97 protein-coding genes, 1 tRNA gene and 5 pseudogenes are annotated in these 90651 nt (G+C 29.8%); 63 read left to right on the top strand and 40 right to left on the bottom strand.

The features are described 5' to 3' along the window. Nucleotides 1-32 precede the first annotated feature (32 nt). Both FBF10_RS08340 and FBF10_RS08335 read left to right on the top strand, forming a co-directional pair. The gene (locus FBF10_RS08340; RefSeq protein ID WP_002889314.1) at nucleotides 33-752 is read left to right on the top strand and encodes a class I SAM-dependent methyltransferase; all 720 of its coding nucleotides are present in this window, start codon (nucleotides 33-35) and stop codon (nucleotides 750-752) included. A 55-nt stretch (nucleotides 753-807) separates the two neighbouring features. Next, nucleotides 808-1022 (top strand): annotated as a pseudogene (locus tag FBF10_RS08335) (hypothetical protein). 31 nt (nucleotides 1023-1053) lie between these two features. Here FBF10_RS08335 and pyrC read toward each other — a convergent pair. From pyrC to eptC, 4 genes are read right to left on the bottom strand one after another with little or no spacing between them, the layout of a single operon-like run. Beyond that, on the bottom strand, nucleotides 1054-2061 hold the full coding sequence (gene pyrC / locus FBF10_RS08330; protein WP_002889313.1) for a dihydroorotase: 1008 nt from the start codon (nucleotides 2059-2061) through the stop codon (nucleotides 1054-1056). 8 nt (nucleotides 2062-2069) lie between these two features. Next, entirely contained in the window at nucleotides 2070-2297 is a 228-nt protein-coding gene (locus tag FBF10_RS08325; RefSeq protein ID WP_002870142.1) for a replication/maintenance protein RepL, read from the bottom strand. Beyond that, nucleotides 2294-2650 carry a diacylglycerol kinase gene (locus FBF10_RS08320; protein ID WP_002859416.1) on the bottom strand — a complete coding sequence of 119 codons (357 nt, stop codon included), beginning with the start codon at nucleotides 2648-2650 and terminating at the stop codon, nucleotides 2294-2296. The genes FBF10_RS08325 and FBF10_RS08320 overlap by 4 nt, the downstream gene beginning before the upstream one ends. Next, nucleotides 2647-4185 (bottom strand): lipid A/FlgG phosphoethanolamine transferase EptC, encoded by a 1539-nt coding sequence (eptC, locus tag FBF10_RS08315; RefSeq protein ID WP_002889312.1) that lies wholly within the window; start codon nucleotides 4183-4185, stop codon nucleotides 2647-2649. The genes FBF10_RS08320 and eptC overlap by 4 nt, the downstream gene beginning before the upstream one ends. 117 nt (nucleotides 4186-4302) lie before the next feature. Here eptC and FBF10_RS08310 point away from each other — a divergent pair, with 117 nt between their 5' ends. After that, entirely contained in the window at nucleotides 4303-5061 is a 759-nt protein-coding gene (locus FBF10_RS08310) for an exodeoxyribonuclease III (protein ID WP_002867799.1), read from the top strand. 18 nt (nucleotides 5062-5079) lie between these two features. On the opposite strand, the gene FBF10_RS08305 is transcribed toward FBF10_RS08310, so the two are convergent. From FBF10_RS08305 to moaC, 3 genes are read right to left on the bottom strand one after another with little or no spacing between them, the layout of a single operon-like run. Then, nucleotides 5080-6240 carry a hypothetical protein gene (locus FBF10_RS08305; protein WP_002859413.1) on the bottom strand — a complete coding sequence of 387 codons (1161 nt, stop codon included), beginning with the start codon at nucleotides 6238-6240 and terminating at the stop codon, nucleotides 5080-5082. Continuing rightward, a complete protein-coding gene (locus tag FBF10_RS08300; protein WP_002889304.1) occupies nucleotides 6230-6493 on the bottom strand; it encodes a DUF493 family protein in 264 nt (87 codons plus the stop codon). The genes FBF10_RS08305 and FBF10_RS08300 overlap by 11 nt, the downstream gene beginning before the upstream one ends. Next, complete coding sequence (gene moaC / locus FBF10_RS08295) at nucleotides 6471-6944, bottom strand: cyclic pyranopterin monophosphate synthase MoaC (protein ID WP_002889301.1); 474 nt, start codon at nucleotides 6942-6944, stop codon at nucleotides 6471-6473. Before moaC ends, FBF10_RS08300 begins: the two co-directional genes overlap by 23 nt. Nucleotides 6945-7036: 92 nt before the next feature. Between moaC and FBF10_RS08290 the strand changes: the two genes are divergently transcribed. Both FBF10_RS08290 and FBF10_RS08285 read left to right on the top strand, forming a co-directional pair. Continuing rightward, on the top strand, nucleotides 7037-7213 hold the full coding sequence (locus tag FBF10_RS08290) for a highly acidic protein (protein WP_002865818.1): 177 nt from the start codon (nucleotides 7037-7039) through the stop codon (nucleotides 7211-7213). Beyond that, the gene (locus FBF10_RS08285) at nucleotides 7197-8507 is read left to right on the top strand and encodes an MFS transporter (protein ID WP_020246847.1); all 1311 of its coding nucleotides are present in this window, start codon (nucleotides 7197-7199) and stop codon (nucleotides 8505-8507) included. The genes FBF10_RS08290 and FBF10_RS08285 overlap by 17 nt, the downstream gene beginning before the upstream one ends. On the opposite strand, the gene cheQ is transcribed toward FBF10_RS08285, so the two are convergent. Together cheQ and cheP are read right to left on the bottom strand one after the other, a co-directional pair. Continuing rightward, complete coding sequence (gene cheQ / locus FBF10_RS08280; protein ID WP_002854628.1) at nucleotides 8476-8955, bottom strand: cheVAW transcriptional regulator CheQ; 480 nt, start codon at nucleotides 8953-8955, stop codon at nucleotides 8476-8478. The genes FBF10_RS08285 and cheQ overlap by 32 nt on opposite strands. Nucleotides 8956-8982: 27 nt before the next feature. Further along, nucleotides 8983-9840, bottom strand: coding sequence for a cheVAW transcriptional regulator CheP (gene cheP, locus FBF10_RS08275; RefSeq protein WP_004308223.1), 858 nt, complete (start codon nucleotides 9838-9840; stop codon nucleotides 8983-8985). A 481-nt stretch (nucleotides 9841-10321) separates the two neighbouring features. Between cheP and FBF10_RS08655 the strand changes: the two are divergent. Both FBF10_RS08655 and FBF10_RS08650 read left to right on the top strand, forming a co-directional pair. After that, nucleotides 10322-10886 (top strand): annotated as a pseudogene (locus FBF10_RS08655) (FIST N-terminal domain-containing protein). After that, nucleotides 10862-11254, top strand: coding sequence for an FIST C-terminal domain-containing protein (locus FBF10_RS08650; protein WP_004308219.1), 393 nt, complete (start codon nucleotides 10862-10864; stop codon nucleotides 11252-11254). The pseudogene FBF10_RS08655 and the gene FBF10_RS08650 overlap by 25 nt, the downstream one beginning before the upstream one ends. A 201-nt stretch (nucleotides 11255-11455) precedes the next feature. Here FBF10_RS08650 and rplT read toward each other — a convergent pair whose 3' ends face one another. Further along, a complete protein-coding gene (gene rplT, locus FBF10_RS08265; RefSeq protein ID WP_002851731.1) occupies nucleotides 11456-11809 on the bottom strand; it encodes a 50S ribosomal protein L20 in 354 nt (117 codons plus the stop codon). A gap of 93 nt (nucleotides 11810-11902) precedes the next feature. Beyond that, nucleotides 11903-12094 carry a 50S ribosomal protein L35 gene (gene rpmI, locus FBF10_RS08260; RefSeq protein WP_002777995.1) on the bottom strand — a complete coding sequence of 64 codons (192 nt, stop codon included), beginning with the start codon at nucleotides 12092-12094 and terminating at the stop codon, nucleotides 11903-11905. Nucleotides 12095-12252: 158 nt separating this feature from the next. Here rpmI and FBF10_RS08255 point away from each other — a divergent pair, with 158 nt between their 5' ends. From FBF10_RS08255 to FBF10_RS08240, 4 genes are all read left to right on the top strand, one after another. Next, nucleotides 12253-13419, top strand: a complete 1167-nt coding sequence (locus FBF10_RS08255; protein ID WP_002860616.1) for a hypothetical protein — start codon at nucleotides 12253-12255, stop codon at nucleotides 13417-13419. A 136-nt stretch (nucleotides 13420-13555) separates the two neighbouring features. Then, entirely contained in the window at nucleotides 13556-13957 is a 402-nt protein-coding gene (locus FBF10_RS08250) for a bacteriohemerythrin (RefSeq protein WP_002854195.1), read from the top strand. A gap of 177 nt (nucleotides 13958-14134) precedes the next feature. Beyond that, entirely contained in the window at nucleotides 14135-15316 is a 1182-nt protein-coding gene (locus tag FBF10_RS08245; protein ID WP_004308213.1) for a NifS family cysteine desulfurase, read from the top strand. A 9-nt stretch (nucleotides 15317-15325) separates the two neighbouring features. Then, nucleotides 15326-16297, top strand: a complete 972-nt coding sequence (locus FBF10_RS08240) for an iron-sulfur cluster assembly scaffold protein NifU (protein WP_002840050.1) — start codon at nucleotides 15326-15328, stop codon at nucleotides 16295-16297. A 22-nt stretch (nucleotides 16298-16319) separates the two neighbouring features. Here the strand turns inward: FBF10_RS08240 and FBF10_RS08235 are convergent, their stop codons facing one another. Beyond that, nucleotides 16320-18203, bottom strand: a complete 1884-nt coding sequence (locus tag FBF10_RS08235; protein WP_004308211.1) for a mechanosensitive ion channel family protein — start codon at nucleotides 18201-18203, stop codon at nucleotides 16320-16322. Beyond that, nucleotides 18200-18835 (bottom strand): carbonic anhydrase, encoded by a 636-nt coding sequence (locus FBF10_RS08230; RefSeq protein WP_002859401.1) that lies wholly within the window; start codon nucleotides 18833-18835, stop codon nucleotides 18200-18202. Before FBF10_RS08230 ends, FBF10_RS08235 begins: the two co-directional genes overlap by 4 nt. Before the next feature lie 160 nt (nucleotides 18836-18995). On the opposite strand from FBF10_RS08230, the gene FBF10_RS08225 reads away from it, so the two are divergent. The 7 genes from FBF10_RS08225 (at nucleotide 18996) to FBF10_RS08195 (ending at nucleotide 24158) form a co-directional block, all read left to right on the top strand. Continuing rightward, the gene (locus FBF10_RS08225) at nucleotides 18996-19691 is read left to right on the top strand and encodes a Bax inhibitor-1/YccA family protein (protein WP_002851668.1); all 696 of its coding nucleotides are present in this window, start codon (nucleotides 18996-18998) and stop codon (nucleotides 19689-19691) included. Nucleotides 19692-19794: 103 nt separating this feature from the next. Then, nucleotides 19795-20166, top strand: a complete 372-nt coding sequence (gene secG / locus FBF10_RS08220; protein WP_002854650.1) for a preprotein translocase subunit SecG — start codon at nucleotides 19795-19797, stop codon at nucleotides 20164-20166. 9 nt (nucleotides 20167-20175) lie between these two features. Beyond that, complete coding sequence (gene frr, locus FBF10_RS08215) at nucleotides 20176-20739, top strand: ribosome recycling factor (RefSeq protein WP_002860618.1); 564 nt, start codon at nucleotides 20176-20178, stop codon at nucleotides 20737-20739. A 2-nt stretch (nucleotides 20740-20741) separates the two neighbouring features. Next, on the top strand, nucleotides 20742-21350 hold the full coding sequence (pyrE, locus tag FBF10_RS08210; protein ID WP_002869477.1) for an orotate phosphoribosyltransferase: 609 nt from the start codon (nucleotides 20742-20744) through the stop codon (nucleotides 21348-21350). Continuing rightward, nucleotides 21351-21773, top strand: coding sequence for an RDD family protein (locus FBF10_RS08205; protein WP_002859398.1), 423 nt, complete (start codon nucleotides 21351-21353; stop codon nucleotides 21771-21773). It abuts the gene before it with no gap. Nucleotides 21774-21775: 2 nt separating this feature from the next. After that, on the top strand, nucleotides 21776-22798 hold the full coding sequence (locus tag FBF10_RS08200) for a ribonucleotide-diphosphate reductase subunit beta (protein ID WP_002859397.1): 1023 nt from the start codon (nucleotides 21776-21778) through the stop codon (nucleotides 22796-22798). Continuing rightward, nucleotides 22785-24158 (top strand): nicotinate phosphoribosyltransferase, encoded by a 1374-nt coding sequence (locus tag FBF10_RS08195; RefSeq protein ID WP_079263710.1) that lies wholly within the window; start codon nucleotides 22785-22787, stop codon nucleotides 24156-24158. Before FBF10_RS08200 ends, FBF10_RS08195 begins: the two co-directional genes overlap by 14 nt. Here FBF10_RS08195 and FBF10_RS08190 read toward each other — a convergent pair. Further along, nucleotides 24127-24675, bottom strand: a complete 549-nt coding sequence (locus tag FBF10_RS08190; protein WP_002851622.1) for a gamma carbonic anhydrase family protein — start codon at nucleotides 24673-24675, stop codon at nucleotides 24127-24129. The genes FBF10_RS08195 and FBF10_RS08190 overlap by 32 nt on opposite strands. An 88-nt stretch (nucleotides 24676-24763) precedes the next feature. Between FBF10_RS08190 and FBF10_RS08185 the strand changes: the two genes are divergently transcribed. Continuing rightward, nucleotides 24764-25393 carry a protein-L-isoaspartate(D-aspartate) O-methyltransferase gene (locus tag FBF10_RS08185; RefSeq protein WP_002859395.1) on the top strand — a complete coding sequence of 210 codons (630 nt, stop codon included), beginning with the start codon at nucleotides 24764-24766 and terminating at the stop codon, nucleotides 25391-25393. A 19-nt stretch (nucleotides 25394-25412) separates the two neighbouring features. Here FBF10_RS08185 and FBF10_RS08180 read toward each other — a convergent pair whose 3' ends face one another. From FBF10_RS08180 to FBF10_RS08105, 11 genes and pseudogenes are all read right to left on the bottom strand, one after another. Next, entirely contained in the window at nucleotides 25413-26600 is a 1188-nt protein-coding gene (locus FBF10_RS08180; RefSeq protein ID WP_002859394.1) for an aspartate aminotransferase family protein, read from the bottom strand. A gap of 3 nt (nucleotides 26601-26603) precedes the next feature. Beyond that, nucleotides 26604-27449, bottom strand: a complete 846-nt coding sequence (argB, locus tag FBF10_RS08175) for an acetylglutamate kinase (RefSeq protein ID WP_002859393.1) — start codon at nucleotides 27447-27449, stop codon at nucleotides 26604-26606. 3 nt (nucleotides 27450-27452) lie between these two features. Further along, nucleotides 27453-27899 (bottom strand): N-acetyltransferase, encoded by a 447-nt coding sequence (locus tag FBF10_RS08170; RefSeq protein WP_002857401.1) that lies wholly within the window; start codon nucleotides 27897-27899, stop codon nucleotides 27453-27455. A gap of 9 nt (nucleotides 27900-27908) precedes the next feature. Continuing rightward, nucleotides 27909-28937 carry an N-acetyl-gamma-glutamyl-phosphate reductase gene (gene argC / locus FBF10_RS08165; protein WP_002859392.1) on the bottom strand — a complete coding sequence of 343 codons (1029 nt, stop codon included), beginning with the start codon at nucleotides 28935-28937 and terminating at the stop codon, nucleotides 27909-27911. Between the two features lie 80 nt (nucleotides 28938-29017). After that, a pseudogene (locus tag FBF10_RS08645) lies at nucleotides 29018-32409 on the bottom strand (S6 family peptidase). A 41-nt stretch (nucleotides 32410-32450) separates the two neighbouring features. Continuing rightward, nucleotides 32451-33542 carry a DNA adenine methylase gene (locus FBF10_RS08130; protein ID WP_002857221.1) on the bottom strand — a complete coding sequence of 364 codons (1092 nt, stop codon included), beginning with the start codon at nucleotides 33540-33542 and terminating at the stop codon, nucleotides 32451-32453. A 38-nt stretch (nucleotides 33543-33580) separates the two neighbouring features. After that, nucleotides 33581-34099 (bottom strand): translation initiation factor IF-3, encoded by a 519-nt coding sequence (infC, locus tag FBF10_RS08125; protein WP_002851726.1) that lies wholly within the window; start codon nucleotides 34097-34099, stop codon nucleotides 33581-33583. Then, nucleotides 34096-35904: a threonine--tRNA ligase gene (gene thrS, locus FBF10_RS08120; RefSeq protein ID WP_004308183.1), complete on the bottom strand. Its 1809-nt coding sequence runs from the start codon at nucleotides 35902-35904 to the stop codon at nucleotides 34096-34098. Before thrS ends, infC begins: the two co-directional genes overlap by 4 nt. 130 nt (nucleotides 35905-36034) lie before the next feature. Next, a complete protein-coding gene (locus FBF10_RS08115) occupies nucleotides 36035-36838 on the bottom strand; it encodes an undecaprenyl-diphosphate phosphatase (RefSeq protein ID WP_004308179.1) in 804 nt (267 codons plus the stop codon). A 73-nt stretch (nucleotides 36839-36911) separates the two neighbouring features. Next, nucleotides 36912-38909 carry an oligopeptide transporter, OPT family gene (locus tag FBF10_RS08110; protein WP_002860631.1) on the bottom strand — a complete coding sequence of 666 codons (1998 nt, stop codon included), beginning with the start codon at nucleotides 38907-38909 and terminating at the stop codon, nucleotides 36912-36914. Between the two features lie 183 nt (nucleotides 38910-39092). Further along, nucleotides 39093-40438, bottom strand: a pseudogene (locus FBF10_RS08105) (SLC13 family permease). A gap of 243 nt (nucleotides 40439-40681) precedes the next feature. On the opposite strand from FBF10_RS08105, the gene FBF10_RS08100 reads away from it, so the two are divergent. From FBF10_RS08100 to purF, 7 genes and pseudogenes are all read left to right on the top strand, one after another. Beyond that, nucleotides 40682-41005: a DUF4878 domain-containing protein gene (locus tag FBF10_RS08100; RefSeq protein WP_002854421.1), complete on the top strand. Its 324-nt coding sequence runs from the start codon at nucleotides 40682-40684 to the stop codon at nucleotides 41003-41005. Between the two features lies 1 nt (nucleotide 41006). Further along, a pseudogene (locus FBF10_RS08095) lies at nucleotides 41007-41580 on the top strand (YiiX/YebB-like N1pC/P60 family cysteine hydrolase). A 98-nt stretch (nucleotides 41581-41678) separates the two neighbouring features. Further along, complete coding sequence (locus FBF10_RS08090) at nucleotides 41679-42026, top strand: hypothetical protein (RefSeq protein ID WP_002854337.1); 348 nt, start codon at nucleotides 41679-41681, stop codon at nucleotides 42024-42026. A gap of 134 nt (nucleotides 42027-42160) precedes the next feature. Then, the gene (locus FBF10_RS08085; RefSeq protein ID WP_004308172.1) at nucleotides 42161-43288 is read left to right on the top strand and encodes a hypothetical protein; all 1128 of its coding nucleotides are present in this window, start codon (nucleotides 42161-42163) and stop codon (nucleotides 43286-43288) included. Then, a complete protein-coding gene (locus tag FBF10_RS08080) occupies nucleotides 43288-44469 on the top strand; it encodes an AAA family ATPase (RefSeq protein WP_004308170.1) in 1182 nt (393 codons plus the stop codon). Before FBF10_RS08085 ends, FBF10_RS08080 begins: the two co-directional genes overlap by 1 nt. 62 nt (nucleotides 44470-44531) lie before the next feature. Beyond that, a complete protein-coding gene (gene dapB / locus FBF10_RS08075) occupies nucleotides 44532-45260 on the top strand; it encodes a 4-hydroxy-tetrahydrodipicolinate reductase (protein WP_002851754.1) in 729 nt (242 codons plus the stop codon). 1 nt (nucleotide 45261) lies between these two features. Continuing rightward, a complete protein-coding gene (gene purF / locus FBF10_RS08070; RefSeq protein WP_002851896.1) occupies nucleotides 45262-46599 on the top strand; it encodes an amidophosphoribosyltransferase in 1338 nt (445 codons plus the stop codon). Between the two features lie 2 nt (nucleotides 46600-46601). Here purF and fliI read toward each other — a convergent pair whose 3' ends face one another. Both fliI and folE read right to left on the bottom strand, forming a co-directional pair. Continuing rightward, a complete protein-coding gene (gene fliI, locus FBF10_RS08065) occupies nucleotides 46602-47987 on the bottom strand; it encodes a flagellar protein export ATPase FliI (RefSeq protein WP_020246839.1) in 1386 nt (461 codons plus the stop codon). Beyond that, nucleotides 47987-48559 (bottom strand): GTP cyclohydrolase I FolE, encoded by a 573-nt coding sequence (folE, locus tag FBF10_RS08060; protein WP_002851990.1) that lies wholly within the window; start codon nucleotides 48557-48559, stop codon nucleotides 47987-47989. The genes fliI and folE overlap by 1 nt, the downstream gene beginning before the upstream one ends. A 143-nt stretch (nucleotides 48560-48702) precedes the next feature. Here folE and tig point away from each other — a divergent pair, with 143 nt between their 5' ends. From tig to FBF10_RS08010, 10 genes are all read left to right on the top strand, one after another. Continuing rightward, nucleotides 48703-50037 carry a trigger factor gene (gene tig / locus FBF10_RS08055; protein WP_165433909.1) on the top strand — a complete coding sequence of 445 codons (1335 nt, stop codon included), beginning with the start codon at nucleotides 48703-48705 and terminating at the stop codon, nucleotides 50035-50037. Further along, nucleotides 50037-50621, top strand: coding sequence for an ATP-dependent Clp endopeptidase proteolytic subunit ClpP (clpP, locus tag FBF10_RS08050; protein WP_002869062.1), 585 nt, complete (start codon nucleotides 50037-50039; stop codon nucleotides 50619-50621). The genes tig and clpP overlap by 1 nt, the downstream gene beginning before the upstream one ends. A 35-nt stretch (nucleotides 50622-50656) precedes the next feature. Beyond that, nucleotides 50657-51184 (top strand): peptide deformylase, encoded by a 528-nt coding sequence (gene def, locus FBF10_RS08045; RefSeq protein ID WP_002851936.1) that lies wholly within the window; start codon nucleotides 50657-50659, stop codon nucleotides 51182-51184. After that, on the top strand, nucleotides 51181-52686 hold the full coding sequence (locus FBF10_RS08040; protein WP_002887634.1) for a YifB family Mg chelatase-like AAA ATPase: 1506 nt from the start codon (nucleotides 51181-51183) through the stop codon (nucleotides 52684-52686). The genes def and FBF10_RS08040 overlap by 4 nt, the downstream gene beginning before the upstream one ends. A gap of 1 nt (nucleotide 52687) precedes the next feature. Beyond that, a complete protein-coding gene (locus FBF10_RS08035; protein ID WP_002826913.1) occupies nucleotides 52688-53386 on the top strand; it encodes an NYN domain-containing protein in 699 nt (232 codons plus the stop codon). Then, complete coding sequence (locus tag FBF10_RS08030; protein WP_020246838.1) at nucleotides 53370-54740, top strand: bifunctional ADP-dependent NAD(P)H-hydrate dehydratase/NAD(P)H-hydrate epimerase; 1371 nt, start codon at nucleotides 53370-53372, stop codon at nucleotides 54738-54740. Before FBF10_RS08035 ends, FBF10_RS08030 begins: the two co-directional genes overlap by 17 nt. Next, nucleotides 54731-55297, top strand: coding sequence for a phosphoribosylglycinamide formyltransferase (gene purN / locus FBF10_RS08025; RefSeq protein ID WP_002887629.1), 567 nt, complete (start codon nucleotides 54731-54733; stop codon nucleotides 55295-55297). The genes FBF10_RS08030 and purN overlap by 10 nt, the downstream gene beginning before the upstream one ends. A gap of 71 nt (nucleotides 55298-55368) precedes the next feature. Next, entirely contained in the window at nucleotides 55369-56088 is a 720-nt protein-coding gene (locus FBF10_RS08020) for a TerC family protein (protein WP_002873212.1), read from the top strand. Further along, on the top strand, nucleotides 56081-56290 hold the full coding sequence (locus FBF10_RS08015; RefSeq protein ID WP_002851709.1) for an alkylphosphonate utilization protein: 210 nt from the start codon (nucleotides 56081-56083) through the stop codon (nucleotides 56288-56290). The genes FBF10_RS08020 and FBF10_RS08015 overlap by 8 nt, the downstream gene beginning before the upstream one ends. Before the next feature lie 9 nt (nucleotides 56291-56299). Beyond that, on the top strand, nucleotides 56300-57484 hold the full coding sequence (locus FBF10_RS08010) for a metallophosphoesterase (RefSeq protein WP_020246837.1): 1185 nt from the start codon (nucleotides 56300-56302) through the stop codon (nucleotides 57482-57484). A gap of 13 nt (nucleotides 57485-57497) precedes the next feature. Here FBF10_RS08010 and FBF10_RS08005 read toward each other — a convergent pair whose 3' ends face one another. Next, nucleotides 57498-58859 (bottom strand): hemolysin family protein, encoded by a 1362-nt coding sequence (locus FBF10_RS08005; RefSeq protein ID WP_002887619.1) that lies wholly within the window; start codon nucleotides 58857-58859, stop codon nucleotides 57498-57500. 117 nt (nucleotides 58860-58976) lie between these two features. Here FBF10_RS08005 and FBF10_RS08000 point away from each other — a divergent pair, with 117 nt between their 5' ends. After that, on the top strand, nucleotides 58977-60104 hold the full coding sequence (locus FBF10_RS08000) for an MFS transporter (RefSeq protein ID WP_032596194.1): 1128 nt from the start codon (nucleotides 58977-58979) through the stop codon (nucleotides 60102-60104). On the opposite strand, the gene FBF10_RS07995 is transcribed toward FBF10_RS08000, so the two are convergent. Genes FBF10_RS07995 through FBF10_RS07970 form a run of 6 tightly spaced genes read right to left on the bottom strand, consistent with a single transcriptional unit; the run spans nucleotide 60095 to nucleotide 66394 of the window. Then, nucleotides 60095-61315 (bottom strand): putative transporter, encoded by a 1221-nt coding sequence (locus FBF10_RS07995; RefSeq protein ID WP_071616582.1) that lies wholly within the window; start codon nucleotides 61313-61315, stop codon nucleotides 60095-60097. The two genes, FBF10_RS08000 and FBF10_RS07995, sit on opposite strands and share 10 nt — an antisense overlap. 45 nt (nucleotides 61316-61360) lie before the next feature. Then, nucleotides 61361-62107 carry an energy transducer TonB gene (locus tag FBF10_RS07990; protein ID WP_002867104.1) on the bottom strand — a complete coding sequence of 249 codons (747 nt, stop codon included), beginning with the start codon at nucleotides 62105-62107 and terminating at the stop codon, nucleotides 61361-61363. Between the two features lies 1 nt (nucleotide 62108). Beyond that, entirely contained in the window at nucleotides 62109-62519 is a 411-nt protein-coding gene (locus FBF10_RS07985) for a biopolymer transporter ExbD (protein ID WP_002851714.1), read from the bottom strand. After that, nucleotides 62506-63267, bottom strand: a complete 762-nt coding sequence (locus FBF10_RS07980; RefSeq protein ID WP_002887613.1) for a MotA/TolQ/ExbB proton channel family protein — start codon at nucleotides 63265-63267, stop codon at nucleotides 62506-62508. The genes FBF10_RS07985 and FBF10_RS07980 overlap by 14 nt, the downstream gene beginning before the upstream one ends. Before the next feature lie 11 nt (nucleotides 63268-63278). Continuing rightward, entirely contained in the window at nucleotides 63279-65546 is a 2268-nt protein-coding gene (locus tag FBF10_RS07975; protein ID WP_002887611.1) for a TonB-dependent receptor, read from the bottom strand. After that, a complete protein-coding gene (locus FBF10_RS07970; protein ID WP_002851704.1) occupies nucleotides 65543-66394 on the bottom strand; it encodes a ChaN family lipoprotein in 852 nt (283 codons plus the stop codon). The genes FBF10_RS07975 and FBF10_RS07970 overlap by 4 nt, the downstream gene beginning before the upstream one ends. Before the next feature lie 221 nt (nucleotides 66395-66615). On the opposite strand from FBF10_RS07970, the gene FBF10_RS07965 reads away from it, so the two are divergent. From FBF10_RS07965 to FBF10_RS07945, 5 genes are read left to right on the top strand one after another with little or no spacing between them, the layout of a single operon-like run. Next, nucleotides 66616-66747, top strand: a complete 132-nt coding sequence (locus FBF10_RS07965; protein ID WP_002859376.1) for a lipoprotein — start codon at nucleotides 66616-66618, stop codon at nucleotides 66745-66747. Continuing rightward, entirely contained in the window at nucleotides 66744-67748 is a 1005-nt protein-coding gene (locus tag FBF10_RS07960) for a Fe(3+) ABC transporter substrate-binding protein (protein WP_002888602.1), read from the top strand. The genes FBF10_RS07965 and FBF10_RS07960 overlap by 4 nt, the downstream gene beginning before the upstream one ends. Continuing rightward, nucleotides 67748-69364 (top strand): iron ABC transporter permease, encoded by a 1617-nt coding sequence (locus FBF10_RS07955; protein ID WP_052804100.1) that lies wholly within the window; start codon nucleotides 67748-67750, stop codon nucleotides 69362-69364. The genes FBF10_RS07960 and FBF10_RS07955 overlap by 1 nt, the downstream gene beginning before the upstream one ends. Continuing rightward, nucleotides 69348-70256 carry an ABC transporter ATP-binding protein gene (locus FBF10_RS07950; protein ID WP_079268892.1) on the top strand — a complete coding sequence of 303 codons (909 nt, stop codon included), beginning with the start codon at nucleotides 69348-69350 and terminating at the stop codon, nucleotides 70254-70256. Before FBF10_RS07955 ends, FBF10_RS07950 begins: the two co-directional genes overlap by 17 nt. A gap of 41 nt (nucleotides 70257-70297) precedes the next feature. Next, the gene (locus FBF10_RS07945) at nucleotides 70298-71503 is read left to right on the top strand and encodes a saccharopine dehydrogenase family protein (protein ID WP_002869054.1); all 1206 of its coding nucleotides are present in this window, start codon (nucleotides 70298-70300) and stop codon (nucleotides 71501-71503) included. Between the two features lie 12 nt (nucleotides 71504-71515). On the opposite strand, the gene FBF10_RS08850 is transcribed toward FBF10_RS07945, so the two are convergent. The 3 genes from FBF10_RS08850 to sodB all read right to left on the bottom strand — a co-directional run bounded on the left by FBF10_RS08850 (nucleotide 71516) and on the right by sodB (nucleotide 72937). Continuing rightward, nucleotides 71516-71878, bottom strand: coding sequence for a hypothetical protein (locus tag FBF10_RS08850; RefSeq protein WP_002870694.1), 363 nt, complete (start codon nucleotides 71876-71878; stop codon nucleotides 71516-71518). 109 nt (nucleotides 71879-71987) lie between these two features. Further along, entirely contained in the window at nucleotides 71988-72206 is a 219-nt protein-coding gene (locus FBF10_RS08845) for a hypothetical protein (RefSeq protein WP_002857297.1), read from the bottom strand. Nucleotides 72207-72274: 68 nt separating this feature from the next. Then, nucleotides 72275-72937, bottom strand: a complete 663-nt coding sequence (sodB, locus tag FBF10_RS07930; RefSeq protein WP_020246832.1) for a superoxide dismutase [Fe] — start codon at nucleotides 72935-72937, stop codon at nucleotides 72275-72277. A gap of 267 nt (nucleotides 72938-73204) precedes the next feature. On the opposite strand from sodB, the gene FBF10_RS07925 reads away from it, so the two are divergent. Next, nucleotides 73205-73387: a hypothetical protein gene (locus tag FBF10_RS07925; RefSeq protein WP_002851904.1), complete on the top strand. Its 183-nt coding sequence runs from the start codon at nucleotides 73205-73207 to the stop codon at nucleotides 73385-73387. Nucleotides 73388-73522: 135 nt separating this feature from the next. On the opposite strand, the gene FBF10_RS07920 is transcribed toward FBF10_RS07925, so the two are convergent. After that, nucleotides 73523-73597, bottom strand: a tRNA-Glu gene (locus FBF10_RS07920). A 147-nt stretch (nucleotides 73598-73744) separates the two neighbouring features. Between FBF10_RS07920 and FBF10_RS07915 the strand changes: the two genes are divergently transcribed. Then, entirely contained in the window at nucleotides 73745-74308 is a 564-nt protein-coding gene (locus FBF10_RS07915; protein WP_002851996.1) for a manganese efflux pump MntP family protein, read from the top strand. Here FBF10_RS07915 and miaA read toward each other — a convergent pair. Next, on the bottom strand, nucleotides 74294-75163 hold the full coding sequence (gene miaA / locus FBF10_RS07910; protein WP_002851982.1) for a tRNA (adenosine(37)-N6)-dimethylallyltransferase MiaA: 870 nt from the start codon (nucleotides 75161-75163) through the stop codon (nucleotides 74294-74296). The genes FBF10_RS07915 and miaA overlap by 15 nt on opposite strands. A gap of 70 nt (nucleotides 75164-75233) precedes the next feature. Between miaA and mqnP the strand changes: the two genes are divergently transcribed. The 19 genes from mqnP to trxB all read left to right on the top strand — a co-directional run bounded on the left by mqnP (nucleotide 75234) and on the right by trxB (nucleotide 88687). After that, entirely contained in the window at nucleotides 75234-76118 is an 885-nt protein-coding gene (gene mqnP, locus FBF10_RS07905) for a menaquinone biosynthesis prenyltransferase MqnP (protein ID WP_002866334.1), read from the top strand. Further along, nucleotides 76109-76606, top strand: a complete 498-nt coding sequence (locus tag FBF10_RS07900; protein ID WP_002854663.1) for a hypothetical protein — start codon at nucleotides 76109-76111, stop codon at nucleotides 76604-76606. The genes mqnP and FBF10_RS07900 overlap by 10 nt, the downstream gene beginning before the upstream one ends. Then, nucleotides 76603-77118 carry a hypothetical protein gene (locus tag FBF10_RS07895; RefSeq protein ID WP_020246831.1) on the top strand — a complete coding sequence of 172 codons (516 nt, stop codon included), beginning with the start codon at nucleotides 76603-76605 and terminating at the stop codon, nucleotides 77116-77118. The genes FBF10_RS07900 and FBF10_RS07895 overlap by 4 nt, the downstream gene beginning before the upstream one ends. A gap of 12 nt (nucleotides 77119-77130) precedes the next feature. Continuing rightward, entirely contained in the window at nucleotides 77131-78093 is a 963-nt protein-coding gene (moaA, locus tag FBF10_RS07890; RefSeq protein ID WP_002868437.1) for a GTP 3',8-cyclase MoaA, read from the top strand. Between the two features lie 2 nt (nucleotides 78094-78095). After that, entirely contained in the window at nucleotides 78096-78839 is a 744-nt protein-coding gene (locus tag FBF10_RS07885; protein ID WP_002857378.1) for a 7-carboxy-7-deazaguanine synthase QueE, read from the top strand. Further along, the gene (locus FBF10_RS07880; protein ID WP_002858675.1) at nucleotides 78836-79417 is read left to right on the top strand and encodes a 6-carboxytetrahydropterin synthase; all 582 of its coding nucleotides are present in this window, start codon (nucleotides 78836-78838) and stop codon (nucleotides 79415-79417) included. Before FBF10_RS07885 ends, FBF10_RS07880 begins: the two co-directional genes overlap by 4 nt. Beyond that, a complete protein-coding gene (locus tag FBF10_RS07875; protein WP_002867930.1) occupies nucleotides 79417-79842 on the top strand; it encodes a cytochrome c in 426 nt (141 codons plus the stop codon). The genes FBF10_RS07880 and FBF10_RS07875 overlap by 1 nt, the downstream gene beginning before the upstream one ends. Continuing rightward, entirely contained in the window at nucleotides 79842-80249 is a 408-nt protein-coding gene (locus FBF10_RS07870; RefSeq protein WP_002851635.1) for a membrane protein, read from the top strand. The genes FBF10_RS07875 and FBF10_RS07870 overlap by 1 nt, the downstream gene beginning before the upstream one ends. 1 nt (nucleotide 80250) lies before the next feature. Then, nucleotides 80251-80907: a 16S rRNA (uracil(1498)-N(3))-methyltransferase gene (locus FBF10_RS07865; protein WP_002851903.1), complete on the top strand. Its 657-nt coding sequence runs from the start codon at nucleotides 80251-80253 to the stop codon at nucleotides 80905-80907. A gap of 78 nt (nucleotides 80908-80985) precedes the next feature. Beyond that, nucleotides 80986-81186, top strand: a complete 201-nt coding sequence (gene rpmE, locus FBF10_RS07860) for a 50S ribosomal protein L31 (protein ID WP_002851603.1) — start codon at nucleotides 80986-80988, stop codon at nucleotides 81184-81186. 2 nt (nucleotides 81187-81188) lie between these two features. Further along, the gene (gene rsmI, locus FBF10_RS07855) at nucleotides 81189-82013 is read left to right on the top strand and encodes a 16S rRNA (cytidine(1402)-2'-O)-methyltransferase (protein WP_002869759.1); all 825 of its coding nucleotides are present in this window, start codon (nucleotides 81189-81191) and stop codon (nucleotides 82011-82013) included. 13 nt (nucleotides 82014-82026) lie between these two features. Continuing rightward, nucleotides 82027-82710: a 23S rRNA (guanosine(2251)-2'-O)-methyltransferase RlmB gene (rlmB, locus tag FBF10_RS07850; RefSeq protein ID WP_002901566.1), complete on the top strand. Its 684-nt coding sequence runs from the start codon at nucleotides 82027-82029 to the stop codon at nucleotides 82708-82710. Beyond that, a complete protein-coding gene (locus tag FBF10_RS07845) occupies nucleotides 82703-83641 on the top strand; it encodes a membrane protein (RefSeq protein ID WP_002888241.1) in 939 nt (312 codons plus the stop codon). The genes rlmB and FBF10_RS07845 overlap by 8 nt, the downstream gene beginning before the upstream one ends. Beyond that, nucleotides 83635-84441 (top strand): hypothetical protein, encoded by an 807-nt coding sequence (locus FBF10_RS07840; protein ID WP_020246830.1) that lies wholly within the window; start codon nucleotides 83635-83637, stop codon nucleotides 84439-84441. The genes FBF10_RS07845 and FBF10_RS07840 overlap by 7 nt, the downstream gene beginning before the upstream one ends. An 11-nt stretch (nucleotides 84442-84452) precedes the next feature. Then, nucleotides 84453-85655, top strand: coding sequence for an LL-diaminopimelate aminotransferase (locus FBF10_RS07835; protein WP_020246829.1), 1203 nt, complete (start codon nucleotides 84453-84455; stop codon nucleotides 85653-85655). Between the two features lie 3 nt (nucleotides 85656-85658). Then, nucleotides 85659-86906: a homoserine dehydrogenase gene (locus tag FBF10_RS07830; protein ID WP_020246828.1), complete on the top strand. Its 1248-nt coding sequence runs from the start codon at nucleotides 85659-85661 to the stop codon at nucleotides 86904-86906. Continuing rightward, entirely contained in the window at nucleotides 86906-87244 is a 339-nt protein-coding gene (locus FBF10_RS07825) for a YraN family protein (RefSeq protein ID WP_002882158.1), read from the top strand. Before FBF10_RS07830 ends, FBF10_RS07825 begins: the two co-directional genes overlap by 1 nt. 56 nt (nucleotides 87245-87300) lie before the next feature. Beyond that, nucleotides 87301-87615 (top strand): thioredoxin, encoded by a 315-nt coding sequence (gene trxA / locus FBF10_RS07820; RefSeq protein ID WP_002778629.1) that lies wholly within the window; start codon nucleotides 87301-87303, stop codon nucleotides 87613-87615. A 133-nt stretch (nucleotides 87616-87748) separates the two neighbouring features. Then, a complete protein-coding gene (gene trxB, locus FBF10_RS07815) occupies nucleotides 87749-88687 on the top strand; it encodes a thioredoxin-disulfide reductase (RefSeq protein ID WP_002851648.1) in 939 nt (312 codons plus the stop codon). 37 nt (nucleotides 88688-88724) lie between these two features. Here the strand turns inward: trxB and FBF10_RS07810 are convergent, their stop codons facing one another. Continuing rightward, nucleotides 88725-90506: a PhoX family phosphatase gene (locus FBF10_RS07810; RefSeq protein ID WP_165433908.1), complete on the bottom strand. Its 1782-nt coding sequence runs from the start codon at nucleotides 90504-90506 to the stop codon at nucleotides 88725-88727. Nucleotides 90507-90651 lie beyond the last annotated feature (145 nt).

Raw genomic sequence — 90651 nt, 5'->3', positions numbered from 1 at the left:
TATGATTTTGTATATTTTATCAAGGAAAATATATGAATTTATGGGATAAAAAGGCCAAAACTTACGCAAGATATCAAAACACTTTAAACACCATACAAAAGCAAACTTTTGAATATTTACAAAATTTAAATATTTCTTTTCAAAATAAAAGCATTATAGATATAGGATGTGGAACTGGGGTTTGGACTTTACACTTAGCTAAAGAAGCTAAAGAAATTTTAGCCCTAGATAGTGCAAATACTATGCTTGAAATTTTACAAGAAGATGCTAAAAAACTAAATCTTAACAATATAAAATGCGAAAATTTGAGCTTTGAAACTTGGATGCAAAACAATCCTAATGTTAAATTTGATCTTGCATTTTTAAGTATGTCTCCTGCTTTACAAAATGAAAAAGATTATACAAATTTCTTAAATCTAGCCAAAATAAAAATTTATCTTGGTTGGGCTGATTATAGAAAAAGTGATTTTTTAGATCCGATTTTTAAATATTTTAATACTGAATTTAAAGGTTTTTATAAAAAAGATTTAGAAAATTATTTACTAGAAAAAAATATATTTTTTCATAAGATTGTTTTTGATGAAACACGCAAAGTCCAAAGAACAAAAGAAGAGGCTATAGAAAATGCTCTATGGCATTTAAGTATGAACAAAATCACAGCTTCTAAAGAAACTGTAAGTTCTTTTGTTGAAAATAATATTACTGAAACTATAGAATCTAAAATAAAACTTTTAATTATAAATAACTTATAAAAATATTAAGCTTATATTTATTACAATTTCACTCATTATTTCAAAGGAGTTTTTAATGGTTAAAAATTTAATCATCAAATTTGGACGCTTGATTCTTGATGCAATTGCAGCGATAAGTTTTGTTGTAGCTTTGCTTTATTCTCTTTTTATGATGTTTAGCATCGGGTTTTTAGCTGGTTTATTGTCATTGATAGTCAGTTTTATTGCTTTATTTCTAAGTTTTTTTGTAATCTATCTTGTTATAGATATCAGAGATGCTCTTGTAAATAAAGCTTAAATTTTCCACCTTTAAGGTGGAAAATCAATGTTTTAATTGAAATTTTAAAATTTCTCCAGCCATATAAGGCACGACTTGATTGTATTTATCTTCATAAACATTTGGCACTTGCCATTCTTGTTTTTCTAAAGTGATAATTTTGTCATTTTCAAATTTAAGATTATGGATTTTGCAAGCATTATCTGAAATAAATTTTTGTAAATTTGTTTCATTTGAATGTTTTTCAAAAAGTTCAACTAATACAGGTAAAATCACTGGTGCGCTAAAAACTCCAGCCGCACAACCACAACATTCTTTAGTGTGCAATGGATGAGGCGCGCTATCGCTTCCAAACATAGCCTTTTCATAGCCACTAAAAGCAAGCTCACATAAAGCGTCTTTATCTTCATAGCGTTTTGCAATAGGCTTGCAAAATAAATGTGGATCCATTTTACCACCCACTACATCATCAAGCGTTATCATTAAATGATGCAAAGTGATAGTTGCGTATAAATTTTCATAATCTTTTAATAAATCACACAAAACCTTAGTGGTAATATGCTCCATTACAATTTTTAATTTTGGAAAGTTTTTAGCTAATTTTTCATATATTTTGGCAAAATTTGCTTCTCTATCCATGACAAAATCATTGGTTTCTCCATGCACAAGTAAGGGTATGTTTAATTCGCTCATAGTATTTAATGTAGGTTTTAACTTTTCTATATCAAAACTTGAAATTCCATTATCTGAGTTGGTAGTGATACCTGCAGGATAAAGCTTGATAGCAAAAAGCTCGTCTTTAGCTTTTTCTAAAAATTGCTCATCATAGTCTTTGAAAAATAAAGTCATCAAAGGCGTAAAATCTTCATTTTTACATGCTTTTAAAATGCGTTCTTTATAAGCTTTTAATACATCTATTTCAGTAAGCGGGGTGATTAAATTTGGCATGATAACCCCTGCCTTAAAGTCTTTTGCACTAAAAGGAGCTACAAGCGCAAGCATACTTTCATCGCGTAAATGTAAATGCGTATCCAAAGGGTTTTTAAGTTTCATTTTATCTCCTATATTTTTAGCTGATAAAATCCATTTTTAAGACGCTTAAAAAGCTTTTTTTCTTCTAAAAATTTAAAAGTAGCGATGATAGTGGGCTTGCTTTGGTTTAATTTTTCTTCAAGCTCACTGATTTTAATCATAATAAAACCATTTTCATCGGCATTTTCGCATAAAAATTTTAACAATTCAAAACGCTTTTTTCCCAAAATTTCTTGTATTAATTTTTCAAATTTCATAAGTAAATGCTATATAAAATAAAACTCCAAACAAAAAGAGCTAAAAGCACACTAAAAAACACTGCCGTACTCGCACAATCTTTAGCAATTTTTGCCTTTTCATGCCATTCATTTGTAATCAAATCAACACAAGCTTCAATAGCCGAATTTAAAGCCTCTATAATTAAAATAAGCATTAAAACACTTACCAATAATAAATGCTCCAAAAAACTAACTTTTAAGAAAAAACTAAAAACTATCGCAGGGATAATAATACAAAGTTCAATTCTAAACGCCATTTCATTTTTAAATAAAGCAAAAATCCCTTCTAAAGCATATCTTGCATTATTTAAAAAATGATATTTAGGCTTCATGGATTTGCCTTAAGTTTAGGATTTAATAAATCATATTCTGGCTCATAAACACTTATTTTTACATCAAAATATCCTAAAAGAGTACTAAAAAGATTATCTTGAGAAAGTTTTAAACCTTTATGCTCTTTAGCTAAATTCATTAATTTTTCATCATTGCTCCAAAAAATAGCAGGAATACGGGTTTGATAACTTGGCGCTATAACATAAGGCATACCATGAAGATAAATACCATTTTCACCCAAACTTTCACCATGATCTGAAAGATAAAACAAAGAACTTTCATAATCTTTTTGCTCTTTTAATAGTTTTATAATCTCACTTAAAAGATAGTCTGTATAAAGCAAAGTATTATCATAAGTGTTGATTAAAGCCTCGCTATCACATTTTGAAAGTTCATTAGTATCACAAGTTGGAGTAAATTTTTTAAATTCGCTTGGATAGCGTTTATAATAAGTTGGCCCATGAGAACCTTGCAAATGAAGAACTATTATATTTTGATCACTTAAATGATTTAATTTTTCTTTAAAAGGGGCGAGTAAATTTTCATCCAAATCACTAGAAAGCTTTTGCTTATAAGCTAATCTATCACAAACCCCTTTACAACCACCAGAATTATTATCAAACCATGCAGTATCTACACCTGTTTTATAAAGCACATCCATCGCATTTTCTTGAAATTCTGAACTTGAATAATTTTCACGCTTAGAAATAGAAAACATACAAGGTAAACTTACCGCTGTTGCTGTTCCACATGATGAAAAATTATCAAAAAACACTACATTATCTTTTTTGGTATAAAAATTGGTATCATTTTTAGCATATCCACCCAAAGAGTAATTTGCCGCTCTAGCGGTTTCACCCACTACCAAAACTAAAAGTTTTTTAGTGTGATTGTTTTCTCTATAAGCATCATTAGCTATAGTTTTAAATTCTGGCTTAGCTTTTACAAAACAAACATAATAGCGATATACGGCATAAATTTGATAAAAAGGGGTATTATACATTCTTATTTCATTATAGTTTCTAAAAAAAGGCAAGAAAGTTTTACTTAAAGGGATTAAAACCGCACAAACAACAATCAAACCTGATATTATATTGATAATTTTAATTTTTAGATGGGATTTAAAACTACCATAATAATCAATTTTTACTTTAACAACATAAAAAACCAACAATAAAGCCAAAACAACAAATAAGATTAATTTTAAATTTAACAAATCTTTTACTTCTTTGATATCTGTTTGAACAACATTTTGTATCATATCAGAATCTATAAGCACCCCATAAAAACTAATAAAGTAAACACTTAAAAAAGATGATATTATAAATAATATAGAAAAAAATTTAGTAAAAAACTTTATAAAAAGCAAAGAGCAAATCACATGAACAAGGGCAAAATAGGCCACAATAAAAACAAAAGTTATAAACCAGTTTTGTGTATTTTTTTCATACACAAAATAAAATAAATTAAAATTCAACAATACAATCATCAAAGAATTAAAAAAAGTAAACTGAAGCCAAGTTAATCTAAGCATATAAATCCCACCTCCAAATTTAAGCTTTTAATTTTATTGAATTTTTTTAAATGGATTGTAGTTTTAAATCTTTTTATGTTATGATTTACACTTTTAATGAAAATTTTAAGGAAAATAATGAAACTACTTTCATGGAATGTCAATGGCTTAAGAGCTATTTGTGATAAAAATGCACTTGATTGGATAGCACAAGAACAAATTGATTTTATAGGTTTTCAAGAAATCAAAGCACATGAAGATAAATTTCCTAAAAAAATTTATGAATATCCTTTTAAACACATGTATTTTAATTCTGCTAAAAGAGCGGGGTATTCTGGGGTAATGAGTCTTTGTAATTTTAATAGCGAAGTAAAAAAATGCGAATTTTTTGATGATGAAGAAGGTAGGGTTTTAGAACACCGCTTTAAAAATATTGCACTTTTTAATATCTATTTTCCAAATGGTCAAAAAGATGAAGAGCGTTTAAATTTTAAGATGAAATTTTATGCAGATTTTTTAGTGTATTTGGATAAGCTTTTAAAGGATGGATTTGAAATTATCATTTGCGGTGATGTCAATACCGCTCATAAAGAAATCGATCTTACTCATCCAAAAGCCAATGCCAACACTTCAGGTTTTTTACCTATAGAAAGAGCTTGGATTGATGATTTGCTAAAGCTTGGTTTTATAGATACTTTTAGAGAAATTAATGGTGAAATCAAAGAAAAATACTCGTGGTGGAGCTATAGAATGAAAGCAAGAGAAAGAAATGTAGGCTGGAGGATTGATTATTTTTTCATTTCAAAGGGTTTAAAAGATAAACTTAAAAACGCTTTCATAAGAGATGATATTTTTGGCTCTGATCACGCACCTGTAGGTATAGAAATAGATATTTAATATCCCAAAAATGGGATATTATTTTTTAACGAATTTTTTTGCTTTTTCCCAAAGTCTTACACCGAGCTTTTTAGCTTTTTTGGAATTTAAATCTTTGTATTTTTCACTAGCAATTTTTTCTAATTCAAAAATTTCTTGTTTAAAACGATTTAATTTTCTTTGAGTAAGTTTGTTAAAATCATTAATCTTTGGATTTTTCTTAATATCATTTAAAACTAATATTAGTTGCTCTCTGCTTTCACCTGCAAGACGTCTAAATTTAGCAAAAAGATTATCAAGTTCATGTTCTAGCAAATTCTCAACTATACTCTTACAAGGATCATTTTGTAATTGAATCTCTTTTTTTAAAAGAGCAATAAAATCATCTTCTATACCTATTAGTTCTTTGCTTTTTAAACTAACATCTTCTTCAAAATTTGCATAAGTTAATGAAGCTTTAAATTTTTCCATTGCCAAAACAATACCATCCCTTGTGCCTTTAATCACTCCTAAACAAAGATCTTTTGCATAAGCCATAGATTCATTAGCTATTTCAAAAGCGGTATTTAAAATAATACTTGAAATTTTTAAAATTCTTTCTTTTTCAAAATGAGCTTCGCAAATGGCATTATATACGAGATTTTTAGCTATTTCACTACTTGTAAGTTCTATATCTTCAGCCTTTTCTAATGTAGTTAAAAAAGCACTTTCAGCGGTTTCTTTTAAAATTCCAAGCATTTCTATATCAAATAAAATAGCATCATTTAAACCACCACTAAATTCATCACAAAAAGAACATTCTTGTAAAATATTCTCGAATTCAAAAAAATTATCGCTGATTTGATTTTTAATCAAATTCTTTTGATTTTCAATCTGTTTGTTTAATAATTCAGCTTCGCTAATATACCCATAAAGTGAATTTTGAGCATCTACAATACTCGCCTTAACCAAAGCTTTGATAACCTTTGTAACATTTTCATCATCAAAAAAATCAAGTTTTTTCAAAATAGTTAAAAATTCAACCAAAAGAGAATTTAAAACTTTTTTTGTTTCATGAGGATTATGTGAAATTTGCTTATACGCAAGATTAAAACTCAAGTCTTCAAGTAAATCACTTGCTTCATCTTTACCGAGATTTGATAAAGAATTTTCAAAAATAATTAAAGTATTTTTCATTTTTCCTTCTTTCTTAAAGTACAAATTTTGCTTTAGCTTTTAATTTATCAAATATATCCAAACGATCTTTTTTGCTATCAACATAAACATTTAATAAATAACTTTGATATTTTCCACTCGCACTTGAATTCGAATGTTCAAATTTATATTCTCTTTGGCCTAAAATTTCTTGAAAAATTTCACTTGCCTTAATATGCACCTCAAAAATCACCTTATAATCCCAAAAAGTAGGATAATTGATCTGAGGTTCTTTTTTAAGATCGCACAAATTTACCACTTTTACCTCCTTCTTTGCTTTCAAGCACTATATCCGTAATTCTCATTGATTTATCTATAGCCTTGATCATATCATATATAGTTAAAAGTCCTATACTAACTCCACTTAAAGCTTCCATTTCAACACCTGTTTTACCTTCACACTTAACTGTTACAATAAGCTTAAATGCACATTCTTTAACAAATTCCACAATATTAGTTTCAACTTTAGAAAGCATCAAAGGATGGCACATAGGAATAATTTCACTTGTTTTTTTAGCCCCCATTATGGCCGCAATAATAGCTGTTTGAAGAACAGGACCTTTTTTTGCGGTATTGTTTTTAATTACATCAAAAGCTTCTTGACTCATATATATCATACCACTAGCTGTGGCTATTCTTGAAGTAATATTTTTATCGCCTACATCTACCATTTTAGGATGATTTTTTTCATCTAAATGACTTAATTTCATAAATTCACCTTTTAAAAAATTATAAAAATTATAGCAAAACCAAACAAATTTAAGATAAAATAAGCTTTGTATTTTTATTTAAGGAGAAAACAATGGCTTATGAAGATGAAGAAGATTTAAATTACGATGATTATGAAAATGAAGATGAAGAATATACACAAAATCACCATAAAAATTATAATTATGATGATGATGATTATGAATACGATGATGATAACAATGATGATGATTTTTATGAGATGGAGATTAAGAATGAACAAAACCCTTAACCAAAAAGATATAAAAGTTTTAGGACTTTCATCATTAGGTGGAACTTTAGAATTTTATGATTTTATTATTTTTGTATTTTTTGCAAATTATATTTCAACAAACTTTTTTCCAAAAGATTTAAGTAGTTTTTGGCAAATGTTTAATACTTATGGAATATTTGCAGCTGGATATTTAGCGCGTCCCTTAGGGGGTGTGATACTGGCACATTTTGGAGATAAATTTGGACGCAAAAGAATGTTTATGATTAGTATTTTGTTAATGGTTATTCCAACTTTTACTCTAGCTTTTATTCCAAATTATGAAAGTATAGGTTTTCTTTGTATTGTGCTTTTAGTTTTTATACGCATTTGTCAAGGTATAGCTATAGGCGGGGAACTTCCTGGAGCTTGGGTTTTTGTATACGAACACGCACCACAAGGTCAAAAAAGAACTTATTTGGGAATTTTAACCGCTTCGGTTGTAGGTGGAATTTTATTAGGTAGTTTAGTTTTTTTAATTATGAATAAAATTTATACCCAAGAAGAACTTCATGAATGGGCTTGGAGAATTCCATTCTTTTTAGGTGGAATTTTTGGGATTATTTCTGCTTATTTGAGAAAATTTTTAAGAGAAACTCCTGTTTTTGAACAAATGAAAAAAGACAAGGCTTTAGAAAAATTTCCTTTAAAAGAAGTGTTTAAAAAAGCTAAAATGGGAATTGTTCTTTCTATGATGATTACTTGGGTTTTGACAGGTTGTATTGTTGTAATGATTTTGCTTATGCCTAGTTATATGGCAAAAATACTTCAAATTAATACTTCTATACAAACCTATCTTCAAATAGGTGGAATTTTGCTTATTTGCCTAGGGTGTATTATAAGTGGAATTTTAGCGGATAAAATAAGCGTTATTAAATCTTGTGTATTTTTTAGTGTTTTTTTTGGAATTGCGAGCTTGCTTTATTTTAATACTTTATATAGACAAAATGCTGATTTTAACCTAGTAGCTTGCTTATATTTACTTGTATGTTTTTTTAGCGGGGTGATGAATTTTTGCCCTTTAATAATGAGTGAAGTATTTGATGCAAAAATTAAATTTTCAGGACTTTCTTTTTCATATAATATTGCTTATGCTATAGCTGGAGGTTTAACTCCGCAACTTGCTTTTTTCTTGCATAGTTTTGCCTTAGATAATTTAAGTAATTTTTGGCGTTTTTCTTTGGGAGTTTATGTTTTCTTTTTGGCTATTATAGCTTTGCTATGTGCATTTATTTTTTCTTATCTTAATAATACCCAACGCACATACTCTCAGTGATTTTAATACGCTTTTCAAAAGGAGCTGGGCTAAAAAAATGGCATTTTTCTATATAAATATGCTGATGATAATTTAGCCCTAAAAAATCATAAAATTTTTTTAAATTAACAAATTTAATCCCGCAAATCTCCTTAAGCTCTAAAAGTTTATAAATAGAAGAATTATTTTTTTCCACTAAATGAGAGGGAGCTAATCCAGTAAAAGAACAAAAAGCACTTGCCAATACAAAACCATTTAAACCACTACATTGCCTTAAAGCTTGCTGATGTTTTTCTAAAATGCAATTTCTATGCAAAAATATAATTCTTGTTCCTTGATATCTACCTATTTCTACATTTTTCCAAAATTTATAAGCATTTTTTGAAATTCCAGCAAAACGATGAAATTCAGCGTTTAAAATATAGTGATCTAAAAATTCATTAGGAGGTAAGATTAAACTTTTCATCACTACAATTTAGAGCCTTAAAAAGGCTCTTTAATCTTCTTTGTTTAAATTTTCCTTAGCTTTGTTAGGAAGCTTAGATAAAAGATTGTTTAAATCAAAATTAATTCCTTGAGTTTTTGCCTCTTTAAGTAAAGCAACTGCAGCTTTTGCGTTAAATGGAGAAGAGCCATCATGCGGAGCAAAAAGATGATCTGTTATTGCTAAAGCATAAGCGGATTTTTTCACTTCTTCACGAGCAGCATGAGGAGTGCGAACAAAACATATACTTTCAATCAAAACATCATCAAAATTCCAACGATGTAACAAAAATCCCAAGAAAGAAATATGATCTACGCCTAAAAATTCATTCTCCGCTAAAGCAAGATTTTCACTTTTATTTAAAAAAGCTAAAAAATCCTTATCCTTATGATTTTGTATAAGAAAATTTGAAAAAATAACAATACCAAGCCTTAAAAGCATTGCACAAGGAACTAAAAGATGAGAAAGTTTTTTATCTTCATCATTAAGCCAATTTGTAATAAAAGTTGCCTCTTCATTGCATGTTTTTAAAAAATTTTGAGTATTTAAACCATAAGGTGAAACGTCTATTTTAAAATTATCTCTAATGGAATCAGCCGTAACTATATTGATGATATTACCAACGCCTAATAAAGTAATCACTTGATTTATGGTTGTAATTTCTCTTGTAAAACCATAATAAGGAGAATTTGCTAATTGCAAAAGCTTAGCCGTCATCAACGGATCGCTTGAAATGATTTCAGCAACTTTCATAGTTTCTATATTTGAATTAGCCTCGCTCACATATTTTCTTAATTTACTTACAGTATCAGGTAAAGGTGGCAATACTTCAACGCTTTTTAATAAAAGCTCATTCATATCTCCAATCATATTTAATTTATCCTTAATTAATATTATTATAATTTGCAATTATATCTAAATTTTAATTTACTTATTGCATTTTTTATGACTTAAGGTATAATAAAAATTACAAATAAATGCCGAATTTATGGTGTCTTGATTTAGTTAACTAGTAATTAAAAAATAGTTTTAATGGAGTTAAATTGATGTTTTTTTAATTTTAAAAATAAAAGCTCAACAAAAAAAGAAGAAGTAAAAAAGTTTTAGAAGCTCCATATCTTCAATAAAATGAACTTGAAGAAAAATTAAAAAAAATAAACATCAAGCCAAAATTAATTATAGGCTTTGTGTCAATCAACTTAATCTAGCGATCATAGGAAATAAGATTCAAAATTCTATAAATGAGCAATGTGATATCATCTTAAGCAGTGCTACTGATTTATTATGCAACCTTGATTCTAACTCAAACATTGAAAACAGTCCTTATAAACAAAATATCCAAGGAATAAGCTTGATACTTTTTAGTGAAGATATGATAGAAAATCTTTGCACAAATAAAATCAAGCTTTTTAGTGATATAAAAGATTATACAGAAAGAAAAAAACTGATAGAAAAAGAAGTTTTATTTATAAATATACCTTTTGAAGCACACTGCATAAATACTTTGCATTATTTAATTTATAATGGTTTAAGTCAAAGCGAAAGTTCTCTTTTAGAACTTTTGTACAAACACAACCCCTATCCTTGTGCTTTAGTAGGGGGTGGGTCTAGCGGAAACATGGACTTTAGCGGAGTATTTATATTTTATAACAGAGAAATATTAAAAATCAAGCTTTAAGCATACATGTTCAATTTAAACCTAAATACCGTTTTAATTTAATGAAGTCTCAAAATTTCAATCCTCAAAGCAACATTACCTTTACCATACTTGATGTAAGCTTATATGATAAAACCGTAGCGAATTTATTAATAAAAAACCTTTCAATCCATCAACGCGGTTGAAGCTTTATGTAATTATTTTAACTGTACTTTTGAAGAACTTAAAAATAAAATGCAAGAATATACTTTTGCTTTAAAAATTGGAGAAGACTATCTTATTTCCCCTATGGAAATCAACCCAAATAAAACATTATTTAGTTATTGTGATATAGAAAGCGCTCAAGAATTATGCTTGCTTAAAAAAACAAATTTTATTGAAGCTATAAAAAAAGATTATGAAAAATTTTCTCTTAATGAACCAAAACCACTAGGAGTAATTTTTAACGATTGTATCTTAAGAAGACTTCACAACAAAGAACATTTAAATCAAATCCATTTTAATAATTTTCCCATAGTTGGTTTTTCTAGTTTTGGAGAAATTTATGGAGCGGGAATTGCAAAAAGTTTAGTGGCAATATTTTTTATGAAGTTGAAAATTTTAATGATTTCAAACCTAGATATTTAAAAACTTTCATACAAAAATACAGTGATTTTAAATACTATTATCTTAATATAAAAGGTCAAAAACTAGAAATGACAAATGAGATTAATAAAATAATCTTAAATCAACTCAAATGTTATGAAGATGTTCTAGCTAAACTAAATTAATACTAAAAAAATTAAGAATTTCAAGAATCAAAAATCTTGAAATTCTTACACTAAAAAATTAAAGTGCTTTTTTTGCGGCCTCTGCAATTTTTGCAAAAGCAGCAGCATCATTCATAGCTAAATCTGCTAGAATTTTTCTATCAAGTTCAATACCTGCTTTTTTAAGGCCATTGATAAATCTTGAATAACTTAAATCATTAAGTCTGCAAGCAGCATTGATACGCACAATCCAAAGACGGCGGAAGTCTCTTTTTTTACGGCGTCTATCACGATAAGCATAGACTAGACTTCTTTCTAGTTGTTCTTTTGCTTTTCTAAAATGTTTGCGTCGTCCACTATAAAAACCACGCGCTAATTTTAAAACTTTTTTATGTCTGCGGCGTCTAACAACACCTGTTTTTACTCTTGCCATTTTTATTTCCTTTCATAAAGTGGCGTCCAAATTTGGAGCTTGCCCTTGAAATTTTATCTCAGAGGGGAGTTTGAATGACTTTTAGTCAAAAACTTAAATTCCTAGCATTTTTTCAACAGCTTTTACATTTGTGCTATGCACATATTTAGCTGTGCGAAGATCACGCATTCTTTTTGCAGGTTTTTTAGTCAAAATATGACTTCTAAAAGCTGAGCCTCTTTTGATTTTATTTTTACCTACTTTGAAGCGTTTAACTGCGCTTTTAACGCTTTTCATCTTTGGCATACGCTTTCCTTATTTAGATAAATTTTTATTTTTCAAACTTTAAAAGAAAAGATAAATACTATCAAATTTTTTCTAATTTTTGACTGAATTTAATTTTTAAAAAACTTGGCACGCATTTTGCTTATAAAAAAATCAGCAATATTTTGGAAAGATTTAAAATGACTATAAATTCGGCAAATCCATATCAAAATTTAACCTTATCTAATCCTTTGCAGAATAGCTCTGCTCTAAATTTGATTAAAGATAGCAAAGCCTTAGATCAAAAAGGAAATGAAAATAGCTTAGAACAATTAAGTTATATTTTTAATAATATCACTTATGCTAGTGAATTTGGATTTAGAATCAATGAAGAAGGTTTTTTTGATAAAGATTTAAATAAAATTGCAAATATACCAGAATCTTATGATATCAACATTAAAAGCGTTAGAAGCATAGCGAAAGAACTCGCAAAACAAGATGAAAATTTAAACTACAATAAAATTGATCTACCTTATCTTTTAAATAGCTATCATAGTTCATTAAAATCTATAAATTCAGAATTTTTACAAGATGATAATGCTTATTTAAGTCGCGATCTTATTTCAAAACTATCATCAGGTTTTTCAACAGATAATGGAGAATTTTTAGGCCAAATTTCAAGAATTTACAACAATCAAGAAGAAATTGATTTGGCATTAAGTAATATCACAAATTTAAATACTTTAATGTTAGATAATAAAATAACTAATTTTCACTTTGATAAAGCCATAGAAAACACTTCTTCTAATGAAATTTTAAAACCTTATTTAACTAAAAATGCAGAAGTATCAAAATCTGGTCTTTTAATGAATTTTATCTACCATGATATAAAAACTCAAAACGAAAAAGAATTTAACTTTTTTATGAAACCTGCCACTTTAGAACTAAGCTCTCATCAAAATTTACAAAAAATTCTCAAGGGTGAAACAGATATAGAAGATTACATCAAAAAAGAAAATGAAAAAAAGATGAGTTTTGATCTTTATCTTTATGTGAATGGCGTAGATAAAAAAACAAGTACTCAAGATAAACTATCTGTATTTTTTCAACAATATATTAACTACCAAAAAGATATGGATTTAAGAGAATTTGCAAATTCAAGTTCAATATTTCAAATTTATATCGATCAAAATCGCAATGATTTTGATGCTCTTAAAAAACAATATCAAAACCAAAGTCAAGATACGCAAAGATTAGAAGAAGCAAATCAACTACGTTCTAGCTCTATAGAAAATTTTTTAGATCGTCGTCAAAAACAAGCAAATATAAATAAAATTTTAAACTCTTATATGTCTGTGATGGTTTAAAATAATTTTTTAAAAAATATATAAATTATAAATACTTTAATAATAATAATTTTTATATAATTAATTAATAAAATTTTAAGTATTATAGCATTATAATCCGCTCTCAAAAAATATAAATATAAAAGTACTCAAAACCATGATTTATAATGAAAAAATTATTTCAATGAATAATGATCTTTTAGATCATCAACATAAAGAACTTTTTGAAATTTCTAAAAAACTCTCTTTAATGAACCAATGTCATGTTGGAACAAAAGAATTAAAAATTGTCTTAAGAGAGTTGTTGATAATGATCAATAGACATTTTTCAGATGAAGAAGCCTTTATGAGAAAAATAGAATATCCTTATATCAACCATCATACAAGAATTCACAGAAAAATTATCTTAGAAATTGAAGAAATTATCATCAGTGAAGCTAAATTTGTAAATATAATGACCGAAAAATTAAATCTCGTTGTTCAAGATTTTATCTTTAAACATACAGCCAAAGAAGATTCAAAAATAGTAAAGTATTACGAAGAAAAATTTAAGAAATAGTATTTCTCATTTTTGCTATATAAAATTCACAAAATATTTCACTTTAAAATTTTACTTTAGCATTTTATTTTTGTTATAATTTTTAACCTAATTTTTATAAATTTTTGTTATTATCCATTTTCAAATAAAGATAAAAAATATCCTAATTAAAATTAAGGATAAATTAAGGATTTTAAAGTGAAAGTATATTTAGATAACAACGCAACGACAATGCTTGATCCTAATGCTTATGAGTTGATGCTACCTTTTTTAAAGGATATGTATGGAAATCCAAATAGCCTTCATCAATATGGTAGCGCAACACATCCTGCCTTAAGAGAAGCTTTGGATAAACTTTATGCAGGACTTGGAGCAAATGACCTAGATGACATAATTGTAACCTCCTGTGCGACAGAAAGCATTAACTGGGTGCTTAAGGGTGTGTATTTTGATCATATTTTAGATAGAGAGCGCAATGAAGTGATTATTTCTAGTGTAGAACACCCTGCTGTTACTGCTGCTGCTTATTTTTTAAAAAGTCTTGGAGTAAAAGTCATAGAACTTCCTGTAAACGAAGAAGGAGTTTCTACTGTAGAAGATTTGCGTAAAGTGATTAGCGATAAAACAGCACTTGTAAGTGTTATGTGGGCAAATAATGAAACAGGTATGATTTTTGATATTAAAGCGATGGCAGAACTTGCGCATGAATTTGGTGCTCTTTTTCATACAGATGCTACTCAAGCAGTAGGTAAAATAAAGGTTAATTTAACTCAAGTAGGAGTTGATTTTGCTTCATTTTCGGCACATAAATTTCATGGACCAAAGGGTGTGGGTGGACTTTTTATAAAAAAAGGACTTAAGCTTACTCCACTTTTACACGGTGGAGAACACATGGGTGGTCGTAGAAGCGGGACTTTAAATGTGCCTTATATAGTGGCTATGGGCGAGGCTTTGCGTATTGCAAATACTATGCTTGATTTTGAAGATTCTCATATACGCCGTTTAAGAGATAAACTAGAAGATCAAATTTTAGCCTTGCCTGATACAACAGTGGTTGGAAAAAGAAAACACCGTGTGCCTAATACAATCTTAGCAAGTATTAAAGGAGTTGAAGGCGAAGCAATGCTTTGGGATTTAAATAAAAATGGTATAGCTGCAAGTACGGGCTCAGCCTGTGCAAGTGAAGCTTTAGAAAGCAATCCTATTATGGAAGCTATCGGTGCGGAGCATGATTTAGCGCATACAGCTTTAAGGCTTTCTTTGTCACGTTTTAACACTGAAGAAGAAATTGATTATGCAGCAAAACAAATTAAAAATGCAACACAGAGATTAAGAGCAATTTCTTGTACTTATGCTTATAATCCAAATAATTACAAATAAGGATGAAAAATGGGAAAAAATAGTTTAATTGGTGGATCCATTTGGGATGAGTATTCACAAAAAGTTCAAGATAGAATGAATAATCCTCAACATATGGGAGAATTTAGTGAAGAAGATGCTAAAGCACGCAATGCAAAATTGATCGTAGCTGATTTTGGCGCAGAAAGTTGCGGCGATGCAGTAAGACTTTTTTGGCTTGTAGATGAAAAAACTGATAAAATTATCGATGCAAAATTTAAAAGTTTTGGTTGTGGTACAGCTATAGCAAGTAGTGATACTATGGTGGATCTTTGTATAGGAAAAACTGTAGATGAAGCAGTAAAAATCACAAATTTAGATGTGGAATTTGCTATGCGTGATAATCCAGAAACTCCAGCTGTTCCACCTCAAAAAATGCACTGTTCGGTTATGGCTTATGATGTAATCAAACAAGCAGCAGCGCATTATAAAGGCATAAGTCCTGAAGATTTTGAAGATCAAATTATAGTTTGCGAGTGCGCTAGGGTAAGTCTTGGAACTATTAAAGAAGTGATTAAACTTAATGATTTGCATAGCGTAGAAGAAATCACACAATACACTAAAGCGGGTGCTTTTTGTAAATCCTGTATCAAACCAGGCGGACATGAAAAAAGAGATTATTACCTTGTAGATATTTTAGCTGAAACTAGAGCTGAAATAGATAGAGAAAAACTCAAAAATACAATGAAAAGTGATGTAGCTTTTGATGAAATGACCGTAGTGGGGCAATTAAAAGCAGTTGAAAGTGTTTTAGATGCTGAAATTCGCCCTATGCTTCATAATGATGGTGGAGATTTGGAAGTGATTGATATACAAAAGGCTGAAGGTGCAGCAATTGATGTTTATATTCGTTATCTTGGTGCTTGTAGTGGTTGTTCTAGTGGAAGTGGTGCAACACTTTATGCTATTGAAACAATTTTACAAGAAGAATTAAGTCCAAATATACGCGTTATGCCGGTTTAAAAAATAGCAAGATAAAATCTTGCTATTTTTTAGCTTTTGCTTGCAAATCAAGGGGTGGTAAATTTTCTATATAAATACTACGACTTGGGAAAGCAAAGGTTAAACCATTTTTTTCAATTATACGCATAAACTCAAGCATTAAACTTTGTCTAGCTTCTCTAAAATCTTTTCCACCTATTTCTTTGATATAAAAATAAAGCTCTATATTAATACTACTATCTGCAAATTCACTTAAAGCCACATAACAAGCATTTTTATAGCCTTCTAAATCATTAATAGATACAAGATTTTGACGATATTTTGTTGTATGATCGCCATATTTTAATGCGCTATCCTCATCGTGAGCTACTAAATCACTTGTATGCAAAAATTCTCTTAGATCTTTTACACATTGTTCTAGTTTTTCAGGAGTAGCATCATAACCAACACCCAAATACATTCTAACATGGCGACCCATGCGTCTTTTGCTCCAATTTTTGATATTAGCTCCCATAATAGTTGAATTTGGTAAAAATACAAGACAATTATCAAAAGTTCTAATAGTAGTTTTTCTAAGTCCTGTTTCAACCACGGTTCCTTCTATGTCTGAAACCTCTACCCAATCTCCTTGATTAAAGCTATTATCAAAAAGTAAGAGTATAGAAGCAAAGAAATTTGCAATGATATCTTTCGCCGCTAAAGCAACAGCTAAACCACCAATTCCCAAAGATGCAATAATAGCCGAAATATTAAAACCAAGTTGAGCAAGAATATATAATAAAGCTATAATAATAATGACAAAATATAAAATTTTAATAATTAAATTTACAACTTCTTTTTTTCCACTTTTTTGAGCAAGTTTAGAAACCAATACCACGCCATAACCATCAAGCATTCTTAAAATAAGCCATGCAATTAAAACTGCATAAACTATATGAAAAAAATTACTTAAATTTACACTCAAAGGTGCAGGATAAGTTGCTATAGTAAGACAAAGAGAAATAGCATAGACAATCAACAAGAAGCCTACGGGTTTTTTAATATTCTCAATAAAAATGACTTTAATATCATCTACATCATTTTTATTTCTATAAAAAAACTGAACAAGGAAAAAATATACTATATTTGCAAAAAAACATCTTAAAGATATAAAAAATACTAAAACCAAAGCAGAAATTACTATTTTTCCGATATTAACAAAACTTACCCCAATTGCCTCATTTATACGATCTATCCAAACTTGAAGCTCGAGTAATGAAAAAATATAATTACTTTCAAGCAAATCTGCATTTGAGCGTAAATACTTAAGAATTTCAGAATAAGAATCTACAGCATTACTGATATATCTTTCTTTTAGGGTAATTTTTTCTAATTCTTCTGAATTTGTAATTTTGCTTTTAAAACTATCTAAATTAACATTAGAAGAATTTTGTAAATTTTCCATTGCCTTATCAACAGTAGCAATCAAATCTTCACTGCTTGCTGTATTTTTAAAAAGTTTTTCCACTTCAAACAAAGAAGAATAAAAACTTTCCACAATATTAAAATAAACTAGATTAAGAGTGGCATCTGTATAAATATAAGGCTTATTAATATTCTTTTTTTGAACATCTAGTAATTTTTCTTTTGCTTTTAAAAATCTAGCCACTGCCTCTTCATTAATCTTTTGTCCTACTATCATATCGGGTATTTTTGCTAAAATAGTCTTTTTGTCTTTTTCAAATTCACTTAAAATACCATTAAAAGTGCTTGAATTTTCATCATTGTTTTTCTTAAATTCTTTAATTTGATTGTTAAGATCAACATATTTTTCAACTAAAGCATAAATTCCTTCATCCTCTTTACTAATATTCGCATCAATAAATTTAAATTCTTGTGCTCCAAGGTATAAAATAAAAAAACATAAACTAAAAATAATTTTCTTCATTGAACTTTCCTATCCTGTATTAAAGTAAAAATTTTTGCTTTAAAATCATACTCATAAATTTCACCTGTCTCTATAATATAATACCAAGCATGTACTTCTATTTTTCCTTCATCTAAAGCTTCTTGCACGCCTGGATAAGTAAGTATATTTTGCAAAGAATTTACTAAATTTAATTTTTCTGTAAGCCATGAACGCATAGCCAAATCGTCTCTTGCAAAAATCATTACATCTTTTTTTATCGGATCTAACATAGTAAGCCATTTTTTCACATTAGGAATTTTATTTAACTCTTCATCAGAATAATAAAGAGCATTGCAACCTCCACAATTACTATGGCCACAAACGACGATATTTTTAATATGCAATGAATTTAAAGCATACTCTATTGCTGAAGTTGTCGCTAAGTAATCTTCCCCAATACGATAAGGTGGAACTATATTTGCAATATTTCGTATTACAAAAAGCTCACCTGGACCCGTATTGGTGATCAAATTTGGAATTACTCTAGAATCAGAACAACCTATAAAAAGAGTATGGGGATTTTGCTTATTTTTTAGACTTTCAAAAAGTTCTTCATGCTCCTTAAAGTCTTCTTGCATAAACTTAATCGCCCCACTAATAAGATTTTCCATAAAACCAACCTGAAACTAAAATCTTGAAATTATAACAAAATTTCAGCAAAGATTTCATTTAATCATAAAGATATTATATAAATTAACTTTTTATTTAGTCTAATATGTTAGATTTCGCTCAAGATTTTAAAAAATCTAACAATTTTGCAAGGAGAATTTTATGAGTCTTTATGATAGAGACTACTCAAGATCAAAAGAATTTGAAAATACACGCTCAAGCGAATTAAGTATTTTTATTAAACAAACTTATCAACTTTTTGCTGCTTCATTATTAGCTGCAACAGTAGGTGCGTATGTAGGAATTTTTGCTTTAGCATCATTTTTTATACAATCACAAGTAACTTTTTGGATCCTTTTTGCTGTTGAAATCGGACTTTTATTTGCTTTGCAATGGAAAAAAAGAGAGGCTCCATTAAATCTTGTTTTGCTTTTTGGTTTTACTTTCTGCTCAGGTTTAACGCTTACACCTTTGCTTATTTCAGTGTTAGCTCTACCAGCTGGAGGAATTATCATCGCTCAAGCTTTTGCTTTAACAACAGTTGCTTTTGCAGGACTTAGTGTATTTGCTATGAATACAAAAAAAGATTTTACTGTTATGGGTAAAGCTTTATTTATAGTATTAATCGTTATTGTAGCAGCATCTTTACTAAACCTTTTCTTCCAAAGCAGTATAGTTAATCTAGCTATTTCAGCAGTAGCTGCAATATTATTTTCATTTTACATTCTTTATGATACGCAAAATATTATCCGCGGAAATTATGAAACTCCAATCGAAGGTGCAGTAGCACTTTATCTTGATTTTGTTAATCTTTTCGTATCTTTACTTAATATCTTAAGAAGCTTCAATAGCAGATAAATTTTTGTGGGACTTTTCTCACAAAAACTTTTCAAGTTTCAAAACTTTTCAAGTTTTATTTAGCTAAAATAATCATTTAAAAATTAACTTTTAGGAATTTTCAATGATCACTCTTTTAATCATTTTGCAATTTATCATCGTTGTAGTTATTTGTATAGCAGTTTTACTTCAAAAAAGTTCAAGTATAGGACTTGGAGCTTATAGTGGAAGCAATGAAAGTTTATTTGGTGCCAAAGGACCAGCTGGATTTTTGGCAAAATTTACCTTTGTTATGGGAATTTTACTTATTGCAAATACTATTGGTCTTGGTTATTTATACAATAAAGCTAGCAAAGACTCTCTAGCAGAGAAAATTAAAGTAGAAAACAACAATACTACTATTCCAAGTGCTCCTATTGTGCCTGCTACCCCAAACACAAATTCTATCGCTCCAAGTGCACCACAACTTCCAAGCGATGTTAATTCAAGTAAATAATCAAAGGAAATGATAATGCTAAATGAAATTTTTAACAAACAAAAAACCCAAAGTGAAAAATCTTTAGAAGCCTTAAAAAAAGACTTCACCACTTTAAGAACTGGAAAAGTTAATACCCATATTTTAGATCATATTACAGTGGATTATTATGGAACTCAAACTCCTTTAAATCAAGTAGCAACTGTTTTAGCAAGTGATGCTTCAACTATTAGCATCACTCCTTGGGAAAAACCTTTACTAAAAACCATAGAAAGCGCTATTGCAGCTGCAAATATCGGTGTAAATCCAAACAATGACGGCGAAAGTGTAAAATTATTTTTCCCTCCGATGACTAGAGAGCAAAGAGAAGAAAATGTAAAGCAAGCTAAAGCTATGGGTGAAAAGGCAAAAGTTTCTATAAGAAATATACGCAAAGATGCCAACGATGCAGTTAAAAAACTAGAAAAAGATAAGGCAATAAGCGAAGATGAAGCAAAAAAAGCTTATGATGAAGTGCAAAAACTTACCGACACCTATACAACAAAAATTGATGAGAGTGTAAAAAGTAAAGAAAGTGAACTTTTAAAGGTTTAACGATGAATTTAGAGCAAATTTATAAAGGTTGTGGTGCTTATTTAGAAGGGCATTTTTTACTAAGTTCAGGTAAACATTCGCAATTTTATCTTCAAAGTGCAAAAGTTTTAGAGAATCCAAAATTAGCAGCAAAACTTTGTGATGAACTTGCAAAGATTATTGCAAGCTATAAGATAGAATTTGATAGCATTTGTTCTCCTGCTTTAGGTGGAATTTTAGCAGGTTATGAGCTTGCGAGAGCTTGTAGTAAACGTTTTATCTTCACTGAAAGAGTAAATAAAGAAATGACTTTAAGACGTGGTTTTGAGGTGAAAAAGGGTGAAAAATTTATAATTTGTGAAGATATCATTACTACAGGTGGTAGTGCTTTAGAGAGTGCAAAAATCATTGAAAGTTTAGGTGGCATTGTTGTAGGTTTTGCAGCATTGGCAAATCGTGGTTTCTGTGCAGTAGAAAATTTAAAATCTCCAAGAAAAGATAATGCGAAATTACCTGAAAATTTACCACTCTTTACTCTAGGAAATTTTGAATTTGAAATTTATGATGAAACAAATTGTCCACTTTGTAAAAAAGGGAGTAAAGCTATAAAACCAGGAAGCCGTGGAAATTAAATGAAAACTAAAGCAAAAATTAGCTCTAGATGGCTAAGATTTAGAGCTTTGCTTATAGATATTTTTCTTATTTATGTTCCTATTTTGTATTTATTTTATTTTCTATTAGGCTCTAAAGAAGCTTTTTTAAACAACCATTTTATCACAACTTTATGTACTTTTTTATTTGGCTTGATTCAAGCTATTTTTTTAACAAAAAAGGCACAAAGCCCAGGTCTTAAAGCATATGATTTATATCTTATTGATATAAAAACGGGAAAGAAACTAAGTTTTCTTAGAATTTTACTAAGATATGTGATATTTATTATAAGTTTTGGCTTACTCTTTGGTTTATTTGTCAGTTTTGTAAGAAAAGATCGTTTAAATTTACACGATATTTTAACTCAAAGTTGTATAGCTACTAAAAGCATAAAGAAAGGTTAAAAATGCAAAGAAAAAGAATTTACAATCCAAACTCAAACGAAACCCTAGGAGATCGTAAAATTTTTGATGGTAACCCACATGGAATTTTAAATTTCACTAAGGCAAAATATACCTGGGCTTTAAAACTTTGGGATTTAATGGAGGCAAATACTTGGTTTCCAAAAGAAGTGGATACAACTAAAGATGCACTTGATTATCGCTGTAATTTAACTGTAGGTGAAAAAAGAATGTATGATTTGGTTTGGAGTCAGCTTATTTCTATGGATAGTTTTCAAACCAATAATTTAGCAGATAATATCAACCCTTACATCACAGCTCCTGAAATCAATGCGGTTTTGGCACGCCAAGCTTATGAAGAGGCAAACCATTCAAAATCTTACGCTGTTATGGTTGAAGCGATTTGCGATAATACAGATTTGATTTATGAAATGGAAAAGCATGATGAAACTTTGCGTGAAAAAAATGACTTTATTTCAAGCATTTATGAAGAATTAGCAGGCGATGTAGATGATAATAAACTTCTTTTGGCTATGGTGGCAAATCAAATTTTAGAAGGAGTATATTTTTATAGTGGTTTTACTGCCATTTACGCACTTGCACGTGCAGGAAAAATGCTAGGTTCAGCACAAATGATCCGCTTTATCCAAAGAGATGAAATCACACATCTTTTATTATTTCAAAATATGATCAATTCAGTACGCAAAGAAAGACCTGATTTATTCCATGATGAAAATATCAATAAAATTTATGATATGTTTAAAAAAGCTGGAGATCTTGAGATCAAATGGGGTAAATACATCACTCAAAATCAAATCATGGGCTTTACTGATGATATCATAGAAGAATATATCCATTATCTTGTAGATCAAAGATTAAGCGCGATCAATTTAGATAAGTTATACAATGCAAAACATCCTATTAAATGGGTAGATGATTTTTCAAAATTTAACGATCAAAAGAGCAATTTCTTTGAAAGTAAAGTAACGAATTATTCTAAGGGTAGCATAAGCTTTGATGACTTCTAAAACTTCTTTAGCCTTGCTTTGTGATTTTTATGAATTTACAATGTCTCAAGGCTATTTCAAAAGCGATAAAAAAGATCAAATTTGTTATTTTGATATATTTTTTAGAAAAATTCCAGATTCGGGTTCTTTTGCTATTTTTGCAGGTCTTGAAGATATTTTAGACTTTGTTGAAAATTTGAGTTTTGATGCAGAAGATATAGAATTTTTAAGAAAACAAAGTATTTTTGATACAGAATTTTTAGATTTTTTAACTAACTTTAAATTTAAGGGTGAAATTTATGCTATGCGCGAAGGAGAAGTGATTTTTCCAAACGAACCTTTGCTTTGCGTTAAAGCTACAACCATAGAAGCACAGCTTTTAGAAACTTTTTTACTTTTAAGTTTAAACCACCAAAGCCTTATTGCTACCAAAACCAATCGTATCGTGCGTGCAGCTAAAGACAGTAAAATTTTAGAATTTGGTTCACGCAGAGCACAAGGAAGTGAAGCAGCCTTAAAAGGAGCAAGAGCAGCTTTTATAGGAGGTTGCATAGGAAGTGCTTGTACTTTAGCAGGAAAAATTTATAATATCCCTATCAATGGAACTATGGCACATTCTTGGGTGCAAATGTTTGAAAATGAACTTGAAGCTTTTAAAGCTTATGTGAAAATTTATCCAAAAAATCCTGTTTTTTTGATTGATACTTATGATTGTCTAAATAGCGGACTTAAAAATGCGATTAAAGTTTTTAAAGAATTTGGTATTCAAGAAGGCGGCGTGAGAATAGATTCTGGAAATTTACTTAAGTTGAGTTTGAAAATCAGACAAGAACTTGATCAAGCAGGACTTCAAAAATGTAAAATCATAGTTTCTAACGCACTTGATGAATGGAGCATTAAAAAACTCAAAGAACAAAATGCACCTATTGATATCTTTGGTGTAGGTGAAAGATTGATCACTGCTTCAAGTGATCCTATTTTTAGTTGCGTTTATAAACTCGCAGCCTTAGAAGATCAAGGCATAAAACCTAAAATCAAAATCAGCGAAAATAACGAAAAATCAACCCTACCTCATTTTAAAAAGCTTTTTAGGGTTTATGATAAAAACACGCAAAAAATCCTTTTTGATGAGCTTTATGTTTTTGACGAAAACCCAAATCAAGATGAAAATTTAGAACGCAAAGAACTTTTAGAATTAGTCTACAAAGAAAAAAGACTTCTTAAAAAGTCATCTTTAAATACTATTCAAGATTATACAAAAGAGCAAATTTCAAAACTCGATGAGAGTTTTTTAGATCTTGATCGTTTTGTGAAATTTGAAGTAAAACTCTCGCCTAAACTTCAAAATATCACTGAAGATCTTTTAAAAACTCGTTTTTAAAATCCACATAATTTAAAGCGGATTGTTTTAGAAAGCTGACTTCTTCATCGTTTAATTCACGCACAAATTTTGCAGGATTTCCAAGTATCAAAGAGCGTGGCGGAAATTTTTTACCCTTTGTTACAACGCTTCCAGCACCCACTATGCTATCTTCTTCTATCAAAGCATTATCCATGATAACAGCATTCATTCCGATTAAAACACGATTTTTTATCACACAAGCATGGATAACGCAATTATGTCCTATAGTTACATCATCTCCTATTATTGTAGGAAAACCAGCATCTTTTAACTTTCCTTTTTCATCAAATTCCCTATGCCAAACATGAACTGTGCTAAGATCTTGAATATTGGTTCTTTTGCCAATTTTTATAAAATTAACATCGGCTCTTAAAACACAATTAAACCAAATACTACTTTCATCTCCTATTTCTATTTCTCCTATGATTTTAGCGCCCTCTGCAACAAAAACATTTTGACCTAGTTTGGGACTATGATTTTTAAATTTTATAAGCATTTTTTTCCTTTTTATTTAAGTATAGCTAAGTTTAACTCTATTTCAACTTTTTTAGTTACAATTTTTATTTAAATTTATAGGAGAAGTAATGAACGCATTTGAACAAAAAAGATGTCAAAATATGACTGAAGAAATTGCACAAAAAGTTTTTATCAATGAAGAGCTTTTTAATGCTTTTTGTCAAATTCCGCGTGAAATTTTTTCTCCTTTAAAAGCCCATGCTTATCGCCTTGATGCTTTGCCTTTAGCAAATTCTCAATGGATTAGTTCTCCTTTAACTGTAGCTAAAATGACCATGGCTTTAGATTTTAAAAATGCGGATAGTATTTTAGAGATAGGTTGTGGAAGCGGTTATCAAGCTGCGATTTTAAGCAAGGTTATAAGAAGGGTTTTTACCATAGAACGCATAGAAAATTTAGCCAAAAAAGCCGCCCAAACTTTTAGAGAATTAGAACTTTTTAATATCAATGTAAAATTTGATGATGGGCAAAATGGCTGGAAAAATTATGCTCCTTATGATAGGATTTTATTTTCTGCTTATGCGACACAAATTCCTGAAATTTTACTCGATCAATTAAGTGATGATGGTATTTTAGTTGCTCCTATTTTACACAATGGCAAACAATTCATCACACGCCTTAGAAAAAATGGCACAAATTTACAAAAAGAAATTTTAGAAGAATGTTTATTTGTGCCTATAGTAGATGGGAAAGAATAAACTTTTTTTACAAAATTTATCAAAAACTCTTTAGAGCCTTTCTTAACTTTTCACTCATTTCATCAATATGTTCTTTTTGCAAAATCAAAGGAGGTAAAAATCTCAAATCATTCTCCCCGCAACTTATCAGTAAAAGTGCATTTTCTTGGCATTTTTGAATGACCTTAGCTACTTTTACATTTTTATCAAGACTCAGCCCTTGCATAAACCCTAAGCCTTTGCGTTTTTTACAAAAATCAAATTCTTTGATCAACTCATCTAAACTTTGCTCTAAATAAGGCGTGAGTTTATTGACATTTTCTAAAATTTTTTCTTCTTTAAAAATTTCAAAAACCGCATTCACTCCTACACAAACCAAAGGATTTCCCCCATAAGTGCTACCATGATCGCCCGCTTCTAAAGAATTGCTTGCTACTTTTTGATTTATTACAAAAGCACCCACACTAAGCCCACAACCTAAAGCCTTAGCTGAAGTCATGATATCAGGCAAAATTTGTGCGTGCTCATAGGCAAAAAATTTTCCACTTCTACCCATGCCACATTGAATTTCATCAGCGATTAATAATATATCTTTTTCATCGCAAAGCTTTCTTAAGGCTTTGTAAAAATCTTTATTTGCAGGATTTATCCCACCTTCTCCTTGCACGCTTTCTAAGATAATAGCGCAAGTTTTTTCATTCACCAATTTTTCAACGCTTGAAATATCATTATATTTTGCAAATTTAACCCCTGAAATTAAAGGTTTAAAAGGCTTTTGATATTTTTCATTAGCAGTAAGCGATAAAGCCCCTAAAGTACGCCCATGAAAAGAATGCTTAAAAGCGATAAATTGTCCACCCTTAATACCTTTGTTAAAGGCGTATTTTCTAGCTGTTTTCATCGCTCCTTCTATACTTTCTGTACCAGAATTTGTAAAAAAAACACGCTCTAAAGCACTAGCTTTGGCTAAATTTTTAGCTGCAGCAGCTATATTTTCATTATAATATAAATTGCTAGTATGCAAAAGCTTATCCACTTGCGCTTTGATTTTGGCATTAAATTTAGCATGATTATATCCTAAAGCACAAACACCTATGCCACTTGAAAAATCAAGATATTTTTTAGCCTTATCGTCAAAAAGATAAACCCCTTGCCCTTTTTCTAAAACTATATCAAAACGCTTATAGGTAGGGATAATATGACTTTGTTCTTTATAATCCATTTTCATCCTTTAACCCACCAAAGTGCCTATACCTTCATCGGTAAAAAACTCAAGCAACAAAGAATGTTTCACACGCCCATCTAAAATATGTACCTTTTTGACTCCATTTTCACAAGCATCAATGCAAGATTTTAATTTTACATGCATACCACCTTCTATTTTAGGAGCTAAAATTTTAGCCTGTTCAAGGCTGATTTTAGAAATTAAAGAATTTTTATCATTAAAATCCTCATAAAGCCCTGCAGTATCAGTTAAAAAAGCAAGTTTTTCAGCCCTTAAAGCCTTAGCGATCGCACAAGCTGCGTCATCAGCGTTGATATTATAAGTATTAAAATTCTCATCCATGCCAATAGGAGCAATGATAGGTAAAAAATCTTTTTCCAAAAGCTCTTCTAAAATTTTCGAATTTACCTTTTGTATCGTGCCAACAAAAGCTAAATTTTCATCTTTTTTCACACATTCTAAAAGCGCGCCATCTTTACCACAAAGCCCTATGGCTTTAACTCCTAAATTTTGCAAACTATGGACTAAATTTTTATTGATATGATTTAAAACCATACTGGCTACTTCAGTAGTGGCTTTATCACTAACCCTAAGACCGTTTTTAAACTCACTCTTTACGCCTAATTTTTCACACATAGCAGAAATATCTTTTCCCCCACCATGTACGATGATAGGCTTTAAACCCACAAGTTTTAAAAGAGCTATATCTTGCATCACGCAATGCTTTAGCTCTTCATTTTCCATAGCTGATCCGCCGTATTTTATAAGTATAATCTTGGAATTAAATTTGCGTATATAAGGCAAAGCTTCGATTAAGACATTGGCTTTTTCTAAATATTTTTGCATGATCATTCCTTAAGCATTAAAGCTAGTTTGATTATACTCATTTAAAGAAAGATCGTAATAATTCGCATCCTCTCTTAAAGTAAAACCATAATGTTTCCAAAACTCATTGCCTAAATCATTGTTTTTAAAAGCGATTAAGGCGATTTTATTGATCTTTTGAGCTTTTAAGGCCTCAAGACAAAATTTTGTCATCTCGTGTGCTATACCCTTTTTTCTATGATCTTTATGCACACATACATGATAAAATCCCCCTGTGCGTCCATCATGCCCGCAAAGTATGCTTCCTACAATTTCTTCACCAAGCACTGCTACAACACTAAGATCTGGGTTTCTATCTAAAAAATTTTCTATATTTTCTTTGCTATCATCAATGCTTCTTATCCCAAAGCCTTTTATCTCGCACCAAAGCTTATAAACGGCTTCATAATCGCTTTTTTGCATAGCTCGTATTAACATTTTTATCCTTTACAAATTTGCAAAGAATTTAAGTCCTTCATCTTCATCAAAATCAAACATTAAATTCATATTTTGAACAGCTTGTCCTGCTGCACCTTTGATTAAATTATCAATAGCACCAAGCACAATAACACGCTTTGTGCGTTGATCTACACTAAAATTTATATCCGCAAAATTGCTTGATTTAACCCACCGAGTCTGCGGAAACGACTGCGGCGGTAAAAGCCTTATGAATTTATTGTTTTGATAGTATTTTGTATAAATATCGCGTATATCTTGTTCTTGCAAGTCCTCTTTTAAATTTGCATAAGCACTGATTAAAATTCCTCTTTGCATAGGCACAAGATGAGGGGTAAATTGTAGAGTGATTTTCTCTTTGGCCGCATAGCTTAAATGCTCTTCAATTTCGGGAGTATGGCGGTGCGAAGCCAAACCATAAGCTTTGATATTTTCATTAACTTCGCAAAAAAGATTTTCCATCTTTGCACTTCTTCCTGCTCCGCTTACTCCACTTTTTGCATCAATGATAACTGAGTTAAAATCGATGATTTTTTCTTTAAAAAGCGGATAAAGACTTAAGATAGAACAAGTGGTATAGCAACCTGGATTTGCCACCAAACTTGCTTTTTTTATTTCTTCTTTATAAAGCTCACAAAGTCCATAAACTGCATTTTGCAAAAGCTCTTGATTAGGATGAGTGAATTTATACCAAAGCTCATAATCTTTAGGATTTTTAAGACGAAAATCCGCACTTAAATCAATGATTTTCATCTTTTTTAACAAATTCTCATTTAAAAGCTTAGCACTAAATTCATGCGGAGTAGCCAAAAACAAAAGATCAAGTTCAAGTTCATCTAAATTTTTGTTTTCAAAACATAAATTTAAAGGGGTATTAGGATAAAGATCTTGATAATTTTGCCCCACGCTAGAACTCGAACCTAAATAAGAAATTTCAACTTTGGGATGATTAAGCAAAATGCGTACAAGCTCATTGCCCGCATAACCACTCGCTCCTAAAATCCCAACTTTTATTTTCATCTTTATCCTTTAAATGTAAAAGCAAGTATTATAAACAAAAAAGCTTAAAATAAAAATACAATTTTTAAATTATTTTTTATTTAAAAACTATATCTTAAATTAGCATTTGCACTCCAATCTACATTTAAATCGCCAAAAAATGTCTTTTCAAATTCAAAACTAAAGCGTGTTTTATCGTTAAGCTTATAATCATTTCCTAAATTTATAAACATTCTTTGATCTTTTTTCCTTCATATCTTCTCTGACTTGCTTGATCCTCCAAGATTTGATCTCCTGCTTTAATCGGATCCGCATACAAACCAAGTCCTGTTCTAAAATTTAAATTTTAATTTTGACTTCCTATGAAAAATGCTGTTTTTACGACTAAAGGAATATAAGAAAATCGTTTTAAACCAGCAATATCTCCTTTAGATCCATAGCTCCTACATAACCACTGATAAATTCCAAACTCGGCTCAAGATAAAATTTATCATAAGCTTTTCTATAACCTAACTCAGCACTTAAGATAATATTATGCGAACCATCATTATCATCTAATCTACCTTGATTTCCTGGAATAAAATTTGCATTTATTTCATTTTGATAATAAATATATCTAAAACAAAATCACTATAAAAACCTTACTCCACTGTAAAGCTCGAAATTCGAATACTCGTTTAATTTATCATGTCCGCTTTAAATTTCAAAGTATTTTCCACTATTATACTCATCACTCGTACCCCATCCAAAAGTTCTTAACCATACACCACTTTCATAAGGATTATTGCGTAATTCCCCCATTCTTTTATGCATATCCACTCCTATCATGGAGCCTAAAATAGCTTGAGCAAGTATAGATTTAGTTTTTGCAATAGCTTGAGTATTATCATTAGTAAAAAAATATTCATCTTTAATCTTAGAATCAATTTTTTCTAAATTCCACTCTGGGCAAAATTTTCTTCATTATAAGAAAAAACAACATTTGGAGTATATGTACTAAAACCTTGCTCCACATTTGGTATAGTAAAAAATTCCTTTGTTAAATGTTTATTTTCATCTTTTAAATGAGCTAGCAAGATATTTAAACCCGCTTTTTACTAGGATTATTAAGAAAAATTAATACTAAAGTATTATTTACTCCTTGTGTGCTTTCCTTAGAATTAATATAATCTGCTTTAGAATTTTCAAAATCCACATTGATTTTAAATATTGTATTATTTGCACTTAATTTTTTTTGCATCAACTTTCCTATAAATAGCACTTTTTTCTACTTGAAGATTGCTCATTTGTATATGAGACTCAAGCAAAGAATCTTTAATCGCAAGATTTTTTTGCGTATCATTGATACCTTTGATATTACCACTAAAAAATGTGTTTTGCAAAGTAACATCAGAATGATCAAGATTTAAATTTACACTAAAATAAACCTTTTCTATCTTAGCATTTTGGGTATTTTAAAGCTTTTGCTCAAAAGCCATTTCTTTGCCAACTCCTGTTTATACAACATCTCCATAAGAATAATCATCAGTCTTATCAATAATATTTTCCCCATCTTTTTCATCGATCCACAAATTTTTACTTCCAAGCTCTATTTTGGAATTTTTAGCATTAAGGTTTTCTACTTTTAAGCTTACATTACGCCCTAAATAAAACTCGCTTTGATCTAAATTAAGCTCTTTTAAAACAAAAACCCTATCTTCCCAATCTTCTTGTGCAAAACTTACAGGTTTGGTTAAAGCGCTTAAACCTTGCTCTTGAAGTTTTTTAGCTTGTTTTTCGCTCACATAAGCGTGTATGTAGGATGTCCTTGAAAATTTAACTTGGCATTTTCTGCCTTAAAAACACCTTCTTTATTGTAAATATTGCCATGATAAAGATAATTTTGCTTGTTTTCTAAATTTAAATTTGCCCCTGTTTAGAGCTTGTGATAAAAACATTATTAGAGTTAGCTTTAATTTGATCAAATTTTAATGTTAAGCCCGATAGATCCAAAGTTCCACCATTCATATAAATTTCGCCAAAACTTAAACCTTCACCCTCAAGACTTACCTTGGTCCTCACCCATTCTAAGTCCTGTATCCACACTTTGACTTTTGACAACAAGCTCTCCTTCACCCATTTTATAAAGAAAATCATCTTTTTTGGTTTTAACATTATATTTTACCTTGAACCCTTATCAGCATAAATTCCGCCATGTATAAGCCATTTATCGCCTGTTATTTGCCAATTTGAATTTTTATCAAATTTAAAACACTAGCGCCTAAATCCACATCGCTATTTAAATTTATACTTCCATTTTGAGAAAAATACAAATCCTTGCTATTTTGCATTTCTTCAATTCTCTTATCACAATTATTTTTATCATCAAAAGAATTTTTATAGCTTACATAACCCACATTAGTCTTAGAAATCAAACTTACATTTTCTATTTTTTTACCATCTTTCACCAAACCATCGCTACTAAGTGTATAAGTTCCAGATCCTATGGCTACTTTATGAGCATTTTAAAATTCATTGATCTTTACTTGATTGATCAAAGCATAATCAACCTGTAAACAAGTATATCCATAGTAAAATGGACATTACAATTACTCGTACTTACCACACCCACTAAATACCATTTTTATCCATCTTATCATAAACATAAACTCCACTTCCAGAATCCCAGGATATTGAAGAACTTGTAAAAGAATTTCTTTTATCATTGGTATAATTAAGAAATTGCAACTTAAAACGCTTATCTTCAGTATTTTTAGGAGTTAAACTGACAAAACCTCCTAAATTGATTTCATTAGAATCAAAAATCTTAATGGGTGCTTTATTTGTATCTTCAAAACCTAAAGCTACAATACCACTTCCCTCTCTTACAAAGTACTCATAACGCGAACTATCAAAAAGCTTGCCTTTACCTTTTGAATAATCACATTTTCCACTTTGACAACTATCCCAAAATGGATCCTTGTATTCATAAATATCTCCACCATCGCCAGAATTTTTTTCAATAAGATTTAAATCTTTACTCAAATTTGCACTTTTATTGAGACTAATCTTACTCATTTTTAAAACAGCAAAATCCACATTTTCTTTTTTATAAGGAAAATTATCACTTGAGCTTACGATTCTATTTGCTACCCCTCCAAAGTGTAAAACACTACCTTGTTTCACATAGCCTTTATTTACTTCCCAGTATTTAAACTTGTACTCATATGAGAAGCGCTGACTATATAAGATTGTCCTATATTGGTAAATTCTCCTTGGAATTTTCCTCCACGATTTGAAGTAGAAAAATCAATCATAGGCACATTAAAAGAGATATTTTGACTAGGATTTTTTGCTAAAATTTAAAAGCCAATTTGACCTACTTGAAATTTGCCTTTATTACTGGCAAAATCAAGATATTCTTGAAAATAACTTTGGATCAATAGCTGAAGCAAAAAAGATAGTTAGAAAAACCAAATGCCATTAATGCACAAAAAGATAATTTTAGTTTCATAAATCCCTCCTCATTTTTAAGTGCAATTTTAGCACGAAAAACTAATTTTTAACTAAAATATAAAGTTGCTCATGAAGATGGATGTTGCGATTTTTAAGATTGCGAGAAGCTCTAAAAGTATTATATTTTTGCTCTAAAATCCGGCATTTTCCAAGAGTGCTTAAGCGCTTTAAAAAAATTTCTTTTTTTACAAAACCTTCACAATTATAAGAAAGTAAAATCACTCTTGCTTTTAAATCATTAATAAGTTCAAATAAAGCATCTTGGGCAAATTTTGACTTATTAAAAGTACTGCGGTTCCAATCCTTTGGAATGCCACTGATTTTAGAAATTTCTTCAGGTTTTTTATAATTTGCAATTAAATTTAGCATAAAATAATTAGAACTATAAGGGTGCTGATTATAAGGGGGGTCAAGATACACTACATCAAAAAAATCAAGTTCTTTTGCAAGCATGTTTGCATCCTTTTGCATCACTTCAAATTCACAAGAAAAATTTGAAAAAATAGGCATTTTAAGCTCTATTTCTCCTTTAATGCGTTTAAGTGCATTTTGTCCTTCGCCACCAAATTTTCCGATGCCATCCTTACCCTTATAAAAACCTTTAAAAACTCCGCTAGTATTTGAATGAACACTGGCTTCATAAATCAAAGGAGCTATAAAGAAATGCCTCAATTCTTTTGGAATTTCATTTTCGATTTTTTGCCTTATAGTATCAAGATATAAAGCATTTTTAAAAGTATAAAAAACCCTTTCATTTTTTTTAATATCATCATCATCTTTTGGAGCATAAAGCTCACTGATAAAACCTTTTTGAAAATCTAAATTTTGGATTAAATTTTTATAATACTTTTTTATATTTTGAAGTAAATCTTTGTCTTTATTAGCAAGATAACACTCATTGATGAGTTTTGAATAATCTTCTAAATCATTGGCTAAAATATAATTTGAGTGTGCTTTTGCAAAACGACTTACAACACCTGAGCCACTAAATATATCACAAAAACTAAATTTATCTTTACCAAGTTCTTTTTTAGCTACCTTAAAGCCATTATTTAAAAAACTTAAAAGTGCTCTTTTATTTCCAAGATAAGTTATAATTTGCTCTTTTAAAAAAGAAGGATTTTCTTTCAAAATTTAAAACCTTTAAAAGCCTTATCCACAAAAGTGGATTAAGCTTTTTTTGGAGTTACAAGCATATTTACATAACGACCTTCAAAATTTGGCTCTTTGTCACGATTAGCTTCATTTTCTATCATAGTCCAAATTTTTTCAAGCAAAGCTACACCTGCTTCAGGAGTTGCCATTTCGCGTCCTTTTAAGAACACACGAAATCTCACATGCTTACCTTGTTCTAAAAATTCTAAAGCATGTTTTACCTTGTAATTAATATCATTTTGAGCAATTTTTACAGAAAGTTTGATTTCTTTTATATCAATCACTTTTTGTTTTTTCTTTGCTTCTTTTTGTTTTTTCTCTTGTTGATAACGGAATTTACCATAGTCCATGATCTTGCAAACAGGTGGCTTAGCATCTGCAGCTATCATTACAAGATCAAGTCCTAAACGATTTGCAATTTCTAAAGCTTCATCACTACTGATAATACCATAAACTTTGCCATCATCGCCAACACATCTGATTTCATCCGCTCTTATTTCTTCATTGAGCAATACTTCTTTTTCTTTACTCAAAAGTGTACCTCACTCATTTTCTCCTTAACTAATTTAATAAATTCGTCCAAGCTAAGATTTTTTTGTTCTTTAGCTCTTCTATCTCTTAAAGCAACGCTACGCTTTGCCACCTCATCATCGCCTAAAACTAAAATCATAGGTAATTTTTGCTTTTCAGCGATACGAATTTTTTTACTTAAGCTCTCATTTTTTTCATACACCTCGCTATCGATATTAAGCTCTAATAATTCTTTTTGAATTTCTTTTGCGTAAGCAATATGTGCTTCGCCTATTGGCACTATACCCACCGCAGTTGGTGCGATAAAAAATGGAAACTCACCCGCACAATGCTCGGTTAAAATTCCTATAAATCTTTCAAAAGAACCTAAAATCGCACGATGCAACATTACAGGTTGTTTTTTTTCATTATCACTATCAGTGTATTCAAGTTTAAAACGACTTGGCAGGTTAAAATCTACTTGTATAGTTCCACATTGCCACTTTCTTTTTAAAGCATCAGTGATTTTAATATCAATCTTTGGCCCATAAAAAGCCCCGCCACCTTCATCGATGCCGTATTTTAAACCTTGTTCATCTAAAGCTTCTTTTAAAGCCTTAGTCGCCACTTCCCAAATTTCATCACCACCTATGGCTTTTTCAGGTTTAGTTGAAATTTCCATTTCATAGCTAAAATCAAATAATTTCATCAAATTATCCACAAAAGCTAAAATTTCTAAAACCTGCTCTTTAATCTGACTTGGCATACAAAAAATATGTGCATCATCTTGAGTGAATTCTCTCACTCTAAAAAGTCCGTGCAAAACCCCACTTTTTTCATGACGATGCACTACGCCGTATTCAAAAAATTTCAAAGGCAAATCACGATAGCTTCTTACATCACTTTGATAAATTTTAATATGCCCCACACAGTTCATAGGCTTAATGCCATATTCTTGTTCATCAATTTGTGTAAAATACATATTTTCTTTATAGTTTGCATAATGCCCACTGATTTTCCATGCATCTGCTTTTAAAAGCTCAGGCCCACGCACAGGCTCATAACCACGCAAACGATGAATTTTATAAAGCATATGTTCAAGTTTAGATCTAAGTCTTGCACCATTACTTAACCAGATAGGAAGGCCTCCTCCGATCTCATCATCAAAAGTAAAAAGTTTAAGCTCTGTTCCAAGCTTTCTATGATCGCGTTTTTTAGCTTCTTCAATAATGGTTAAATACTCTTTTAAACTTTCCTTATCTGCAAAAGCAGTCCCATAAATTCGAGTAAGCATTTCTCTTTTTTCATCGCCACCCAAATACGCTCCTGCAACACGAGTGAGTTTAAAAAAGCGTAAAAATTTCGTATTTGGCACATGAGGACCACGACACAAATCTTCAAATTCACCTTGTTTATAAATACTTACAGCTCCATCAGGAATACGCAATAAAACTTCTTGTTTTAAATCATCATTTTGAAATTTAGCCAAAGCTTCGTTTTTTGTGATTTCATATTTTGAAATTTCAATCTTTGCTTCAGCAAGTTCTTTCATCTTTTTTTCAATTTTTACTAAATCTTCTTCGCCAATCTTACTTTCTACACGAAAATCATAATAAAATCCATCTTCTATAACAGGACCAACGAAAAATTTAGCCTCAGGATACAAGCTCTTAATCGCCTGTGCCATCAAATGCGCACAAGAATGACGGATTACTTCTAAACTTTCTTTAGAATTATCAAAATAAATTTCTTTTAAATTTGTATTTTTCACACTTTGAGAGTCAATTATCGTCTCATTGTCCAAATACGCAATAACTTCTTTTTCCATATTTTTAACCCTTTGTCGCTCACTTACCCTGTGAGTGTTTATAAAGTTCTAATTTTAACTTTCTAAGACTTAATTATTTTTGAAATTCAGCTTATTTTTAAAAAAATCTTAGAATAAATTTAATATTTATTTATAGCTTAAATTCACTTCCAGCATTTAAAATCCCACTATAATACAAATAAAAGAAAACAAATCCTAAAATAATACGATAAATTCCAAAAGGGATAAAGTCGAATTTAGAAATAAATTTTAAGAAAAATTTTATAACTAAAACTGCAACAATAAAAGCAGTGATAAAACCTATGCCTAAAGGAATTAAAGAATTTGCATTGCTAAGAAGCTCAGGCTCTTTATAAATGCTATAAGCTGTAGCGATAATCGTCGTTGGAATGGCAAGCAAAAAACTAAACTCAGCCGCAACTTTTCTATTAAATCCTAGCAAAAGTCCACCAATAATACTTGCTCCACTTCTTGAAGTACCAGGAATCATGGCTAAAGATTGAAAAATACCTATGCAAAAAGCTTGTTTAAAACTTATTTCTTCTAAAGAATTGATACGATATTGTTTATTTTTATGTGCAAGTTCTATAAGAATAAACACAACACCGCCAAAAATGAGCATTCCAACCACAACCCAACCATTAAATAAAGCATTTAAGTATTTTGCCACAAAAAGCCCTATAACTCCGGTAGGAAAAAATCCAACTGCAAGTTTTAACCAAATATCAAGCCCTTGAAACAATTTACGCCAAAATACAAAAATGACCGCCAAAATAGAACCAAGCTGGATGATAATCAAAAAGCTTTTCCAAAACTCATCTATATCGATACCTAAAATAGTCGTACCTAAAATCATATGTCCTGTTGAAGAAATAGGTAAAAACTCAGTCAGACCTTCTATAATTCCAAGTATTAAAGCATATAAATTTTCCATTTTAATCCTTGAATGATAATTGCAAAAGAAAAATTATATCAGAATGGATTAAATGGGGTTTTAACCCCAAAAATTAAGCATCTTTTTTAACAATACGCTTAATGAAATATAATACAACTCCCACAAAAAAGATAAGTGCGAAAAGCTCGCTATCATGAAAATTTGCTAAATTTAAAGCTAAAGGATTTTCACTACCACCCATACTTACTGAAAATACAGTAATTCCTGCGATAATTACCCCAAAAATACTTTCACCCACTATAAGTCCTGAAGCAAAAAGCGTGCCTCTTTGCTCACAACTTGCAAGTTTTTCTTCTTTATGAGAATTTTTTGCATATTTTTTAGTCAAGTGTTGCATTACAATATATTTTAAAATTCCGCCTATAACTAAAGGTATATTTACAGCAGGGGGAAGGTAAATACCTATTCCAACGGCTAAAGGCGGCAAAGACATTTTCTGTGTTCTTCTTAAAATTTTATCTATAATAATCATTAAAATTCCTACAAATACACCAAAAGCCATATAACCCCACTCTATATTGTGATGAAAAATTCCTTGGGCGATAGTACTCATTAAATTTGCTTGCGGTGCTGCTAAAGCTGATGAAGCATCCATACCTTCTCTTGGCATTGCTCCGACAAAACCATAGGCTTGATAAAGCAAATTTAAAACAGGAACTATAGCCAAAGCACCAAAAACACAGCCTACAAGTAAAGCAACTTGTTGTTTCCAAGGAGTAGCTCCGACTAAATGTCCTGTCTTTAAATCTTGTAAATTATCATTCGAAATAGCAGCTGTAGCTAAAATAACACTAGTAGTAAAAATAGCTAATGCTACTGCAAATTTAGAAAGCATAGGATCTTGAAAAAGTTCCACACCTAAAACCAAAAAAACAATAGAAGAAATAATAACACCAATAAGTCCGATTCCAGAAATAGGACTAGAAGAAGATCCTACAAGTCCTGCCATATATCCGCAAGCTGCTGCAACAAAAAAACCTATTAAAACAGAAACTAAAGTTCCAACAAATGAAAATAGCATTTGATAATAAATACTTAAGTTAGCATCTTCAACAAAACTATAAAAAGTAATAAATAAACCCACAACCATTAAAACAAAAAGTATAAAAATACTTTTTAAAGAAAGGTCTATATTTGTTCTTTCATTTTTTTCTTGATTAGTAATTTTAACATTTTTAACAATTTCTTTAATACCTTCAATAACGGGTTTTAAAAGTTCTATTAAAGTCCAAAGCGCTGCTATAGCAATAGCTCCTGTTCCTATAAGCCTTACTTTAGAACTCCATACACTAGAAGCTAAATCTACGGCATTTTTTGCACTATCGAATTCAAAATTTGAAAGATAGGGAGTAAAAATACCCCAAGCTAAAAACATACCTACAAAAAGAGCTATAGCACCTGCTAAACCAACTAAATAACCTGCCCCTAAAAGTGCCAAAGAATATCCCATAGAAAAACCAAAAGCCATTTTATTCCAAATAAAAGCAAAATTACTCTCACTTGCAGCGAGTTTAAAACCATTGCTTAACAAACTAAAAATAGCAGCTATAAAAGAGCCTAATGCTATTTCTTTAATGCCTTGTTTTCCTTTTTTACTACTCTGATCTTTATTGGCTACTTTTAAAATTTCAGCTGCAGCTCTACCTTCAGGATAAGCAAGCTTGCTTTCAACCACCATAGTCCTTCTTAATGGTATAGTAAAAAGCACTCCAAGTCCGCCACCACAAAGACATATCATAAAAGTTTGCCAAAGTGGAAATTCACTCCAATACCCACACATAAAAAGCCCTGGGATAACAAAAATAACTGATGATAAAGTTCCTGCTGCTGAAGCTTGAGTTTGAACCATATTATTTTCTAAAATATTTGAAGTCTTAAAAAGACTCAAAACCGCCATGGAGATGACCACAGCTGGAATTGATGATGAAAAAGTAAGTCCCACTTTTAACCCTAAATATACATTTGAAGCTGTAAAAATAATAGTTAAAATACTTCCCAAAACCAAACCCCTTAAGGTAAGTTCTGGTAAATTTTGTTTTTTGTACATCATTTCTCCGTTTTAAAATTTTACTTTCAACTTAAAAAATATTCTTATAAGTTTAAATTTATAATTTTTCTCTAAAGCAAAATAAAATAATACAAAAAAACGCTTATATTTTTATAAATTTTTGACTCAAAAATATCATAAAACAATGAGCTAATCATTGAAAAATCAAAAGTTCTTTTATTTTAATTATATTATCCCAGCTACCTCAGCAAAAATCAAGCAAATAATACTTATACCCCATATATAAAAAAAGCTTCTTTTGATATGATCTCTAATATTAACCTCTGCTAAACCACAACCTAGCAAAGTTGCAGGCACAACAGGAGAAATAAATGTCGCACAATTTCTTGCTATCACCATGATAATAGCTATAGTCAAAGGTTCAGCACCAAAAGCCTTAGTTACACTCAAAACTATAGGCATCACTCCATAAAAATAAGAATCCGTACAAAAAATAATTGCCATTGGAACAGCCAATATCCCTACCATTAAAGGAATATAAGCACCTAAATAATCTGGAACGAAATTTAAAATCAAAACACCCATTTTCTCCATAATACCACTTTTATCAAATACGCCTATTAATATCCCAGCACCAATTAAAGTAATATACATAAGCATTGCACCAGCACTTGCACGATCTAAAACTTTTTTAGCTATTTTTAAATTAGGATAATTAAGCGGTAAAATTATTACAAGCCCTATCATAAAGCAAATATAACTAGGAATAATACCGCTAATTAAAAGCCCAATAACCCCAATAGCTACAAGTAAATTTAACCAAAACCATTTTTCATTATGGTGTTCGCTTTTTTCTATATTTAATTTTATTCCCGACAAGTTACCTGCGCCTGCGCCTCTTTTTATTTCTATCTTAGCAATCCAAATTGCCAAAAGAAGGGATAATACCAAACCTACAATCTGAATAGGTATAATATGGTGCCAAAGCAAATTTGCATCCATTCCTATATTAGTAGCCGCTCTTAAAGTAGGACCACCCCAAGGAATAACATTCATAACCCCCATAGCCGAAGTAATAATCAATAACATTGAAGTCTTTCTTATACCTAAACGCTCATAAATAGGTAATAATGCAGGTATTACAATAAGAAAAGTAGAAGCACCTGAACCATCTAAATGCACAGCAGCAGCAATAAAAACAGTAAGAATGCAAACTTGATATACATTAGCTTTCATTTTTGATAAAAATGCATTTAAAATTTTAGTAAAAAACCACTTGCATTTAAAACACTAAAAAAGAGTATAGAAAAAACAAACAAAGCTGCCGTATCCGTTACACTTTTGACTCCATCTTTAATAAAAGCGACCAATGTTTTAATATCAAAAACACCTCCTTTAACCCCTAAAGCTACACCCACGCCAAAACCAAGCCGTTCAAGAATAAGTAAAATACAAGCTACACTAATACTTACACTTATAAAAGCTAATGCTGGAGTAGTATAATCTTTTAGCAAAAGCCAAACTATCAATCCTAACGAGAAAAAACCCAATAAAGCTAAAAAAATTTCCATATCCTATCCTTTTGTATCATTTTTATTCGATAATAAAATAGGATATTTTAAGTCCAACTTATATGTGTTTAAATTTATAGCTTTTTGAAAAAAATATATTTTCTAATGTAACCATTATAAACAAGAATAAAAAAATAATTTTGAATTATTTTGCTATAATTATGAATATTTTAATTTATACTATCAAAAGAAAAAAATGAAATTTTTTAAACTTTCTTTCTTGGCTTTAGTTGCCTTTTTTTAGTGGCTTGCGGTTCTTCAAATCCTGAAGATTTAGCTAAAAATTTTACAAAAGATCTTTACAGTGGTAATACTAAATCTGTTATGAGTTACATTGATCTTAGCGAAGCTAAAAGCGATGAAGAAAAAACATTTGTTAGTGATAAAATCACTCAAGTTGTTGCTGAAAATGCAGCCAAAGCAAAAAGAATGGGTGGTGTTAAAAATATTCAAATTGAAGAAAAAACAATCAATAAAGATTCTGCTAAAATCAGAGTTTTAGTGTTATTTAACAATGATAATAATCAAAGCAGCAATGTTTTTCTTGCTAAAAAAGATAGAAAATAGCTTGTTTTACTTAAATAAAATTTTATATTTTTTCTTAATTTTATTTTTATTGATTGGAATTTTGGGTTTCTTTATAAATTCCAATCCTTCAAATCAAATCATCAAAAAACCCTATCTACCTTTTCTTGAAATAGGTGATCTTGTCTTTCGTGCAGGAATAGGAAGTGAAAGTTTTTTAATAGAAAATTTAAGTCAAAGCCCTTATTCTCATATCGCTATGGTAGTTAAAACTTCTCCAACTATACTCATACATGCTACAACAGATGATGACAAAAATGCTAAAGACCAAGTTATCTTAAGCTCTATGGATGATTTTTTAAAACTGAGTCATAAAATTGCTATTAAAAGATTAAAATTTGATGAAAAAACCAAACAAAAAATAGTTGCTAAAGCTTTGGAACATTTAGGCAGAAAATTTATCATAAGTACAGATAAAGATGCTTTTTACTGCACTACTTTTTTTAGAACAATCTATTAACTCCATTACCCCATTTCATCTTCAATATACTCTAATCAAAGCTCCTTTTAATGAAGGTTTATATCTTTTTCCACAAGCTTTTTTTGAAAATAATTAAAGCGTATTAATTTTATGAAAGTCAAAAATTTTTAATTTCACATTCACTTCACTTAAAAATTTTATAATGTCATCACTTTACATTAAGGAGAAATAATTATGAAAAAAAGTATTTTATTCACATCAGCACTTTTAGCTAGCTCAATGCTTTTTGCAGATAGTCTAAAACTTGAAGGTACTATTGCACAAATTTATGATAACAATAAAACCTTGCTTATTGACTCTATTTATGGCGGACAAATGGCTATAAAAGTTCTACCAAATACCGAAATAGAAATGGATGATTGTGGTATTTTTGGAACAGATAAAGATGGAACTTTTAAAGATTTACAGGTTGGAAATTTTTTAGAAAGTAAAATTTCTTATGGAATACCTGCTACACCAAATACTCAGGCTATTCCAGTAGCTAGAAAAATTGAAATTCAATGTTATAAAAAAGCTTATTAATATAAATCCCTTAACAAGGGATTTATAAAAATCATTCTTCGGCAAACTACTTCATTACTCTTAAATAAAAATTTAAACTCTTTTTTAACAAGCAATTTATAAAATAACACTTATATTTTCATCTAAGGCAAATAATGAAAAAATGGATTTTTATTGTTTTTTGTTTTATATTAGGTTTTATTATTCATATATTTTATATAGGATACACTAACGAACTTTTATTTAATAAATTTATTAAAAACAGCAATCCTGATTATACAATTACAGATATTTACTTCAAAAAAGGTTTTTTAACTTCTAAGGGAAGTTTTACTTTAAATCACTCTCATACACAGCTTTCAACCAAAATCAACCTTAAATTTAATAATTATTTTTTGTTAAATAAAATCATAAAAGGAAATTTTACAAATCCTTTTGATTTTTTAGATAAAGTGTTAAAAAACAATAAATTAGGAACTTTTACTCTCAAATTACACGATAACAACTCTAAAATATTTCTAAATATTAAAGATATAAATTTAAGCAATGAAGGTGGAGATACCATCATAAACGGCGGATATATTGAAGCTTTAATGAATAAAAATTTAGAAATTAAAAACATTAAAATACATTTTGATATGATTAATTTTTCTCAATTTTATACTAAATTTGTGTTGCAAAATTTAAATTACGAACAATTTTTTAACAATCCTGTACAATTTTATGAATTAAATTTATTTAGCAAAAGCCAACAACAAATCAACTTTGATTATCTTGTGTTAGATAACAATAAAATCAATTCTTTTTATAGCAAAAATCTAGTAAATTTTAATGAAGAAAATTCAACAATAAACTTAAACATACAAGGAAAATCCAATGAAATTGATATTGATCTTAAATCTTTATTGGGTCAGAATTTAAATTTTGACAAAACAAAATTTAATATAACCATAAATAAATTTCTTAACTCAAATTTCAATATCTCTCATTTTATTCAAAAAAATCTTGATCTAGAAATACAAAATTTAATTCTTGAAAAAAATAAACAAAATATCAGTCTACAAGGCAATTTAAATATTAACAACTCTTATCAAGCAAAATTACAAGTTATCAGTTCAGATGAGCCTGATGAAATTTTTCCTTGGACAAAAGATTATGGAGGTTTAAATCAATATTTTTTAAAAGAAAATAATAACTTTTTTCTAAATTTATCTTATGATAGCTTAGCCAATCCTCAACTAAAAATTAATGGTAGTGAATTTTCAAATATGGATTTAAATTAATGAGCCTAGCTTTGACCTTTCGCCCTGAAAATTTTGATGATATTTTAGGACAATATGAGCTTATAGAAATTTTCAAAAAATTTACTGCTTTACAAAAACTTCCTCATAGTATTTTTTTTGGAACGGCAGGTTCTGGAAAAACAACTTTTGCTAGAGTTGTAGCCAAAGAATTTGGCTTAGATTTTTATGAATTTGATGGAGGAAATTTTAAACTCGAAGAACTAAGAAAAATTTTAGATAATTATAAAAATAGTCTTTATAAGCCTTTAATTTTTATTGATGAAATTCACCGCCTTAGCAAAACCCAACAAGAAATGCTTTTAATTCCTATGGAAAATTACCGTTTAATTTTAATCGGCGCAAGCACTGAAAATCCCTATTTTGTTCTAAGTTCTGGTATAAGAAGTCGTTCCATGCTTTTTGAATTTAAATCTTTAGGGGTAAAGGAACTTGAAACTTTACTCTTGCGTGTACAAGAAAAAATGAAATTTAGTATTGATAAAGAAGCTAAAGATTTTCTACTGAAAAGTGCTGATGCAAGAGCTATGCTAAATTTGCTTGAATTTGTCTTGGTTTTAAATGAAAAACATATCAGTCTTGAAAATCTTAAAAAACTTCGCAACACCATAAATAGTGAAGGTGTTAGCTCAAAAGATACACATTATATTTTAGCAAGTGCAATGATAAAAAGTTTACGCGGAAGTGACGTTGATGCAGCTATTTATTATCTTGCAAGACTTATTAATGCAGGAGAAAGTGCGGATTTTATCGCTAGGCGTTTGGTGATTTTTTCAAGTGAAGATGTCGGAAATGCCGATCCAAATGCTTTAAATTTAGCAGTTTCGACTCTAGATGCTGTTAAAAATATAGGTTATCCTGAAGCAAGAATTATCCTAGCCCAATGCGTAGTTTATTTAGCAAGCACAATCAAATCCAATGCAAGCTACAAAGCTATCAATGAAGCTTTAAACTATGTAAAAAATAATGAAGCTTTAGAAATACCTAATTATCTTAACAACAATCATCAAGAAAAACAAAACTATCTTTATCCACATGATTTTGGTGGCTGGGTAGAGCAAAAATATCTTAGTAAAAATTTAAAATTTTATCATAGCAAGGGCTTAGGAGAAGAAGCAAAATTGTTAGATAATTTATATAAATTAAAAAACCATAAAGCTTAATTTTATTATTTAAAATTTACAAAATAAATGCTAAAATCAATATTTTATTTTCAAGGAAAAAGATGATTAAAATAGGAATTTATGGCGCTAAAGGACGAATGGGAAAACAGATTGAAGAATGTTTAAAAAGCGAAACACAAGCACGAATTTCGATACTTTATGATAAGGGTGGAAATTTAGGAGAGCTTTTTGAAAAAAGCGATGTGATTATTGATTTTTCTTCCCCAAGTGGAACTCATGAGCTTTTAAATTATGCAAGAACTATGCCTAAACCTTTGGTAATAGGTACAACAGGGCTTGATGAGAAAATTTTACATTTGATGCAAAGTGCTAGTGAAGTGATGCCGATTTTTTATGCGACCAATATGTCTTTAGGTGTTGCGGTTTTAAACTATCTTGCTAGTAAAGCCAGTCAAATGCTAAGAAATTTTGATATAGAAATTTTAGAAATGCATCATCGCCATAAAAAAGATGCCCCAAGTGGTACAGCTATGACTTTAGCTCAAAGTGTAGCAAAAGCTAGAAATTTAGAACTTGAAAAAGTAAGAGTAAGTGGAAGAGATGGCATTATAGGTGAAAGAAGTAAAGATGAGATTGCCGTGATGAGTTTAAGGGGTGGCGATATAGTAGGACGCCATACGGTAGGTTTTTACGAAGATGGTGAGTTTTTAGAACTTAATCATACCGCTACTTCAAGGGCGACTTTTGCTAAAGGTGCGATTAAAATCGCTATTTGGCTTAGCAAGCAAGAAGCAAAAATGTATTCAATCAATGATTTTTTAGGAATTTAAAATGTGTGCAGTTGTAGGAGTTATTAATTCAAAAAATGCTAGCACTTATGCGTATTATGCGCTTTTTGCTATGCAACACCGTGGGCAAGAAGCAAGTGGCATTAGTGTGAGTAATGGTAAAAATATTAAGACTATTAAAGCTAAAGGTGAAGTGAGTCAAATTTTTAATCCTGATAATCTAAAAACTTTAGAAGGTGAAATCGCTATAGGGCATAATCGCTATTCTACAGCAGGAAATTCAAGTTTAAATGACGCTCAGCCCATAGCAGCTACTTCGGTTTTAGGTGATATTGCTTTAGCGCATAATGGAAATTTAGTCAATAAAGAAGAGGTAAGATCAAGACTTATTCAAGATGGGGCTATTTTTCAAACCAATATGGATACAGAAAATGTTGTCCATCTTATCGCAAGAAGTAAGCAAGAAAGTCTAAAAGATAGATTTATTGAGAGTTTAAAAGAATGTATAGGAGCTTATTGTTTTGTTTTAGCAAGCAAAGATAAACTTTATGTTGTAAGAGATCCTCATGGGGTGCGTCCTTTGTCTTTAGGGCGTTTAAAAGATGGAGGCTATATAGTTGCTAGTGAAACTTGTGCTTTTGATCTTATAGAGGCTGAATTTATTCGTGATGTTAAACCAGGGGAAATGCTTATTTTTACTCAGGGAAATGATAAATTTGAAAGCATAGAACTTTTTTCTCAAACTCCTAGAATTTGCGCTTTTGAATACATTTATTTTGCTAGACCTGATAGTATAGTAGAAGGTAAAAGCGTGTATGAAGTGCGTAAAAAAATGGGCGAAGCTTTAGCTAAAAAATTTGCTTATAAAGCAGACTTTGTCGTGCCTGTGCCAGATAGTGGAGTAAGTGCAGCTATAGGTTTTGCGCAATATTTACAAATCCCTCTTGAAATGGCAATAGTAAGAAATCATTATGTAGGAAGAACTTTTATAGAGCCAACTCAAGAGCTTAGAAATTTAAAAGTAAAATTAAAACTTAATCCTATGCGTAAAGTTTTAGAAGGCAAAGAAATCGTAGTCATTGATGATAGCTTGGTGCGTGGCACTACTTCTAAAAAAATAATTTCTTTGCTTCGTGCTGCAGGAGCGAGCAAAATCCATCTTGCCATAGCTTGTCCTGAGATCAAATTTCCTGATACTTATGGCATAGATACTCCAACTTTTGAAGAACTTATCAGTGCAAATAAAAATGCTGAAGAAGTGCGTGAATATGTAGAAGCTGATACGCTAAGTTTTTTAAGCATAGAAGAGCTGACTCAAAGCATAGGCGATGAAAGGAAATATTCTTTAATCAGTTTTGATGGAGATTATTTTATTAAATAATTTTATTTTAAATTAGGATTAGGCAAAGTTGCACTTGCACTTCCTACATTTATATTTTGAGTTGGTGGCAAAGGAGTATTTGGTGTATCAATTTGACTTAAAAGCTCTAAAGTTTGATTAAATTCGAAGCTTTCTTCAGGATTTTGTCCTAAGAATTTTTGCATAAATTCTTTTTTAGAAATAGCTTCATCAAGTTCTTTATCACTTCCTTTCTGATAAGCACCGATGCGAAGCAATACTTCATTTTCTTTTAAAAGCGAGTTTAAACGCTTAAATTTTCTTGCCCAAAGTTTATGTTCAGGACTTATAATATCGCTCATTACCCTTGAAGCAGAGTTTTGTATATTAATAGGAGGATAAATTCCAAAGTCTGTTAATTCACGGCTTAAAACAATGTGTCCATCTAAGATAGAACGACTTTGATCGGCGATTGGATCGCTCATATCATCACCATCCACTAAAACGGTAAAAAAGGCTGTTATAGTGCCTTTACCTTCTTCTTTACCGGTTCTTTCCATGAGTTGAGGCAAAAGACTTAAAACACTTGGCGGATAACCTTTGGTTGTAGGAGGCTCCCCAAGAGCTAGTCCTATTTCTCTTTGCGCCATAGCAAAACGCGTTACACTATCCATGATAAAAAGTACATCTTTGCCCTGTTCTTTAAAGTATTCTGCCACACTCATTGCGCAAAAAGCACCGTATTTACGCATCAAAGCACTATCATCACTTGTAGCAACAATAATCACTGTATCATCGAGCTTTCCGCCTAAATTTTTTTGTATAAATTCAGGAATTTCACGCCCCCTTTCTCCTATGAGAGCCACTACTTTTATAGGAGCTTTGGAATTTTTAACTATCATTCCCATAAGAGTGGATTTTCCTACCCCACTTCCTGCAAAAATACCAAGTTTTTGTCCTACACCACAAGTTAAAAGCGCGTCTATGGTTTTAACACCCACGGGAAAAACTTCTTCTATAAGCCCTCTTTTCATGGCATCAATAGGTGCACGCATTATAGGCATATATTTGGTTACTTCTATAGCTCCTTTACCATCTTTTGGGCACATAAAAGGATCTACTACTCTGCCTAAAAGTTCATCGCTAACGCCTATTTGCATACCTGCATCACTTATGAAAGCACGATCGCCTATTTTAAAACCTTCTATAAAAGAAAATGGGCTTAAATAGCTAAATTGTTCTTTGATTTCTACGACCATAGCTAGAGTGTTTAAATTTTCATTTTCATTGGAAACTAGCTTCACTATATCTCCAACCCCTGTTTTAAGCCCACGAATTTCTATACTCGTAGCAGAAATTTTTGTAATCTCTCCAAAGATAGCACTTAAATTTTCTTTACCAAGTTTGGAGCGTAGTTTTTCAAGATTCATTAAAATCTTACCTGTTTAGCAGAGTTTATGAGAGAAAAAAATTCCTCTCTGGTTTTTTCATTTTTCAAGAAAATTCCACGCAAAGCTGAAGTTGTAGTGGTGGAATTAGCTTTTTGCACTCCACGCATTTCAACACACATATGTCTTGCTTCTATGACTACACCTACGCCTTTTGCATCAACATTTTCCATTAAAGCTTGTGCGATTTGTTCAGTAAGTTGTTCTTGAATTTGAAGTCTTCTTGCAAACACTTCTACAAGGCGTGGAATTTTGCTTAAACCTACTACTTTTTTATTAGGGATATAGGCTACATGAGCACGCCCAAAAAAAGGCAAAAGATGATGTTCGCAAAGACTGTAAAATTCTATATCACGCACTAAAACCATTTCATTATTAGAACTTTCAAATAAAGCGTCATTTAAAATTTCTTTGACATTTTGCGTATAACCACTAGTAAGAAATTCATAAGCTTTAAAAACACGATTTGGCGTTTTAATAAGCCCTTCACGATTTGGATTTTCTCCTATAATTTCAAGCATGGTTTTAACACAATCTTCAAATTTTTTTTGCAAATTTTTCTCCAAAAATATTTTTTATATTTTAATAATAATGTAATATTGCAATTTTATCATAAATTACTTTAAAATTTTATGCAAGTAATAAGGAAAAATTTGCTATCATTGAAGGCAAATTTTATTTTATAAGGAAAAAAACTATGGAAGTAAAGGCAAAGCAACTAGATTCTGTTAATGCGACTGCTAGTGTAAAAATTCCTTCAGGAATGATCAAAAGTGAAGTAGAAAATTTAGCAAAAAAAGCTTCTAAAAGTGTAAAAATGGATGGGTTTAGACCAGGAAAAGTTCCTGTAAGTGCCGTACTTAAAAGATATGAAAGAGAGCTCACTCAAGATGCAGAACAAAATCTTTTTAAATCCGCTGTAAATAGCGCTTTACAAGAACTTAAAAAAGAAAATAAAGAGCTTGTAGGTGAGCCATATTTTGAAAAATTTGATCGTAAAGATGGAGAAATTATTGCTGAATTAATACTTTCTTTTAAACCTGAAATCAAACTTGAGGGTTATGAAAAACTCATCCCTGAATATCAAACTCCAAAAGTAAGTAAAAAAGAAATTGATGAGAAAAAAGATGAACTTTTAAAGCGTTTTGCTACTCCTGAAGCTATAAAAACAAAAAGAGCTTTAAAAGAAGGTGATTTTGCAAAATTTGATTTTGAAGGTTTTGTAGATGATAAAGCTTTTGAAGGTGGTAAAGCTGAAAATTATGTTTTAGAAATTGGTTCTAAGCAATTTATTCCAGGTTTTGAAGATGGTATGGTGGGAATGAAAATAGGTGAAGAAAAAGATATCAAAGTAACTTTCCCTAAAGAATACGGCGCAGCGCATTTAGCGGGTAAAGATGCAGTATTTAAAGTAAAACTACATGAAATTCAAGAGCTTAAAATTCCAGAACTTGATGATGAAATGCTTAAAAAACTTTTACCAGGAGAAGAAAAAGCTAGTGTTGAAGTTTTAGATGAAAAATTAAAAGAGCAAATCAAAAATGAAAAACTTTTCAAACTTGTAAATGATGAATTAAAAGGCAAATTTGCAGATGCTTTGATTGAAAAATATAATTTTGATTTACCTAAAGGCATAGTAGAACAAGAAACTGATATGCAGATGCGTGCAGCTTTTAATACTTTTAGCGAAAAAGAAATTGAAGAGCTTAAAGTAAGTAAAGAAAAATATCAAGAAAAACATGATTCTTTTAAAGAAGAAGCACAAAAAAGTGTAAAACTTACTTTTATCATTGATGAGCTTGCAAAATTGCGTAAGATTGAAGTAAATGATCAAGAATTGATTCAAGCGATTTATTTTGAAGCATATCGCTATGGTATGAATCCAAAAGAGCATTTAGAAAACTATAAAAAACAAGGAGCTTTGCCTGCTGTGAAAATGGCTTTAATTGAAGAAAAACTTTTTAATGATATTTTTATACCAAAAACAGAAAAATCGGAAAAAGTGAGCAAAAAAGAGAAAGAAGATAAATAATGTTTATTCCTTATGTTATTGAAAAATCTAGTCGTGGTGAAAGAAGTTATGACATTTATTCACGCCTTTTAAAAGATAGAATTATTATGCTAAGTGGTGAAATTCATGATGAACTTGCCGCTTCTATCGTAGCACAACTTCTTTTTTTAGAAGCTGAAGATCCTACAAAAGATATTTATCTTTATATCAATTCTCCAGGTGGTGTAATTACAAGTGGTTTTAGTATTTATGATACTATGAACTATATCAAACCTGATGTTTGTACGATTTGTATAGGACAAGCTGCTTCTATGGGAGCATTTTTGCTTAGTTGTGGCGCAGAAGGAAAACGTTTTGCTTTGCCTAATTCACGTATTATGATTCATCAACCTTTAGGTGGAGCTAGAGGTCAAGCCACAGATATTGAAATTCAAGCCAAAGAAATTTTAAGACTCAAAACTATACTTAATGATATTTTGGCAAAAAATACTAAGCAAAAAGTTGCAAAAATAGCAAAAGATACAGAAAGAGATTTTTTCATGTCAACACAAGAAGCTAAAGAATATGGGCTGATTGATAAGGTTTTGGAAAAAAGTTTTAAATGATTTCTTTGGAGATCATTTAAAACAAAGGTTTTTTAATGGTTAGAAAAATTATCACCTATCCCAATCCTAGACTTTTTTTAAACTCTGAAATTGTAAATAAATTTGATACAGAACTTCACACCTTGCTTGATGATATGTATGAAACTATGATAGCAAGTAATGGAGTAGGTTTAGCAGCTATTCAAGTGGATATTCCTTTGCGTGTTTTACTTGTAAATATTTTTGATGAAAACGATGAACAAAAAAAAGAAGATTTGCTAGAGATTATCAATCCTGAAATTATTCCTTTAGATGAAGAAATGATCACTTGTACAGAAGGCTGTTTGAGTGTGCCAGATTTTTTTGAAGAAGTGAAACGCTATAATCATATCTTGCTTAAATATCAAGATCGCTTTGGAGAATTTAAAGAACTTGAAGCAAAAGGTTTTTTAGCTGTGGCTATTCAACACGAAAATGATCATTTAAATGGACATTTATTTATAGAAAAAATTTCCTTTGCTAAGCGTCAAAAATTCGATAAAGAATTTAAGAAAAAGAAGAAAAATCATAAAAAAGAGAAATGAAAAAACTAAAGTGCATAAGCTTTCATGAAGGCTTAGACATTATAGAGGTAGAATCCACTTTTACAAGAGGTTTGCCAAATTTAAGCATAGTAGGGCTTGCAAGTACAGCGATTAAGGAAAGTGTCGAACGCATCAAAGCCACACTTTTAAGTTGTGATTTTGCTTTTCCTGCTAAAAAAATCACTATCAATCTTAGTCCTTCAGGCATCCCAAAAAAGGGATCGCATTTTGATTTGGCTATCGCTTTATTAATCCTTTTGCAAAATGAAGAATTAGATGACTTTTTTGTAGTAGGAGAATTAGGACTTGATGGAAGTATTAAAAGCACAAATGAGCTTTTTTCTTTGCTTTTGTTTCTCTCTGCTAAAATTAAAAAAGCTAAGATCGTTGTTCCAAAAAGTATAGCACAAAAAGCTTCCATGATACCAAATTTAGAGGTTTATGGACTTGAAAATTTAAATGAAGCAATAGAGTTTTTTAAAGAAAAAAATTATGAAAATTTTCGTTTTTCTCACAATCATCCTTTATTTGCAAACCCTTTACAAATAGAAAATGAAATTTTTTTACAAAATATGGATTTTAAACTTGATTTTAAAGACATCAAAGGGCAGGAAAAAGCCAAAAGAGCTTGTATGATAGCTGCTTTAGGTATGCATAATATCTTATTTGAAGGAAGTCCAGGAAGTGGTAAAAGCATGTGTGCCAAACGCCTTGTTTATATCATGCCCCCTCAAAGTTTAAGTGAAATTTTAATGCAAAATGCTTATATGTCTTTAGATTCAAAAGATTGTGAATTTACTAAAATTCGTGCTTTTCGTCATCCTCATCATACTTCTACAAGAGCAAGTATTTTTGGCGGAGGAACAAAAAATGCCAGAATTGGAGAAGTAGCACTTGCAAATGGTGGAGTATTGTTTTTTGATGAATTTCCACATTTTAACAAGCAAATCATAGAGAGTTTAAGAGAACCTTTGGAGGATTATAAAATTCATATTTCAAGAGTAAATTCTAAAATCACTTATGAAACAAAATTTAGCTTTATAGCTGCCCAAAATCCTTGTCCTTGTGGAAATTTATTTTCTAAAAATCTTTCTTGCGTTTGTAGCGAAAATGAGATTAAAAAGTATAAAAATCACATTTCAGCTCCTATTATGGATAGGATTGATCTTTATGTAGCTATGGATGAGATCAGCAAGGATGATAAAACGAGTATAAGTTCTAAAGAAATGAGTGAAAAAATTTTACAAGCTTTTATTTTTAGTAAAAAACGGGGGCAAAAAGAATTTAATGGGAAATTAAAAGATGAAGATTTAAGTCGTTTTTGTGTATTGGAAAAAGATGCCAAAGATACGCTAGATTTAGCAATTTCACGTTATAATCTTTCTTTGCGATCGCTTAATAAAATTTTAAAAGTTTCAAGAAGTATAGCGGATTTAGAACAAAGTCTTAATATTAACAAAACCCATATTTTAGAAGCTTTAAGCTTTAGAGCAAGGAATTAAAATGGAAAATAAAAGTATAGCTATCTTTATAGATGCAGAAAATATCCCTGCAAAATACGCTAAAAGTATTTTTGATATCGCTTCAGATTATGGAGAGGTTATCATTAAACGCATTTATGGGGATTGGACTCAAAAAAATATACAAGGTTGGAGAGAGCAAATTGCTGAATATTCTTTAATCGCTATGCAACAATTTAATTTTGCAGCCAACAAAAACTCAAGCGATATGTATTTAATCACTGAAATCATGTCCATATTTTATGAAAAAAATATAGATATTTTTGTTATTGTTTCAAGCGATAGTGATTATACTTCACTCATTCAAAAATTAAGAGAAAATAAAAAACAAGTTATAGGAATGGGGCTTGAAAAGTCTATAAAATCCTATGTAAATGCTTTTAGTGAATTTTTTTATTTAGATAAAGATGAGAGTAAAAAAGAAGATATTTTAAGTAAGGATTATTTAAGAGCTTTAATCAATATCACCGAACAGCTTATCGATGAAAAAGGGCGTGCCGAATATGCACAAATCCGCACTAATATGAACCGCAAATACTCGGATTTTCATCCGCAAAATTATGGTTTTAAGAATTTTCGTGCTTTGATCCAGAAATTTTTACCTAAAATGAAAAAATTTGAAGAAGAAAGAGAAAAAAATATATATTTTTTGGTGAAAAAAGATTATGAAAGCTATTATTGATAATATAAAAATTTTAGAACAAAATGCTATAAATAAAGGCTTAGATGAGCTTATTTTAATGGAAAATGCGGGATTAAATTTAGCCAAGCTAATTAAAAAAGAAGCTAAAAAAATTCGCATTCAACGCAAGATTAGAAAAGTAAAAATACTTTTTTTATTAGGCGGGGGCAACAACGCTTCAGATGGCTTGGTGGCTTTAAGAAATTTAAAACACGCTAAAGCTTATAAAATAGGCTTTAAAGAAAATACGCTTTTTAAAAAACAAGAGCAAATTTTACAAAATTATGCTTTTAAATTTTGTAAAAAAGAACCCAATTTTAAAAAATTTCATATTATCATTGATTGTATTTTAGGTACAGGTTCAAATCATTGCTTAGATGAAAAAACAAGTTTAATTATTCAAAAAGTTAATCAAAGTAAGGCTTTAAAAATAGCTTGTGATATACCTACAAATTTGGGATTTTATCCTTGTTTTAAAGCTGATATTACATTTTGTATGGGAGCTTTAAAGGAAATTTTACTTGAAGATTTTGCTAAGGAATTTGTAGGAAGGATTAAAATAGCCAATTTAGGCATTAGATCTAAGAAATTTTACCCTAATTCTCAAGCTTTTTTGCTTGAAAAAAAAGATTTAAAAACTATAGATAGAAAAATCAACGCCAATAAAGGAAATTTTGGCCATATTTATATAGTTGCCAATGCAAGTGCTGGAACTTTAGCAGGACTTGGAGCCTTAAATTTTGGAGCAGGTCTTGTTTCTTTAGTAGCACAAAAAAGTTTCTCGCCTCTTTTGATGTTAAAAGAAAAAATTGAAAATAATGCAAGTGCTATTGCTTTAGGTATGGGGCTTGAAAATTTGGATTTTCTAAAAGATGAAATTTTGCAAAACACTCCTTTGATCTTGGATGCAAACTGCTTTTTAAGTGAAGCTTTGCTTTGGTATTTAAACAGAAAAGATGTTGTTATAACCCCTCATCCAAAAGAATTTATAAAACTTTATAAAATGTGCTTTGATGAGAATTTAGATATAGAAACATTGCAAAAAAATCGCTTTTTCTATGCTAGAAAATTTTCACAAAATTATGATTGTGTTCTTGTTTTAAAAGGAGCAAATCCTATTATTGTGCAAAAAGAAAAATTATTTGTTGTAAATTTAGGAAATCAAGCCTTAGCTAAAGGTGGGAGTGGAGATGTTTTAAGTGGAATGATTGCTGCACATTTAGGTTTTGGTTTTAGTGCTTTAGAAGCAGCAAAAAATGCTACTTTAGCTCATGGACTTGTTGCAAAAAAATATAAATTTAATAAAAATAGCTTTGACGCTTTAAAACTTATCAAAGGATTAAAATGCTTGTAAAATTAGCTGTACTTTTTAGTGGAAATGGAAGTAATTTAGAAAATATTTTAGAAAAACTTCATAAAAAAACCATAGGGGAAAATACCTATGAAGTAGTACTTTGCATTTGTAATAAAAAAGATGCTTTTGGTGTACAAAGAGCAAAAAAATTTGGTCTTGATACTGTCATTGTTGATCATAAGGCTTATAATACTCGTGAAGAATTTGATACGATTTTGGTACAAAAAATCAAAGAAAGTGGAGCAAATCTTACTGTATTAGCAGGTTTTATGAGAATTTTAAGTCCTATTTTTACAAAAAATATTAAGGCAATTAACCTTCATCCTTCTTTATTACCCCTTTTTAAAGGAGCACATGCAATTAAAGAAAGTTATGAAAGTGATATGAAAGTGGCTGGAGTCAGTGTGCATTGGGTCAGCGAAGAACTTGATGGTGGAATGATTATAGCTCAAAAAGCTTTTGAAAAAAGAAATTTGAGTTTTGAAGAATTTGAAGAAAAAATTCATAGTCTAGAACATGAAATTTTACCCTTAAGTGTGATTGAAATTTTTTCTTAAAGAATTAAAGGTATTTGCTTTAAAACTATAAAATATCGCTTTAAAAAATTTTAAAATTTTCAAGGAAATTTATGTTTGAATGGATATTTAGTATTGATGCTTGGATTACTTTAGCTACTTTAAGTGCTCTTGAAATTGTACTAGGGATAGATAATATCATTTTTTTAGCTATTTTAGTAAGCAAACTACCCCCTGAACATCGTGATAAAGGACGTATCTTAGGTTTAGCTTTTGCAATGATTACAAGAATTTTACTTCTTTTATCTCTTTTTTGGGTAATGAAACTTGTAACACCTTTGTTTAGTGTATTGGGCAATGAAATTTCAGGAAGAGATCTAGTTCTTTTACTAGGTGGACTTTTCTTGATTGTAAAGTCTATTAAAGAAATTAAAGAGCAAATTTCTCATCAAGAAGAAGGCCAAAGTCATTTTAAAGCAAGCAATAAACTTTGGATAGTTGTGGCCGAAATTGCTGTGATTGACATAGTGTTTTCACTTGATAGTGTTATTACCGCAGTAGGAATTGCTCAAGATGTAACCATCATGATTATCGCTGTTATTATCGCAGTAGCTGTGATGCTTTTTGCTTCTAAACCTATAGCAGATTTTGTTGAAAAATATCCAAGCATTAAAATTTTAGCCTTAGCTTTTTTGGTGCTAATAGGCGTAGTTTTAGTTGCTGAAAGTTTTGATATTCATATTGATAAGGCATATATTTATACCGCTATGGCTTTTGCTTTAGTGGTGCAAATTTTAAATATTTTAGATCAAAGAAAGGAAAAAAATGGCTAAAGACGCTAATGGAATAGAACTTAACACAGGTGATAGCGTGAGTGTAATAAAAGATCTTAAGGTTAAAGGTGCAAGTACAACTTTAAAACGTGGAACTACTATAAAAAATATTAAGCTCACTTCTAAAGAAGGTGAAATTGAGGCTAGAGTAGATAAATTTGGCGTTATTGTTTTAAAAACTGAATTTTTAAAGAAAATCTAGGCAAAGAATGTGCGAATCTTACTTGTTTTAAGAGGGAATTATTACGCAGGACAAGAAGAATTTATCAAAAATAATAAACTTCAAAATTATACACTTGATTTAAATGCTTTGCGTCTTTTATCAGGAAGCGTTAAAAATATAGTCAGTGAATATAAAATTTTAAATGTTAAAAATGATGAAGATTTGAGTAAAATTTTACTCAAACTTCTAGAAATGCGTATGCAAAAAGGTGAGTTTTGCATCATAAACGCTTACAATGAAACATTAAAAATTTACAAAGACTTAGCTAAACAATATCGCTATAAAATGTATGTTATTGTTTTTGATAGCTCTTTAAAACAATGTCAAGAAAAAAATCTTTTAGAAGCTAAAAAAAATGGATATATCATCCCTTATGCTCTTTTGGAAAAAACTCAAGATTTACTCAAAAAAAATCCAAAAAAATACCCAATTTTAGACTCGAGCGACTGGAAAAAATGTCTTTACCAAATGCCAAATTTAAGCAAATATAAAAAAATTCATCATATAGGAGATTTACAAGGTTGTTATAGTGTTTTAAAAGAATACATTAAAACAATCAAAGAAGATGAATTTTATATATTTTTGGGAGATTATATCAACAGAGGTATAGAAAATGGCAAAGTAATAAAATTTCTTTTAAAAATTTGTGAAAAAGAAAACGTATGCTTATTAGAAGGAAATCACGAAAGACATCTTATAAAATGGGCTAATGGAGAATTGTCAAATTCCAAAGAATTTAATGAAAATACTTTAAAGGATTTTAGAAAAGAAAAACTTACTCCAAGAGATGCTAGAAAACTCTATCCTCATCTAAAAGAATGTTTATACTACAAATTCCAAAATAAATTCATATTTTGTTCACATGGAGGAGTAAATTTTATACCCTCCAAACCTGAAAAAATAAGTTTTATACCAAGCCATGACTTTATTTATGGTGTAGGTGGATATGAAGACAGTCAAAAAGTAGCAAATCAATTTTGTAATTTCACCTCGGACAATCTTTATCAAATCTTTGGACACAGAAATAAAGAAAAACTTCCTATGAAAATAGCCAAAAGAGTATTTTTATGCGAGGGTAAAATAGATGATGGTGGATATTTACGCGTAGTTACACTAGATGAAAAAGGTTTTGAGTGTATAGAAATTAAAAACCAAATTTACAAAAAGAAATAAAGCCTAAAGAGGCTTATTCTTCATCTTTATTTGTTTTTTTAACCACCTTAACACGCTCTATAGAATTCCCATCCATTTTTTTAACTTCATAGTAACAAAGTTCATCTTCAATGCGATCTCCTACCATAGGCAAGCGTCCTAAAAGATTAAATACATAACCACCTATAGTAACTTGTTCTAAATCCTCATCATAGTTTATTACAAGCATTTCTTCAACAGTTTCTATATCGCATCGTCCTTGAAATTCATAGATATTTTCAGCAAGTTTTTTATAGCTGTCTTCTTCATGCTCGCTTTTAATTTCGCCAATAATTTCTTCCATGATATCTTCCATGGTTAAAATTCCAGCAGTTCCACCATACTCATCAACTACTAATGCAGTATGAGAGCGTTCTTTATTCATCATTACAAGTACTTTTGAAATGCTGATATTTTCAGGAACCAAAATCAAAGGTTTAACAAAAGTATCTAAATTTTGACTTTTATGGTTTAATTCATTTTGTATTATATCTCGTATGTGTATCATACCTAAAATAGTATCTTTAGAACCATCAATATAAGGAAAGCGAGTATGTTTATGCTCACAAATGATTTGCATATTTTCTCCGTAACTTTTTTGTTTATTTAGACAAATCATATCTTTTCTAGGAGTCATAATCTCTTTAGCAACAGTATCTGAAAAATCAACAGCATTGCGTATGATCTCTGTTTCAAATTCATCTAAAACTCCACCTTTTTGACTCTCACTTGCTATGATTTTAATTTCTTCTTCGCTATGAGTTAGCTCGCTTTCTTTAGCAGGTTCTATTCCAAAAAGTTTCAAACTTATAGCTGCTAAAAAATCGAAAATTTTAATACAAGGCAAAAAGAGCATCCAAAACCAATGAAGCGGTCTAGCTATAAATAAAACCGCTTTATCTGCAACTGCAATAGCTATACTTTTTGGCACAAGTTCTCCTAAAACCACATGTAAAAGAGTAATAATGCTAAAAGCAATAATGAAAGCTATAGTATGGATAATAACAGTGCTAAAACCAAGATTAATAAGCGGAATTTCCAACATTTTTGCTATAGCAGGCTCACCTATCCAACCAAGAGCTAGAGAACTTAAAGTAATCCCTAGTTGACAAGCACTAAGATAGGTATCAAGTCTTGAAGTAACTTCTAGTGCTTTTTTAGCACCTACTTTTTTTTCCTTAACCATTTCTTCAAGTTTTGAACGACGCACTTTAACAATACTAAATTCAGACAAAACGAAAAAGCCATTTAAAAGCACTAAAGCTAGTGCGATGACAACCATAAGTATAGAATATCCTGCATCAAAAGATGCTGTAGGTAAAGTTTGGTTTAAATCTAAAACCTGACTGGGGTCCAATAAAAGCTCCTTATAAATAAAATATTTAATTATACACAATTAAAAGTAAAATTTTAGCTTAAAAATGGTTTTTAAGCTAAAATTAATTTGCATTGGAGTTTAATTTAAGACATGAAAATGCTTAAAATTCTGATTATTTTTTGTGCTACACTAACCCTATCTATTGTCTATGCTCCACAACCTATAGCACCTTTATTATCTAATTATTTTCATGTAAATTTGTACCAAATTTCTTGGATAATCAGTGTTACACTTATTCCCTTGGCTGTTGCGCCTTTGGTTTATGGTTATTTACTTGAAATTTTTTCCTTAAAGAAAATTCTTGTTGTTTCATTGTTTTTGTGTTCTGTTTTTGGCATTATTGGGAATTTAAACGATAATTTTTATTTTTTTCTATTTCTTAGATTTTTACAAGCTCTTTGTATACCTGCTATACTGACAGCACTTCTTACCTTGCTTAGCCGCTTAGAAAGCGATAATATACAAAAAAATATAGCCATTTATGTAGGCGCTACGACTTTTGGTGGTTTTGTTGGAAGGGTTTTTGGGAGCTTTTTGAGTGATCTTTTTTCTTGGCATTTTGCCTTGAATTTTTTTAGCATTCTGATGATGGTTTGTGGTTTTTTGTTTTTATTTTTTAAAGAACATCCTATAAGCTTAAACACACAAACTTCCTTGAGGGATTTTTTACCCTTTGTTAAAGAGCTTAGATTTATGGTGATATTATTTTGTGTTTTTACTATCTTTTTCTCTTTTCAAAGCATAGTAAGTTTTTTACCTTTTCATCTTAAAGAAAGCATAAAAGATATCACCCAAACTCAAATTGGACTTGTTTATTTAGGATTTTTAACCGGAGTGATAAGCTCACTACTTATAGGTAAAACCATAGAAATTTTAGGCTCAAAAATTCGCACAGCTATATTTGGGTTTTTGGTTTTTATAGCGGGTTGTTTTTGTATGATAGTAGGGAATTTTTATTTTGCCTTTTTTGCTATGTTTGTATTTTGTAGCGGAATGTTTATAAGTCATTGTATATTTTCAGGGATTTTAAATTCGATCGCGGATAAAAAGGGCTTGGCTAATGGAATTTATTTGACATTTTATTATAGTGGGGGTGCTTTGGGTTCTGTATTGCCAAGTTTTTATTATGAAAGTTTTGGCTGGGAATTTTTATGTATCTTCACAGCCTTTTTACTTTTCATCGCCTTAATAATTTTTAGCAAATTCAGATATTTTTATAAATGATTTTTATTTTTTGCGTATTCGATGTTTTTTTCAAATTCTTTTAAACGCTTATATATACTTCTAAGTTGAGTGATGGTTGTCCAATTGGTGATAAAAACACTAAAAGAACTTCTTACTTGATCAAAAGCATTATTAATCTGCATTACAATACCAAGTCCTATAGCTCCCGCAAAAAGCCCTGGAGCCATGATTAAAAATGGCACTATAACTATCATTTGCTCAAATAAAATGAGCCAAATATTAAAATATCCGTAGTGCAAAAAAAGTCTTTTATAATTGAATTTAAGCCCTGTAAAAAGCTCTATCATGGTTTCATTTTTAGCGTATTCTTTGCGGTTATCTTCAGCATAAACAAGCTCTTTTCTAAAAGCTGCTTCAGCTTTTTGGTTGTTGTATTCAAGTCCTGGAAGTTTAATCCCTACAAACCAAGATACGATTAATCCCCCTAAAGAAATCAAAAGCGCAACATAAACAAGCAAACCATCAATATTTTTTAAAAAATAAAAGTTAGAATTCTCGCTTAAATTTGCAAATAAAGCCTTACTTACAACATCGCTTAAAGTCCATAAAATCGGTATAAAGGCTACAAGAGTCATCAAAGCTTTTATAAAGCTAAGCCCTAAACTTTCTACAATTTTAGAAAAATTATAAGTATCTTCTTGAATTCTTTGCGAACTTCCTTCTATATTATCATCCTTATTTTTCCAAAATTTCAAATAAGAAAAAGTCATAGCTTCGCGCCATTTAAAGGCATAAACACTAGCAAAATAGATATTAATTGTAGCGATTAAAACATAAGGAATAGCAATAGCCAAAAAAACTAAAATCAAAGCATAAAAATCACTTGCTGAATAATTTGGCTTTTCAATCATAGCCCTAGAGTTGAAAAAATATTCTAATAAATTTTGATAATAATACAATGCGCCTTTATTGATAAAATTAGCTTTTTGGAAATTTTGCTCAGCTCTTTGATTAGCCTCTTGGATTAAAGTGGCATTATTTTCAAGATTTTCTTCTATTTTTTGCGTAGAATTAGAATCCAAAAGTTCTATTTTTGGCTTTTGTAAAACATTGTAAAAATCACTATACCATGAATTGATCGCAACATTTAAGCTTGTTTGTATATATAAGAAAAATAACAGTAAAAAAAGTCCCAAATAAGCCCATAAAGCCCATTTTTTACTTTTAAAAAACGAAGAGAACATAATCATCACCTTTAAAATAAAAATTCTAATAAACTTTTTTTAATGAAAAGTTTATTTTTTACCTAAATAGTCTTTAATATTGTAATCAATAGGCATAACAAAACTGATTTTATCACCATTTTTTAACATTTCTTTAGGCGGTTTTGGCAATGGAGAAGCTCTTTTAAATAAACTTAAAGCTTCATCATTGAGCGCTGCATAAGGGCAAGATTTTTTAAGCTCTTTGCTTAAGACATTTCCGCTTTCATCAATGCTTACGCGAATTCTTACAACGCCTTCTTGTTTTTGCATTATCGCTTCTTGAGGATATTTTTTAAATTTAGTCAAATGAGCCATAAGCAAAGCTTGATAGCTTTTAACTTGTTCTTTGGCATTGCCACTTACTATAGTTTGTGTTTTATCTTCATTACTTTGTAGCGGAGCACTGAGCGATTCATTTTTAAATTTTGAATTTTCACTTGCATTAGCTATTTCTTTTTGAGCTTGGTTTTCATCTTGCTTTTCAATCTTTTTTTGAACTTTTAATACAGCATTTTTATCTTGAGAATTAAGACTTATTCTTTCGTCTTGTTTTTTGTTTTTATCTTGAGAATTACTCTTTTTTTGATCAATCGAAACTTCTTTTAATTCCCCGATAGGAAGCTCTGATACCATCATAATGGAAGTAAATTCCGCTCCTTGTTTAAAATCAACACCACTTGATTTTTCTTGAGTATAAAAAGAAAAAAGGAAAAACATTAATACTAAAGTATGCAATATCAAACTTAACACAAACCCAAAAATCACACTAGACTTCATACTAATCCATCTTTTTACTTGAAAGAGCTATTTTTCCATAGCCATTCTCTTTTAATTTTTGCATTACTTGCATAATATCTTCATACTTTACACTTTTATCGATATGAAAATAAATAATTTCTTCTTTATTGCCTTTGGTTTTTATATCTAAAGCACTTGAAAGATTTTCTAGGCTTAATTTATCATCATTAATAGCCAAAGTATTATCAGTATTTAAATAAAGTATGATGGGATTTTTAAGCTTATCCTCTGCTTGCTGCGAACTCTTGGGTAATTCTATTTTGATAGAACTTGTGATAAGAGGAGTAACAGCCATAAAAACAATCAATAATACAAGCATAATATCTATAAAAGGAGTTATATTGATCTCACTTAACTCCTCTTCTTTGTGAGCCATTTCAGTTTTTATCATTAAAATAACTCCTATGAAAAAGTATATAGACAAAATTTGCAAGCTCATCTAAATGGTGCATAAGTTTTAAATTTTTTCTTGTAAGATAATTATAAAAAAGCACCGCAGGGATAGCAGCTATCAAGCCAAAAGCTGTAGCAAACAAGGCTTCAGCTATACCAGGCGCAACGACTGCCAAAGAAGCATTGCCAAGATTTGCTATACCTATAAATGCATTCATAATTCCCCAAACTGTTCCAAAAAGCCCTATAAAAGGTGCGCTAGCACCTATGCTCGCAAGCAAACTCAAGCCATTTTTGCTTGCTGTGATTTGCTTTGAGATGGTATTTTGCAAACGCAATTCTATACGCTCTTTTATGTGATCATTTTTATATTCACTTTTTTCAAGCTCATCTTGAATTTCTAAAGATAAAACACCTGCAAAATCTTTTGTCTGATCTAATTCATTGAGATTTTTTAATTCTTTTATCTTTTGTATAGACAAGTCTAGATTTTTTTTCATAAAATAAAATTGCATAAGCTTAGAAATAAAAACTGCCCATGCTAAAATGGAAAATAAAATCAATATATAAATAACACCTTTTACCACCTCATCAGCATTTTGATAAAGACTAGAAAGAGAAAGCTCTATTTTAGGTGCTTTGGTTTCTATCTTAGAAGAATCAAAAGATAAATTTGTATCTGTTGCATTTGCTTCTGCATTTAAATTTAACAATAAAAAACAAAATAAAAACATTTTTTTTAACATTTGTATATTCCTTAATATTTATATTCAAAACTTACTATAAAAGTACGACCGCGAGCAGAATTGCTAAAAAGATAGATAGGATCACCTGCTCCATTATATTGAAGCTGATTATCTAAGGAATTATAAGCATTTAAGGCATCCATGTAGTTTTTATCAAATAAATTTTGCACCTCTGCTCTCATTGTGAGGTTTTTAAACCATTCTATATTCCAATATAAATCTACTATAATAGGAATTTTTGGTAAGTCTTGTGTGGTTGGTTTAGGATAATAAGGATTGTTTGGATCCTTATTCCAATCATCTGTATTTGGATTTACCCTTTTTGCTTTGCCTGTGTATTTTGCTATACCACCAAAGCTTATTTTATCATTTAACCTAAAGCCAAGCTCTACATTTGCATAATCTTTTGGAAGCTCCATGATTTTACTTGCCGAAAAAGAGCCAAGAAGAGGTCCTGAAGTTTGAGAAATAGTCGAACTTGTATCTTGTCTTGAATACATAGCTTTAGCATAAGCAAAACCCAAGTCATAGCTTAATTCTAACTCCACACCCTTAAATATGGTATCATCAGCTGAATTTAAGTGCATATAAAATTGCGAGCTTGGAGGATCTTTACTTGGATCTTCAAGATAAAATTGTTCATTATAAATATAATCTTTTATTTTTGTATGATAATACACGGCTTTAAAACCAAAGCGATCATCATCTTTTAAAAGTCCATGTTTAAAAGAATTAAAACCTATTTGCCAAGTATTGGCTTGTTCTGGTTTTAAGAAAGAATTGATACCATTGCCTTCGTTATTTGAGAAAAACATTTCTTGCACATTAGGGGCTCTATTTGTTCTCGCAAAACTTACAAAGGGTGTAAAAAGCTCGTGTATGGCAGCTGAAAGCATGACAGAAGCATTCAGGCGAAGTCCATTTTTATCTATATCTGTCGCCGCTTTTGGAAAACACATAAAATTTACTTCATCGCAAGCAGGTCTGTGTCCTTTGATATTCCAATCTAAAAGATTCACATTGGTATCAAGTGTAAAGATACCATAATTTAGACTATTATCAAGATAATAAGTAAAAAGATTTTGTTTTCCACGAGGCTGAAAAGGTATAGAATTTACTCCTTGAATTGATGTATTTAAGGTATTTTTATAATCATTAAGCAAAATATTTGCTCCAAAGCGTGTGTTTAGATTAAATCTATGCCATTCACCCTCTAAAGTATCACTTATATCAAAAGTAGTGGCAGTATTTTTTGCCTTTGTGTTAGCTATGGCATCGTTTGCCGCAAAAGTAGATTTTGATCCATAGGTTTGTATGCCTTGATTGTAGGCAATAAGCGTATTTACATTAAGCCACTCATTAGGGTTGTGCCAAAAATCAAGTTGATAATTGCCATTGTGTATTTTTCTACCGGCAAGTTCGTTTTGATATCTACGATAAGAAAATATAGTGTTTGTAAAAGAATTTGGGACATATTCGAGTTTAAAAAGTTGAGAGTTTGGTTTTTGGGTTAAAAAATCTGGATCAAAAGGAGCGATATTGGTATCAGCTATACCATCTCCATCAGTATCAACCATACTACTACCTATCTTGCCACCCCCGCCTACAGTGTAATTTTGAGTAATTCTCTTTGCGCTATAACCAAAAAGCGCGCCCACATATCCATTATTTTCAAGTTCAGTCTTTCCAGCCACTGCACTCATATAACTTGGTCCGATTCCATTGCTTCCATAAGAAAATCGTCCTAAAAATCCAAAGATATTGCCATCATGTACAATATCATTTATACCTATGGTCTTAAAATTTGCTGATCCCATCAAGGCATTTGCTCCACCTACTCCTTCAAAAGTTCCCCTTGTAACATCAACTCTGATTAAGAAATTTGTATCAATAACAGCTCCAAAAGCTGAAGTTCCCGTTTGTGAATGAAATCTAGCTGGATCATCTGATGCACTACCATAAAAAGTTTGAGTAACACCGTCAATCATGGTATTAACACGCCCAAAACCACTCATACCACGAATATTTACTTGAACTGTACCTTGAGCTTGATCTGTGTTTGTGTAGGTTCCAGGTATACTACGCACTATAGAATCTATACTTTGTGTATCTGAACCTATACCCTCTCTTGTGCTTGTTGCTCCAGGAGTTACAAAAGGTTTTTCATCGTTTTTGATTTTTGAACCTGAAATTTCAAGACTATCAAATTCTAATTCTTCAGAAAAAGCAAAACTAGCAAAACATAAACCTACAGCACAAAATAAACTTAATTTTTTCATTCCTCCCCCTTATAAATCAAAACATAATCACTGTCTTTTAAATCTATTTCTCCATAGCTTAAATTCACTACAACTATTTTTTTACTGCTTTTAAAATCTTGTATATGTAAAGGAATTCCTATTTTTTTACTTGTATGATAGCTTCCAGCTAGCAATAAAACTTTATTTACATGATGAACCAATACATCAGCCATACGCCTGTCTTTGAATTGTTGAATTTCCACCAATTTATCTAGTAATTCTTTATTTTCTTCAGGATTTAGCTTATGGCTTAAGGATATAATGTCAAAAAGTTGTTTTTTTACTTCATTTGTGGTTGAAACATAACCCTTTAAGGGCTGAGCCCCATTATAAATACTTGTAATTTCTGAGCGTGAAAGATTTGCACCTAATATTTTTGACTTTGAATAAAAAACCACATTGACAAATTGCTCATAATCTTTCCATTTCCAGACCTTATCCCAATTTAATGCATTAGTAAGTTCATTGGCTTTAATGGTTTTTTTATTTTTAAAAGCTTTATCTAAGTGATTTTGCTCTGTGCTTGCTAACATTTCTAAAGCTACATCAAAGTTTATATTTTGAGAACTTAAATTTCCTTCTAAGGCATTAAAAATCATAACTTGACTTATCTTATGTTTAACCTCATCGTGTTTTTCGCCAAGCAGTATCACATCTGCTTTTAGCAATTCTAAAATCATATCTTCAAAAGAAATCTTTTTTTGAGTATGCGTATCAAGTATATAAAAATCTTTATTTTCTTGAAGTGGAGATGATTTTTGCAAAACAGCACAAGCGCTCAACATAAAGCTTATAAATAGAATGCTTAAAATAGTATAAAATTTCATTATTATTGTTACTTTCTTAGTGGTTTATTTTTGATATTGAATATTAATATTTTATATATAAAAATACTATTAAATATTTATATTAAAATTTAATTATTTATAATTATTATCAAAATTTATTATAATAAAATGAAAATATTTATCAGTTATAAAATTATTAAGTTACTTTATATTTACTTTTTAATATTAATATTTCTTATCAAAATATCTAAAAGGAATTAATGTCTATGAAAAAAATAATTTTATTTTTACTATGCGTTGGCTTTGCTTTTGCTTGCTCTGAACATTCTCATACCGATTTTAAAGATCTTAATAAAACCGAGTATAATTCTCAATTAAAGGATAAAATATGAAAAAAATCTTCTTTATGTTTTTAACAGCTGTTTCATTTTTAGGTGCTAGTGAGCTTAATATTTACTCAGCAAGACATTATAATGCTGATTTTGAAATCATAAAAAAATTCGAAGAAAAAACAGGTATTAAGGTCAATCATACTCAAGCTAAAGCTTCAGAACTTATTAAAAGACTTTCTCTTGAAGGAAGTAATTCTCCTGCTGATATTTTCATCACAGCTGATATTTCAAATCTTACAGAAGCTAAGAATTTAGGACTTTTATCCCCTGTTTCATCAAAATATTTAGAAGAATTTATACCCGCTCATTTAAGAGATAAGGATAAAGAATGGTTTGCGATTACAAAAAGAGCAAGAATTATTGCTTACAACAAAAACACAAATATCGATATTAGCAAAATGAAAAATTATGAAGATTTAGCAAAAGCTGAATTTAAAGGAGAAATTGTTATGAGAAGTGCTACAGCTCCTTATAGCAAAACTCTTTTAGCATCTATTATAGCTAATGACGGAAATAAAGAGGCTAAAGCATGGGCTCAAGGTGTGCTTGAAAATCTTGCGACAAATCCAAAGGGTGGGGATAGAGATCAAGCCAGACAAGTATTTGCAGGCGAAGCTAAATTTGCAGTTATGAATACTTATTATATAGGGCTTTTAAAGAATTCTAAAAATCCAAAAGATGTAGAAGTGGGGAATTCTTTGGGTATTATTTTTCCTAATCAAGACAATAGAGGAACGCATATTAACATTAGCGGTATTGCTATGACAAAATCAAGTAAAAATCAAGATGCGGCTAAAAAATTTATGGAATTTATGTTAAGTCCTGAAATTCAAAAAATTCTTACTGATAGTAATTATGAATTTCCTATAAGAAATGATGTAGAATTAAGCCAAACGGTAAAAGATTTTGGAACTTTCAAAGAAGATCAAATCCCTGTGAGTAAGATAGCAGAAAATATTAAAGAAGCGGTTAAAATTTACGATGAAGTCGGTTTTAGATAATGTATAAAACCTTAAAATACTATAAACTCGGGGCAATTTTACTTGCCCTTTTTCTTGCTTTACCTATTTTTGGTATTTTTGCTGAACTTTTTTATATTTTATTTCAAAATTTTAATACAAGTGATTTAACCCAATTTTCATCTATTAAAGAAAATTTGAGTCATTTTTTTGATTATTTATTTTTAAAATTCATCAAAGATACTTTTATAATTAGCATGGGAGTATTGTGTTTAAGCTTGATTTTGGGTGTGAGTTCTGCTTATTTGATCGCAAATTATGATTTTTATTTCTGTAAAATTTTAGAAAAATTACTCATTTTACCCTTAGCCATACCTGCTTATATTTTAGCCTTTGTTTATGTTGGAATTATGGATTTTCAAGGATTTTTTCATGAAAATTTTGGCTTTAGGATGGATTTTTTCAATCATTATGGTGTTATTTTTGTTTTGGCTATTTCTTTATATCCTTATATTTATTTATTTGCTAAAACAGCTTTTAAAAGTGAAGCCAAAGAGGCTTATGAAGTAGCTAAAATCATGAAATATTCTGAATTTAGAATTTTTACACGCGTGGCACTTTTGAGCGCAAGGCCTGCCATTTTTTCTGGAGCTTTATTGGTTTTAATGGAAACTTTAAGTGATTATGGCGCAAGTGCTTATTTGGGAGTGGATACTTTTTCGGCTGGAATTTTTAAACTCTGGTATGATTTGAATGATTCTTATTCTTCTAGTGTTTTATCGGGTATTTTAATGCTTTTTGTATTTTTGATTATGTATGTGGATTATTATTATAAAAATAAACATCATTATAGTTTTAATCAAAATTTAACTCTTTTTATCAAAAAAAGAAAATTAAATCCTATTAAACAAATTCTATCCTGTATTTATTGTTTTATGATTGCTTTTGTAGGTTTTATTTTACCTTTTATTTGGCTAGTTTATTGGGGGCTAAAAGATCATAAGCTTTTTGAATCACAATTTTATATTATCAGTTTTCAAACTATAATCTTAGCTTTAGTCACTGCTTTAATTACCACTTTTTTAGCTTATTTTTTGATGTTTAGTTCTAGGATAGTTAAAAATCATTTTTTTAATTTATTTATTTTAAAAATAAGTTCTTTGGGTTATTCTATACCTGCTGCTGCTTTGGGGATTAGCATTATAGTGCTTTTTGTATTTTTGGATAAAATTTTTCACATGAGTTTATTGGGAAATTCTTTACTTGTTCTTGTTTTTGCTTATATAATTCGTTTTTTAGCGAGTGCAATTTATTCTTTAGAGGGAGGATATAATAAAATTCATCTAAATATTGATGAGGCAAGTTTAAATTTAAGAACGAGTTATTTTATTTTATTTTTTAAAATTCACACACCTTTAATGAAACATTTTTTATTTTTGGCTTTTATTATTGTTTTTATTGATACGATTAAAGAACTTCCTTTAAGTAGAATTTTAGCACCTTTTGGCTTTGAAACTTTAAGTGTTAAAGCTTTCTGGTTTGCAAGTGATGAAAGAATTTATGATGCAGCTTTGCCTTCCTTGTTTATCGTTTTTCTTTCTTTAATGGTTGTTGTTTGGATGGATAAAATCACAAGGAAAGATGATGTTAGAAATTAAAAATTTATCTAAAAATTTTGGCAAAATACAAGCTTTAGAAAATATCAATCTTCATGTCAAAGAAGGAGAATTTTTAAGCATTTTAGGAGGTAGTGGAAGTGGAAAAAGCACGCTTTTAAGGATTATTGCTAAGCTTGAACAAGCTAGTTCTTATGATTTGTTTTCTTGCAAAGGTGAAGTGGCTTTGATGTTTCAAAATTATGCTTTATTTCCTCATTTAAATGTTGAGAAAAACATACTTTTTGCACTTTACGATAAAAAAGATAAAAATCAAATTTTAAATCATTTGCTTAAAACTTTTGAAATTGAAGATTTAAGATATAAAAAAATCGATGAAATTTCAGGAGGGCAAGCGCAAAGAGTGGCTTTTGCTAGAGCTATAGCAAGAGGATGTCAGCTTTTGCTTTTAGATGAACCTTTTTCTAATTTGGATCAAAATTTAAAACAGGATTTAAGAAGAGAATTGAAAAAAATGATAGAAAATCAAGGCATTACGGCTATTATGGTAACTCATGATATTGAAGATGCTTATTGCATGTCTGATCAAATCGCTTTTTTAGAAAAAGGAAAAATTTTAGCTCATGCAAATCCTAAAGAACTTTATTTTAAATCTGATTTTAAAAGTGCACAAATTTTACCTGATTTAAATATCATAGAAGAAAAACTTGATTTAGAAGATGAATTTTTTGCTTGGATAGCTTCAAAAAATTATATTTTTGGTTATGCAGAGCTTAAAATAGGAAATCGCTTTGAGGCTAAAATTTTACAAAAAGAATTTTTAGGGGCTTTTTGTAGGCTAAAATTACTTTATAAAAATATAATTTTTTTTATTTTGGTGAGTTCAAGTTATGATTTAGAAGAGAAAATAAGTTTTGATATTATCAATTTTTAGTTTAAATTTGATAAAATCAAAAAAATTTTTGAAGGATAGGAATGAAAAATCTTTTAATCATAGGCGCAGGTGGGGTAAGTCGTGTGACTACTGTAAAATGCGCAATGAATTCTGATACTTTTAGTAAAATCACTTTAGCTAGTAGAACAAAAAGCAAATGTGATGAAATCGCTGCTTTTATCAAAGAGCGTTTAGGGGTTCAAATTGAAACGGCACAAATTGATGCTGATGATAGCAATGCAGTTGTAGAACTTATCAAGAAAACAGAAGCACAAATTTTACTCAATGTGGCTTTGCCTTATCAAGATTTGAGTTTAATGGATGCTTGTATAAAAGCAAGAATTGATTATGTAGATACGGCAAATTATGAACATCCTGATTTAGCTAAATTTGAATACAAAGAGCAATGGGCGAGAAATGATGAGTTTAAACAAGCAGGAATTTTAGGACTTTTAGGAAGTGGATTTGATCCTGGTGTAACTAATGTTTTTTGTGCTTATGCACAGCAAAATTTATTTGATGAAATTTCTTATATAGATATTTTAGACTGCAATGCAGGTGATCATGGCTATGCTTTTGCGACCAATTTTAACCCTGAAATCAACCTGCGTGAGGTTTCTGCTAAAGGGCGTTATTGGGAAAATGGCAAGTGGATAGAAACGCAGCCTATGGAAATAAAAATGGAGTGGGATTATCCAGAAGTAGGTGTGAAAGATAGCTATTTGCTTTATCACGAAGAACTTGAGAGTTTGGTAAAAAATATCAAAGGTTTAAAAAGAATACGCTTTTTTATGACCTTTGGACAAAGTTATTTAACTCATATGAAATGTCTTGAAAATGTTGGAATGTTAGGGATTAAACCTGTGATGCACCAAGGAAAAGAAATCATTCCTATAGAATTTCTAAAAACCTTACTTCCTGATCCTGCAAGTTTGGGACCACGCACTAAAGGTTATACCAATATAGGTTGTGTGATTCGTGGTAAAAAAGATGGAAAAGACAAGCAAGTTTATATTTATAATGTTTGCAATCATGAAGAATGTTATAAAGAAACTGGTGCACAAGCTGTGAGCTATACTACAGGTGTTCCTGCTATGATAGGTACGAAATTAATCGCTAAAGGGATTTGGCAAGGAAAAGGCGTGTTTAATATGGAAGAATTTGACGCTAAGCCTTTTATGGAAGAACTGAATTCTCAAGGACTTCCTTGGAAGATTATCGAAATGACTCCAAGCTTAGGAGAGTAAGTGCTAGAGCACTTACTTTTGTCCTATATAAATAAAGTGCTCCACACTGCCTTCAAAATTATACAGATTAATTAATTCATAATCTCCCCAAAATAAAGGTTTAAAAGGTTTAAAATCTTCTTTTAATTCTTCTATGTCTTTAGTAAAGCGTATATATGAAGAACCACTCAATCTACCACTTGGACATCCTTTTACTTCACGCAAGCCATTATCCATAAGTTCTCCTCTTTCATACATACTATAGCCTTTATCGCTCATCATGGTTGCAAATATAATAGCTCCTTCATTGCATAGTTCATAAAATTCTTGCACAGCTTCTTTAAAAGCTTGTTTTGTAAGATAATATAAGCTTTGATTTGCAAATATAAAATCCATTTTTGTATTGAAGAGTTTTTTAAAGCTAGAATTAGGAGATATGATGTGAAAATTTTTAGAATCTAAGCAAGGATCTTTTTCCCAAACTTTTTTTAAACTAGGAACTATATCAATGCCATAAGGCTCTATACCCCCCCCCGGTTATATTTTTAAAATACTTAGAATGCACTCCATTTCCGCAACCAAAATCAAGTAATTTTCCACTTGTTTTGCTTAGTTTGTATTTTAAGATTCTCTCGTAAAATCTTATAACATGACCATCAGGATATTGAAGTCCATAACCTTCTTTGTCATATTTTTGAGTATATGCAGATAAAGAATTATCCATTTTTGTCCCTTTTTGTGTAGAATGTTGACTTAATGTCAAAATCCATTCTAGCACAAAAAAGATTAAAGTTATTTTACAGGGTGAAGTTCATTTGCATAAAAGCTAACTGATCCCATGCCTTCTTTTAAAGCCCATTCGTAAGCTTTTGCAACAAATTCCCAGTTAATATGAGCATAGAATTTTTCTAAATAAGCAGGGCGTGCATTGCGATGATCTACATAATAAGCATGTTCCCAAACATCTACAACAAGTAAAGGAACTTTATCTTCAGTAATTGGTGTAGCTGCGTTTGAAGTACCTACAAATTCTAGTTTTTGATTTTTAGTATTATAAACTAACCAAAACCATCCTGAACCAAAAACTCCTGTAGCACCTTTGATAAATTCAGCTTTGAAATTTTCTAAAGATCTAAATTCTTTTTCTAGTGCCGCTTGTAAATTAGCATCTATACTTTGACATGAACCGCCACAGCCACAGCCTGTACTTGGCTTAATGCAATCAAAATAAAAATCATGATTATAAACTTGAGCTGCGTTATTAAATACGCCCCCATTTGAAGTTTTGATAATACTTACAAGATCTTTACCTGCAAATTCAGTATCTTTAATAAGATTATTTAGATTTGTAACATAAGTATTGTGATGTTTTCCATGATGATAGCTAAAAGTTTCAGCACTCAAAAAATCACCAAAAGCATTGGTATCATAAGGTAATTTTCTTAATTCAAACATAATTTCTCCTTTATTTTTAGTTTGATATTGAAAATATTACCATAATAATATTAAAAAGAGTAAAAATATCTTAAAAGCTTAGTGGGTAAAATTTCTATTTATTTAACCTAAATAAAATAAGATACATTTATAATATATTTTAATAATAATTTAAATATATTATAAAAAATTATATTTTTTTGAAATATTTTTACAAAAATATCTATTTGTTGATTTTTAATAATTACAATTAATTTGCAACTAAAAATTATTCATAAGGAGGAAAATATGAAAAAAGTTGTACTAATCTCAGCATTACTAGGTGCTTTCGCAGCTAATGTTTTTGCAGCTAATACTCCAAGCGATGTGAATCAAACACATACAAAAGCTCATCATTCAAAAGCTAAAGCTGATAAAAAACATGAAGCTAAAACTCACAAAAAAACAAAAGAGCAAACACCAGCTCAATAATGCCCAGCCTTGATATAAGTCTATAATAGACTTATATCAAAAGCTATTCGTATTCTACAAAATAAATTATTAATATTTATTAAATTTCAATAGAAAAAATGAAAAAATTGTTATTTTAAAAGAAAAATTAAAAAGTGGTGACCCATACGAGACTCGAACTCGTGTTACCGCCGTGAAAGGGCGATGTCCTAACCGCTAGACGAATGGGCCACTTTTAAGGAGTAAAAAATAAAAATGAAATTGAATTATATATATTTATTTCTTAAAATTTAATTAAATATATCAAAATTATGTGATTTTTATCTTTGTTTGATTATAATTTCATCTTCAATTTTTTATAAAATTTTAGGATTTATTATGGATTTTTATAGTCTTATTTTTTTATCCTGTGCTTTAGGAATGGATGCTTTTGCTGTATCACTATGCAAAGGTTTTAGTGTTAAAAAACTACATTTAAAACATTATCTTATTGTTGGAATTTATTTTGGTGGATTTCAAGCTTTGATGCCAACTATTGGTTATTTTATAGGCATAACTTTTGCATCTTTTATTGCGAGTATTGATCATTGGATAGCTTTTATTTTACTTTCTTTAATAGGATTAAAAATGATCAAAGAGTCATTGGAAAATGAAAATTGCGATAGTAATGCCAATCAATTTGGCTTTAAAACCATGCTAGCTTTAGCAATTGCTACGAGTATCGATGCACTAGCAGTTGGTGTGAGTTTTGCATTTTTAAATGTAAATTTATTATTAGCTATATTTTTAATAGGTATTATCACCTTCATTTTATGTATCATTGCTCTAAAAATAGGGAATAAATTTGGAATTTATCTTAAAAATAAAGCTGAACTTTTAGGCGGATTGGTTTTAATTATACTAGGAGTAAAAATTCTAATAGAACATTTATTTTTCGATTGAAAATTTCATTCTTAAAGTAGCTAAAGCTTTATCAAATTCCAAGGCTTTACTTTGAAATTTTTTATTAAAAGTTCTTTGTCTTTTGGCAAGTTGTGTAGTATGTATCGTGATTAAATTTTCAAGCTCTTTAAAGGAAATTTCTCCATCTAAATATTCTTTACACTCTTTCAAACCTATAGAATTTAATGCTTTAAGTTTATGATCAAATTTAGAAAAAAGAATTTTTGCTTCATCTAAAAGTCCATTATCAAGCATTTCTTTTGTTCTAGTTTTAATACGTTTTTTTAAAATTTCTTTATCCCACGCAAGCTCATAAATTTCTATATCTTTAAGCACCCCAGTTTTTTGTGTTCTTTTTAAAAATTCACTAGGAATTTCTCTTGTTTGTTCATAAATACCCAGCCATTTTTTTAATCTATAAGTATCATTTTTTTCTATTTTATAGTTTGGATCAATATTTAATAAAAGAGCATAAATTTCATCGTTATTTAAAGAACTCTTTGACTCTAAGGTTTTTTCACTTAAACCATCTATCATAGTTTTTAAATAAAATCCAGTTCCACCTACTATAATTAGAGGTAAATTTCTAGCTAAAGCAAATTCTTTTGCTTTTTGATATTCTCTTATAAATAACTCAACATTAAAATGTTCATTCACGCTCAATAAATTTACCCCAAAGTATTTTATACTCGCAAGATCATCTTGTGAAGGCTTGGCACTTGCTATATTAATCTCTTTATAAACACAAAGACTATCAAGACTTAAAACAACAGCATTAAATTCTCTTGCTAAAGTATTGGCTATGTATGTTTTTCCACTCGCGGTTGTTCCTATTAATGCTATTTCAAAAAACATTTTAATATTTATCCTAAAATTTATAAAAATTTTAGTAAAATCATAGCAAAAAATATTTTAAAGTAGAAAAATGAACACATTCTGGATAAAATTTAAAGATATTTTAGAACTTGTAGTATTTAAACATTCTATTTTTGCTTTGCCTTTTTTATTTTCCTCTATGATTGTAGCATCAAAACTTGCAAATGACACTGCTTGGTTTGGTTTTAAGGCATTGATTTTAGGTATTATTTGTGCGGTAAGTGCAAGAAATTTTGCCATGGCTACAAATCGTTTAATGGATGAAGATATAGATAAGGATAATCCTCGTTGTGCAAATCGCCCTAATGTCAGTGGAAAAATAGGTAGAAAAAGCGTATGGATTTTTATTATTATTAATGCACTTATTTTTATATCATGTTCTTATTTTATTAATACCTTGGCCTTTTATTTGTCTTTTCCTGTGCTTTTTGTATTGGCTATTTATTCAGCTTTTAAGCGCTTTAGTTCTTTAGCGCATTTAGTTTTGGGATTTTGTTTAGGACTTGCGCCTATTGCAGGAAGTGTTATAATTATGGGTGAAATTCACATTTATAGCGTTATTTTATGTTTAGGTGTAACTTTTTGGACAGCTGGGTTTGATCTGCTTTATTCTTTGCAAGATATGGAGTATGATAAAAAAGTAGGACTTCACTCTATTCCTGCTAAATTTGGCTCAAAGGCTACTTTATTTATATCAGCTTTTTGTCATATTTTAGCGGTATTATTTTGGCTTCTTTTTGTATGGGAAGTTTGGGGTATAGCACTTGGAAAAATAGCACTTATTGGGGTAATTATAAGCGGTATTATTTTAGCCTTGGAACATAAAATTGTTCACAAGAATTTTGCTCATATTGATAGAGCATTTTTTACTCTAAATGGTTATTTAAGTATTATCTTTTTTATTTTTATTTGGATTGATTTATTATGGAATTAACACTTTTTAAAGCAGGATTTGAAGCTCATTTAGAATGTTGTGAAATAGAAAATAACCGTTTTCTTGGAGAATACCTAAAACTTGGAGCAATTTCTCAAATTTTAAAATGGAAAAAACTTGCTTTACGCATTGATTTTGATGAGGGTGAAAAAATTATTTTTGATCTTCTTTTAAGTCTAAAAGAAGATATTTTAAGGCTTGAAAATTCTTTAGATAAAAATAAAGAACTTATACCACTTAAGCAAAAAGGGGTAATAGAATCTTTAAATTTTGAATATCTAAATTTTTTGGATACTATTTTAGAAGAAGATAAAGAATATTATTTAAGATTTGATTTAAATAATCAAAAAATAGCTATTTTTATCAAAGCTCAAAGTCAAACATTGGCAAAAATTATCAAAATTAAGCCTGAAGACAAAATGGCTTTTGATGCTTTTGTTGTTGAAATTCAAAGAAATATGATAAGAAATAAGAAAGGCCAAGAATGAGTGATGATGTACTTTATTTAGTTTTTATAATTGTGCTTTTAATTGCAATGCTAGCCTATATGAATATCAAAGAAAGAGAAAATAATGCAAAAATAGCAAAACTTCAAAATGTGATAGAAGATATTACCAAAGAACTTCATTATTTTCGTAAAGAATTAGGAGTTAAAGATGATAGCGAAGAGGATGAAGACTATAAAACCTCTCTTTTAAAAGAAGAAATTATAATTGAACTTGATAAACAAATCAGTTCAAAAATCACTCCTGTTTTAAGAACACTAAAAACTATGGAACATATCATAGAAGATTTTCAAAATGAACAACAAAATCGTCTTTTAAATTTGGAACAAAAAGCACAAAGCATGGCTAAACTTACGCCAAATTACGATACAGAAGAACAAAAAATAGAAAATCTTTTCAAAGAAGGAAAAAGCATAGAACAAATCGCTAAAGATTTACGCATTGGCATTGGAAATGTAGAACTTGTCTTAAAATTTAAGAAATTAATAAAATAGAATGGAAAATAAATGCTTATAGATCAATTCGGTAGAAAGATAAATTATCTTAGAATTTCAGTTACACAAAGATGTAACTTTCGCTGCCTTTATTGTATGCCAAAAATTCCTTTCGATTATCAGCCAAAAGAAAATTTATTAAGCTTCGAAGAACTTTTTTTATTTGTTAAAGCAGCTATAGACGAAGGAATTGAAAAAATCCGTATAACAGGTGGAGAACCTTTATTAAGAAAAGATTTAAGTATTTTTATAAAAATGATTAGCGATTATAAAAGCGATATTGACCTTGCTATAACTACAAATGGATTTTTACTAAAAGACTTTGCTAAAGACCTAAAAAATGCTGGACTTAAACGACTTAATATTTCACTTGATACCCTAGATCACAAAAAAGCAAAAACTCTTGCGCAAAAAGATGTATTAGATAGTGTTTTATCTGGAATTGATGAAGCTTTAAATCTAGATTTGAAAGTAAAACTTAATACTGTAGCTCTTAAAAATTTAAACGATGATGAACTGATATCTCTTTTGGAATTTGCAAAATCAAAAAAAGCTCAAATTCGCTTTATAGAATTTATGGAAAATACTCATGCTTATGGTAAATTACAAGGATTAAAAAGAGATGAAATTATACAAATTTTGAGTCAAAAATATCAAATTCAACTTATAAAAAAAGATGAAAAAGCACCTGTGAGTATTTACAAGGCAGATGATTATGAATTTGGAATTATAGATCCTCATAGCCATGAATTTTGCGATTCTTGCAATCGCATACGCTTAAGTGCTGAAGGCTTGTTAATACCTTGCCTTTATTTTGATGAAGCATTAAGCATAAAAGAAGCGGTTCGAAAAGGTGATATTAAAGCCGCTGTAGAAATATTACAAGAAGTATTAAGAAATAAACCAGAAAAAAATAAATGGAGTGTTGTTGATAATGAAACCTCATCTCGTGCTTTTTATCAAACTGGAGGTTAATTTTGCAACTTGTCGAAAGTTTCTTAAGCATTCAAGGAGAAGGCAAATATAATGGAAAATTAGCTATTTTTATGCGTTTTGCTGGTTGTAATTTCAACTGTTTAGGTTTTAATGTAAAAATATCAAAAAACGATAAAACTCTCATTGGATGTGACACGATAAGAGCTGTTTTCACAAAAGATTTTAAAGAAAGTTATGAAACTTTAAATGCTAATGAACTTTTAAAAAGAGTGATAAAATTAAAACAAGACTTTAATCCTATAGTTGTTATCACAGGTGGAGAGCCATTAATCCATTATGAAAATCCTGAATTTATAAAATTTATCCAAATGTTATTAAAAAATAAATTTGAAATACACTTTGAAAGCAATGGAAGTATAGAAATTGATTTTGATAGATATCCTTTTTACAAAGAATGTATTTTTGCTTTAAGCGTTAAACTCCAAAATAGTGGGATAAAAAAAGATAAACGATTAAATTTTAAAGCTTTAAAAGCATTTAAAAATTACGCAAAAGATAGTTTTTATAAATTTGTTTTAGATGCTAATACCCTTGATAATTCATTTTTAGAAATCAATGAAATTCTAAAAGAAGCTCCAAATCAAATTTTTTGTATGCCTATGGGTGAAAATGAACAAAACCTTAAAAAAAATGCTCAAAAAATTGCTGAATTTTGTATTAAGAATGGTTATAATTATTCTGATAGAATTCATATTCGTCTTTGGAACGATAAAGAGGGTGTATGATTATAAGAAAATTATTTGAATTTGAAAACGCACACATTGTTAGATTTTGTTCTTCTAAGCGTTGCAAAAGTAGCATTCATGGACATTCTTACAAAGTTGAAGTTTTACTTGAAAGCAAATATTTAGATAATGCTGGAATGGTCTATGATTTTGGACTTTTAAAAACCTATATACGCCAAATTATTGATAGTTTTGATCATGCTATCACTCTTTTTAAATATGATGACGCAAAATATTTAGAAGAAATGAAAAAATATTCAAGTCGTTGGATTTGCCTGCCTGTTAATGTAAGTGCTGAAAATTTTTGTCGTGTATTTTTCATACTTATAGATGCTTTATTAAAACAAACGAAAATGGTAAATGGAGAACAAGGAGTGACTTTACAAAGCATCATTGTTCATGAAACAAGAACAGGTTATGCACAAGGTTTTAGAGAAGATGCCTATAGTGAGCTAATGCCAAAAATTTCACTTCAAGACATAGAATTTTCCAATGGCATTAAAGCAGAATGGAATGATATAGATTTTTATAACAAATTAAAAAATGAAGAAATTTTTATAAATCCAAAGGAGATTTAATGCAAAAAGCTAAAATTTTAATTGCCTTAAGTTTTTTTTTATTAGTTTTATCTGCCTGTTCTAATGATGAAAAAAATATTTCCAAGACTCAAAATACAGATCAAGAAGTAGTCCAAATAGAACAAAACGATGAAAAAACAGAATTAAGTGACTCCAACCTGCCTTTACCTGTAGATGATGAAGCACAAAGTTCAGATGATGAACATGAAGTCAATCCTAGTATTATCAACTCTTTATATAAACAAAAATGCGCCACTTGTCATGGAGAAAAAGGGGAATTAAAACCTAAAAACAGCACGGCCATTAAAACCTTGAGCAATAAAATTTTTATACAAAAAATAAAAACGATAAAAGATAAAAACCATAGTTTTTTAAGTGATGAACAAATTCAAAATTTAGCTGATTTTATAAACAAAGGAAAATAATGGATCAAAGTTACGAATTCTTTTTAGCTTTACATCTTTATAGTCTTTATGCGAGCGGTTTTTTAATGCTTTTTTATCTTATACTAACACAAGGAAATTTTAAAACCGAATTCATTTTTATTCGCAGAATACGATTATTTTTACCAATTTATTATTTATTTTTAGCTTTGATTATTTTTACAGGTTGTTTGTTATCAGCAATGAAACAATTTCAAATGAATGTCAATATCTGGGTAATGATTTTTTCTTGGATCTTAATTTTTGCCTTAGCAATTTTTCACTTTGTTTGTTTTAAAAAAGCAAGAAGATTTAGAAAATATGCCACTTTTAGATGGATTAGTTGTTTGATTTTACCTTTTGAAATTTTTTTATTGTTTTTGCCTTTTTTAATAGAAAGATATCTATAAAATGCAATTTTTGTATAACAAGCAAGCTGGAGAAGAGTTTATACAACTTCAAGGTGAAAACTTTAACCATTTAAAAGTAAGAAGAGTAAAGGAAAATTCGGAGCTAAATCTTAGAAATTTACAAGATAATTTTCTTTACAACTATACAATCACAAATTTAACAAGAAATTCTTGCACTTTAAAATTTTTAAACAAAAAATCACAAAATATAAAACAAAGTGAATTAAACTTAGCCTTAGCCATTATAGATATTAAAATTTTAGAAAAAACTCTACCTTTCTTAAATGAACTTGGAGTAAAAAAGTTACATTTGGTTTTTACAAATTTTTCACAAAGAAATTTTAAAATCGATTTAGAAAGATTTGAAAAAATCATTATTTCTTCTTGTGAACAATGCGGTAGAAATACTAAAATGGATTTAATTATCCACCAAAGCACTCAAGAATTTGTTCAAAAATTTCCAAATGCAATTATGGTTGATTTTCAAGGAGAACAACAAAGTCATTTCGATGAAAAAGAATTATATTTTATAGGTCCTGAAGGTGGATTTAACAATGATGAGAGATTATTGTTTAACCGGAAAATCTCTCTTAAAAGCTCTAATATTCTAAAAAGTCAAACAGCTATTATAGCTATAGCTTCAAAAATTTTGCTTTAACTTTTCTTAAATTAATCTCTTTTTTATGTTAAATAATTTATAATCACGGCTTATTGTTTTAATTTTTAAGGAAAACTAATGAAAAAAGAAATTCACCCAGAATATGTAGAATGCAAAGTAAGTTGTGCTTGTGGAAATACTTTTACAACAAAGTCAAACAAAGCAGAATTAAGAGTAGATATTTGTTCAAATTGCCATCCTTTTTTTACAGGCAGTGAAAAAATTGTAGATGCTGCAGGTCGTGTAGAGAAATTTAAGAAAAAATACGCAATGCAATAATTATGCTTTATTTTATTCCTACTCCCATAGGAAATTTAAGCGATATTTCTTTTAGAGCCTTAGAACTTTTAAAGACTTGCGATCTTGTGTTTTGCGAAGATACAAGAGTAAGTAAGTCTTTGATTTCGTTATTAAATACCAAATTTCACACTGATATACATATTTCTAAATTTATAGCCTTACACTCCCATAATGAAAAAGAAGTTTTAGCAAGTATTGATTTAAAGATATTTGAAAAAAATGTAGCTTATTTAAGCGATGCAGGAATGCCAGGGATTAGTGATCCTGGCAAGGCTTTGGTAGAATTTGCACAAGAAAATAATATTACCTATGAAATTTTACCAGGTGCAAATGCAGCCTTAGTTGCTCTTGTAAGCTCAGCATTTTGTCAAAAAGAATTTATCTTTATTGGTTTTTTAGCAAATAAAGGCAAAGAAAGACAAAAAGATATAGAAAAAATTTTAAACTTTCCTTATCCAAGTATTATTTACGAATCCCCCAAGCGTATTTTATCTTTAGTAGAACAGATTATGATTCTAGACAGCCAAAGGGAAATTTTTTTGATTAAAGAAATCAGTAAAAAATTTGAAAAAAAATTTAAAGGCAATGCTAAAGAGCTTTCTGAAATTTTAAAAAAGTCTAATTTAAACGGTGAATGGGTTGTAGTACTGCAATCAAAAGAGCAAAATTTTTTGCAAAATACTCTTTGTGAAAAAGATATTATGGATTTAGAGCTGTCTTTAAAAGCAAAAGCAAAATTATTATCAAAGATCAATGGAAAAAATGCAAAAGAAATTTATCAAAAACTGCTTTTAAGTCAAGATTAGGTAAAATTTTAATATGATAGTTTATGGGAAGCAAATATTTTTTTATATTTTAGAATATCATAAAGACTGTATCAATGAGCTTTATTTAGCAAAAGAATGTGATAAAATTACTTTTTCCAAAATCGCAAAATCAGGTTTTAAAATCAAAAAACTTGATTTTAAAACTGCTCAAGCTTATGCGAAAGGTGGAAATCATCAAGGTTTTTTGCTAGATATTAAAGAAATTTCTTTTGCGAATTTAAATGAGATCAAAAAAAATGATTTTATTGTTATGCTTTATGGAATTAGCGATGTAGGAAATATAGGGGCTATCACGCGTACAGCTTATGCTTTAGGGGTTGGGGCTTTAATTTTTATTGGTGAAAAATTAGCCATGGAAGGAGTAATTCGCACAAGCAGCGGAGCGGCTCTTGATTTACCTATTGCAATAAGCAACGATGCTTTAAGTGTAATAAACGAACTAAAACAAGTAGGTTTTTATTTTTATGCGAGCGATGGCTCGGGAAAAGAAATTCACAGTGTAAAAATAAGCAATGGTAAAAAAGTTTTAGTTTTGGGTAGTGAGGGTTTTGGTTTAAGCTCTAAAATTATAAAAAAGTGCGATGAATGTGTGGGCATTGCGATGAAAAATAATTTTGATAGTCTTAATGTCAGCGCTGCTTTTGCAATACTTTGTGATAGGATGTTAAATGCTTAATTGGAAAAAAATACAAGAATTAAATTTAAAAGAAGTTGCAGCAAAAACGCAAATTGAACTTGATTTTCTTGAAGCTTTAGTAGAAAAGAATTTTGCTGTTTTAAGTCGTTTTAATGTTAAAGGTTTTGTTAAAATTTTGAGCAGAGAATACGAACTCGACTTTAGTGATTTTAACGAAGAGTATGAAGCTTATCTTAACGAAAACAATCCTACTCCACAAACAAAATCAAAAATGATAACCCCAAAACTAGATGCTTATAGTCAAAAATCCTCTAACACTTGGCCTTTTTTGATTGTTCTTATTGTTTTAGTGATTATAGGAAGTGGAATTTATTATTTTGATACACTTAAAACTTTTTTCAAAGATGAACAAAATAATACTAGTGCAACAGTTATAGATATCATAGGACAAGCACAAGAAAATTTAAAATCTTTAGGTGGAAACAATGTTGTTGTTATAGACAACAATAAAGCACAAGAAACAAATCAAACAGAGAGCGTTTTACCAAGCCAAAACATCTCATTACAAGAAAATGATAAAAACATAAGCATAGAAAATAATATCAGTGAAAATAACACAACCCTGCTCGATGAAGAAAAAAATACCCAAATTCAAGAAGACACAAATACACCAAAAACTGATTCTTTAAAAGAAGCACATTTTAAAACCTCTACCAAGATTTGGATAGGTTTAATAGATTTAAAAAGTCTTAAAAAAACAAGCTTTGTTAAAGAAAAAGATTTTAATATTTCTTTAGATAAAGATCAGTTAATTTTAACAGGGGCTGCAGCTTTAACAATGTTTGATCAAGAAAATAAAGAACAAAAATTTCCTGCAGGAATTTCAAAACGTTTCTTGATTAAAGATGGAAAAATTACAAGTATTTCAGCTGCTGAATTTGTAAAATTAAATAAAGGTAAAGAATGGTAAAAAAAATTATTATTCTTACTCTTTGGGTTAATATATCTTTTGCAATCTCAAGCCTTGAATTAGCAAAAAATTTAGTAAACAATCCTAGTAAAAATTCTCAACTAGAATTATTATTTTCAAATAATTCTTACATAGATAATAATGGAAATTGTGATATTGCAAAAATATCTCAAATATTAAAAACCAATTCTTTAATTGCCTTAACACTATCAAATCCTCAAAGTCTAAGACTAAATTTTAAAGCAAAAGCTGATGAAGTTATGTTTTTTAAAATTTTATCCGATGTTTTAACAGATGCTGGATATATATATTTTATCCCTACAGATTTGATTTTAAGAGAAGGAAATATTGACTATACCATACAAGTAGAATCTCAATATGTTTTAGATCCTGGAACGCTTTACAATCTCTTAAAAGAAAATTCTGTCTATATAAATAATATTAAGCGTATTGGGACATATGACTATGAATATGATTTAAATTTTTCCAATGCTGTATTAAAAACTAATACAAATGTTAATTTAAATACTCCAAAATCATTAGAAAAGCCTCTTAAAGACTATGTGCTTGATTTAAAAAATGCTACAAATTTGATTATTGATGCAAATGATTTAGACAATTGGTTTCCTAAAATCTTCTTTTTAGATAAAAATCTAAATCTAATTAAAGCAGTAAAAAGCGAAAATAAAAATAATCATTTTTCAGAACTTATTCCAAATGGTGCTATATATGCTATTGTAAGCGATATGTATAGTTTAGATAACATACGCAGGGGTTTAAAAATCACACTTAAAAAATAAAGGATTAAGAAATGTTTGATGAAATCCGTTTTAATACCATAGAAAGACTTCCAAATTATGTTTTCGTAGAAGTAAATGCGATAAAAATGGCAGCAAGACGTGCTGGAGAGGATATCATCGACTTTTCAATGGGAAATCCCGATGGTAAAACTCCACAACACATTATAGATAAACTTTGTGAAAGTGCTAACAAAGATAAAACCTCGGGATATTCTACATCCATGGGGATTTATAAACTTCGCTTAGCAATTTGTAATTGGTATAAAAGAAAATATAATGTCAACCTAGATCCTGAAAATGAAGTTGTAGCTACCATGGGTTCAAAAGAGGGTTTTGTAAATCTTGCAAGAGCGATTATAAATCCTGGAGATGTTGCTATTGTGCCAACTCCTGCTTATCCTATACATACTCAAGCTTTTATTATGGCAGGAGGTAATGTAGCAAAAATGCCTTTAGCTTATAATGAAAAATTTGAGCTTGATGAAAATCAATTTTTTGAAAATTTACATAAAACTTTAAATGAAAGCATCCCGCGTCCAAAATATATCGTTGTTAATTTCCCGCATAATCCAACAACAGTAACTTGTGAGAAAAGTTTTTATGAAAGATTGATAACAACGGCAAAAAAAGAAAGATTTTATATTATTTCAGATATTGCTTATGCAGATTTAACTTATGATGACTATAAAACTCCTTCTATTTTGGAAATTGAAGGCGCAAAAGATGTAGCGGTAGAAACTTACACTCTTTCAAAATCTTACAATATGGCAGGCTGGCGTGTGGGTTTTGTAGTAGGAAATAAACGCTTAGTCGGTGCGCTTAAAAAAATAAAATCTTGGTTTGATTATGGTATGTACACACCTATTCAAGTAGCAGCTACCATAGCTTTAGATGGAGATCAAACTTGTGTAGATGAAATCCGTGCAACTTATGATAAAAGAATGCACATTTTACTTGAAGCTTTTGAAAATGCAGGCTGGAAACTTCAAAAACCAAGAGCAAGTATGTTTGTTTGGGCAAAACTCCCTGAAAGCAAAAGACATTTAAAAAGTTTAGAATTTTCAAAGCAACTTTTACAGCGTGCTAGTGTTGCAGTAAGTCCTGGGGTAGGTTTTGGCGAAGCAGGTGATGAGTATGTAAGAATTGCTTTAATTGAAAATGAAAATCGCATACGCCAAGCTGCACGTAATATCAAAAAATATTTAAAAGAGTAAGTTATGAAAGTAGCGATTCTTGGTTATGGCACTGTTGGAAGTGCGGTGGTTAAATTTCTTTTAGAAAATGATAAACTCATTCGTGCAAGATGTGGGCAAAGCATAACTCCTGTGATCGCTCTTGCTAGAAGTTCTAAAAAAAATGCTTTAATTCCAATTACTCATAGCGTTGCAGAAATTTTAAATGCTGATGTAGATGTTTTTGTAGAATTAATGGGTGGGGTGGATGAAGCTTTTAAAATAGTGAGTGAAATTTTAAAAAAGAAAAAAGCTGTTGTTACTGCAAATAAAGCTATGCTTGCTTATCATCGTTATGAACTTGAAAATTTGGCTAAAAATTTAGCTTTTGGTTATGAAGCAAGTGTGGCTGGAGGAATTCCTATTATCAAGGTTTTAAAAGAAGGTTTAAGTGCAAATAATATTTTGGCTATAAAAGGGATTTTAAATGGTACGAGTAATTATATTTTAAGTTCTATGAGTCAAAAAAATATGAGTTTTAAACAAGCTTTGCAAATAGCTCAAAATTTAGGTTATGCAGAGGCTGATCCAACTTTTGACATAGAAGGGCAAGATGCAGCACATAAACTGCTTGTTTTATCAAGTATCGCTTATAATCTTAAAGCTAAACCTGAAGATATTTTGATCGAGGGTATTAGTGAAATTGCACCTGAAGATATGTATTTTGCTAATGAGTTTGAATTTACCATAAAACTTTTAGGTATAGCTAAGGTGCGTGAAAATAAAGTAGAATTAAGGGTGCATCCTACTATGATAGATAAAGAAAAAATGCTTGCAAAAGTTGATGGAGTGATGAATGCTATAAGCATTAATGGAGATTTGTTGGGTGAAAGTTTGTATTATGGAGCAGGAGCAGGAGGAGAGGCCACTGCAAGTGCTGTGATTTCAGATCTTATGGATATAGCAAGAGATCAGGTAAAAGCACCAATGCTTGGTTTTGTGAACACTTTAGAATACGAGCTTTTAAGCAAAGATGAAATTTATACAAAATATTATTTAAGGGTGAAAGTTGAAGATAAAATAGGGGTTTTATCTAAAATCACACAATTGATGAGTGAAAATAATATTTCTATCGATAGTTTCTTACAAAAACCTAAAAAAAATGATGAAAATTACAGTACTTTGTTTTTTACTACGCATTTAACTTATGAAAAAAGCATACAAAATTTGCTTGAAATTTTACGCAAACAAGATTTTATAAAAACCAAACCTTTTATGATGCGTATAGAATAATGGGTTTAAAAGCTTATTTAGATGGAATTTTAGGTGAAGATAAGGCTTGTAAATTTTTAAAAAAACAAGGCTTTGAAATTTTAAAAAGAAATTTCCATTCTAAATTTGGAGAAATCGATATAATAGCCAAAAAAGATGAAATTTTACATTTTATAGAGGTTAAATTTACTCAAAATGATTATGAAGTTTCCGAGCGTTTGGATAGAAAAAAACTTGAAAAAATTTTAAAAACTATAGAATTTTATCATCTTAAAAATGGAATTTCATCGGATTTTCAGATTGATCTGATTTGCATTAAAAATGATGTGATACAATTTTGCGAAAATATAAGTTTTTAAGCTGATATTTAAAAAAATAAAATACAATTAGACAAAAATTAAAGAAAGGAAAAATTATGGGAAAATATATTGAATTAACAAGTGATAATTTTGCTCAAGCAAAAGAAGGTGTAGCTTTAGTTGATTTTTGGGCTCCATGGTGCGGACCTTGTAGAATGCTTGCTCCGGTTATTGATGAACTTGCAAATGACTTCGATGGTAAAGCTAAAATTTGCAAAGTAAATACAGATGAACAAGGTGATTTAGCAGCTGAATTTGGTGTTCGCTCTATTCCTACGCTTATTTTCTTTAAAAATGGTGAAGTTGTAGATCAACTCGTTGGTGCACAATCTAAACAAGCAATTAGTGATAAACTAAACTCTTTACTATAAACTAAAGGCTAGTATAACTAGCCTTCTTCTTAAAAATTTCAAATTTATACTAAATAATAATTTTTATTAACTACTATTAAGAATAATTTTTATATCATTATTAATAATAAAATTCAATATAAAGGAAATATAAATGTTAGATGTAGCAATCATAGGTGGAGGTCCTGCTGGACTTAGTGCCGGACTTTATGCAACTAGAGGTGGACTTAAAAATGTAGTAATGTTTGAAAAAGGTATGCCTGGTGGACAAATTACCTCAAGTTCTGAGATAGAAAATTATCCAGGTGTAGCCCAAGTTATGGATGGAATTTCTTTTATGGCTCCTTGGAGTGAACAATGTATGCGTTTTGGTTTAAAACATGAAATGGTTGGAGTAGAACAAATTTTAAAAAATAGTGATGGAAGTTTTACCATCAAATTAGAAGGTGGTAAAACAGAACTTGCTAAAGCTGTGATAGTTTGTACAGGCTCAGCTCCAAAAAAAGCAGGTTTTAAGGGCGAAGATGAATTTTTTGGAAAAGGTGTAAGCACTTGTGCAACTTGTGATGGATTTTTTTATAAAAATAAAGAAGTTGCAGTTTTAGGTGGTGGAGATACGGCTTTAGAAGAAGCTTTATATCTAGCAAATATTTGTTCTAAGATTTATCTTATCCACCGCAGAGATGAGTTTAGAGCAGCTCCATCTACAGTAGAAAAAGTTAAGAAAAACGAAAAAATAGAACTCATTACTAGCGCAAGTGTAGATGAAGTATATGGCGATAAAATGGGTGTTGCTGGAGTAAAAGTAAAATTAAAAGATGGTAGTATTAGAGATTTAAATGTTCCAGGAATTTTTACTTTTGTTGGTCTTAACGTAAGAAATGAAATTTTAAAACAAGACGATAGTAAGTTTTTATGCAATATGGAAGAAGGTGGGCAAGTAAGTGTTGATCTTAAAATGCAAACTAGCGTTGCTGGACTTTTTGCCGCAGGGGACCTTAGAAAAGATGCGCCTAAGCAAGTTATTTGTGCTGCAGGTGATGGAGCTGTAGCTGCATTAAGTGCTATGGCTTATATAGAAAGCTTGCATTAAGATTTTATAAAGTTGCTAAAAGCAACTTTATTTTTATTTAGCTTCCTATCACTCCACCATCAAGTTTTCTTATCATCATTACACTCGATCTTGGTGTTTTTCCATAAGGAAAAGTACTACCTTTTAAACCTTCTCCTGGATGTTGTATGCCTACAAACATTGTGGTATAATCCTCACTAAAAGCAATCCCTGTTAATTCACAAGCAATAGGTCCTGTTAAAAAGCGTCTGATTTCCCCTGTTTTTGGATTTGCTACTAGCATGCAGTTATTTCCCATGCCTTCGTATTCATCTTTATTAGAATAAGATCCATCTGTTTGTATCCAAAGTCTTCCATCTTTATCAAATTTAAGTCCATCAGGAGAATTGAATTTATTTTCACTTGTAATATTATTTGAGCCTTTATATAAGCCTTGTTGGTTATCAGGATTTCCAGCAAGAGCAAAAATTTCCCAAGTAAAATCATCGTCTTTATGAGAATTTTTTGGCATCCATTTTAAAATTTGTCCATAAACATTTTTAGTTCTTAGATTTGCTGCATTAGGTTCTTGGCGATTTTTGTTGTTCGTTAGTGTTGCAAATACTTCTTTAGAACCACTTTGTTTATGGCTTGCTATCCATTCACATCTATCCATAGGAGTTGCACCTACAATGCTTGCAGCAAGACGCGTATTGATGAGTACTTGAGCTTGAGACTTAAAACCATTTTTTTCATCTAGGCCGTTTTTGCCATATTCTAAGGCTATCCATTTTCCCTGTCCTTTAAAATCTCCCACATTGCCGTTAAACTGTCCTACATACAAAGTGCCTTCATCTAAAATTTTACTTGTATCAACACCTTTTTTGTATTTGTGTTTGCTAATAAATTTATAAATAAATTCATTCATCTCATCATCACCCATATAAACTATAACAGAACCATCTTTTTCTACGATAATTTCTGCATTTTCATGTTTAAAACGCCCTAAAGAAGTTCTTTTAACAGGTGTGCTTTTTGCATCAAAAGGATTGATTTCCACTATCCAACCAAAACGATTGGCTTCATTGATATTTTTAGCTAAATCAAATCTTTCATCAAATTTTTCCCATCCATAAAGACTAGTTTTGTTAAATCCATAGCGTTTAAGAGAGTCATTAAATTCTAGATTTTCGTCTGAACTTCCAAAAAAATCGTCAAAATTTTCTTCACAGGTGATATAAGTTCCCCAAGGTGTTTGTCCATTTGCACAATTTGCAAAAGTTCCATGAACAAATTTTTCATTTTTTAAAACTTCTTTTTTAGCTGCTCCACTTACTTGCATTTTAGTGTTTGCATCGATTCTGCGGTTATACTTAGAGTCTAAAACCACAGTCCAATCATCACCCTTTTTTTCGATTTCTAAGATACTCACACCCACACTGGCTTGCTCATATAAAATATCTTCTTTGCTTAAATTTTTACCATGATGATTAAATATGATTTCAGGATTTATATATTCATTATTAACGGCTAAAATTCCTCTGTTTTTTGAAAGTGGAAAAAAACTCATACCATCATCGTTATCTCCAAAAACCAAATGAGCATTTTTAACTGCATTCATATCGATGATTTTATTTTCATCATAAGGTTTTGCTTTACTAAAAAGTGGATCACCCCAAGAAATTAAAACCTTTGCTTCATAACCTTGCGGTACTATAACTTTATCTTGTGTGCTTGCACTAACAGCTTTAAAACCTAACAAATCCTTATCCTTAAGCACAACAGCACTTAAATTTGAACTTGCAAAAAAAGCCACCATAGAACCTAAAGCTGAACCTTTTAAAAACAATCTTCTTTCCATTTGTTTTTACCCCATATTAAAATTTAAAACAATGGAAGTATAAAAATATTTGGAAACTTTTTAGAAACTTTGATGAAAAATTTAAATTGAAGAAAAAATTTATACCTAGTTTTTCACTAGGTATAAATGATTAATTAAAACCTTT

It is taken from the genome of Campylobacter sp. CFSAN093249 (assembly GCF_011067895.1).
Lineage (GTDB): Bacteria > Campylobacterota > Campylobacteria > Campylobacterales > Campylobacteraceae > Campylobacter_D > Campylobacter_D jejuni.
Note: the sequence above shows the minus strand (reverse complement) of the source record. Positions and strands in the feature narration are given on the sequence as shown.

Excerpts from the sequence above, each read along its gene's own strand:
- FBF10_RS08340 (WP_002889314.1), top strand. The coding sequence starts at position 33 with ATGAATTTATGGGATAAAAAGGCCAAAACTTACGCAAGATATCAAAAC.
- pyrC (WP_002889313.1), bottom strand. The coding sequence starts at position 2,061 with ATGAAACTTAAAAACCCTTTGGATACGCATTTACATTTACGCGATGAA.
- FBF10_RS08325 (WP_002870142.1), bottom strand. The coding sequence starts at position 2,297 with ATGAAATTTGAAAAATTAATACAAGAAATTTTGGGAAAAAAGCGTTTT.
- FBF10_RS08320 (WP_002859416.1), bottom strand. The coding sequence starts at position 2,650 with ATGAAGCCTAAATATCATTTTTTAAATAATGCAAGATATGCTTTAGAA.
- eptC (WP_002889312.1), bottom strand. The coding sequence starts at position 4,185 with ATGCTTAGATTAACTTGGCTTCAGTTTACTTTTTTTAATTCTTTGATG.
- FBF10_RS08310 (WP_002867799.1), top strand. The coding sequence starts at position 4,303 with ATGAAACTACTTTCATGGAATGTCAATGGCTTAAGAGCTATTTGTGAT.
- moaC (WP_002889301.1), bottom strand. The coding sequence starts at position 6,944 with ATGAAATTAAGTCATTTAGATGAAAAAAATCATCCTAAAATGGTAGAT.
- FBF10_RS08290 (WP_002865818.1), top strand. The coding sequence starts at position 7,037 with ATGGCTTATGAAGATGAAGAAGATTTAAATTACGATGATTATGAAAAT.
- FBF10_RS08285 (WP_020246847.1), top strand. The coding sequence starts at position 7,197 with ATGAACAAAACCCTTAACCAAAAAGATATAAAAGTTTTAGGACTTTCA.
- cheP (WP_004308223.1), bottom strand. The coding sequence starts at position 9,840 with ATGATTGGAGATATGAATGAGCTTTTATTAAAAAGCGTTGAAGTATTG.
- FBF10_RS08650 (WP_004308219.1), top strand. The coding sequence starts at position 10,862 with ATGCAAGAATATACTTTTGCTTTAAAAATTGGAGAAGACTATCTTATT.
- rplT (WP_002851731.1), bottom strand. The coding sequence starts at position 11,809 with ATGGCAAGAGTAAAAACAGGTGTTGTTAGACGCCGCAGACATAAAAAA.
- rpmI (WP_002777995.1), bottom strand. The coding sequence starts at position 12,094 with ATGCCAAAGATGAAAAGCGTTAAAAGCGCAGTTAAACGCTTCAAAGTA.
- FBF10_RS08255 (WP_002860616.1), top strand. The coding sequence starts at position 12,253 with ATGACTATAAATTCGGCAAATCCATATCAAAATTTAACCTTATCTAAT.
- FBF10_RS08250 (WP_002854195.1), top strand. The coding sequence starts at position 13,556 with ATGATTTATAATGAAAAAATTATTTCAATGAATAATGATCTTTTAGAT.
- FBF10_RS08240 (WP_002840050.1), top strand. The coding sequence starts at position 15,326 with ATGGGAAAAAATAGTTTAATTGGTGGATCCATTTGGGATGAGTATTCA.
- FBF10_RS08235 (WP_004308211.1), bottom strand. The coding sequence starts at position 18,203 with ATGAAGAAAATTATTTTTAGTTTATGTTTTTTTATTTTATACCTTGGA.
- FBF10_RS08230 (WP_002859401.1), bottom strand. The coding sequence starts at position 18,835 with ATGGAAAATCTTATTAGTGGGGCGATTAAGTTTATGCAAGAAGACTTT.
- FBF10_RS08225 (WP_002851668.1), top strand. The coding sequence starts at position 18,996 with ATGAGTCTTTATGATAGAGACTACTCAAGATCAAAAGAATTTGAAAAT.
- secG (WP_002854650.1), top strand. The coding sequence starts at position 19,795 with ATGATCACTCTTTTAATCATTTTGCAATTTATCATCGTTGTAGTTATT.
- frr (WP_002860618.1), top strand. The coding sequence starts at position 20,176 with ATGATAATGCTAAATGAAATTTTTAACAAACAAAAAACCCAAAGTGAA.
- pyrE (WP_002869477.1), top strand. The coding sequence starts at position 20,742 with ATGAATTTAGAGCAAATTTATAAAGGTTGTGGTGCTTATTTAGAAGGG.
- FBF10_RS08205 (WP_002859398.1), top strand. The coding sequence starts at position 21,351 with ATGAAAACTAAAGCAAAAATTAGCTCTAGATGGCTAAGATTTAGAGCT.
- FBF10_RS08200 (WP_002859397.1), top strand. The coding sequence starts at position 21,776 with ATGCAAAGAAAAAGAATTTACAATCCAAACTCAAACGAAACCCTAGGA.
- FBF10_RS08190 (WP_002851622.1), bottom strand. The coding sequence starts at position 24,675 with ATGCTTATAAAATTTAAAAATCATAGTCCCAAACTAGGTCAAAATGTT.
- FBF10_RS08185 (WP_002859395.1), top strand. The coding sequence starts at position 24,764 with ATGAACGCATTTGAACAAAAAAGATGTCAAAATATGACTGAAGAAATT.
- FBF10_RS08180 (WP_002859394.1), bottom strand. The coding sequence starts at position 26,600 with ATGAAAATGGATTATAAAGAACAAAGTCATATTATCCCTACCTATAAG.
- argB (WP_002859393.1), bottom strand. The coding sequence starts at position 27,449 with ATGATCATGCAAAAATATTTAGAAAAAGCCAATGTCTTAATCGAAGCT.
- FBF10_RS08170 (WP_002857401.1), bottom strand. The coding sequence starts at position 27,899 with ATGTTAATACGAGCTATGCAAAAAAGCGATTATGAAGCCGTTTATAAG.
- argC (WP_002859392.1), bottom strand. The coding sequence starts at position 28,937 with ATGAAAATAAAAGTTGGGATTTTAGGAGCGAGTGGTTATGCGGGCAAT.
- thrS (WP_004308183.1), bottom strand. The coding sequence starts at position 35,904 with ATGGAAAAAGAAGTTATTGCGTATTTGGACAATGAGACGATAATTGAC.
- FBF10_RS08115 (WP_004308179.1), bottom strand. The coding sequence starts at position 36,838 with ATGGAAAATTTATATGCTTTAATACTTGGAATTATAGAAGGTCTGACT.
- FBF10_RS08110 (WP_002860631.1), bottom strand. The coding sequence starts at position 38,909 with ATGATGTACAAAAAACAAAATTTACCAGAACTTACCTTAAGGGGTTTG.
- FBF10_RS08090 (WP_002854337.1), top strand. The coding sequence starts at position 41,679 with ATGAAAAAAAGTATTTTATTCACATCAGCACTTTTAGCTAGCTCAATG.
- FBF10_RS08085 (WP_004308172.1), top strand. The coding sequence starts at position 42,161 with ATGAAAAAATGGATTTTTATTGTTTTTTGTTTTATATTAGGTTTTATT.
- FBF10_RS08080 (WP_004308170.1), top strand. The coding sequence starts at position 43,288 with ATGAGCCTAGCTTTGACCTTTCGCCCTGAAAATTTTGATGATATTTTA.
- dapB (WP_002851754.1), top strand. The coding sequence starts at position 44,532 with ATGATTAAAATAGGAATTTATGGCGCTAAAGGACGAATGGGAAAACAG.
- purF (WP_002851896.1), top strand. The coding sequence starts at position 45,262 with ATGTGTGCAGTTGTAGGAGTTATTAATTCAAAAAATGCTAGCACTTAT.
- fliI (WP_020246839.1), bottom strand. The coding sequence starts at position 47,987 with ATGAATCTTGAAAAACTACGCTCCAAACTTGGTAAAGAAAATTTAAGT.
- tig (WP_165433909.1), top strand. The coding sequence starts at position 48,703 with ATGGAAGTAAAGGCAAAGCAACTAGATTCTGTTAATGCGACTGCTAGT.
- clpP (WP_002869062.1), top strand. The coding sequence starts at position 50,037 with ATGTTTATTCCTTATGTTATTGAAAAATCTAGTCGTGGTGAAAGAAGT.
- def (WP_002851936.1), top strand. The coding sequence starts at position 50,657 with ATGGTTAGAAAAATTATCACCTATCCCAATCCTAGACTTTTTTTAAAC.
- FBF10_RS08040 (WP_002887634.1), top strand. The coding sequence starts at position 51,181 with ATGAAAAAACTAAAGTGCATAAGCTTTCATGAAGGCTTAGACATTATA.
- FBF10_RS08035 (WP_002826913.1), top strand. The coding sequence starts at position 52,688 with ATGGAAAATAAAAGTATAGCTATCTTTATAGATGCAGAAAATATCCCT.
- FBF10_RS08030 (WP_020246838.1), top strand. The coding sequence starts at position 53,370 with ATGAAAGCTATTATTGATAATATAAAAATTTTAGAACAAAATGCTATA.
- purN (WP_002887629.1), top strand. The coding sequence starts at position 54,731 with ATGCTTGTAAAATTAGCTGTACTTTTTAGTGGAAATGGAAGTAATTTA.
- FBF10_RS08020 (WP_002873212.1), top strand. The coding sequence starts at position 55,369 with ATGTTTGAATGGATATTTAGTATTGATGCTTGGATTACTTTAGCTACT.
- FBF10_RS08015 (WP_002851709.1), top strand. The coding sequence starts at position 56,081 with ATGGCTAAAGACGCTAATGGAATAGAACTTAACACAGGTGATAGCGTG.
- FBF10_RS08000 (WP_032596194.1), top strand. The coding sequence starts at position 58,977 with ATGCTTAAAATTCTGATTATTTTTTGTGCTACACTAACCCTATCTATT.
- FBF10_RS07995 (WP_071616582.1), bottom strand. The coding sequence starts at position 61,315 with ATGATTATGTTCTCTTCGTTTTTTAAAAGTAAAAAATGGGCTTTATGG.
- FBF10_RS07990 (WP_002867104.1), bottom strand. The coding sequence starts at position 62,107 with ATGAAGTCTAGTGTGATTTTTGGGTTTGTGTTAAGTTTGATATTGCAT.
- FBF10_RS07985 (WP_002851714.1), bottom strand. The coding sequence starts at position 62,519 with ATGATAAAAACTGAAATGGCTCACAAAGAAGAGGAGTTAAGTGAGATC.
- FBF10_RS07980 (WP_002887613.1), bottom strand. The coding sequence starts at position 63,267 with ATGTTAAAAAAAATGTTTTTATTTTGTTTTTTATTGTTAAATTTAAAT.
- FBF10_RS07975 (WP_002887611.1), bottom strand. The coding sequence starts at position 65,546 with ATGAAAAAATTAAGTTTATTTTGTGCTGTAGGTTTATGTTTTGCTAGT.
- FBF10_RS07970 (WP_002851704.1), bottom strand. The coding sequence starts at position 66,394 with ATGAAATTTTATACTATTTTAAGCATTCTATTTATAAGCTTTATGTTG.
- FBF10_RS07965 (WP_002859376.1), top strand. The coding sequence starts at position 66,616 with ATGTCTATGAAAAAAATAATTTTATTTTTACTATGCGTTGGCTTTGCT.
- FBF10_RS07960 (WP_002888602.1), top strand. The coding sequence starts at position 66,744 with ATGAAAAAAATCTTCTTTATGTTTTTAACAGCTGTTTCATTTTTAGGT.
- FBF10_RS07955 (WP_052804100.1), top strand. The coding sequence starts at position 67,748 with ATGTATAAAACCTTAAAATACTATAAACTCGGGGCAATTTTACTTGCC.
- FBF10_RS07950 (WP_079268892.1), top strand. The coding sequence starts at position 69,348 with ATGATGTTAGAAATTAAAAATTTATCTAAAAATTTTGGCAAAATACAA.
- FBF10_RS07945 (WP_002869054.1), top strand. The coding sequence starts at position 70,298 with ATGAAAAATCTTTTAATCATAGGCGCAGGTGGGGTAAGTCGTGTGACT.
- FBF10_RS08850 (WP_002870694.1), bottom strand. The coding sequence starts at position 71,878 with ATGGATTTTATATTTGCAAATCAAAGCTTATATTATCTTACAAAACAA.
- FBF10_RS08845 (WP_002857297.1), bottom strand. The coding sequence starts at position 72,206 with ATGGATAATTCTTTATCTGCATATACTCAAAAATATGACAAAGAAGGT.
- sodB (WP_020246832.1), bottom strand. The coding sequence starts at position 72,937 with ATGTTTGAATTAAGAAAATTACCTTATGATACCAATGCTTTTGGTGAT.
- FBF10_RS07925 (WP_002851904.1), top strand. The coding sequence starts at position 73,205 with ATGAAAAAAGTTGTACTAATCTCAGCATTACTAGGTGCTTTCGCAGCT.
- FBF10_RS07915 (WP_002851996.1), top strand. The coding sequence starts at position 73,745 with ATGGATTTTTATAGTCTTATTTTTTTATCCTGTGCTTTAGGAATGGAT.
- miaA (WP_002851982.1), bottom strand. The coding sequence starts at position 75,163 with ATGTTTTTTGAAATAGCATTAATAGGAACAACCGCGAGTGGAAAAACA.
- mqnP (WP_002866334.1), top strand. The coding sequence starts at position 75,234 with ATGAACACATTCTGGATAAAATTTAAAGATATTTTAGAACTTGTAGTA.
- FBF10_RS07900 (WP_002854663.1), top strand. The coding sequence starts at position 76,109 with ATGGAATTAACACTTTTTAAAGCAGGATTTGAAGCTCATTTAGAATGT.
- FBF10_RS07895 (WP_020246831.1), top strand. The coding sequence starts at position 76,603 with ATGAGTGATGATGTACTTTATTTAGTTTTTATAATTGTGCTTTTAATT.
- moaA (WP_002868437.1), top strand. The coding sequence starts at position 77,131 with ATGCTTATAGATCAATTCGGTAGAAAGATAAATTATCTTAGAATTTCA.
- FBF10_RS07880 (WP_002858675.1), top strand. The coding sequence starts at position 78,836 with ATGATTATAAGAAAATTATTTGAATTTGAAAACGCACACATTGTTAGA.
- FBF10_RS07875 (WP_002867930.1), top strand. The coding sequence starts at position 79,417 with ATGCAAAAAGCTAAAATTTTAATTGCCTTAAGTTTTTTTTTATTAGTT.
- FBF10_RS07870 (WP_002851635.1), top strand. The coding sequence starts at position 79,842 with ATGGATCAAAGTTACGAATTCTTTTTAGCTTTACATCTTTATAGTCTT.
- FBF10_RS07865 (WP_002851903.1), top strand. The coding sequence starts at position 80,251 with ATGCAATTTTTGTATAACAAGCAAGCTGGAGAAGAGTTTATACAACTT.
- rpmE (WP_002851603.1), top strand. The coding sequence starts at position 80,986 with ATGAAAAAAGAAATTCACCCAGAATATGTAGAATGCAAAGTAAGTTGT.
- rsmI (WP_002869759.1), top strand. The coding sequence starts at position 81,189 with ATGCTTTATTTTATTCCTACTCCCATAGGAAATTTAAGCGATATTTCT.
- rlmB (WP_002901566.1), top strand. The coding sequence starts at position 82,027 with ATGATAGTTTATGGGAAGCAAATATTTTTTTATATTTTAGAATATCAT.
- FBF10_RS07845 (WP_002888241.1), top strand. The coding sequence starts at position 82,703 with ATGCTTAATTGGAAAAAAATACAAGAATTAAATTTAAAAGAAGTTGCA.
- FBF10_RS07840 (WP_020246830.1), top strand. The coding sequence starts at position 83,635 with ATGGTAAAAAAAATTATTATTCTTACTCTTTGGGTTAATATATCTTTT.
- FBF10_RS07835 (WP_020246829.1), top strand. The coding sequence starts at position 84,453 with ATGTTTGATGAAATCCGTTTTAATACCATAGAAAGACTTCCAAATTAT.
- FBF10_RS07830 (WP_020246828.1), top strand. The coding sequence starts at position 85,659 with ATGAAAGTAGCGATTCTTGGTTATGGCACTGTTGGAAGTGCGGTGGTT.
- FBF10_RS07825 (WP_002882158.1), top strand. The coding sequence starts at position 86,906 with ATGGGTTTAAAAGCTTATTTAGATGGAATTTTAGGTGAAGATAAGGCT.
- trxA (WP_002778629.1), top strand. The coding sequence starts at position 87,301 with ATGGGAAAATATATTGAATTAACAAGTGATAATTTTGCTCAAGCAAAA.
- trxB (WP_002851648.1), top strand. The coding sequence starts at position 87,749 with ATGTTAGATGTAGCAATCATAGGTGGAGGTCCTGCTGGACTTAGTGCC.
- FBF10_RS07810 (WP_165433908.1), bottom strand. The coding sequence starts at position 90,506 with ATGGAAAGAAGATTGTTTTTAAAAGGTTCAGCTTTAGGTTCTATGGTG.